The following is an 83,403-nucleotide window of genomic DNA, read 5'->3' on the forward strand; positions in this document are numbered from 1 at the left end:
CGCGAAAGTAACTGTAACACATGCACGTTATGCATTTTTCAGAACCTATCGTAACAACAGATTCGGTGGGCGATACTGGTTTCGAACCAGTGACCTCTTCCGTGTGAAGGAAGCGCGCTACCCCTGCGCCAATCGCCCGAGGTGGGTACCGGATTCGAACCGGTGTATACGGCTTTGCAGGCCGCTGCCTCGCCTCTCGGCCAACCCACCCGAGGTTATGTCACCCCGGAGGTGACCGGAGCGGATGACGGGACTCGAACCCGCGACCCTCACCTTGGCAAGGTGATGCTCTACCAACTGATCCACATCCGCGTTTGCGTTACTGTAACCGCGAAAGTAACTGTAACACATGCACGTTATGCATTTTTCAGAACCTATCGTAACAACAGATTCGGTGGGCGATACTGGGATCGAACCAGTGACCTCTTCCGTGTCAGGGAAGCGCGCTCCCGCTGCGCCAATCGCCCGAGCGGATGACGGGACTCGAACCCGCGACCCTCACCTTGGCAAGGTGATGCTCTACCAACTGAGCCACATCCGCAAATAAAACGCGCCGCTTAGCAGCGCGTAGAAAACTTTACTTGAGAAAAATCCATTTGGCAAAACTGGGCAGCTACACTCGAGGTTGGCGCCAATATAAAAGGAAGTGACGATGGTAACTAATGTCCTGCTGGTGGTCACCGGTTTTATACTCGGGGCCGCGTGCACGCTCGGGGTAAACCGCCTACTTTCCTCGATAATAGCGAGCCCGACGCTGCCTCCAAACCGCCGACGCATACGTATCCTCCACCACAGCAAGCACGTCCCCGCACAGTTAGATAATTCACAGATCCTAACCCACGAGATCCGCACCCCGCTCGCACTCATCCAAGGATCATTAGAGCTAATCGCCAGTAACTCATCTAACTTCTCCGAAAAACAACGGCAGTTGTGGCACACCATTGACGACAACGTGTCGCGCATCAGCGCCATGGCGGAAGACTTCCTAACGAACCAGCGCCTCCAATCAAAGAACTTCCAAATCCAAACCCAGCCACTGGATTTGCGCCAACTCGTGCGGGCAAGCGCAAACGAACTGCGGTTAATCACGGACACCCCCATTGAAGTGACGGACCCCGGGCAGGCACTCAGAATCCGCGCCGACAAAGCACTTTTGCGGCAACTGGTTTTGAACCTTCTTAACAACGCGGTCCGCCACAGTGGGGGCGCCCCCGTAACAGTGCGCACCTACCAGTCGCCAACGCATGCGATCATTGAAGTCGCAGACCAGGGGGCGGGCATGACCCCGCATGAACGCGAACGAATCGTCGCCCCGTTTGTACGCGCAGCCCCAATTACAGACGCTAGCGCTACCAGCACCACTAGCTCCTTCACGTCTTCCCCACAGGGGACCGCGCGCTACATCACTCGCGCCGGCTACGGTTTAGGTATGAGCATTGTCCAGTTGATCGTTGAACGCCACGGCGGGCAGCTGCGCATAGACACACTCACCGGCCGCGGGACCCTCATGCAGATACTACTCCCCCGCAACCCCATGAATAGGAGGCGCTGGTGGAACCGCTAGCACTCGTGGTGGACGATGAAATTCAAATCCGGCAAATCGTCACGTTCGCCCTCTCCACCGAAGGCATCGCCAGCCTCGAAGCAACAGACGGGCACAATGCGTGGCTTGAGTTTTGCAGGCACGCATTCAACCTCGTGATCCTAGACCTCATGCTGCCGGACATTTCAGGGATCACCCTGTGCAAACGCATGCGGGCACAAGCCCCCGTGCCAATCCTCATGCTGACTGCCCTGGGAGAATCAACAGACCGGATCATCGGTCTCGAAGCCGGAGCGGACGACTACCTGGTCAAACCCTTCTCCCCACGCGAACTAGCGCTACGCGCCCGCAATCTACTGGCCCGAAACCAAGACCCCGCGGGCGCGGCACATGAGCTCACTATGGGAAATCTCCGGATAGACACCGGGTCGAACACTTGGGTGGGCAGCACCCGCCTGGCTTTAAGTGAAACTGAAACTCGCCTCCTCGCAGCCCTCATGCGCCGTGGTGGCGAACTGGTGAGCGTGCGCGAACTCATCAACGAAGTGTGGAACACCACCGTGCACTACGGGGGTCGGAACATGGTCAAAACCACGGTTTACCGCCTGCGCAAAAAGCTCACCGACGCAGCCTTGGATGCGCACATCGTGGCCGTGCGTAACCGCGGGTACGCCCTCGTTGCCGGCACAGAACCGCGCCGGTAACCACCGCCCGCTCGCAGACCGTATCAGGTTGGATACAGGGGCTTGCAGGGCGCGAGCGACGCTAATGACGTGAAACTGGCGCGCGACTTGGGGGAAACACGGGACCGCGTACGCGGGTTGGCGGTCTACGTGGACGGTTCGACTCCTCCATGGGCGAGAGACAGCCCTCCGGGTGGAACGCGATCGCCCGAATGTTGTGCGACTGCTGGTGCTGCTGCGGTTTCACGGGCGCAAGTTTCGCCGCCGCTCGGTGCGGAACAAGCGGGAACCGAAGCTTGCGAGGCGAGTGTGAGCGGTGCATCCGTGACATGCGCTCATTCTGACACGTTGTGCTTGAACTGGCGTTCAGTCAGTGGGCCGCCGAGGCGGAGCATGCCTCCTGCGCGCAGGCTTCAGATCACGTACCAGTCGTAGGTTCGTGGTCCCGTCCGCTTGGCCTTCACCGGCACCGGCGGTTCAGCACGTCTGCTGACTATCTGCCCGATTGGGACATCGAGTCCTGGGATGAACGGCCCACCCGCTCCGAACGCCTTTTGGATCTTGCCGTGGAAGTTGGCCATCCACTCCTCCGGCGGTGTGAACACCACTGTCCTGCCTCCGTCGCGGACAGCAATCGCAATACTCGCCTTCATTCGCGTCCCTACTTCGTCCATGAACGGCGAGTTCTCCATCCGCAGATGAGCGGCGACGATTTCACCGTCCAGGTCGAAGTCGCGCGTCGAGCCTGTGGGTTTGGTTCCCGTGCGCAGCCTGATGACGCTGCGCATCAACAGCGCAATGACCACAATGAAGATGAGAGCGCTGATCCACAGGATCGGAAACTCGCCCAGCAGCCACAGAAACCCTGGAGCTTCGGCAGCTGACAGCTGTACCGTGTTGTCCATCTCTCATCCTTCCTTCACACCGCTGCAACGATAGAAACAGCTGCGGTGCCAATCAAGAGTGTTGGGCCGAACGGAAGCGACGTCTTCAGTCCCTGGCACTAGACTGCCATATAGCCCACGAGCTGATGATGACCGCGCAGGCACCGGCAGCCACAGAAGGAGCGGAGCACCCAGTATGGCCAAAGTGCGTCGCACCGGCCCGCAGTCTATTGAGTACAGCTGCACGACCGCAGCTGTCATCGCCGCAATCAGCGAACAGATCAGGAACACTTCGCCCGTTCCAGTCGAAAGCACCAAACCCAAGACGAAATTCAAGAGAAGGTACACAGCCGCCGATGCTGTCCACGTTCGCAAGATGTCCGTGAGAGCCTCAGTGCTGCACTTCGATGCTATCGGTGATCGTCTTCACAAGATCGTCGGTGAGGAACGAGGTGAACCCTGTGATCTCGACGACCGCCACAGAATTGCGCGCAGGATCCCGGAACGCAATCCACCGGCCCCTCATCGACTCACCATTGTCCGCTTCGTAGTTAAAGTCGGTGATGATGGCCTTGTCTGAGCCCTTGATTTTGGCATTGTTGTCGTTCCCAACAACCTTGAATTTATCTCCGTAGACGCCTTCGACGTCCCCGGTTGTCACTAGCTCAGCAATCGCAATATCAGGCTGGCTGTGGCTGTTGTAGGCGTGTGTCAGCTTGATCCGCCCCTTGGGAGAAGACGCGCTTGAATCATAGACGCCCTGCCATTTCTTTCCAGCGGCGCTCCGCGGCCCCTTGGTCCAGCCTTCAGGAACAGTGATCACATTGCCTGAGAATTTCAATGGCTCCCCTGAAGAAGTTTTGGGGAATGATGCGTAGTCAGCTTTCACATTAGATTCTTCGCTGTTGCTGCTGCCGGGTGCGCCCTCGGTTGAACTGCTCGAACTGTCCTGAGTGGGTGCTTCGGTTTGGCTCGCTTCGGTTTGGCTCGCTTCGGTCTGCGATGTCTGGGGCTGCTCACTGCTTCCGCACGCCGACGTGAACACGACTGCGCCTGCTATTACGGTTGCCGCGAAAATTGACCTGGTCCTTTTCATGGTGTTATTTTCCATGGTGTAAATCTATCTCATTTCCCTAAGTACGTCTTTACATGGTGTAGTTCTATCTCATTTCCCTAAGTACGTGTGAGATGGCCAGCCGTCGTAGCCGTACTCAACGAACTCACGGTGTCCACCGGATTGTGATGCACGTTCACGACGAAATCGTCATCGACGAACCCACAGATTCAGGTTTCACCGTCGCCGACGGTCCACACTCCCAGCATGGGCGCAAGGCCTGCCGCTGGATGCAGACGGGTACGAACGTGACTACTACTGCAAGGACTAATACCTACTTGTCGCTGAGCAGGACGCCCGGATTGGTTGTCATGAACTCTCGCAGATACGCGGCGATCTGCTGGTCCGCTGCTGAGGGTGCTGGGTCGTTGTCGAGGTCGCTCAGGTATTTCACGAACGCGAATAGGTGCATGGTTTTCGCCATCGCCCACACCGTGGCCTTATCAATCTCACTCATACATCCATGCTCACTCGCGTGCCTTGATTTGTCTGCAGGGTATACACCGCATCCCTTGTCACGGCGAACCAATCAAGCGGCTAAATCGTAGTTGGCGCGCGTTTGTATCCGTTGTGGCATGAAAGTTTCCCTCAAGCTATATTCAGGGCGCCACACGTTCGGTAACAGGGCTGTTACCAACTGTTACCGCCACAGCGGACCTGGGCGGCGCGCGTATACCAGAGTGTGAATGTAAACCATTAACATTATTCGCACAAAGGAGTTCGCATGGCGTCCGGATCTGCCCTCAGCTGGCTTGCAGCGCCGAAACCCGCCCCGCGGAAACCAGAAGAAGAAGTTAACCGGCTCTACCCCCGGTTACGATTCCAAGTATTCATGGGAATCTTCTTCGGGTACGCGGGTTTCTACTTGATTCGCAACAACATTTCAGCGATCGCACCGCTGCTCATGAACGATACTGGGATCGACAAAATCGGTATCGGAATAATCGCAAACGCCGTGCTCTTCGCCTACGGGTTGTCAAAATTCTTCTCCGCAATGGTTTCGGACCGCGCGAACGCCCGCTACTTCCTCCCCATTGGCCTCGCACTTTCTGCGGTAATGAACCTGCTGGTTGCGTTCGTACCGTGGATCACCGCGACCGTTGGCTTGTTCGCCACCGCCATGTTCCTCAACGGCTGGTTCCAAGGCATGGGGTGGCCCCCGTGCGGCCGCGTGCTCGTCCACTGGTTCTCCACAAACGAACGCGGGTGGAAAACCTCCATTTGGAACACGGCGCACAACGTGGGTGCGGGCGCACTTCCGTTCATCATTGGTGTCGGCCTGTCCTGGACTTCCAACAACTGGCGCGCCGCATTCTGGCTCCCCGCCGTGGTCGCGCTCGTAGTGGCCCTATTCGCATTCCTCGTTATCCGCGACACCCCTGAATCAGTGGGTCTTCCCACCATTGAGGAATACCGCAACGACCCAGCAAAAGTGGAGATCAAAGACCCGCAGAAACTGTCGGCAAAAGAAATGATCTTCAAGCACGTGCTCACCAACCCCACGATCGTTATGCTCGCGGTTGCAAACGTGTTCGTCTATGCACTACGCTATGGGGTTCTCAACTGGATTTCCGTATACCTGGCGGAGCAGCACCACGCCGAAATCGGTTCCGGGCTCGCTGGTTTCGCCGCGTTCGAACTAGCCGGCATTCTCGGCACCCTCGTGTGCGGGTGGATGTCCGACAAAGTCTTCAAAGGCTACCGCAGTGGCGCGGGCATATTCTTCACGGTCGCAACCGCGTTGGCGATTCTCGCGTACTGGCTTTCCCCCGTTGGCACTCCAATGTGGATTCTCATTACGTTCGTGGGTCTGATTGGCGGCCTCATTTACGGCCCAGTCATGCTCATTGGGCTGCAGGCAATCGACTTGTCCCCACGCAACGTTGCGGGCACCGCCGCGGGCTTCACCGGCCTGTTCGGCTACCTGTTGGGCGCCACTTTGGCCTCCACCGGCGTGGGGATTATCGTTCACAACTTCGGGTGGAACGTGACGTTCATTATTTTCATCGCGTTCTCGATTTTGACCGTCCTATTGTTCGCTATCGTGGGTCGTTCTGAAAAGAAACTCATGGCCCGGCAACAAGCGGTTAAAGCCGCCCAGGAGCGCTAGAGCTTATTTTCACTTGAGGCCTGCCTTCACCCACCGGGTGCGGCGGGCCTCAAGTAATTCACGCTCCCTAAATCAAACCCTAAACTGTATAGTATGCGCACTTATTCCATCACTGTGCTTGCGGGCCCCAAACCGTTTCACTGGAAACGGTTGCTCGGGCTGCTGTGCGCGATCAGCCTAATGTTGGTCACGTGCTCACTGGCGGCGTGCAGTCTCCCTTCTTTGAATGTGCTTTGTTCTAATGAGGAGGGAGTGTGCGAAGCGTGGGTGCGCGCATTCGAACGGGAAACTGGGGTGCAAACCCGGTTTGTGCGTCTACCGACAGCGCAAGCGCTTGCACGAGTGCGCGTGGGAGGTGCGCGCGAGTTCGACATTTGGGTTGGAGGCCCGGCAGAGAACTACGAAGTGGCGGCCCACGAAAATCTCCTCGCCCGCGTGGACAGCACCGAACGTATCCCCGCGCGATTCAAAACCCCGCACTGGGTCGGAATCTACGCGTCTATGCTCACCGTGTGTTACAACCCGCAGGTGCTAGCGCGCAACCACCTGCCCACCCCCAAATCGTGGGTGGATTTGGAGGACCCGAAGTTCGCCGGATGGATCTCGGCCCCTTCCCCACTGGCGTCCGGCACGGGGTATCGCGCGCTGCTGGCTATCAGTGCTTCGTTTGAGGGCCGGGCAAAGCCGCACCTGAACCGCATTTACGACAACGTCGGGCGGTGGACGAACTCCGGTACCTCCCCCGCATCCGTAGCCGCACTGGGAGAAGCTGCGGTTGCCATTTCGTTTTCCCCGTACTGCCGGGAGGCAAGCACGTCGAAGCGGCCACTTCTTCAACGCGTTCCCATCGAAGGAACCACGTTCGAGGTTGGGGGCGGGGCCGTTCTGGAGGGAGCGCGTAATGACCCGCATGCCCGCGCGTTTTTGCGCTGGCTCACGTCCGAGCAAGGGCAGCGCATCGTCATTTCTGCTGGGCAAACACCGGTGCGAGAAGGTTACCCAGCTTCTTTAAGCACAGTTTTACAAACTGCGCACTACCGGGTTTACGATATTTCCCCAAACCGGGCTAGCCGCGAGCGCGACGGGTGGCTCAGCTGGTTCGAGTTGGAACGATTGGGTGGGTGATCCGAGGTGGTGTCATTCGTTAGTAGTTGTGTCCGAGTGGGCCGGGCAACGGTGCGTGTGGGCGCGGTGGGGGTTGTGGCTGCCACGCTGGTTTTTGTTTACGTGGTTCCGTTTGGCGCTTTGCTGTTCACTGCTTTAGCGCCGGGGCGGGAGGGCCTGCGGTTTCCTACCGGGTTGGTGTTTAGGTCCGCGGTCACTTCGCTTGGGGTTTGTTTTGCGATTGCAGTTTGTGCGGCAGTGTTGGGTGCGGGCGCTGCCCTGGGGAGCCGGTGGGTTTCGAACCGAATGCGTACTTGCTTGGACGCGCTGATCCTTTTGCCGGTTTTGTTTCCGCCGTTTATTCACGCCGCGTTGATCCGCGCGGCTATTGGACCTGCGGGCGCGTGGGTGCGCACGTCACCCAGTAACGCGTTGCTGCGGGGCCTGCCTTTATTTATTGTTGCCTCCCTGTTTGCGTACGTGCCGCTGGCTTACTTTTTTGCTCGGTTGGCTTTGGGGTCGGTGGATGAGCGGGTGGTGGATGCTGCCCGTATGCTTGGGGTTCGCGGGTTCCGCTTGGCGCGGCTCGCCTATGGGCGGCAACTGTTTTTGGGTTGCCTCCCTGCTATGTTGCTCACGCTCGTGTTCACGATTTCGGATCCGCTCACCCCTTCGGTTGTGGGGGCAGATGTGAACCACGTGGGGATGCTACTGTGGTTGCAAATTTCGGGGTTTGGTTCGCAGCGCACTGCGGCCCTGCTCGCGTTAGTGCTCGGGTTTGCGTGTCTGCTGGTGCTTTTGGTGGCTGCGGGGCTGGTGCGTCATTTGGAACCGGAGTTCACCCGGTGGTTGCGCCGGTTACGGTGGTCTTTGAATGCGGTGCCGTCTAGACCGGTGGGTACTCCCAAAGGTGTTCGGGCGGTGCCGACCGTCGGCGTTGCTCTGGTGGGTTTGGTCGAAATAAGTTTGATACTCGCTTTGGCCCAGCACGGCGGCGGCCACCGGGTGAGTGAGATCATCACTACTGTGCTACTGGCGTTAGTAGCTTTGCTGGTGGCCGCACTGGTAGCGTGGATTGGGCTGCTGGCACAGCAGCGGTTTAGAACCGTTGTGGATGTCCTGTTCGCTAGTTTGCTCATGGTTCCGGGCGCTACGATCGGCACCTCGCTCGCGTTTGCTTACGGCCCGCGTTCCCCACTGGCTTTTCCCACCTCCCAGGTGGGCGCAACCTTGGTTATCTTGGCGGCATTTGCGTCCCTATCCATCCCAGTCGTGTACGCCCTCGTGAGGCTCACAGTAGCGACCATTGACCCGCGGGTAATAACGACTGCGCGGGTGCTGGGGGCTTCAAAGTGGCGGGCAATCGCCGCGTGCGTGCTCCCGCGCATTCGGTTCTTTACTGTGGGTGGTACTGCAATCGTCGTTGCCCTGTCCACGGTGATGGTTGCGCCGCTCATCTGGGTTACCTCCCCGCAAGTACCCGTGTTAATTCCGCGTTTGTACGCAATGGTGGATCACTCGGCTTACGCGCAAGCGGGGACTTCGCTGGCGACCGTACTGCTCGCGGTGGGAACCGTGGTGATGCTCACGTGGGGAGTTACCAGAATAGGAGCTGCAAAGAAACAATGAGCCTGTTGTACCTGGAGAACGTTCGAGTAAACCGCCGTGGCCGCAGCTTGCTGCACCTGTCTTTGCGCGTGGACCCCGGTGAGTTCGTCGCCGTGCTCGGCCCTGCGGGCGCTGGGAAAAGCACGCTACTGCGCACTATCTGCGGGTTGGAACGCGTGTCTAACGGCCGCATCGTAATCGGAGACCGCGACGTCACTAAACGCGCTCCGGAACAGCGCCAAACCTCCCTGGTGATGGATGATGCGGGGCTGTTTCCGCACATGACAGTCGAGCAGAATGTCGCGTTCGCCGTGTCCACCGAACGCGCCGATTCCACGCCCCGCGAGCAAGTGGCGGTGGCGCTCACCAGCATGGAAATCGACCATTTGGCGCACCGGTATCCGCGGCACCTATCCACGGGGGAACGGCAAAAAGTAGCGCTCGCCCGGGCCCTCGTGCGCAGGCCCCTGGTGATGGCGTTCGACGAGCCCCTCGCCCACGTGGACACCATGGCCGCCCGCTCTCTGCGCTACCAAATCGCCCGCGTCCATACCCGCATGAATTGCGCCACCCTGTACGTCACCCACGATATTCGGGAGGCCATGAGCTTAGCCACACGCATCATTTACCTCGAAGCTGGCGAACTCTTGCAAGATGATTACCCGGAGGACATTCACGATTACCCCGCAACCGCGAATATTGCTCGCCATATGGGAGCACGCACGTTCCTCAAGATGCAAGCCACTATCAAAACGGACTCGTGGGGACAATGCAGTGCGCGTGGAACGCTTCTGGGGCAAAGCATCACGATCCCCACGGCCGCGGCTCCAACCGGTACGCATCCCGTGCTGGTGTGCGGATACGAGAACGCAGTAAGGATCCACCGCACGAACGCGAGCGCACGCCACGGTCTGCACGGGAACGTGGGGCAAGTGCTGAAAAATACTTATCGAGGCAACCACTTCCTCACGAGCATAGAAACCGAAGCGGGCGTCGTCTACGCTGCGACCGGTCGGGACGAGGGGGTGCTGCCCGGTGACCTGGTGGAAGTGGAACTGCAGGAAGCTCACCTGTGGGGCCTACCCGAAACGCAAGCTGATAATCAGGTAAAACCCAAATAAATCTGGCAGTGTAGAAATATGCAGATATGGCCTGGAGAACCTTACCCACTCGGAGCTACCTTCGACGGATCCGGTACGAACTTCGCTTTATTCTCGTCTGTTGCAGAAAAAGTTGAACTGTGCCTGCTGGATGAAAACCGCGTTGAGCAACGCATTGCCCTCACCGAAGTAGATGCCGACGTGTGGCACACCTACATCCCGGGAATCCAACCCGGCCAACGCTACGGGTACCGCGTGTACGGGCCGTACGACCCGCAAAATGGGCACCGCTGTGACCCGTCGAAACTGTTACTCGACCCGTACGCAAAAGCGATCGACGGCGAAGTTAAACCCGCCGAGTCCCTGTATTCGTACCACTTCGACAACCCGGATGAACGAAACGACGCAGATTCCGCGCCCGACACGATGCTGTCCGTGGTTATCAACCCGTTTTTCGACTGGGGGCGCGACCGCGCGCCCGCCCACGAATACCACAACACCGTTATTTACGAAACGCACGTGAAAGGCATGACGATTAACCATCCGGATGTGCCTGAGGAACTGCGTGGCACCTATGCTGGGATGGCCCACCCCGCGGTGGTTGAACACTTGAAGAAACTGGGGATCACCGCGGTGGAGTTGATGCCGTGCCACCAGTTTGTGAATGACTCGCACCTGCAAGAAAAAGGGTTGGCGAACTACTGGGGGTACAACACGATTGGGTTCTTTGCACCCCACAACGCGTACGCGGCGTACGGCAACGACGGGCAGCAAGTGCAGGAGTTCAAACAAATGGTTAAGACCCTGCACGACGCGGACATAGAGGTGATCTTGGACGTGGTGTACAACCACACCGCGGAAGGTAACCACATGGGCCCTACCCTGTCGATGCGCGGCATTGATAACAGCGCGTACTACCGGCTTGTGGACGACGACAAGGCGCACTATTTTGACACGACTGGCACTGGGAATTCCTTGCTGATGAGCTCACCGGCGGTTTTGCAGTTAATTATGGATTCGCTGCGCTACTGGGTGAGTCAAATGCACGTGGATGGGTTCCGTTTCGACTTGGCGTCCACTTTGGCCCGGCAGTTCCATGAGGTCGATCGCCTGTCCGCGTTTTTCGAGTTGATCCATCAGGATCCGATTATTTCCCAGGTGAAGCTCATTGCGGAACCGTGGGATATTGGTGAGGGTGGCTACCAGGTGGGGGGCTTTCCGCCGCTGTGGACCGAGTGGAACGGGGAGTACCGCGATACGGTCCGCGATTTTTGGCGCGGCGAGTTCTCTTCCCTGCCTAGGTTCGCTTCCCGCATCGCGGGGTCTGCGGACCTTTACGCCCACTCTGGACGCACCCCGATAGCGTCGATTAACTTCGTCACCGCTCACGACGGGTTCACGATGCGGGACCTGGTTTCTTACAACGAGAAGCACAATGAAGCCAACGGGGAAGATAACCGCGATGGGAACGACAATAACCGGTCTTGGAACTGCGGGGCAGAAGGGCCAACGGATGACGAGCAGATTCGGGCACTGCGGTTGCGTCAGCACCGAAACTTCCTAACTACCCTCATGGTGTCCCAAGGGGTGCCAATGATTTCGCATGGAGACGAAATGGGCCGCACCCAACAGGGCAATAACAACACGTATTGTCAGGATAATGAGCTGGCTTGGGTAGATTGGAATTTGTCTGAGGAACAGGAACAACTCCTGGAGTTCGCAGACCGCGTGGTGCAGTTGCGCGCCCACCACCCTGTTTTTAGAAGACGCCGTTTCTTCGCTGGTGCTCCCCGTCGCGGTGGGGAATCTGACCTGGGGGAAATCGAATGGTTCACCCCGGGGGCGCAGCACATGACGGATGAGGAATGGGAGCAAGCGTGGGCGCGTTCAACCATGATTTTCCTCAACGGTTTAGGCATCCACGAGCCAGACGAGCAGGGGCGGAGCATTGTGGACGACGATTTCCTCCTGCTCATTAACGCCGCCCCTGAAGAGATTGAGTTCAAGCTCCCAGACCAGACGTATGGGCACGAGTGGCACACGTGTATAAACACCGCAAACGACGCTGACGAGGCGACCTACGGGGCTGATGGGTCGGTGCATGTGACCGCCCGGTCGATGATTGTGCTGCGCAGCTGCCGCGAAGGAGACAAGAAGTGAGTACTAAACACCCGCATTTACCCCGCGCTGAGCGGCGCACCCCGGTGACGACCTACCGGCTGCAGTTGACGCCCGAGTTCGATTTCGCCGCCGCCACTAAGACCTTAGATTATCTGGCGGACCTGGGGATAACGGACGTGTACGTCTCCCCCATTTTGCAAGCCGCCCCAGGTTCCACTCACGGCTACGACGTGGTGGACCACACGCACGTTTCTACTCCGTTGGGTGGGCGGGAAGGGTTCGAGGCGTTCGCGAACCGCGTGCACGAACTCGGCATGTACCTGGTGGTCGACGTGGTGCCCAACCACATGGCAGTGCCCACCCCGGTTTGGCATAACAAACCCATGTGGTCGGTGCTTAAACACGGGCCTGATTCCGCGTTCAAACACTGGTTTGACGTAGAGTTAGACTCCCCCATCCTCATGCCGATCTTAGGTAAGCGCATCGGCCAGGTGCTGTCGGATCAAGAACTGGAACTCACCCAAATGGTGATTCCCAGTGAGCCGCAGTACGGCCCCCAGTGGGTACTCAAGTACTACGACCACGTGTTCCCCGTTGCGAAAGGCACGGAGTCGCTGCCCCTCGCCGTCCTTGTGGAACGCCAGCACTACCGGTTGGCGCACTGGAAAGTCAGTTCCGAAGAGCTGAATTACCGGCGTTTCTTTGACGTGGGTACCCTCGCGGGGCTGCGCGTGGAACGCGAAGAAGTGTTCAACGCCACGCACGCACTGCTGATCGACCTGTTCAACCGCGGGTTCATAGACGCGTTCCGCGTGGACCACCCGGATGGGCTCGCGGACCCTCGGGAATATTTCAACCGCCTGTGGGACGCGACCGGGGGCGCGTGGGTCGTTGCGGAAAAAATCTTGGAGGGCGACGAGACGCTACCGGCTGATTGGGCGGTAGCCGGCACCACCGGTTACGACACGGCGTGGCGGATTCACGCTTTGAACGTGGAACCGCGTGGCCTCATGCCGATGGGGGCGGTGATGAGTGAGATCGCCGGTGATTCCCCATCCGATTTGAAAGCCATGACGGCGGCCGCGAAATCCCAGATCGTCGACACGTCACTGTCGGCAGAAATCCGCCGCCTCGGCTCGGTCATTTGGGGGATCTGTCAAGAAGACGTGCGGTTGCGTGACCACACGTTCCGCGGGCTCGTGGACTGCCTGCGGCAACTGGTGATTGACATGGACCGCTACCGCGCGTACGTGGTGCCCGGTCAGAATCCCCCGCAGATTTCCCGTGAGGTCGTGGAGCATACCGCGGCGGTGGCGCGCAAGAAACTCGACGACGACCTCAGTGACACGATGGACGTGATTGTCGCGCTCGTGCTCGGGGACGAAGTGGGATCCGCAGGATTGATCCCCACGGATCCGCGACGCAAAGAGGTGATTATCCGGTTCCAACAAGTGTGCGGAGCCGTGCAGGCCAAGGGCGTGGAAGACACCACGTTCTACCGGTGGACACACCTGCTGAGCCTAAACGAAGTGGGGGGCGCACCAGACGTATTCGGCTTGGACCTAGACCACTTCCACGCGTTCTGCCAGCACCTGGCCTCGAACTGGCCAGCGACCATGACGTGCGGCTCCACGCACGACACGAAACGCAGCGAAGACGTACGGGCACGCATCAGTGTCCTGTCGCAAAAAGCAGACGAGTGGGTGGCGGTGCTGACCCAGCTGCGGCACGTGTCCGCACACTTCCGCCCCGCCCGCGTGGATGGGCGCGCGGAGAACCTCATGTGGCAAACCATCGTCGGCACCTGGGCGGACACCGACCGGATCACCCCGCAGAGACTGCGCCAGTACCTCATCAAAGCAATTCGAGAGCAAAAAGAGTGGACCGACTGGACAAACGCGCATGAGGAGCGGGAGCAGGAGTTCCTGGACTTTGCCACGCAAATCATTGAAAACGAGCAGACCGTGACCCTGTTGGATGAATGGCTCGAATCGACGCGCGACGTGGTGAACAACCTGATTCTAGTCAACAAGGCGGTGCAGCTAATGGCACCTGGCGTGGCGGATATTTATCAGGGCAGTGAAATCACGAGTACGTCCCTGGTGGACCCCGACAACCGGCGGCCAGTAGATTTTGAGGCCCTGCGCGCGCTCGATACGCACGCAGACACGATAGATGCGCGCAAGTTAGCGCTGACCACGCAGCTGGTGCGGCTGCGGGCGCGTCTGCAGGAAGTATTCGCGTCAGACCGGGCGGGTTACGAGCCCCTCCCCGCATCGTCGGGTCACTGCATCGCGTTCGCCCGGTGTTTGGATGACGAGCCCGCAGTGCTGCTGCTAGCGCAGCGGCTAGAGGTTTCCCTCACGCGGCTGGGGGGCTGGCAGGACGCCACCGTGTTGCTACCACCGGGCCGGTGGGAGCCGCTCGGGGGTGGTTCTGTGCTCGAAGGTGGGCAGACGCTGATCCGCGATGTGCTCGGTGGGGAACCAGTTGCCGTACTAGTTCGAGAGGATCTTACCGATGAGCAATAAGTTAGAACGCAGCCGCGTCCCCGTCTACTGCCCGAAAGCGAAGACGGTGGAGTTAGTGCTGGATGGGTACCGCTACGACATGTATGCGGACAAGCACGGCTGGTGGTTCTCTGAGCGGGCAGGGCCTGCGGGCGCGCGCTACGCCTACAGTGTGGACGGGGCGGATCCGGTTGCGGATCCGCGGGCATTGCGCCGGCCCGATGGGGTTCATGGGCCCGCCCAGCAGTGGGATCCGGGGCAGCGGCCAGAGCCGGCTGGATTCACCCTGTTGGGAAAGGTGTTTTACGAACTACACGTGGGGACGTTTACCCCTGAGGGCACGTTTGACGCGGCGATTGAGAAACTGCCTGCCCTAGCCAAACTGGGCGTGCAGGTGGTGGAACTGATGCCGGTCGCCCCCTTCCCCGGGGAGTTCGGGTGGGGTTACGACGGGGTGTCACTGATGGCGGTGCACGAGCCCTACGGAGGCCCGGATGGCATGCGCCGCTTCATTGAGGCCGCCCACGAACTCGGCTTGGCAGTGTGTTTGGATTTGGTTTTAAACCACTTCGGCAACGTCGGTAACTACATTGCGCAACTTGCGGACTACTATTCGCAAAAGCATGAGACCCCGTGGGGGCCCGCTTTTGACTTAGATGGCCGCAATCGCACTCACGTGCGGGAGTTTTTGCTGGATACCGCAGTTTATTGGCTTGAGGAAATGGGCGTGGACGGCTTGCGTCTTGACGCGGTACACGCCCTCGTTGACGATTCGGATAAGCACTTCCTCGCGGAGCTTTCCGACCGGGTAAAACAGTTGGAGCAGCAGCTGGGTGCCCCGCTCACGCTAATTGCCGAATCGGACCTCAACGACGTGAAAATGGTGACCCCAACCGACAGGGGTGGTTTAGGAATGGACGGGCAGTGGGACGACGACCTGCACCACAGCCTACACAGTTTGTTCACTGGGGAGTCGCAGGGGTACTACTCTGACTTTGCGCAGCGTGAAGCGGTTAAACGCGCGTTTGAGAACGTGTTTTTCCACGCGGGAACGTACTCGTCTTTCCGCGGGCAAGTGTGGGGCCATCCCGTTGACGATTCCGTGGACCGCACCCGATTTGTGGCATTTAGTCAGAACCACGATCAGGTGGGGAACCGGGCGTTGGGCGACCGGCCCTCACGAGTCCTGTCGGATGCCCAGTTAGCCGCCCAGGCGGCACTGGTGATATTAAGCTCGTACACCCCGATGCTGTTCCAAGGCGAGGAATGGGGTTCGAAGGGGCCGTTCCTGTTCTTTTCTGACCAAGAAGATGACGAGCAGATGAAGCAGGCGATGCGGCAGGGGCGGCAAAAAGAGTTCTCTGCTCACGGCTGGGCGCAGCTGTATGGGAAGGACGTGCAGGTGCCGGACCCGACGAGTCGGCAAACATTCCTGGATTCCAAACTGGATTGGCCCGCACCCACCGATGAGCGGGCTAACCGCATGCTCGAATGGTACCGGCAGCTGATTGCCCTGCGCTCCACCGAGGTTGTAGTGGGCCTGCCCGTGCAGGTGCAGTGGGACGGTGACGTATTGACCATGAGCCACGATAACGGCCTGTGCGTGAGCGTTAACTTTGGGCAAACCGAGCAGCCGACCCCAAGTGATGCAGTTGAGGTTCTGGCGCAGTGGGACGGCGCGTTCACCCCCGGGAGCGCCATCGTTTACCGCTCGGAATCCTTCGCCGGCCACCCCGGTGAGTAAACCAGCCCCACCTATCGCGGGCCACGCAGCACCACTGGTTACGCGCAAGGCTAGGACACTTACCTTCGTGGGCCACGCGGGTTCCGCCGCTTAACGGCCGAGGCCTAGCAGCTAAAGTTCGGCCGGCGGGTAGTCGTGGAACACTTTCTGCAGGTGCAGGTCACGTGCCAATAAGAAAGCGTCGCGCGCAAGCAGTTTCTCGCGCGGATTACGCAGTGGGTTAAACACTTTCCGCTGCTGACGAAGCTGCTTGAACCGCGCCCGCAGCTGCGGGTTGTGCAGATGCTTTTGCGCAATCGACAGGGGGACCAGCGAGTAGATCAGCTCCCGCTGCGCCACTTTCCTGCCGCCGCGACGCCCGTGAATCACGTCGTCCACGAACACACCCATCGCGTTCACGCCCCCACCTTGGACGTAACCACTGTTGCGACCAATCCGCGGGTTGAGTTCCAAAAAATACGGCGTGCCGGTGCGCGGATCAACTTTTACGTCAAAGTTCGCGAACCCCTCGTAATCAATCTGCTGGAAGAACCGTTCCGCAGCTTCAAACAGGTCGTACTGCGGGGAGGTGACCATGGTTACGGGGTTACCAACCAGAGACGGCCGGTGGTCTTGCAACGCCACCTGCGCGTGCGCCAGCATGGTCACCGCTCCACCGCGCGAAATATACGCGGTGATCGAATGCAGCTGCGCGTCGTCCCCTGGAATGTATTCTTCCAACACGAACTCACCGGGGTACCCCGCGTCCGCCAACTGTTTCATCAGGTCCGCAAGTTCCGCCGGGGTCTGCAGGTAGTACACCTTCTTCTTATCGGGTACCTCAATGGCGGAAAACTCGGCGGAAACCGCGGGTTTAGCAACAATCGGGAACGTCAACTGGGTGGCCGAAAAAGCGGCTGGTTCCACCGCCTCAAAAGCAATCGTGGCGATCCCCGCGCGCTCACACACGCGTTTAAAACGCGCCTTATTCGACACTTCTTCCAATACTTCCCGGGAGGGAATCGCGAGCTCACAGGTTTTTGGTAGCTCGGAGCGAATCCCAATCAGGTTCTCCACCTGCTCGTCACCGTTAGTGATCACCGCTAGTTTCGCGGGCGCGTACCGGACACTCAGATTCGTCAGCGTTTCAACTACGCAGCTCGGATCCAAGCCGTTCTCAATCGGCTCCAGTTCAATGAACCGGCTGAGTTTAACCAACTGCGATGGTGCCGACGAAATGCAGATAACCCGCTCGCACCCCAGGTCGTTGAACTGGCGGGCCATGGCATAGGCTTCCACTCCCCCACCCAAAATGACGGGCACGAACCCGCGGGTTCCTAACTTTTCCTGGCTTTGAGTACCTTGTTCCATATGTGACTTCAACTTTGCTGTTGCTTATCGGCAATACTGTTCGCAGGCACGCGGGGTGTCTGCAGCTTTTTCGCGAGCTGGGCCCGCCATCCACAATGGACTACTTTAGCAGTCTAAGTCCGGTTGCATCCGCGCGCCGTAGCGGCCCAGCCAGGTTTTGCCCCTAGCCTAGATACGTGGATAAGAGCGCGCGGAACACAGGCGAGGTGCCACCGGATTTTCTTTCGGCACTGCTGTCTATCCGTGACGCCGTTTGCCCACCGCAGATTCAGTTGGAGGAAGTGCCCGCCCCCCGGGGGATCGCCCCGTTTTGCGCGGCCCTGCACGCGTCTGTCCCTCAGGAAGTATCTGAAGTTCCCCTTGCTAGCGGCAGTTTTGTTGTTTTACACGATCCGGATACGCAGCCAGGGTGGGGTGGGAAGACCCGGCTGGTGGTCCACGCGCGTTCCCAGTTCGACGTGGATTTAGCGCAAGATCCTTTATTGTCTGAGGTTCTGTGGAGCTGGACGCATGAAGCGTTAGACGTGTGCGGAGCCAACGTGCGGCGTATGAACGGCACGGTCACCCGCGAGCTTGCGGACGCGTTCGGGGGGTTGCAGTTACGCAGTTCGCGAGCGCACGTGGATTTGCGGGGCTCGTGGACACCCGCGGCGATCGACTTAGCCCCGCACGTGAACGCGTGGCTCACCTTACTGGGACACATGTCTGCCACCACTGATCCGGCTGACCCCACGGATTTCACGACCGCCGCGCAACCTCCTCAAACAATAAATACGTTGAATATACCGAGGCCCGTCCCGCATGTCTGATACCCCCAAGCTGATCATCCACCCGCGCGAAGGCACCCCGGATATAACCGACACCCCCCAGCAGCTGCAGCAGGCCACCGAACGGCTCGCGCGTTCACACATGCCGGTGGCCGTCGATGTGGAACGCGCCAGTGGCTACCGGTATTTCGAAACCGCGTACCTGGTGCAGATCCGGCGCGAAGATGTCGGCACGTTTTTGATAGACAGCCACGCGCTGGCGGACCTGTCCAGTATGAACGCTGCGCTAGGTAACGCCGTGTGGGTACTGCACGCGGCCGACCAAGATTTGGAGAGCCTGCGGATGGCGAAACTGCACGTACCCGCGGTGTTTGACACGGAAGTGGCAGCGCAGCTACTGGGGTATGAACAAATCGGGTTAGCGGCCGTGTGTGAACGCGCGCTAGGGGTAACGCTCGACAAGGACCACCAGCGGTCAGACTGGTCGCGGCGCCCTCTACCGCACGCGTGGTTGCGGTACGCGGCACTGGATGTGGAACTGCTCACCGAACTGCAAAACCACTTGGGGAAGGCCCTGTACGAGCGGGGGCGTTGGGAATGGGCGGAACAGGAGTTCGACTACATTTTGAACCAGCCCCCTAAACCGAGTGACCCGAACCGGTGGCGAACCTTTAAAGGCGCCGGAAAAGTGGAGGGGCGGCGCCACCTAGCGGTTCTACGTGAACTTTGGAATACGCGCGAAAACGTGGCGCGCGAGCACGATATCGCCCCCACCCGGCTGATTTCTAATGCGACCCTGGTGCGGCTCGCGCTGAAGCCGCCGCGCAACAAGCGGGCATTGCTTTCGATACAGGCTATGCGCCGTCCCCGCACCCGCAAGTACACGGCGCAGTGGATGTCAGCACTCATGAAGGCCCGTTCCCTGTCGGATACGGACCTTCCCCCACGCAGGTTGAAGCACCCGCACGGCTTCGTTCCTAAAGCCGGGTCTTGGCGCGGTTCCCGCCCCGAAGCGTTCGCGCGTTTGCAGCGCGTGCGGGCAATCGTGAATACGCATGCGAAGCAGTTGCAGGTGGATCCCATTCGCCTACTGGAGCCGCGCGTGCAACGGGCTTTAGCGTGGGACGAAGTAGCATATCCAGAACCCGAGTTCGAGCAGTACATGCTGCGGCTGCAGGCCCGCCCGTGGCAAGTGGAGCAAGTGGGAGCGCAGATTCACGCAGCTATCGTTAACGCTGTTTGAGGCCCTGTAGGTGCCCCAGGATTTGCTCACGCAGTGCGTCTGGGCTCAAACCTAGGTGCTCCATGATTGCTGGACGTTTCGCGTGCTGCAGGAACTCTTTTGGTAGACCGCGGGCCAGCACCGGGGTGTAGTAGCCCCTGCGCGCCAGGGCGGCGCGCACGGCACTGCCGTAGCCGTTATCTTCCACCCCATCTTCAAGCGTGACAATCAGATCACTCGATTCCGCTAGGGCGTCCACCAGCTCGTCTTCCACGGGCAGGAGCCAGCGCGGGTCCAAAACCCGCGCGTTCCCCAGTTTCTCACCGGTTTGTACCCCCAGGTTTGCGAACGCTCCCGTGGCGAGTATCGTCACCCGCCCATCTGACGGCAGAAGCACGTCCGCGCCCGCGAACGTGCCGCGCGACTCAACCGGTTCGGGCAGTGCACCCTTCGGGTAGCGCACGACCGTAGGCGCGTCTTTCACCGCAACGGCTTCTTTCAGGGCTCGCTGCAGGGTTTGTTCATCGCGCGGCGCAGCCAGGCGAAGTCCGGGCACTATCGATAGCATGGCTATATCCCACATGCCGTTGTGCGATGGGCCGTCGTCACCGGTAATTCCAGACCGATCCAGCACGAACGTAACGCCCGCCCGGTGTAGTGCGACATCCATGAGCACTTGGTCGAACGCGCGGTTCAAGAACGTGGCGTATACGGCGAACACCGGGTGCAGCCCCGCGTATGCCATGCCCGCGCACATGGTCACTGCGTGCTGTTCAGCGATCCCCACGTCGATCACGCGTTTAGGATATTTGTCGTGCAGTAACTTGAGGCCAACGGGCACCATCATCGCGGCCGTTACCCCAACTATCGAAGCGTCCTGCTCCGCCAGCTTCACAATTTCGCGGGCGAACACTTTCGTCCACCCAAATCTGGAGGGCGCAATTGGCAAGCCGGTTTCCGGATGGATTTTCCCCACGGCATGGAACCTGTCGTTCACATCGTTTATCGCGGGTTCGTACCCGTGGCCTTTATCGGTTATGACGTGCACGAGAATCGGTTCGTTAACTGCTTTCGCCCGGGTGAGTGCGAACTCGACCGCAACCTCGTCGTGGCCATCGACCGGACCAATGTACTTGAGCCCCAAATCTGAAAAAAGCGCTTGCGGCAACAGCACGTCCTTCACACCTGCCTTAATGCCGTGCAACGCTTCAAACGCGGCTTCACCCGGTTTCCCTCCGGCAAGTAAAGCCCGCTTACCCCACGCGAGCGCCTTTTCGTAAGGCTGGGACGTGCGCAGCGCATCCAGGTGATGCGCGAGGCCCCCGATGGTGGGCTGGTAAGAACGCCCGTTATCGTTGACGATTATCACCATGTTGCCTTCGTAATGGTCGGCAACATTGTTCAACGCTTCCCACGGCATTCCCCCGGTGAGGGCCCCGTCGCCAATCACCGCCACCACGTGGTCGTCGCGGTGGGTACGTTCGAATGCCTGCGCAATCCCATCGGCCCACGAAAGAGAGGTGGAGGCGTGCGAGTTTTCGACAATATCGTGTTCCGACTCCTCCCTTGACGGGTAGCCAGAAAGCCCATTTTCTTGCCGCAGAGTAGAGAAATCCTGCCGCCCTGTTAAGAGTTTATGCACGTACGCCTGGTGGCCGGTGTCGAACACGAATGCGTCGCGCCCGGAGTCAAACACTCGGTGCATCGCCAACGTTAGTTCCACGACCCCTAGGTTGGGACCCAGGTGTCCCCCCGTTGCGGACACGGCCTGCACGAGGTATTCGCGAATCTGTTCGGCCAGCTCCTCCACCTGATCTGAAGTGAGTTTCTTGAGGTCAGCTGGTCCCTCAATGGAACGCAACAAAGATTTAGGGCGTGGAAACGGTTTTGTCGACATGCTCCTATCCTAGTGTGTGTGCCCGCTGGCGCGAATCCGAAGGTCCCTACATTTTACGAGTAAAAACGCTAAATTATATGTAGTGCCAGGAATGATATGCAGGAGGACTGAGTGATGACAAAGGTGCGTCCTTACGGTAGCTGGGATTCACCCCTCACGGTGGTGGATCTGACGGAACGGACCGTTAAACTATCCCAACTACGCGTGGAAGACCAATCAACTATTTGGGTCGAAGGACGCCCCGCAGAAGGCCGTAACGTTCTGCTTAAACGCAACCCACTTGGGATGGTAGAAGAAGTCCTGCCCATGATTGAAGGGGAATTCCTCCCCGATGTGCGCACGCGCGTGCACGAGTTCGGAGGCAAAGCGTACGCGATCAATGGCACGCGGATTGTGTTCTCACACGGTAAGGACGACCGCGTGTACCTGTACGACACCGCGCGGTCGCAAGATGGGATTGTGCCGCTAACAGACTTGTCGCAGCACCGCTACGGAGATTTTGAGATCGCTCCCGTGCGCGACATCGTGTACGCGGTTTGTGAAGATCACACGGGAGAAGGGCCGGTGCGTAACTACCTCGTGTCAATCCCACTGGATGGCAGTGGCGCGCGAGATCCGCAGCAGATCCACACGGTTTTTGAAGGCACGGATTTTGTTGCGGACCCCACTTTGTCTCCCGATGGCACGAAGCTCGCGTGGATAACGTGGAACCATCCGAACATGCCGTGGACCACGTCGCAACTACTGGTTGGAGCCTTAGATTTTGACGGACACGTATCTGGCCACATCGCGATCGTAGATGAGCCCGACGTGTGCGTGTACGAACCCCGGTGGACACTCACCGGCGATTTGGTTCACGTGGACGATTCTTCCGGCTGGGCAAACCTGTACCGCACAGAAGGGTTCGAGTGGCACAAAGGCGAAGCATCTGACGCGTGGATGCACCGGCTGCGCACCCGGCACCTGCATCCGTCAGACAAGGTTTTTTCACGCCCCCACTGGGAACTTGGGTTGCACACTTTCGACAACCTTGATGAAGACCACCTGGTGGTTTCCTGGTGCGAAGAAGGCTACTGGCACCTGGGATCCATGCGGCTTGACAACGGCCAGTTGGAACGCTGGGACATCGGCTGGTGGCCAATCGGAAACGTGGCCGCAGCTAGCGGGCGGGTGGCGCTGCTCGCTGACTCCCCCACGCAGCCAGACACGATCATTGAGGTAAATGGCACCGACGTTACGGTACTGCGCAGCTGCATGTACGACGACTTGGATCCGCAAATCGTGTCGAATGCCGAACCCGTGAGCTTCCCCACCCAGGACGGGCAGACGGCGTACGGCTACTACTACCCGCCGCGCAACCGGGACTTTGCCGGCGAGGACGGTGAGAAACCACCACTGCTCGTGTGGGTTCACGCTGGCCCCACGTCTGCGGCACGTCCGGGATTGCGTTTAGACGAGCAGTACTACACCTCCCGCGGGTTTGCGCTGTTAGAGGTGAACTACCGCGGTTCCACGGGGTTGGGGCGCGAATACCGCGGCGCCCTGAATGGGCACTGGGGCGTGATGGACGCGTCCGACGCCGCAGATGGGGCGCGGTTCCTGATTGAACGCGGTGACGTAGATCCGAAGCGGGTGGCGATCCGCGGCAGCGCCACCGGTGGATTCACTGCGATGTGCGCGTTGATTAACACGGATGTGTTCTCCGCCGGGGTGTCCCTGTACGGAATCGCGGATCTGAAACGGATGGCGAAAGAGAACCACAAGTTCGAATCCCACTATCTCCAGCGGCTCGTTGGGTCAGAGGACTTCTCGGACCCCGTGTGGGACGAGCGGTCCCCCGTGAACCACGTCGATGCCATCAAGGTGCCGCTACTGCTAATCCAGGGCGCGGAGGACCCGATCGTGCCCGCCTCACAGGCCGAAGCTATGGCGCAGGCGCATCCGGATGTGGAAGTGCACGTGTATCCGCATGAGGGACACGGGTTCCGGTACGCTGATTCGATGCGCGACGCGGTGCTGAAAGAACTGGACTTCTACCGTCGCACCTGGGGGATCCCACGTCCGCACCAGATTTGAGAACGAGCATCAGAGAAAACTTGAAGGCATCCGCGCGTGCGGTGCGCGGCCTGGTGGCGGGCCACCGCAGCGCGTTTGCGTTAGCCACCGCGTTCGTCGGCCTCGTAGTAGGGTTGGCGGCTGTTGCGTTCAACTTAAGTATCGAAGGCTGGTCATTCCTCATGACCGGGGCGTTCGACTACACGGTTCACCCGTGGGCGCCGCACGCCCAGCTGCACATTGGACGCTGGTTCCTCATTTTCGTCCCCGTGATTTCCGCGCTCATTTACGGGCCGATGATCGCCAAGTGGGCTCCTACCGCTAAAGGCCATGGGATTCCCGAGGTTATGCTGGCAGTGCGCCGGCGTGGCGGACGGATTCCCGGCACCGTCGCGATAGTCAAGATACTCTCATCTGCCCTCACGATAGGCGGGGGTGGTTCTGCTGGGAGGGAGGGACCGATCGTTCAAGTAGGAGCCTCATTGGGCTCGCGCATCGGTCGGCTCGCTCAGCTGCCCACGAACCGAATCATTATCCTCACCGCCTGTGGGTCTGCTGCTGGGATTGCGGCAACGTTCCACGCTCCCCTTGCGGGTGCGATTTTTGCGCTCGAGGTGATCCTCGTGCAGTTCACAGCCGAAACCTTCGGGTACGTCGTGATTTCCGCGGTGGTTGCTTCGATTGTGGCGCGCTCCGTCTATGGCACGGTTCCCCTGATTGACCTGTCGACTACCTTGGACCTGGGTTCGCAAATCAACCTCGTGCTCGTGGCCGTCGTCGGGTTGGTGGCCGGGCTGGTGGGCATGAGTTTTTCAAAAATCCTCTACGCGGTCGAAGACGGTCTGGACTGGGTTTGGGCCCACATCACGCGCTACGTCCCGCTTCCCGACTGGTCGCGCGCCGCCGTGTTCGCACTCCCTCTGGGCGTGGGCCTCGTGTTTTTCCCATACATGTACGGTTCCGGCTACCCGGTTCAACTCAGCGGTTTAATGGGGCAGTATTCGATTTGGTTCCTGCTCGTGCTCGCCCTCGCGCGGATCTTGTTTACGGCACACACCATCGGAATGGGGGGTTCCGGTGGCGTGTTCGCCCCCACGCTGTTCATCGGGGCGATGGTAGGCACCGCGTTCGGACAGGTGGTTTCGCCCTATACCGATACTTCCCCAGCGATGTTTGGGGTCATTGGCATGGGCGCGGCGTTCGCGGGGGCTGCGCGCGCACCACTCACCGCGGTGCTGATTATTGTCGAGATGACCTCGCAGTTTTCTCTGATTTTGCCCATGATGCTCGCAGTTGTGATAGCGACTGGGGCGTCGCGGTTCTTCACGCGCGCCACGATTTACACCGAGAAGTTGCGTCGGCGCGGCGATATTTTGGACGACCCGGCGAGCCACACCCTGCTGGGAGTCCAACCGGCGGCGAAGATTATGACCGCTCCCCCAGCTGTCTTGAAGTGCAATGACACGATTACCCGGGCGGTTTCTTTGATGCGGGAGGAGCATGTCCAGGCCCTGCCCGTGACCGATGGGGAGGGGCGTTTTGTTGGGGTAGTAACCGCGTTGGATGCGACGAGTTGGCGGCAAAGTGGACACTCCCCCGAAGCGCGGGTAGATGCGCTCGAGCTGCACCCCTCGAGTGTGCCCACGACCGCGTTACCTTCTGCAATATTGCAGGCCATTACGCAGTCTGGGGTCAGTGCCGTAGCAGTTATTTCTGAGGCCGGCCACGCGCTCGAAGTAGATGATTCCACGGGGCAGGTGCAGCCCGTGGCAACGGGTGAGCCGGATCATCCGGAAGGGCACCTGGTGGGGTGGATAGGTGGCCGAGACTTGGTTGACCGGCTGTATCGGGAGCAGCGCCGCGCCGTTGCGGCGCGTAACGAACCGTCGTCTTGGGGGTCGCGCTGGCGCAGCAGGCGTTTGGCCCGCCAGCGCCAGCGGCAACGCGACAACGGTTTACAGTAGGTGTCGCAGCACGTACTGCAAAATCCCACCGTGGCGGTAGTACTCCGCCTCACCGGGCGTGTCGATCCGCACGCGGGCGTCGAACTGCACATCGGTGCCATCTTCGCGGTGCGCAGTTACCGCCACCGTGCTGGGGATTTCGCTGTTGAGCGCGTCTATCCCGTGGATATCGAACGTTTCCGTGCCGTCGAGCCCAAGCGTGTTGCGGTCTTCCCCTTCGGGGAACTGCAGTGGCAGTACGCCCATGCCGATCAGGTTGGACCGGTGGATGCGTTCGAACGACTCCGTGATCACCGCTTTCACCCCGAGCAGAGAAGTACCTTTCGCTGCCCAGTCGCGTGAGGACCCGGAACCGTACTCCTTCCCTCCCAGTACCACGAGGGGAATGCCCGCTTTAGCGTAACGCTGCGCAGCTTCGTAAACCGAGACTTGGGGCGCTCCCTCTGACGTGAAATCGCGAGTGAAACCGCCTTCTACCCCGTCTAGAAGTTCGTTGCGGATCCTAATGTTCGCGAACGTGCCGCGCACCATCACTTCGTGGTTACCGCGGCGGGAACCATACGAGTTGAAGTCCTTGCGTTTAACCCCGTTTTCCACCAAGTACTGCCCGGCGGGCGTGTCCGGTTTGAACGATCCCGCGGGAGAAATGTGGTCGGTCGTAACGGAGTCACCGAGCTTCAACAGTACTCGCGCGCCCTCAATATCTTTGACCGGTTCGGGTTCGCGCTGCATGCCCTCAAAGAACGGGGCCTTGCGAATGTAAGTGGAGTCCTCATCCCACGCGAAGGTTGCGCCCTCTGGGGTTTGCAGGGACCGCCACCGCTCGTCACCCTTGAACACGTCCGCGTACTTCTCTTTGTACATGTCCGCGCTCAGCGTTGCGTCAATGGTTTCTTGTACCAAATCCGGATCGGGCCAAATGTCCTTCAAGTACACGTCGTTGCCCTGCTGGTCTTGCCCCAAAGGCTGGGTTTCGAAGTCGAAATCCATGGTCCCGGCCAGAGCATAGGCGATCACCAGTGGTGGCGATGCCAAGTAGTTCATTTTCACATCCGGGTTGATCCGCCCCTCGAAGTTACGGTTCCCAGATAGCACGGACACGACCGTCAGGTCCTCACTGTTAACGACCTTTGAAATCGCTTCTGGCAGCGGACCGGAGTTCCCAATACACGTGGTGCAACCGTAGCCCGCGAGGTTGAACCCGAGTGCATCCAAGTGCTCCCACAGGCCCGTCTTATCGTAGTATTCGGTAACTACCTTGGAGCCGGGAGCCATCGAAGTCTTCACCCACGGCTTCGACTTCAACCCTTTTTCGTTCGCATTCTTCGCCAACAGTCCAGCCGCCATCATGACCGACGGGTTCGAAGTGTTCGTGCACGACGTAATCGACGCAATCACCACATGCCCGTGGTCCAACTGTGTTTTAGTCCCATCGTCGAGCGTCACATCCACCCGGTGGTGCGGCCGCTTCGTCGACTGCTTTGCCTCCACGGGCTTCACTTCATCCTCAGAACCGGCAGGTGCAACCGGGTCGGACGCCTCCATGGATGCCTCCAGGTTGCGGTCCAGTTCCGTTTCTTCCAATCCTTTACCGGAAATGTAATCCGGCAGCGTCCCCGCAAAAGACTGTTTCGCTTCCGATAGTTTAATTCTATCCTGAGGTCGTTTCGGCCCGGCGATTGAAGGTACCACGGTGGATAGGTCAAGCTCCAGGTACTCGGAGTACTTCACCTCGTGGGCGGTGTCGTGCCACAGCCCCTGCGCTTTGGCGTACGCCTCCACCAGCGCGATGGATTCTTCATCCCGACCGGTCAGCCGCAAGTAGTCGAGCGTCACGTCGTCGATCGGGAAGATTGAGGCGGTAGAGCCAAACTCCGGCGACATGTTCCCAATCGTGGCGCGGTTAGCCAGCGGAACGGCTCCCACGCCCTCACCGTAAAATTCTACGAACTTGCCGACAACGCCGTGTTCACGCAGCATCTGGGTGATTGTTAGCACCACGTCCGTAGCGGTTGCCCCAGCCGGGATCTGGCCCGATAGTTTAAACCCAACGACCTTTGGGATGAGCATGGAGATGGGCTGGCCGAGCATCGCGGCCTCCGCTTCAATCCCGCCCACGCCCCAGCCGAGTACACCTAAACCGTTCACCATGGTGGTGTGCGAATCCGTGCCCACGCACGTATCCGGGTACGCGATCGGGTTTCCATCGGCATCCTTGGTGGCGAATACCGTGCGCGCCAAGTGCTCAATATTAACCTGGTGCACAATCCCGGTGCCCGGGGGAACCACCCGGAAGTTCTCAAACGCCCCCTGGCCCCAACGCAAGAACTGGTAGCGTTCCCGGTTGCGTTCGTACTCGATTTCCATGTTCCGCTCCAGCGCGTCCTCGCGCCCGAACACGTCTACCACAACCGAGTGGTCAATCACCATCTCCGCCGGGTTCAACGGGTTGATCTTATCTGGATCCCCACCGAGCTCAGCCACAGCCTCACGCATAGTAGCTAAGTCGACAACACAGGGAACCCCCGTGAAATCCTGCATCACTACGCGGGCGGGCGTGAACTGGATTTCCGTGGCAGGTTCCGCCTGCGGATCCCACTGCGCCAACGCCTGAACGTGCTCTTTCGTCACGTTCTTCCCATCCTCGTTGCGCAAGAGGTTTTCCGCCAAAATCTTCAGTGAATACGGCAGGTGATCGACCCCGTCTACAGCGCCCAGGCGGTAGATCCCATAGGTCTTATCCCCCACTTCAATGCTGTCGCGGGCATGAAACGAATCGAGCGTGCTCACAGTCTCTCCTCACATGTGTTCACAAACACGAACTATCTCGACATCAAGATACTTTTAACGTATCAGAAAAGCACACACGCGTCTAAGTATCCGCAAAACCGTGCGGTTTACGGCCCTAACTCAACAGTCCTACCTCGGAGGAATGCGTCAGATTTTGCGTAAACTCGTCACAATTTCAACATGATGCGTTTGCGGAAATAGGTCTAATGCCTCAAAGTGATCCACCGCGTAGCCGCGCGAAATCAGATTGTGAATATCGCGCGCACCCGCCGCCGGATCGCACGACACCAACACGATGCGCGCCGGAGCAATGCTTGCCAAAGCGGCGGTAACCTCGCGTCCCGCACCTGTGCGCGGCGGATCCAGCACTACCAAGTCGGGACGCTGCTCCAACTCAGACCAGGCGCGCAGCACGCTACGGCCATCTACCCGTCCGCTTCGCAGGTCCATGGGCGTGTCCATCCCCCGCAGGTTGTAGCGCGCATCCATAACCGCTTGCTTCCCACCTTCCAAAGAAGCGAACCGCCCGTATTGCCCCACGGCGTTGGCCAGGAAATAGCTCAGCAGACCCGCGCCCGAATACAGCTCCAGGACAACCTCGCCGGGCTGGGGCTTCGTCGCCTCCATGACGGCGTGCACGAGGTCGTGGGGCGCCGCCCGGTGCGCTTGCCAGAACCCGTTCACGTGCACGTCAAAGAAGGTTTCGTGGTCGTGGTACTTAACCTTCCAGGTCGCCACCGGCTGGACGCGCCGCCCCTGGGCGTTGAACACCTGTTTTCCAATGGCAACGCGTCTCCCGCCCGCGTTTGGCGCCACCGCGCGCACGCGTTTGCTGATGCGGTAGCGTTCCCGCCATTTCGGATCCGTAAAGAGCCCCAGGTCGAGCAGTGCTTCGTCCGCGAGCGGCATGGTTTCTATTGGGACGAGTTCGTTAGTTCCTTCGCGGCTCATCGCCAGTTGTTTGTCGCGCGTCACGTCGAAATCTACGCGGGTGCGGCGGTGTAGTGCGAGCCCGGTTTCGTCTCCGGTTGCCGCTTTCACGGCGAGTTTTCCATTCGGCAGGATGTTTTGAATATGCTTGAGGGTTTTTGGGCCCCCGATGCGTTGCAGCTGGTCGGTGATTACCGCGGATTTCCATTGCCGTTGGGCCGGTTCGGTGACGTGTCCAAGGTCGGCGCCACCAACCTGTTCGGCGTGGGCTTCAGGCCAGATGTGCGGGCGCCGGTCCGGGCTTGCTTTGTGAATGTTCACGGCCCTTGCGAATGCTATTTTTGAGCGTTCTTGGGTCACTTCCGCGTCTACTACTTCGCCTGGGAGCGTGTCGCTTACGAACACGGTTCGCCCGTCTGGCGTGTGCGTTATGCAGGTGCCGCCGTGTGCGGGGCGGAGGATTTCTAGGTTGGTTAGTAGTGTCATGGTTACGATTCCTTACCGTTTGTTTTCCACGTGATGGTACTGACGACCACTCCGGGTTCGCGCATTAGTATTCGCCTGAGGTACCGGTTTTGTCGGTTGTAGGTGCGGGTGCGCAGCCGGGTGCGCAGCTGCGCGTGGGGGACGACAACGTTAACGAGTTGCCCTGGGTGGCCCGCGCGGATGCGGCGGACGTGGTCGATGAAGGCGTGTGCGGAGCGGGTACCGGAAGCCGCTAGAAGCGTGAGGTCGATGTCGCTGCGACCTTGTTGCCACGCCTCGTACGTGTCTTCCAGGTCGGTTCCCCCTTCGTCTACGTGCACGTATTCCACGCGGTATGGGCGCATTGCGGCGGTGAGTTTTGCGGCGTGGATGGTGGCTGGTCCGAAGTCGGGGGCGGCGATTAGGGCGTGGATGCGTCCCGCGTGTTCACCCAGTGGCACTGGGGATTCGCTTGCGTGCACTCGTTCGTTCACGTCGTAGCGGCGAAAGAGGTACAGGATCACGTATGCGATTGCGAGTAGCCCCACGGCTATCCACGCACCGTTAACCGCGTCGGCTACTACGGTGGCTACGAGTGCTACCAGTGAGGTCAGTAGCCCGGCGAACGCTCCTATGCGGGCTCGTTTCATAACTCTCCTCTCGTGAGGGTGGCCTTCTAGACGCAGGTTTGTTTTCCAGTGCTTCACCGATGCCCACCGCGTGAGGGCATATGAGACGAATCCGGGGAGTACGACCAGCGGGACAATGGCGTGTACCTGTCCGCTAAAGCCAATGAGGATGATTGCGGCGACGGCGGTGTATACCAGTGGGATCAGGCCGGTGTCTCGCATGTCGCGCGAAGCGTTTTCTGGAAGCAGGTGAGCGTGGGAGAGTTCGTCCACCAAGTCGGTGGCACCGTCCACGAGGCTGCGAGCGGCGGTGAGTGCTGCGAGGGCGAGTGCAAAGGCGAAAATGCTTATTTGCCATTCGGGTACGCTGATGGCTCGCAGAGCGCCGATGAGTGCACCGGAGTCTGGCACTAGGTAGTGCGAGTCTACGTCTGCGATGCCAAATGCCACGCCGATTAATAGCAGGCTGATTGCGATTGCGCACACGCTGATGAACACGCCCGCGTTGTAGGCTCTGGGGCGGGCGAAGCTGCGCAGGTCGCTGGTTAGATGGCGCAGGAAAACCGCGGGTGAGAGGCAGATAGCAAAGCATGACAGGAGTGCGAGTGGGATCGTTGCCGTGTCTTGCGCGGACACGGCTGCGCGCACCCGTTCGAGGGATTCGGACGGCGCCCCGGCGAACACGGGAGCCACGTTCATTGCAATCATGCCGTAGAACACCATGAGGGCGAACGCGATTATCGCAATCGCGGCGGCTAACCGGTAGTTGCGAGTGGTGCGCAAAGAGGCGGTAATAGCTACCGCGATAGCTATGAACAGGGCGATTGGCACTCGCATTGGAGCGGCCGCGGGGACGGCGGTGACGACCGCGAGCGCACCGGTGGCCGCTACCAGGGCGAACGCGGCCGCGTGTTCAACTAGGAGGGCGCCGGCATTCAGCACTGCCCACCGGTGTCCGAGAGTGTCGGAGGTGAATGCGAAGTCACCGGTGTGGCGCGAACGCGCGCGGTAAATACCGGTTGCCGAATACGCCATGATGATCACGAACGGCATAGCAAAAATCGTCATCCACAACGCCCCGGGGATCGCCAAGTACCCGAGGGGCTGCAGGACATTCAAGGTGGCGTTCGCGTGCCAGAGCGGAATTATTAGGAGCATGCTGGTGGTTGCGCTTGCTCGCGCCACGTTTGCCAGTGGCCGAGTGTGGGAGGCGCGCGTGCGGGCCAGCGTGTTGATGCTCGAGGATTTCGCCATGATGCCACTAGTTTAGCCGCTCAGAAGGGGGAAGACACGCGTCCCTTACCCGTGTGGATTCAAAGTTGGTATTTTAGAGGTGTGCATTTTGTAGTTATGGGAGCCGGACGCGTGGGCACCACGCTTGCGACGCTGCTGGATGAGCGCGGGCACTCCGTGGCTATTATTGACCAGAATCCGGATGCGTTCCGCCGCCTGGATCCCACGTTCAACGGCCGGCGGGTGACCGGCGTTGGGTTTGATCGCGACACGCTACGCCAGGCGGGGATCGAAGATGCGTACGCGTTCGCAGCGGTTTCTAATGGGGATAATTCGAATATTATTGCCGCTCGCGTGGTGCGAGAAACGTTTGGGATCGACCGGGTGGTAGCCCGGATTTACGATCCGTCGCGGGCCGCGGTGTACGAACGCATGGGGATCCCCACGGTGCCGACGGTGCGGCGTACCACGGAGGCTGTGTTGCGGTGGATGATGCCGCCGGACGCGTGGGTTGAATGGGTGAATGCGGACGGGCAGGTGTCGCTCGTGCGAGCTCGTCCCACAGCGGCGTGGTACGGGTTGGATTTTGCGCAGATTGAGAAGCTCGTTGGCCACCGGTTAGCGTTCCTCTCTAGGCTTGGCAGTATGCGGGTTGCGGATCCGAAAGATATCCTCCAGGAGCACGACGAACTAGTTTTTGCGATGGCGGGTACCGATTCAGTTCCGGTGCGTGAAGTGCTTACCCGCGACCCTCAGGAGCTGACGTAGACATGCAGATTGTGATTGCTGGCGCGGGTTCAGTTGGCCGCTCCATCGCCCGGGAGCTGTTAGCGAAGGATCATGAGGTCACGCTAATTGACCGCCTTCCAGACCAGATGCGGGTGGCTAGTGTTGCGCAGGCAGATTGGATTTTGGCGGACGCGTGTTCGCCTGAGGCACTGACGGAAGCGCATGCGGATTCGTGCGACGTGATGGTGGCTGCAACGGGCGATGACAAGTCGAACCTCGTGATTTCTTTGCTCGCAAAATCTGAGTTCGGAGTTCCGCGCGTGGTGGCGCGGGTGAATAATCCGAAGAACGAGTGGATGTTTAACGACACGTGGGGTGTGGACGTGCCCGTGTCAACTCCCCGGGTGATGACTGCGCTGGTGGAAGAAGCGGTGTCTGTGGGTGCGTTGGTTCGCTTATTTGAATTTAATGAGGCGGGAGCGGCCCTGTTTGCGTACACGCTGCCGAGTGACAGTGCGGCAAGTGGCCGCCGGGTTGACGAACTTAACCTTCCGGGGGACGCGCGGGTGCTGACGTTGCTGCGAGATGATATTCCGGTTGATCTACCCGCTGATATTAAACTCAAACCCGGGGATGAACTGGTGCTCTTGCTGTACTCCCCCGTGCCCGATCTGCAGCGTGAGGTGGAGGTAGCGCTCGGTGCGATCCCCTCGGAAGAGGGCTAGCAGTTTACCGCGGAAGAAAGCTAGCGGACTGGGGGCGGTTACTGTCTCGGGGAGTCAGCGCTCTTGGCGGCGACCTGTTGCGCCGGGGTTTTCCACGCCCTCAAGAACGCCCACGTGGCCCACGCGCACAAAATAAACGGGGGTAGGCCAACAGCGAGTTTCACGACGCCCAAGGCAACTAGCTGCCCACTGAGCCACAGTGGTAGTTGTGCGGCAAGGCGGAAGGCAAACAGGGCGAACCACATCCAAGACAGGTACAGGCCCACGCGTGCCAACGGCCTGTACTGCGCGGTCCGCCACCAACGCGGTGGAAGTTGCCATACGTAGGTGAGGGCCCAGCAAACTATGGGCGTGCGCAACACGATGGTCAGCAGGATCGCCACCGCGTAGACGGCTGCGGTGATTAATCCGATGGCGTAGAAGTTCTCCCCCCGCCCGGACCACCATGCCCACACCACGCCCAGCATCACGCCGAATAAGCCCGAAAGCGAGTAGGTTACGGACTGGCGGGTGAGCAGCCGCACGCCAATCAGCCCGAGCGCGCACACGGCCGCGCAGATCAACGTGACTTTCAACTGTCCGGTAGCGATGTAGACCACTACGAACACCAGGCCCGGCAGAGTGGATTCCACTACTCCGCGCCAGCCGCCGACCGAGCGCCACATGTTGAACTCGCCGCCGGCCAGTAGGTCACCGGCCGCGGACTGCACCTTGTTTTCGCTCACAGTTCACGCTCCGTGATCCGTTCATAACTGGGGTTTTGCATTATCATCTGGCGTTCAGACTGCGTTGGGAGCCCCTCAACTCGCAGCACACTTCCCACCGTTATATCCGGCACATTAGTGCGCCCCGACCAGGTGATGACCAACGTGCCCGTCGGGTCTTTCAAATACACGTATGCCTGCCGGTTCGTCCCCTGGGCGGGGAAGGTTATTGCCACCACGGTGCCGGCAACACTCACGTGTTCGCGCGGCACAATGTCTCTGATGTGGGCGCGCGCTGTTCCCACCGCTACTGCGCTTTCGGAAGTTGCAGCGGCAAGATCGACATGGGTGGGCGCGGCTCGTCGTCGCGACGCACAATCAGGTTATTCAGCAGCGGCTCCACTTCGCGCATCGCAGCTTCTTCATATGCGGCGGGGCCCAGCACGTCGACGCGGAGGAACCAGCGGGGCCCTTCAATCCCAATCACCCGAGAGATTGACGTGCCCACACCCCCATCTTCGTTACGTACAGGCGCTTTAACTTGCAGTTCGGTTCCCCACGGGCCATCTATTTCACGCACCCGAACGCCCTGCTCTTTGAGTTGCTCACTCATTTCCACCCTCAGGTTGTCCCACACCCCTCCGCTGCGCGGCGCCGCAGCGGCCAGTAATTGTACGGCGGAGGCACCTAGGACAACTCCCAGGTGGGTGATTAGATTCTCATCCCCCGTCCCTTTAATGGCCTGCAACTGCATTCCCGCGATCGCGGGCACGAGTATGGGCCCGAAGTCTAAGTGGGATTCGCTAATTTCCTGCACTTGCGAGATATCCCGCGGCCCGGCCTGCTGTGACTGCTCAGTGGCCGCAGGTGAATCCGCGCGCTGCGCCGACTCCTCCTCAAGCCCTTTCGCATCCGCAGCACTGTGTGACTGCTGGTGTGTCGGCCGGTGTTTCTTCCGGCGGAAAAACCCCATTCCAAATCGCCTCTTCTACGCTAGTAGCGGAACCACTCCATCATCTCAAGGTGTGGTCATTCCGCACAATCAGTGCACACCATGAGCCCGTCTTCCTCATACGCCAGTTGAGACCGGTGGTGTACCAGGAAGCACTCAGAACACGTGAACTCGTCGTCTTGACGCGGCACAACCTGCACCGTCAATTCCTCGTTGGACAAGTCCGCGCCGGGCAGTTCAAAGTCCTCAGCCGCTTCATTCTCGTCCTCATCCACGACATTCGAGCCCGTATCGTTACGACGGCTCTTCAATTCCTCAATGGAATCTTCCGAAACTTCATCGTCATTCTTGCGGGGGGCATCGTAATCTGTAGCCATCGTGTCCTCGTTCTTCCCAGCTGTGTATGCACACAGACGTTACTTTAGATAATAAGGTGTCGCGCCGGGATATTAACACCAAATAGTGTGTCAATGCGAACGCTAAGGCGACACGCGCGCAGTGGAGAAAGTAAAATGGCTCTAATACTGGCATGCTTCACTATGGGGCAAGGGAGGTTGCATGATTGAACTAGAACTGCTCGGTGCCAATTCCGACGGTACGCAGCTAGTTTTCACAGACGAAGGGGGTACGCGCTACACCGTACCTATTGATAACGCACTGAAAGCCACGATTCGGCGAGAATCCATCCAGTTGGAGTCCATGCCTAAGCGTGGGGCGGGCCTGAGTCCGCGGCAGATTCAAGAACTGTTGCGCGCCGGAATGGAGCCCGAAGAGATTTCGTCTGAGTACAACGTGGATGTGGTGCGGATCAACCGGTTCCTCTCCCCGGTTCGGGCGGAGCAGAACTACATTATTTCGCGTGCCCTCCGCGGCCCGGTGGGTGGGGCTGATGACGCCCCGTCGCTACAGGATTTGTGCATCGACCGGCTCGCAACCCGCGGGGTTAGTGCCGCGTCGTTTGAATGGCGGGCCTACCGGCGCGGCGACCACCCGTGGGAACTTCAGTTACTATTCGTCCAGGATGCGCGCGAGAACCGGGCGACCTGGGAAGTAACCCCGATGGGCCGCGTGGTGCGGGCAATTGATGAGGAAGCGCATTGGCTTACCGAAACGGTTTCACCGGCGCAGGCCGCGCCGAACGTTGAACCGCTTCCCAGCCGCTCACACGCGTCTACCCGGCCGGGTGAGTCTGCGTCCGGTGAGGATGTGGAACAGATTCTAGACACCCTCACTGCCGCTCGCGGCAAGCGGATGGGAGTGGAGATTTATGAGGATGAGGATTCCCCTATCGCCCCTATTTTCGCGTTGAACGCGCCGGCTCAGGAGGATCCACCGCAGTTCCCAGATGAGGATGAGGAACCGGAGGACGAACCCGCGACCGGGAAACGCACTGCAACTAGTAGCGGAAATTCCGCGGGTGATGATGCCGCTGCGGAAGACACCGCCACTTCACCTCGTGAAGCACACGCTCAGACGGGTGACTCCGCGTCCAAACGGGCAAACCGTCCGTCCCCATTACCGTCGCGGAGAGAGCGGGCAAAGCAACGTGCGCAGCACGCCGGTGAGGATGAGGCACGCTCGGACTCGCGTAGCGACGACCGGGGGGCGTCCCTACCCGGATTTGAAGGTATTGAACAGGAGGGGGCGAAGTCCGCAGATTCTGAGCGGCCCCCCAAACGGCGACGCAGTTCGAAACGCCGTTCGGTTCCCTCCTGGGACGAAATCGTGTTCGGCTCTAAGTAAACGCCGGTTTTCCCAGCTCGCGGCCGCTACCTCATCGCAGGTGGCGGCCACTAGCGTATTTTCGCACGCCTATTTGCTGCGCACGGACGTTAGTGTTTCGTTAGTGTTTCGCGCGCAAACGTCGCTTCGCCCCGGGTGCGTGTACCACCCATTTCCCCTGGGTGAGCGCCACCTAGCGCAAGCGCAGAATGCCACGCGGTAACTACCGCAGGCGCAGAATCGGAATGTCAGTCTCCCACGCGCTGTCTGATCCGTGCACGCCCCGCAAGTGGACCATCCCATCGGGTTGGTGACGTGAATCCACAATGGTGGTGGCGCCCCGCCCCAGAACCAGCGCATCCCCGATCAGGTCGTTGCCCGGCCCGTTTCCGATGATTCGCGGCGCATGGGCTTTAGGAACTATCCGCGCGGAGCCACCCAAGGCGCTGCGCCACCGCTGCAGCACCCCGTTTGGATCGCGGTCCGCATGCAGGTGCACAAACCGGCCCTCCCCCGCAATCGCACTTACGCCCTCCCGCAGTTGCGGCTGCTCCGCTAGGTCCCAGCGCTGCTGAGGGTCCGCGTCAATCATCCCGTGATCCGCGGTTAACACCGCGCTGTAGCCAGCGGGCAGCCGGTCGGTTAGACGCTGCAGGCCCGAATCCACCTCCTCCAGTTGCGCCAGCCATTGCGCAGACCGCCACCCGTACTTGTGGCCCGCGTGGTCTAACTGCCCCCAGTACAGGTAGATCAGTTTTTGCCCCCGGTTAGCTAGCTCCACGGCCGTGTCCACTCGCTGTTCTAAAGTGCGCGCACCGATGTGCCGGGTACCCCGCAATGCCGCCATAGTTAACCCGGAGTGCGCGAACTTCGGATCGGAAACCACGGCGCTTTCTAACCCGCAGCGCTTCGCCCGCTCCCACAGGGTCGGCACGGGCTGCCACCGGTTCGGTGGCTGCGACGCCCCCTCAAACGAAATCAACACAGTAGTGCGAGCCCCATCTTTCACCGACCACCCCACCATGCGGGTCGCCCCCGGCTGCCGACCGGTGCCAAACGCCGTGATTGCCGCCGCGGTAGTTGACGGCAACACGGTGCGGCCCAAGATAATGTCCTCTTTGCGGGCCCGTAAAAACCTGGTGTGGGCCAGCGAATCCACCAGGTTCCGGTATCCCAACCCGTCCACGAGCACCACCACGACACCTCGTTCCGCAGCCAGCCCCAGCTGCTGCCCTAGGGTCACCACCGAGGCGCGATTGTCCTCAAGCGGATTACCTAAAGATCGCAGCGTGGCGGGGAGAATGTCGGTTATCAGTGGGGCCGTACGCGAATGTGGCATTGATGTCTTTCTGCTTCCTACCGGCGTGGAATAAGGGTTCCTGAGTATTAATTTGCCACAATCTACTTTATGTCGAAAACTGCGTCCAAAGCGTCGAGCGCCCCCATAGCGGAACACATCGTAGAAGTGAACGTGTCGTCTGAAATGCGCACGTCGTTCTTGGAATACGCCTACTCCGTTATTTACGCTCGCGCGCTACCGGATGCGAAAGATGGTTGTAAACCCGTTCAACGCCGGATCCTGTACCAAATGTCGCAAATCGGATTGCGGCCAGATCGCGGTCACGTTAAGTCCCAGAACGTTGTCGGTGAGGTTATGGGGAAACTGCATCCGCACGGCGACTCCGCGATTTACGACGCCCTAGTGCGCTTAGCCCAACCCTTCAACCTGCGGTTACCGCTCGTGGATGGGCACGGCAACTTCGGTTCCCTAGACGACGGCCCAGCTGCGCCGCGGTACACGGAAGTGCGGTTAGCCCCCGCTGCCTTGGATATGGTGGCGGACCTGGATGAGGACGTGGTGGACCAGGTTCCGAACTACGACAACCGCTTGATGCAGCCCGAAGTGCTGCCCGCTGGTTTCCCAAACCTCCTGGTTAATGGCGCATCTGGGATTGCGGTGGGAATGGCCACGAACATTGCGCCACACAACCTGGGCGAAGTGGTCGCAGCAGCGTGCCACCTGTTGGAAAACCCGCAGGCGAGCACCGAGGACCTCATGCATTTTATTCCCGGACCCGACTTCCCCGAAGGCGGGATTATTGTCGGAACCGACGGGATTGCGCAGGCGTACGAAACTGGTCGCGGGTCGTTTCGGGTGCGCGCAAAAATCGACATTGAACGCGTCACGGCCCGTAAACAAGGTCTAGTGGTGACGCAACTGCCCTACATGGTGGGGCCCGAACGCATTATTGAACGCATCAAAGACCTGGTGAATGCGAAACGGCTCAAAGGTATTTCGAACGTCACGAACCTAACGGATCGCCACCACGGGGTCCGCCTAGTTATCGAAGTCAAGACTGGTTTCAACCCGCAGGCGGTGATGGCGCAACTGTACCGGCTCACTCCGCTGGAAGATTCGTTTGCGATTAACGCAGTTGCTCTAGTGGATGGGAAACCGGAGCGGCTGGGGTTGAAGCGGATGCTGGAGGTGTACCTTGATCACCGCCTGTCCGTCGTCCGCCGGCGCAGCCAATACCGGTTAGACCGCGCACTCGAGCGCCTACACCTGGTCCAGGGCCTGCTGGTGGCGGTGTTGGATATCGACGATGTGATCGCAATTATCCGCTCTTCCGAAACCGTTGACGAAGCCCGCTCTCGCCTGATGGTGGCCTTTGACCTGTCTGAAGTTCAAGCGGATCATATTCTTTCGTTGCGTTTGCGCCGCCTCACTAAGTTCTCACGCCTGGAGTTGGAGTCCGAACGCGATGAGCTTGAGGCCAAAATCGCCTCTTTGCGCGAGGTGTTGGGCTCCGAAGTTTTGCTGCGCAACATGGTGCGCGTTGAACTGACCGAGGTGTCGAAACGCCTGAGTACTCCTCGGCGCACGATCGTGTTGGAATCTGAGGCTGCGGATCCGACGGTGGCGATCGATACCTCTGCCCCTCTGGAGATTCCCGATGAACCCACCCGGGTGGTGCTCACCAACCGTGGTTTGGTGCGCGTTTCGGGCGGGGAAGAGCTGGATCTGACGGGCGCGCGTTCGCCTTTTGACACGTTCAAAGTCCAGGTTGGTTCGCGCACACGCGGGCAAGTTGGGGTTGTTGATGCTGCAGGCTTGCTGTATCGCGTGGACGTCATGTCTTTGCCAGCCGTGGCACGGACCGCGCAGAACGTGTCTTTCGCCGCGGCCGTGGATGTTTCCCGCCTCCTGGGCACCCCGGTTGATGCCGTAGGGTTGGTGGATTTGGATTCGGCGTCGGTTACAGGTTTCGTTACCCGCCGCGGCATTGTGAAGCGGATGCGTCCCGAGTTTGCGAAGGCAGATACGTTTGAGGTAATTCGCTTGGCTGAAGGGGACGCGCTGGTCTACGCGGCGCCGTGTCCCGATGAGGCTGACGTGGTGATGATTACTTCCGATGCGCAGCTGTTACGCACCCCAGCGGCTAAGATTCGCCCGCAGGGGCAAGTGTCCGGTGGTGTAGCGGGCATGAGCGTGTCCGCGGATGCGCAGGTGATTGCCGCGGGGTTTGTGAATATGGACGAGGCGCAGATCGTGACTGTCGCGACGAGTGACGCGGGCCTGTTGGAAGACGCGATGCAGTCGAGCGTGAAGGTTACGCCCGGCGCCGTGTTCCCCACAAAGGGACGGGCCACCAAAGGGGTGCGTGCGCACCGGTTCTTGAAATCCGAGACGGCGCTGTGCCTGGCGGGGATCAGTGCGGGCACTGCGATTGCGTCCGACGAGAACGGGAAAGCGGTGTCGCTACCTCCGGTGAATGAGCACCGGGATGGTTCCGGCGTGGGGTTAGACCGCGCGATCGCACGCATTTCCTAGCTGCCGCGTACCGCTGCACCGCGGGGTTACGCAAACGCCCCCACCGCAGGCTTACGCCGCCCCGACCGCGGGTTTAGACAAGCATCGCGTGCAAACGCCGCACCACCGCGGGGTTACGCAGACACCGCGAGCTTACGCAGGCACCGCTTCCGCTGCTTTCCTACTAGGCTTTGTCGCCGCTGGCTTGCGGCGGATCGTACTGCAGGGTGTAGCAGCGCGTACTGCCCACGGTTTCGAAACCAACGCGTTCAAACACGCCGGAGATTGCGGAGTTATTGATTGAGGCAAAACCCGCTGAAACCGCTTGCATCCCATCCTTTTGCTGCGCAGCCATGCTGGCGGCCAGCAGGGCTTGGGCAACAGATTCGTCGGAGGAACGCACCCCCAGCATGTCTATGGTGCCTTCGCGCCACCCCAGCGCAGACCAGTCCTGGGGGTACTGGGAGGCCTTGAGGAAGCCCACGAGTTCGTGCCGATCCGTTGACGTATCTACCGCAACAAACGACCATTCGGGTTTAAAGCTCGACCCGCCAATCGTCCACATTTCGTGTGAGGGCGGGCTCGACGCACCCTGGGATATGGAGATGTCACTGACCAGCGCGTGGATCTTCTCCGGGTCGCATTCCAGCCAGGGCCGTACCGTCAAAAACGGGGTTGATCCCACTTGTGGTAGGTCACCAGTGAGTTCTGCCCGCATGTCGTAAAACGACCATGCCCACCCGTAGCCCAGTTCATTTAACCGCGGTTCGAGATTCGAATACGCCTGCTCCACGTGGAAGGTAATGGTCTTGCTCGCCCCCTCGTTGCCCAACAGTTCACGAGCCTGCACCGTTTGCCATTTAACGAGGGCGCCCCCGATGCCGCGTTCGCGCACCGTCGGATCCACCCCACCGAGGCAAATCGCCGTGTTGGGGTCCTGCTCGCGAATATGCACGAACCCGAATGCGCGCAAAATCCCGTCGACCACCCCACCGACGAGCACGCGTTTAGCGGTGGACGTGAAGAAGTCATCCACTTCTGATTCTGAGGTTCGGTACGGCAACGCGTCGTGGCGTTCAATCCGGTCAATCAGTTTCGCCAGCGATGGCACGTCTACGCGCGTGAGGGCCCGCCACGTCACCTCCACGTCAGGGATATCCGGCAAATCAGGGATACGAGGCAAATCGCAGTCACCAGAGTCATCGGGGGTGCCGTAGCTCTGCGGCATCTGCTTGTCCATTACTTCGCCTCCTCAAAATCAAAAAATACTACTGGAACCGTTACTATTCGCTTTTGTTCCGGTGGGTTACACGTCCAGGGAATAGAATACCCGCGCGCCCGCAGGAACAAAGCCGTGCCGCTCGTAGAATGCCATCGCTCCATGCGCATTCTCTTTATCCACATCCAGTCCGTAGCGAGCCATTTTAGATTGCCACGCGGCGTGGATCGACTGGGTCAGTAGAGCGCGGGCGATACCGTGTCCCTGGAACTCAGGCGCAACCCCCAGCAACTCCGCGTATGCTTCACGGATTCCCGTGCGGATCCACTGCGCGGGGTGGCGCGAAACGAGCAGGTAGCCAGCCAACTCCCCCTCGGGGCTGAACGCGACGTAAGACCAGCGTTTCTCCATGGTGCGACGCGCATCATCCCACCACGCTTCCGCATCCACTTCGCTCCCCCAGTGGTCTTTGAACACACGGGTGTGCAGTGCACGCACTTTGTCGTTGGTGTTCCCCTCCCAGTTGACTACCTGGAACCCTTCGGGCACACCAAAGACCTCAGGCTCCCCACTTGTCAGATCCTTGTACATCGTTTGGAACGTGCGAATCGGCGAGAACCCCGCGGCCATGTAGAGCCGGCGCCGGTCATTCAGATGGGCATCCACCATGTTCGACACCCGCACATCCACGTGCGCTTGCGGCCCATAGTGGCCCGTAATGATCTGGCGGGCGCGCGCATCCTGCCAGCGCAATAGTGCCCGGCCCACTCCCCGGCCCCGCCACTGCGGATGAATAAATGCATTCACCGTGGCCTGCGCAGCAGTTTGGCGCGACACCACGACCTCCACCGATCCCATCGCGCGGATAATCCCCTCAGAATCACGGCCCACCACCACGTCTTGGATAATGTGCTCGCGAGCCTCTTCCAGCAGGTCAGCAATGTCGTTTTGCGAGAACGATTCTAGGGACTGATCGTGATCGTTACACACCTCAACGAGCCGCAGCAGTTGCCTGCCGTCGGCGGGTTCAATCGGGCTCCACCGCAGGCCCAGTTGGGCACTCGGTAAGGGCGCGTGTTCGACTGGTTGTAAAAGGTCGTTGAGATTACGGTTCATGGGCACAATGATATGACAACTCGCTTGTGGGGTAAGAATTATTGGGCTTACGCGTCTATCCGTTCGCGGTCCAATTCTTGCGCCCCAACCACTATGAACTCGCGGCGCGGCGCCACTTCTGAGCCCATGAGAAGCTCGAACACTTTCTCTGCTTCTAACACGGCCTGCTCGTCTTCTAGCGTTATGCGCCGCAGCGTCCGGTGCGCTGGATCCATGGTGGTTTCGGCGAGCTGGTCCGCGTCCATCTCCCCCAGGCCTTTGTAGCGTTGGATCGGTTCCTTGTATTTACGGCCCTGCTTGTGCAGTTTCGCAAGTGTTTCGTGCAATTGTTCTTCTGAGTAAGTGTAAATAATTTCCTTTTTCTTCCGCCCCGATTTCGGTACTTCCACCCGATGCAGCGGGGGCACCGCCGCGTATACTCGCCCGGCTTCCACGAGGGGGCGCATGTAGCGGAAGAACAAGGTTAGTAGCAGCGTGCGGATGTGCGCGCCATCCACGTCCGCGTCCGTCATCAAAACGATCTTGCCGTAGCGCGCCGCAGACAGGTCGAATGTGCGCCCCGACCCCGCGCCGATCACCTGGATGATCGCGGCGCATTCGGCGTTAGAAAGCATATCGGCAGTTGATTTCTTTTGGACGTTCAAAATCTTGCCGCGAATCGGGAAAAGCGCTTGGTGTTCCGAAGACCGCGCGAACTTTGCAGTACCTAGTGCGGAGTCTCCCTCCACAATAAACAGTTCCGACGCGGCCACGTCCGTGGAACGACAGTCCGCTAGCTTAGCGGGAAGGGAGGAGGTTTCTAACGCGTTCTTGCGACGCGAGATTTCTTTGTGCATGCGAGCAGAAACGCGGGCTTTCATCTCCCCCACAATTTTTTCGAGCATCGCATCATTTGTTTGTTTAATATCGCGTTTAGTCGATTTGAAGCGGTCTTTAAAGTATTTGGAAACTACTTTGTTTACACACCCGCGCACCTGCGGGGTACCCAGCACCTCTTTAGTTTGCCCTTCAAACTGTGGTTCCGGTAAACGCACCGCCACCACCGCCGTCAGGCCCGCCAGGATATCGTCTTTTTCAACGCGCCCGTCGCGCGCAGTCACCTTGTAGCGACGCGGATTCTTTTCGATCTGCCCGCGAATCATTTTCGTGAGGGCCGCTTCGAAACCCTGCAGGTGAGTACCACCCTTCGGGGTAGCAATGATGTTCACGAAGGTACGTACGTTCGTGTCGTAACCAACACCCCAGCGCAACGCAATGTCTACCTCGCAGGTGCGCTGCACTTCCACCGGTTCAAGATGTCCGGTTTTCTCGTTCAGCTTCTGCACCGTTTCGTCATACTCGCCCTCACCTTGAATATGCATCGTGTCGGTGACGGAGCCATCTACAGCCAAGAAGTCCACAAAGTCTTCTAGGCCGCCCTCAAAGTGCAGGTCTTGTTCAACTGGTTCGGACCCGCGTTCGTCCCGCACCGTGATCCGCAGGCCGGGTACGAGAAACGCGGTCTGCCGGGCGCGTTCCACTAAGGTCTCCCAGTTGAACCCGTCGCTGCGTGGAAAAATCTGGAAATCAGCCCAAAACCGTACGGTCGTCCCCGTTTTCGAGCGCGGCGCCTTGCCCACCACATCCAAGTGGGATTCGTTTACGAACGGTTGGAAAGGTGAATCCGGGGTGCGGGTGGCCTCGTCATCGAACCGGCCAGGCTCCCCCCTCAAGAAAGACATTTGGTAGCGTTTATCACCGCGGGCAACCTGCACATCCAACCTGGCGGACAGCGCATTCACAACGGACGCTCCCACGCCGTGTAAACCACCGGCGGAACTGTAGGAACTGCCTCCGAACTTGCCGCCCGCATGCAGTTTAGTGAACACAACTTCCACGCCGGATAGGCCCACGCTTTTAACTGTGTCCACGGGGATCCCCCGCCCGTTATCCGCCACGGACACGGAGTGATCTGGATGCAACACTACTTCAATGTGGTCGCAGTATCCCTCCAGGGCTTCATCTACCGCGTTATCGATAATTTCCCACAGGCAATGCATGAGGCCCCGACTATCCGTAGACCCAATGTACATTCCGGGGCGTTTGCGCACGGCTTCTAATCCCTCAAGAACGGAAAGATGCCGGGCTGTGTACTCCGATGCTGCGTTAGATGTTTTACTCACCTGCATATTGTAAGCAATAGTGGGCTAACTGCCCGGTTCCCACGCCCGCAAAATACCACCGCCAACGGGTTTAACCGCCTCTACGCAGCCGGGCCAATGGGGTTCTTTATCCGGCAGCGAAATAGTCCGCCGGCACCCTTCAGCCAGTGGCGAAAGCACTCTTGTTCGCGTGCATTTACCCGTTTCTTTTACTTAAATGGAGGCATGAAGGAATCGACTTTACTAGAACCTACGAAGTTGAAAGCATCCGACCGTTGCGATGCCTGTGGGGCACGCGCTTGGGTTGAGGTAGTTATGAAATCAGGTTCACTACTGTTTTGCGCCCACCACGCGCGGGCGCTACGCGACTCGTATTCGAAAACCGCGGTTGCGGTACACGATTACACCGATGAGCTCGAAGCCTAACCCGGTTTCTACGTCGCAACAAAGCGCTCTACAACAATGTCCGCAATAAAAAGACGCGTGCCACAATCCGCGTTACCGCAAGGCGCCTTGCAATAAGGCGCGCTACATCCGGCCACGCGTTGCGTTAAGCCAGGCGCGTATTAATAGGGCCTAGATCCACAGTGGATCTAGGCCCTTAGTTTTTGCTTGAACACGTAGGTATGTTTACACGCGTAAACCAGGGTTATGTTTACACACGTAAACCAGGGTTATGTTTCGCAAACCCTACCGGTGGGTAACTAGCGGCGCGGGGCCGCTGGCCGCTACTTGCCGCGCTACCTCACTTGTGCAGGCCGCTGCTTAGTCGAGGTAGTCGCGCAGCACCTGGGAGCGAGACGGGTGGCGCAGTTTCGACATGGTTTTCGATTCGATCTGTCGAATCCGCTCGCGCGTAACGCCGTAGACCTTCCCGATCTCATCCAGCGTCTTTGGCTGCCCATCCCCGAGCCCGAATCGCATTGACACTACCCCGGCTTCTCGCTCAGACAGTGTATCTAGCACGCGGTGCAGTTGTTCTTGCAGCAGCGTGAACGATACGGCATCGGTGGGCACAATCGCCTCGGAGTCTTCAATCAGGTCACCGAACTCCGAATCCCCATCTTCCCCAAGTGGGGTGTGCAGTGAAATGGGTTCGCGACCGTATTTCTGCACCTCCACCACGCGCTCAGGCGTCATGTCGAGTTCTTCCGCCAGCTCCTCCGGGGTTGGTTCACGGCCCAGGTCCTGCAGCATTTGCCGCTGCACGCGCGCCAGCTTATTGATGACCTCCACCATGTGCACAGGAATCCGGATTGTCCGCGCCTGGTCCGCCATCGCCCGGGTGATTGCCTGGCGGATCCACCAGGTTGCGTACGTAGAGAACTTGTAGCCTTTTGCGTAGTCGAACTTCTCAACCGCGCGAATCAGCCCCAGGTTCCCCTCTTGGATCAGATCCAGGAACAGCATGCCGCGGCCCGTGTACCGTTTCGCCAGCGACACCACCAGCCTGAGATTAGCTTCCAGCAAGTGGTTTTTAGCTAGCTGCCCGTCTTGCACCAAGATCTGGTATTCACGGCGCAGACGCGAAGGGATTTCGTTTCCACCGCGTTTAATTTTCTGCTCTGCGAACAGCCCCGCTTCAATCCGGCGCGCCAGGTCAACTTCCTCTTCTGCGGTCAGCAGCGCTACTTTACCGATTTGCTTGAGGTAGTCCTTAACCGGATCCGCGGTAGCACCCGCCACCGTAACTTTCTGCACGGGCTCGTCCGTGTCGTCAGAATCCGAGACCACGAACCCACCGGACTTCTGCGCTTCCTGGTGTTCTTTCTCTTTTTGCTTGCGCCGCCCCCGCGCTGTTCTCGGGTTGTCGTCGTCCTCGTCCTCGTCTTCTTCACCCTCGTCCGAGTCGGAGTTTTCCTCCTCATCCTCGTCTATTTCGAGGTCTTCAATCTCTTCGTCTTCAAGCTCATCTAGTTGAGGGTCACGTTCCTCTTCTTCGTTCGCGTCCTCAACGTCTTGCGTCTGGTCTTTTACCGGCTCCTCGCTGGCAGTTTTCTTCTTCGAAGCTTTCTTTTTAGAACTTCCACCAGTGGTTTTCGCCGTAGATTTCTTCGCGGCAGTCTTCTTAGTGGTTTTCTTACCGGTAGTTTTCTTAGCCGCACTCTTCTTAGCAGACTTCTTCGGAGCGTCTTTACTTGCCGCAGATTCCGCCGCAGTTTCCTTAGTTGCAGCGCTTGTTTTCGCCGCTGACTTTTTCTTAGTTGTCTTCTTCGCAGCCGATGTCTTCTTAGCGGCAGTCGTCTTCTTCGTGGTGGACGCGGCCTTATCCTCAGTCTTTTTCTTTGCCGGCGCCTTCTTGGCTGTCCCCGCGCTCTTGTCCGATGTCTTCTTCGCAGCCGTAGTTTTTTTCGTAGATTTGGATTTGCCCGCCTGCGTTTTCGCGGTGTTCGTGTCAGCTGCCTTGGTGGACGCAGGTTTAGCGGCTGTTTTCTTGGTGGTTGGTTTCTTAGCTGTTTTAGACTTCGCCGGTTCCTTCTTCGCCGTTGACTTAGCTTGCTGAGGGGTGGTGCTCGTCTTCTGGGCTTTCTCGTCTGCCCGTTTCTTAGACGTCGTCTTAGTGCTCTTTGAAGCAGTAGTCACGAAATCAACCTTTCCGCAGTTGACCTAGAAAGTTCTGTTGCACAAGATGGGATATCTTGGGCGCGTTAAACTGATGAGTGGACAATCGCATACAATTGTAATCATCCGCACGCCATATCCGCCACTTTGAGCGCTATTATCGGCTAACCGCGAACGCGATTGTGACTGCTCCTACCGCAATCCATAAGCGCTCGGTAGAAAAACCGCGCAGCATAAAGACTTGCGAACCTATTCACCTTCTAGCTGCGGAGTTACTACCTAACCTGGGTTACTCGTCTTCTAAAACGTGTTCCGTAGTAGTCACCACCGGGCATGGGGCGTCGAGCAGGATTCGGGTTGCGTTATCTCCCATGTACGTATGTTTTGACCCACCGCGGCGCAATCCCAAGACGATCAGGTCCACGTCTGTTTCAACTGCGGTGTCGAGTACGGATTCGGAAACGGTTTTGTCGGCGGTAGCGCTTATAACTTTAAAGGGAATGGTGGTGCCCTCTAGGGCTTCCCAAAGTCGGTCGTGGGCGTTCGAGACAGTGCGTTCATCCCCTTTCGAGAAGCGGGCTGCTACCACTATCACCAGGTGGGTGCGGCGCAGTTGCGCTAGTTGCAGCGCCAGTTTCAAGGCTGCGTCCGACTCGGCATTACCGTGGTAGCTGATTAACACGGACATGGGTTCCCCCTAATCAATACTCGATTCGTATCTATTAGGGTAGCTTTGTAATCATGAGTTCGCATGAATCCGACCGGAATATAGAATTCTCCTCCGATTTCGTAACCGACTTTGCAAGCGGCGTTCACGAGCGAACGCTCGCCTTTTTTTCCCAGCAGCAACCCCGCTGGTTAGATCACCCTGAGCGCGAGGAGTTCTTGCGTTTAGCCAGGCTTTACCTCGGGGAGGGTAAAGCTCTGCGGGCACTGTGTGTGAACATTGGTGCGTACATTACGGGCGCCGCACCTTTCGGGCAGGATCCTGTGGCACAGGCCTTGGGTATGGCAACTGAGATCTACCAGGCATCTGCCCTGGTGCATGACGATGTCATTGACGCGGCTGGCACGCGGCGCGGTCATGCTTCACTCCACGCCGAGGCCGCGGCCAGTTACGGCGCGCGCACCGGGGAGCACATGGCGATCCTCGTGGGCGATTTCCTGCTGTCTTTAAACCACTTGGCGACAGCACACGCCACTTTAGGCCTAGCCCCTGAGGTAGCCGCGCGCGTACATAGTTACATGGCGACGATGACCGCTGAGGTTGCCTGGGGACAGTACTTGGACATCCTCACTGAGCATGCGCCTCTAGCGGATCCGGATGCGTTGGAAGAGGAGGTTAAAACAGTTATTGCCTTGAAATCTGGGCATTATTCTGCGATGCGCCCCCTCGCACTAGGAGCTTTAGTTAACGAACCGGCGGACAGCCTGGTCGTGAAGAAGCTCGAGGAAGTGGGCCGCTATTGGGGGATCGCGTTCCAGATGCGTGACGATGCCCTCGGCATGTTCGGTGACGAGGAGCAGACTGGTAAGCCCACTGGCAACGACGTGTTGGAGGGAAAACGCACCGTTTTGATAGCACTGGCACTGCAGCGGGCGAACGCGGCTGAACGCGAAATTATTGAAACGACGCTGGGCCGGGCGGATGCTACTGCGCAAGAGGTTGCGCGCGTACGCCGTATCTGTCAAACAACTGGGGCCACCCGCGTTCACGAAGCGATGATTCGCCGGTACACGGAAAAAGGCGCGCAGATTGCCCGCACCCTCAAGTTAGATGGGCCGCGCGAGCACGCGCTCTTAGAACTTGGCCGGATCCTCACGCAGCGCGCCTCCTAGTCACGAGAGTTAGAGAACCTAGAAGGCAAGTGGGATAATCGCTGCCCGCACGGCGTGCACTTCGTCTGCGGCAAGCATGTCCAAGGGACGGCGATCATTTAGGCTCTCCTGAGGGCTGAGCATCCACTGCGCCGCCTCCTCATCAGAAAAACCAGCGTCCGCCAGCATCGTGAGCGTTCCCATTATGCTGGGGCGGGGAATCCACCCGTTCTCGCTTTTCAACAGGCACTGCGCGGGAACCATCGCAACCTTATCTTTGCGTACTTTCATGAGTTCGCGGCGAGCCCAAAGCTGCTTGATTCGCGTTTGCGGCAACCCGAGTAGTCGCGCAGTTTCCGCTACCGTTAGAAAATCGTTCATACCCACATTTTAACGAATTCACCGATCCCATTTTGCAACGATTTGGCGGGGGTTTCCGCTTCGGCGCTTTGGCGGGTCCTCAGGCTCGCCGCCGCACATCTGAGCCTTCGCCGTTAGATTATGTACAATTTTGCCGTGGCTAATGGGCATGAGGAAACAAGTTCGCGGACCCGCCCCGAAGGCGTGTCCGCTTCTGAGCAAACGCAATCACCCAATCAACCCGACTCCCAGCCCACCAACCCACCCTCTGCTGAACCAGCTCAGAGACCTTCTAATAAACCGGTCGCAGTTTCAGAACCGAACACCCACCGCCCAGCAACAACGAACCGAGTCACCGACCCCCTCGTGGGAATGACGATAGACGGCAGGTACCGCATCGAACGCCGGCTAGCACGCGGTGGGATGGCAACCGTCTACGTTGCGCATGACGAAAGACTCGGCCGGCCCGTAGCGGTTAAAGTCATGCACCCACACCTGGCGGAATCAGCCGACTACGTGCAGCGGTTTCGCCGCGAAGCCCGGTCCGCCGCACGCATCATCCACCCGTGCGTAGTATCCGTTTTTGACCAGGGTGAAGTTGCGGGGAGCGGCTACCTGGTTATGGAACTCGTGGACGGGATTAACCTGCGGCAAGTACTGAACGCTCAAGGCGCCATTTCTGTTGGCAGGTGCCTCGACATCACCGAAAACGTGCTTCAAGCCCTCTCGCTCGCTCACCGCGTGGGTATGGCCCACCGCGACATCAAACCAGAAAACGTGCTCCTTCCCCCGGAAGGTCCCGCGAAAGTAGCGGACTTCGGGTTGGCGCGCGCCGCCTCAGACGTTTCTGCTGCAACTACTGGAACGGTGCTCGGAACCGTTGCGTACATCGCTCCAGAAGTGGTTAATGAAGTTGAGGTCGGTCCCAGAGCTGACCTGTACTCGCTGGGCATCATGATGTTCGAAATGCTCACCGGCCACACCCCGTTTGAAACGCTCAAACCAATCCAAATCGCGCTCGCGCACGTGAACCAAGACATTCCCGCGCCGTCAACGCTCGAGTCGTGGATCCCCTCTGAAATAGATGACTTCGTGTGCGCGCTCGCTGCCCGGCACGCGGAAGACCGGCCGATCGACGCGTCCGCAGCGCTCACGGCACTGCAGCATATTCGCGAGAAGCTGCCCAACGAAATCCTTGAGCGGCGGGCGCAGCGCGCAGGCGGACCCGCAACCAGCCAGGACACGAACCGGATAGCGTGGCAATCCCCCACGATGGCGTTGCCCGCAACCAGGAAATCCAATAGTAAGCCGATCCGCATTGCGAAGCCGCAGCCAACGAAGAAACGCAGAAAACTACCGCTCGTTATAGCCACGATTCTCGTGCTGCTCATTGCCGCCACCGCTGCCCTGTCGTGGTGGTGGTTCGAATACGGCCCCGGTTCGTACATTACGATCCCGAAAATAGCGGGCCTCACCGCCACTCAAGGGGGTGAGGAGCTGAAGAAACTCAACCTCAAGTACGTGCGGGAAGACGAGTTTTCGGACACCGTCAAAAAAGACACGATCATCACGTCCCAACCGAAACCGGGTGGTCGGGTACATAAGCGAGGCGTTGTGCACCTCGTTGTATCCAAGGGTGTGGAAATGGTGCAGGTCCCAAGCCTGGTGGGGATGAAGCAAGACGAAACTGCTCAGGCGTTACAAAACGCGCGGCTCGCACCGGGGGAAGTGAAAGAAGAGTTCTCCGAATCCGTTCCAAAAGGCGTGGTGATTGCTACTAATCCGCAGTCCGGTGAGGTAGTTAAGCACGACAGTGCCGTAGAGCTAGTGGTGTCTAAAGGCCGCAAACCCATCGAAGTCGCGGACGTGACGGGTAAGCCGCAGGCGGATGCGCAGAAGATTCTCACCGACCTGGGGTTGAACGTGACGACTGACAGCGAGTTCTCTGACTCCGTCAAAAAAGGCGCCGTGATTTCGCAAGACCCAGCGGGCGGCAAGACCCGCTACCGTGCTGACACCGTGAAACTGGTGGTGTCGAAGGGCCCCGAAGTGATTCCTGTTCCAGACGTGACCCGCCTTAGTGAAGCGGATGCGAAGGCCAAGTTAGAAGCCGCCGGGTTCAAAGTGGAAGTGGACCGCGTCGCCTCCGTACTCGACCGCGTTATCGCCACCAAGCCCGGTAAAGGCGACAACGCAAAAATTGGGTCCACCGTCACTATCCGCGTTGTGTAAAACCGTTTTTGCAAGAAGACGGTGTGAATCCGCGTTTTAGAAAGCTGTCTGAATTCGCTTTTTGCAAAAAGTCGGTGTGAATTCGCGTCTGTAAGAAGTCGGCGCAGGCTCGGTTTAGGCGGTGGTTGCCTCCCGCAGCAAGTCCGCTACCCGGAACGCCATCTCAAGGGACTGCTGGTGGTTCAACCGCGGGTCCACCGCTGTCTCATACCGGGCACGCAACCCCTCATCATCTAAATGAGCTGCCCCACCCAGAACCTCAGTAACATCATCCCCCGTGAGTTCCACATGCAAACCACCCGGCACAGTACCGGCTTCGCGGTGAGCGGTGAAAAACCCCTCAACTTCCTTCATGATTGTTTCAAAACTACGCGTCTTATAACCGGTCGAGGAAGTAATCGTGTTCCCGTGCATCGGATCGCACACCCAGGTTACGGGCCGGCCATCTTGCTTCACGGCTTCCAGCAGGGGTGGTAAGCACTCGCGAATATTCCCCGCCCCCATCCGCGTGATAAAGGTAAGTCGTCCCGGTTCTGCCTGCGGATTCAGGTGGTCCATCAGGGCAAATAAATCATCGGGCTTTGCCGTGTGGGATATTTTCACTCCGACTGGGTTGCGCACGCTCGAGAGCAGGTCCACGTGCGCGCCTTTCGGGTCGCGCGTGCGCTCACCGATCCACAAGAAGTGCCCGGATGTGTCGTAGTGTTCACCGCCGCGCGAATCCACGCGGGTCATCGCCGCCTCATACTCCAGCAATAAGGCCTCGTGGGAAGCGTAGAAATCCACGACCCGCAGCGCCTCGGAATCCACCCCAGCGGCCTCCATGAACCCAACGGCTTGATTTATTTCGCGTGCGAGCCGCTCGTACCGCTTGTACGTGGGGTTCGACATGAAGCCTTTATTCCACTCGTGTACGCGCCGCAGGTCTGCGTATCCACCTTGCGTGAATGCTCTGATGAGGTTCAATGATGCAGCGGAATGCTGGTATAGGTCCAGCAGCCGGGCCGGGTTCGCCACCCGAGCCTGCGCGGTAAAATCGCGTTCGTTCACGGCGTCCCCACGGTAGGAAGGCAGTGTTACATTCCCCCGCGTTTCCACGTCTGAGGATCTGGGCTTCGCATATTGTCCCGCGATTCTGCCTACTTTCACCACCGGCACGGACGCTCCGTAGGTGAGCACCACTGCCATCTGCAGGATGGTTTGGATTTTGAGGCGGATCCGGTCGGCGGTGGAGTGCGCGAATGTTTCTGCACAGTCACCTCCCATGAGGATGAACGCGTTGCCCCGCGCTGCTTCTCCCACGAGTGCGCGCAGGTCGTCAACCTCCCCGGCGAACACGAGGGGTGGGCGGCTGCGCAGTTGCTGCGCGACCGTTCGCACGTGGGTTTCGTCTGGGTATTGCGGTTGTTGGCTGGCAGGTAGGTTCCGCCACGAATCCCACGGGAACGTTTGGTCAATAATCATCTGCTTGGCTAAGTATTTCTGGTGTTCGGACCTAGTTCCAATATGTCTTGAGGGTGCGGGGTCGCGCGGCGGCTCCCACACCCTCAAGACTTAGAACTATGCGGTCTTATCGCGGCTGATTAATCTCATCCAGAAGCGTCGTGAACCACGTTTGGGTGGTGTCGAATGCTTTGCCGCCTGCGATCCGTTTGAACGCGATGGCTTTCAGCTTGTTACCATCTTCTTCGTCATGTCCGATCACGCCAGAGGTGCCTTCGAAAGCGCATTCCACCGCGTAGTCAGTCATCGATTTAATGAGCCGCAGGTCTTGCGCGTTAGCTTTCGCCGAGCGAGAGAAGTAACCGGACTTCTGGACCATCACTTTTTCCGCGCCGAGCTTGTGCGCGAACTGCTTCGCGAACCAGTTACCCGGGTTAATGGTGTCTAGCTTCACGTGTCCGAACGGGTCGCGCTGCACTTCTTCTCCCGCAGCTTCCATTTGCGCGACGATGTCGTCCACGCCCGCACCTTCGGAGAGGAAAATGTTGACGTTCCCGATTTCATCCATGACCTTCTTGAGGCGTTCAGATTCCGCGTCGATGTCCACGTGTGCTTCGGGTACGTACACGGCGTGCACATCCCACCGTTCTTGGCTTAGGCCGAGTTCTAGTGCCCATGGTTGCTGCTTAACCCACTCGTGGTAGTTCGCCGCAGCAGCTGCCGTCAGGTACCCGCAGTTACGTCCCATGACCTCGTGGATAATCAGCATCCGCGGGTTAGAGCGGTGCTCACCAATGATGTTCTGCGCGTACTTCGAAGCTTGTTCCGCTGCCGTCCAGGCGCCCAGTGACTGGCGGATCGGCACCACGTCATTGTCGATTGTCTTAGGTAGTCCCACTACCGTTAGGTGGTAGCCGTTGTCCTCCAGGTAGTGCGCGAGGTCCGCGGCGGTTGTGTTCGTGTCGTCGCCCCCGATGGTGTGCAGGACGTCGACGTGATCTGCCCGCAAGCGTTCCGCCGCGACCTTCAGTGGGTCTTCGCCTTCGTTAACGAGTCCGCGTTCCACCAGGTCTTTCGCGTTCGTTAGCTTCACGCGGGAGTTACCGATTGGGGAACCACCGTATTCATGCAGTAAACCGGCTTTCGCCCGGGCCTCATCCGTGATCGTCACGTAGTTACCGGTGAGCAGCCCGTGGTAGCCGTACTGGTATGCGATGATCTCCACGCTGGGGTCCAGCTCCGTGTAACGTTCAATCAACCCACCTACGGCTGATGAGAGGCAGGGGGCGAAACCACCTGCGGTCAATAGAGCTACGCGCTTGACGGTCATCAAAACACCTTTCGTTGAATAAACTAGGTTCTATTTTAGTTACAGTTTTCAGTTCCGCTTCTATCTTAGTCGGTTCCCTCACCGACCCCCTATTCCCCGCTTGGGGTATCTCGCGCTTGAAGCATTCCCCGGTTGGGGGATATAGCGCTTGAGGCGCCCGCAGGTTCGCAGGATTCGGTTAGTTGTCCTGTGCTGCTGAATCGTCGTCTTGAGCTTGGCCGCCTGATCCGTCGGCTTCAAGTTTGCCTTTTAGGTCCACTTCCTCACCCGGTTGCGGAGTGGGAACCTCCGTGTGTGGTTTCTCGCGGCCACCCGGCGCCTTCGCACTATTGGGAATGGGCCCAGCAAATTTACCTTGCGCTGCCAACTCCGCTTTAACGTCGGCGGCGTAGCGGTCTACGTACTCTTGGCCAGAGAGCATCATCAGGTTGTACATGATCTCGTCGGTAACGGCCCGCAGCGTGTACCGGTCTTCTTTCAGACCCGCGTAGCGCGAGAAGTCGAGCGGCTCGCCAATGACGATCCCCACCTGGTGCAAAGTGGGGATACGTTTTCCGATCGGCTGGGCAATGTTTGTCCCAATCATTGCCACGGGGATAACGGGTGCGCCCGACTCCAGGGTTAGGCGGGCTACCCCAACTTTACCGCGGTATAGGCGCCCATCGGGGCTGCGGGTGCCCTCGGGATAAATCCCGAACAAACCTCCTTCATTTAGCCGCTTCAACCCGGTTTGCACCGCTGCTTCCGCTGCTTTCGCTGAAGAACGATCAACTGGGATTGTCCCCACAGCCCGCATGAACCGCGCTGTCATCCGACCTTTGAAACCCGTTCCGGTGAAGTAGTCGGCTTTGCCCATGAACACTACCTCACGGTCAATCATCAGCGGTAGGAACACGGAATCGAAAACCGCCAGGTGGTTAGAAGCCAAAATCGCGGGTCCGGTTTCGGGAATGTTCTCTTTGCCCCGGATCCAAGGTCGGTACACCGCCTTCATAAAGGGACCGGCACCTCTCTTTAGAACCTGATAAAGCATGAGTAACCTCCGACGTTTGAACTATATGCGTGACTGATGACGGAACGTATCTGTAATGGATGACGTTTTGGGCTGGCATCAACCGTGCCAGCCCAACTCGCGCCTAATGTTTAGTTGTTAATAGTTTAGCGACCGCGTCCTCCAAAGCGATGGGGTCCAAAGGTTCACAGACCACGGCGCTGGACCCGGCGCTGCGGGCCAACCATTCGTCTTGCTGACGAGCAGTGAGGATAAGAATCGGGGGGACTTCGTCGAACGAGTTACGCAGCTCGTGGGCGAACGCCATCCCCCCAGTTTTCTGGGTCTCCCCATCCGCTATGACGAGGTCGAACTGGCCTTCCGCGAACTTTTGCTTACCACCAGCAGCAGTCGCCGCTTCAGTCCACTCCACCCGCGGCAGCCCAGCTGCCGGACGGATACCGATTGCTTTAATAACTTCGGCTCGACGCTCGGAGTTGTCAGAGTAAAGCAGGATACTGGTGCGTTCTTGTGCTTCAGACATTAAGTCCCCTTTTTGAAACCATCTTCAAATGTGTGACACGGATACTGTTAACTATTCTAAGCATACGTGCTCGGCCGCGCCCGCGTTGTAGTGAACGTTTACCGGTGTTTACTTAGCCGCCTGTGCACTAGTGATGTCCACAACCACGGCTTGAGCAGATTGCCCTTCAACTTTCGGGAGGAGGCACAGTACGCGCGACCCCACAGTTTGGCCCGCGAATCCAATCAACTTACCGACGGTTTGGGGCGACGCGCTTCCTTCATCCCGGTCCCAATCGGACACTGATTGCTTCCCATCCCAGCTGCGGGCTGTACCGAAGTAGCTTACGAAATCGTTTTCAGTAACGACGCGTCCTTTACCTTTAATTAGGGTAATCGCCTCTACTTTCGCAGGTTCCTTTGCTTTACTGTCAATCTGAATAGTCGGTTTTTCCCCGGCTTTCCCCTCAACTTTAATCCCGTCTGGTAGTTTCGGTTTCGCAGCTTCGCCTTGTTTTAGTGCAGATTTGTCGTGCGTATCGAGTTTACCGACGATGTCAACGACGAATACGAGGGTTGAGTTAGCGGGGATTTTCCCCTGTTCTTGCGGTCCATATCCCCATTTTGCGGGAATTACTAGTTCAACCCGGTCCCCCACTTTTTGGCCTTCCAAACCGTAGGTCCAGCCGGGGATTACTTGTTTGAGAGAAAACGCGATTGGTTTCGCAGCTCCATTTTCTGGTTTGGCACCACCATTTTCTGGTTTGTCTCCCTCGTTTTCTGAGCGTTCGAAAGAGGAGTCGAAAACGGTTCCATCCCATAGGGCGCCGTGGTAATGCGCGATAACGGTGTCCGTGGTTTTAACCGCGTCCCCGTCACCTTTTTTGAGTGTTTTCGCAACCACCGCGTCTTTTGGTTCGTCGGCTTTGACTGGGGTTATTTTCGCGCTTTTTGCGTATTCCCCGCTGACTTCTGGAAGTTTTCCCGAGTACTTGCGGTCTACCGGCACCGAATCTTGCGTGTCATCGCTGGGTGCGGATGCGGTTGGTGAAGCCGTCTGTTTTGCTTCGTCCTGTTTAGGTGTTGAGGTACAGGCACTGACCATGGGGATTGCTATTAGGGGCACGAGGAGTGCTCGGAAAATCGTGTTTCTCATGTGTTCAATTCTATCGGTCTACGTTTTGCGCTCACTGAGCAGCGCCCAGTTGGTTCAAAAATGAGCAAACCAAACGGGTTTGGCTTGCTCATTTAGGCTAGGTTTCCAGTTACCTTGCGTGCACTTAGCGTGCAATTATGTGTCTTATTGCGGCACGTAACTTACACGCAATTATGTGTCTTATTGCGGCACGGATTGTTTAGTGGAAGGATTCCCCGCATGCGCACGATCCGGTGGCGTTGGGGTTGTCGATGGTGAATCCTTGTTTTTCAATCGTGTCCGAGAAGTCAATCGTGGCCCCGTTTAAGTAGGGCACGGACATGCGGTCTACTACAACTTCGACCCCACCGAAGTCACGCACGGCGTCACCGTCGAGCAGGCGTTCGTCAAAGTATAGGGAGTAGATGAGGCCGGAGCAGCCACCGGGTGAAACTGAGACCCGTAGTCGCAGGTCGTCGCGGCCTTCTTGTTCCAGCAGACTACGAACTTTTTGCGCAGCCACATCAGTCAAAATAACCTCATGGGTTGGGAGTGCTTCAACAGACATTGATCTGCCTTCCTATCTCGATTACATGAACACTCTATAGCGTTGCGGTGCTGGTGGCTATGTGGCGCGGAGCCAAGTGCCCCAGATTACGCGCGTTAGATACGCCACGGGATCGTTCTTAATTATGTACGCACTGTTAACTCCCCATTGCGCTAATTCGTGTGGGGACAGTGAAGACTCGTTTGCGAACGCGATTAAAACACTTCCGTTTTGCGCGGCGGTTTCCCCGAGTGCTTCCAGGGATGAGTCGGCAACGGTTTGTGGGTGGAGAGCACTACCGACCCAAACTACTAGGGTACGTTCGTCGCTATCTTTGAGGTTTTCACGCGCCCACTGTGGGTAGTATGGGGCGAGTGCTCCGCGTAGGAGCAGGGCGATGGCACCCAGGCCCGCGCCCGCACCAGACCCGGGGATGCGCGTTATTGCTTGGTCCGCAGGCCTGCCCACCAGGTTCTCTTCGTCTACTATTCGCTGCAGATTCTTCCAAATCTGGCCCAGACGAGCTTGTTCTTGCGGATTGAACGCCCGAGGGGTCCCATCTGGGTGCTGCGCCATCACTGAGTCCAAGCCGAACAGGGGGCGCGAGGTCGTGTAGAGCACTTCGAGTTGTTCACCCGCTAGTTCCCTGAGCGCTCGTGTCCGTAGTTCACGCAGAAACGTCTGATCTTGCCACGCGTTAAGCGTGACCTCGTCCGCAGGTACTTGCGCGATCGCAAGCAGATGGTCTAAACCCGCTTGCGCAGTGGCTTCTTCGTGCCCGGCTACGACGCTTCGCGTTTCTGCAATGGTTTCTCCAATTACAGACGTCTCTGCCTGGCCACAGGTTTGGGCCGCTGCTTGCGTAACGCTGTCGACACGTAGCTGCGCCACGTGCCGATGCGTCACGATTGTTTCCAAGGTCCGCTGGCTCACCGGGGCGGCTGGCTCGGCGGTTAGGATAACGCGGTTAAACGGCAGGCTCATTGTTTCGCGAACTGCGTTAGCATGAGTGCTTCAGCTAAGATCGCGGCTTTGAGGTCTGCTAGATCTTGCGACTCATTTTCGGAGTGCGCGTTGGTTTTCGGGTCCTCCACCCCGGTGACGAGCACTTGCGCACCCGGGAATTGTTCTTTGAACGTGGAGATGAATGGGATTGATCCGCCTCCGCCGATGTTGACAGATGGCACTCCCCACGCTTCGGAGAGTGCTTCGTGCGCAATCCGCGCGCCAGTTCCTTCGAGGTCAGCTTCGTACGCGGGGCCAAGTTCTCCGTCGGCAATGGTCACGCGCGCACCAAACGGGGTGTGTTCCTTAATGTGCTTAACTAGCGCTTCGTGGGCTTCAGCAGCTACGGTTCCCGGTGCGGTGCGCATGGAGATGACGAATGTGCATTCGGGTTGAATAGTATTGGAGGCATGGGCCACGCTGGTGGAGTCCATTCCAATTACGGAGATGGCCGGTTGCGTCCAGATGCGTGAGGCAATATCCCCGCGCCCGATCAGCTCTGTTCCTTCAATCATGGAGGTGTCGCGCCGCACTGCTTGTTCATCCCAGTTGACGTCCGCAGTTTCTTTACTTACGAGCCCTTCGACGGCTACTGATCCGTCCTCGTTGTGGAATGTGCTGATTAGTCGGCTTGCCGCGGTTACCGCGTCCATCACTACTCCGCCGAACATGCCGGAGTGCACAGCGTGTTCCAGCATTTGCAACCGCACTGTCACTTGAATGACACCACGCAAGCTGGAGGTGAGGGCAGGTTTCCCCGCTTCCCAGTTGTTGGAATCGGCAACGATGATGTAGTCGGCGTCCAGTTGATCGTGGTATTTCTTGAGGAAGTTCTCAAAGCTTGGGGAGCCGATTTCTTCCTCACCTTCAATGAAAACCTTTACGTTCACAGGTAGTTTTTCTGCGAGGAGTTTGAGTGCGCCGTAGTGAACAATTATTCCGGCGCCGTCGTCGGAGCTGCCACGGCCGTAGAGTCGACCGTCGCGTTCTTGCGGCTCAAAGGGCGGGGTGTGCCAGCGTGATTCGTCTCCGGTTGGTTGCACGTCGTGGTGCGCGTACAAGAGGACGGTGGGCGCTCCCTCGATTGGTTTTGATTGCGCTACTACCGCGGGGCGGCCTTCGTTGCCTGCTTCGTCTTTCGCAGTGAGGATTTGGGTTTCTAATCCCGCTTGGGTAAAGAGTTCAGCCACGTGCTCGGCGGATTTAACCATGTTTTTTTGGTCGAATGATCCCGATGAGATTGAGGGGATCCGCACGAGTGTTTTTAGTTCTTCTACGAATTGTTCGAAGAGTTGATCGTTTTTTTCTCGTAGTTGCTTACTCATAATCTCTCTTTGCGTTTTGACTGTTTCTGTGCGTTTTCTCGGTTTTAGTTTGAGGGGTTAGTTGGGGTACTCTCCGCGTTCAACCATGGGCACGGGTTTGCGCCAGCGCCTAGCCATGACCATTCGGGAGAACGTGTAGAACCACTGTCCGCGTGGCCACCCTTCGGATGGCATTCGTTCTCGCACTTGTTTCTTGATCTTTAGGTTCACCCAGATTGATTCGATTATTGCGGCTAGGAACATGCCGTAGGTGCCCACCGAGATTGTGGTGGTGATCAGCTGGGCTGTGTACGCCGATACGTAGCGCACGATGAGTGCCATGGCGAGCATGGTGAGGATGAACAGGATCATCAGTGGGAGGACCCATTCGGATATGGAGTACCTGGCGTCAACCCAGTCGCGAGTGAATCGGCGGACTCGGCCTTTATCGCGTGCTGGTAGGTAGCGTTCTTCACCAGTGTTAAGCGCTTCTTGTTCGCGCCGCCACATGCGGTCTCGGCGTTCCCGTGCGCGGCGTTTCGCTTCTTTCCGATCCGCAGGGATCGCGTCTCTACGGTTCGCGGCTTCTGCTTCTTTACGTGAGCGGGTTGGCCGCCCTTTGCCGCGTTTGCGGGTGCCCTGAACCGGATTTTGCTCTTGTGAAGACTTCTTACGCTTACCAAACACGGCTCCCAGCTTACCTGAATAACCGCTGATTCCGTATCTGCCCTACCGGGGTTGCTCTAATCCCACCACAGCCACCACGCGTTCTTCTGGCGAGTCCCAGGCCTTCCCACCGTTTCGAAACTCACGCGTTGAAACTCATCTGGTGAATCCAACGCGCTTTGAAGTTGCAATTCGGAGCGAAATCGACGCCATAAATGAGAGCATCCTTTAGAACCTTCTTTCGGGTTCCCCTCGGCCGAACTGAGGTGGGTGCACAATATGCATTCCGCATCGCTTTGATAAATGAGCCCGTCAACAGTTACTCGTTCATCAGTCCTGGCTGGCCCAACCGCGTACCCGGAGACTCGCACCGCTCCTCGGCCTACCGCACATGCTTTCAACATGGCCTCGCAGGTCGGGGCTAAGTTCTGACGTTCCGATAGATTAGCGAGCGGGAGTGTGCTCAGTAAAAGCTGGGCACCACGCGCGTCGAGGTCGCGGTATGTTTGAAAGGAATAAAGCGCTTCGGATGGGGAGTCCGTTCGCATTCGCGCATCCATAAACGGTTGCAAGATACGCCGGATTTGCTTGCGCGTAGTCCAACCGCGCATGCCGTAAACCCCTACTTGTTCTCTTGTACCTGTAGCTGTGAGTGTCAAAGTTCCTCCTGATCTTAATCTGAGTGCTTTTGTCTTGTCTGGTGCCGGAGCGAGTGAGGACTCAGCCGCAATACCTGTTTTAAGAATGCAACCGTGCCGCCGAGTGGTCTATGGTGCCTATCGGCAAGCGTGAGTTAAAACTGGTGTGGACAAAGTTTCTCCACCGCTGTGTAGAGACCTGGTTGCAGAACCAGCGTGGTTTAGCTCGTGAGTTCGTCTGGTTAGAGTCCGCCTGGTTTTGGGTACGCGTGGTTTAGGCATCAAGTCAGCGTGGTTTAATTGGGTCCGTGATTGTGGAACTGGATGACTTAACCGATGAGCGTTTGCGCGACTATCGGGGTTTAACCGATGTGGCTCTTAGGCGGGTTTTGGAACCTCGGGGCGGATTGTTTATTGCGGAATCTAAGAACGTGATTGAACGCGCCCTCGAGGGTGGTTATGAGCCGCGTTCGTTCCTCACGTCCCCGCGGTGGCTCGATGGTATGAGAACTGTTTTTGCAAGATTTCCGGATGCGCCGGTGTTTGTCGCAGAGGAATCAGTTTTGGAACAGCTCACTGGCTTCCACGTTCACCGCGGCGTGTTAGCGTCCATGCATCGCCACCCGCTCCCTGCTGTTGAAGCGCTCCTGCAGGATGCGCGACGCGTGGTGGTACTCGAAGATATTGTTGACCACACTAACGTGGGCGCGATTTTCCGCAGCGCCGCCGCGCTTAACGTGGATGCGGTACTCGTTACGCCTTCTTGCGCGGACCCGCTGTACAGGCGTTCCGTGAGAGTTTCGATGGGAACTGTTTTTCAGGTGCCGTGGACGCGGTTAGACGCGTGGCCTGATCCCCATATGTTCCAATCGCATGGTTTTGAAACAGTTGCTTTGGCGCTTCATGACAAACCAGTTTCTTTACAGGATTTCGCGCATAACCTTGAGGGTAGCCCTGGCCGGCGAATCGCCTGGATTATGGGGTCTGAAGGGTATGGGATTAAGAATCGGACTTTACGCACTGTGGATCATAAGGTAATGATCCCTATGTCTCACGGGGTAGATTCTTTGAATGTAGCTGCCGCTGCGGCCGTTGTGTTTTGGGCAACCCGCCCGCAGTGAGGGGATTATTATTGTTCCCCATTAAATAGTTCCCGATTGAGAAGTGCTGTAACGACCTCGACGGTGTCTTGCCACGACGTCACTTGGCGCGTGGGGAATCCGGCGGCTTTCACCGGGTAGTCGTTCCCCCCTTCGTCGAGGCGGTCACCGATGAAAAGCATTTCTTCGCGGGAGATCCCAGTGCTGTCCACCAGGTGGTTCATGCCGAATGCTTTATCGATTCCCTTTTCGGTGATGTCAACCGAGGTGGATCCGCCTGCGCGTACTTGCAGTTGAGGCAGAGCTTGGGCTAGTACCTCACACAATTTTGCACGCTTGGTACCGTCTGGATCCCAACTGGCCTTGTCTTCCAAGTGGGCTTGCTGACCTAGCGCAGAAAAGGTGATTTGGCTGCCGCGGTCTTCAATAATGGGGCCGCGCGGGTGGGGGTGCCAGTATCCGAGTTGACGCGCTGCTTGTTCAATCGCCTGGATTGCCTGCGCTCTAGTGTTTTCGGATAAGTCGTGCGCGTAGATAGTGTGCCAATCACCATTTCGGTATCGTAGGTAGCGCGTTCCGCAAGTGGGCATGAGGTGAAGCTGCCTTAACTGAGTATCGCTGGCATGCAGATGGTTCAGCAACTGTGTTTCGAACTGTTGAAAACGACCTCCGGAGATAACGCATACGGGAGTTTTATCTAAGAGCCGACGCAGTACTTGGGCGACTGGCTGTGGAAGCGCGGATTTGGAGGGTGCGAGGGTGTCGTCTAGGTCGAAGGCGACGAGTTTAATGGTAGGCATGGATGCTTTCGGGTCGGTTCTTTAGGACAAGACGGACTTTGATAAACAAGTGTCTGCGTTCAGCCATGGTATGAAAAGTGGTGGGTAAATGCGAGTGCGCGCACTTGTGTGATCTAGTTAGCATGCAGGCGGTATCCTGCTCGTGTAATCATTAGTTGTATGAGTAATAATAATGTTCGTTATAACGTTCCGAACGCTCCGAGCGGGAATGGGTTGGCTGTTATTGCGCACCTGTCAGCCTTAATTGCAATGCTTTTCTCAGTGGGCTGGTTAGTATTCGTTGGTCCTCTTGTTATTTGGCTGCTTGCGCGGGGTAAAGATCCGTTTGCGCAACGGGCCGCGGCTGGAGCCTTTAACTTCGCTTTGGGGATTACTATAATGACCCTGATTGGTTGGGGTTTAATATTTACATTCATTTTAATTCCTGTAACAGTCATTCTGTGGGGCATTGCTTTCATTGCGACGCTGTGGTGTTCAATCCGGGGGGCGGTGTTAGCGAACCGAGGGGAGCTTTATCAGTACCCATTCCAGATTCGGGTTCTTAGCTAGTTATCCGCGGTGCAAGTTGGCGGCATGATTGCTGGCTTAGATTTTGCTTTGGTGACTACGGTGTCGTTTTTGTTTGATTAGTTTTTAGGTTTTAGTTTTTAGGAGTTGTTGTGGCTACACCTCATATTGCTGCGGAACGTGGGGATTTCGCTCCGGCGGTTTTGATGCCGGGTGATCCGCTGCGGGCAAAGCGGATTGCGGAGACTGTGTTGGAGGACGCGCGCCAGGTAAATAATGTGCGCGGCATGCTTGCGTATACGGGAACGGTGGATGGTAAGCCTCTTTCCGTTATGGGTTCGGGTATGGGCCAGCCGTCGATCACTATTTATGCGACGGAGTTGTTTTCTCAGTTTGATGTTGAGCGGATCATTCGCGTTGGAACATGCGGTGGGCTTTCGCCGAAGGTGAAGGTTGGTGACGTGGTGATTGGTGTGGGTGCGCATACGGAGTCTGCTATGAACGTTCCGCGCCTGCCGGGCGTGCATTTTAGTGCTGTGGCATCGTATAACTTGGTGGCTGCTGCCGCGCAGCGTGCTGGTGCAAATGCGCATGTGGGAACTATTATTTCGCGGGACCATTTTTACTTGACGCCTGAGGGGCAGAATGAGCGTTTAGCTCGGTATGGTGTGTTGGGTGTGGAGATGGAAGCGGCTGCGCTTTATGGGGTTGCAGCTGAGTTTGATAAGGAAGCGTTGGCTGTGTTGACGGTTTCTGATAACTTGTTGGACTCGTCAGAAGACATGAGCTCCGCGGAGCGTGAGACGTTATTTGAGAAGGCATTGGACGCGGCATTAGCTGCGGCATTCTGTTAGAGAACAGTATTTTGAGGGAGGACATGCGGGTGTGTGTCCTCCCTTGTTTTGTTGAACCATGCTGGTTTTGAACCAGGCTGATTCTAGGTAGTAATTAGTTTTCTAGTTAATAGTCAGGTTTCTATTTACGGTATGAGATCCGTGGGTTTTTCTGCTGGTAGTTAAAGTATTGCCTGAGGCTGCCACTCGTCGCCGTAGTTGTTCGCCCTATTTGGTTGGCTGGTTGGTTGTTTGGCCTATTTGGGTGCTGGTTGGTTGTTTGGCGTATTTGGCTGGCTGGTTGGTTATTCGTCCCAGCCGGGGGTGACGACTAGGGACGAGCGGGGGCGTTTAGCATCAAACATGCTACTGACCTCATGGGTAGTGCGGTTAGTGTCGAGCGTGAACACTTGCCCATCGACTTTCACTCGCGCACTCCAAAACGTAGTGGAATGAACCTCAATATTACGCAGCGGCTCCACATACTCATGCACCAACGACTGATTAGGATACGGAGCACCATCACCACTGAACAACTGCGTCCTCCCATCAGCATAATCCAACCGGTGAGTAGTCACATACCAACTAACCTCCGCCCCATCAACCCGCGAGGTCTTAGACGTATTCGTATAGTAGAAAATAGTTGGCAACCCAGTCCACACCCACCCCCGATCAGGCTGGACATGCAACCGTGGTTGAGGCGGACTATCAGCAGCCACCGCCGCAATCGCCTTTTGAAAAGGAGTCACCACCTTCGGCTCCTCCCCCAGGCCAGAAGGCGCAGCAGAAGACTTAAACGACAAGTCCCTACCCCCACCCCAACCACCACTAACCCCACCCCCACGGTAAGCACTCACCCCACCCGCAGCAGGGACAGAAGCCTCATAACTAGGCTGAGCAACCGAAGCCTCACCACCCGTATCATACGAATAAATAACACTCTGAGACTGAACATTAATATCTATATAACTCTTAGGTCTGAGCTTCCCAACAGTTTTACTGCTATCATCTGCAAAGTCATCTGTCACTAATCCGGGCAAGACACCAAAAACAGAAATGGCAAGGATGGTAGCTGCGTTAGTTAGTATGCGAGGTACTAGGGCAATCATTTACTTCTCACTCTCACCTATCAGATACTCACCATCAACTACTTTCCAATGATTTTTGCTCCACTTGAGATTTACTCCCACGGTCAATAGTGGATATTCTTTTTCTTTAATTTGAGGTCCGTCATTCTTATCGAAGTATGTAAATTTAACGCCCTCTGCTGTGTGAACTACAGAAATCTCTCCCGGCATTCCATTATCGGGAGGACCCGCAGCTCGAAACTGTGTATTGGTAGTATTCATTCCCTTTATCCACGCGTGCGAGTCCTTTTGACTCAACGCAAGATCAATTAGCTTTCGGCACCTTTCAGCGGTCTTTTTGTCGCATAGTTTCTCAAGAGGCCTGGTATCCAGAGTGCTGTAGGAATACCCAATCAGCTCCGTAAAATACTGCGCAACCTTAATCGCCCCCTCCTGGGAATGCACATACCCTTCCTGCGGATACTCAGGCCTATCATGCGGATAACGCTGTGACACCGGCGGCGGAGGAACCACCGCCTCCTCAGAAGCCGACACCGACGGGGAAGACGAACCCCCACCAGAGGGAGACGCTACAGGAGAAGCCCCCACCGCGCCCTTAGACTCCTCACCAGAACTCTTACCACCACACGCAGAAACAGTAAGCACACAAACCAACAAGAAAACCAACACTAAAACTAGTCGAGACACACGATTACCAAAGAGGGTCCGCAACATCGAAAATCCTCAAACTCGCCTACACGAACAAGCCGCCAGCTAACAAAACCAACCGCTAAAAAGAACAATAAACGAACCCCACAAATAAAACCAGAGCCCAAACCCAACTGTGGAAAACATTCCCACAATCCGGACCAGACAAGCACATCCGGTCTTGCTCCTTGTTTGTTGGCACTTAGAGAGGCGGTATTTTTCTGCTAAGGAGGCGACTTTGTAAGCATGAGTAAGAGACGCAAGTTTACGGCTGAGTATCAGCGTGATGCTACTGGCCTGGATATTGATAGGGATCGCACGATCGTGTCGATAGTTACTGAGCGTGGTGCGAGTGAACAACACTTGAGTCGACGGGTAAAGCCTGGTAAACAACGGGAAGAACGATGAGTTTCGTGCGGATAGTTAGACCGCGAAGTCGCCGAGATCTTCGAAGAGAAATACCGTGTGCACAGGACTTCTCATATCTGCGCAGTTCTTGTACCAGAAGGCACCTATGTGGATAGAAGAGGTAGCCCACTCAGTGAAAAGACAGGACTTAGAAGCCGTCTCAACACGCCAGTTCCGCACGAGCAAGAAAAACACGAGGAACAAAGCCCCGCACACTTCAAATAACCCGATGAAGAAAAATAGTGTTCTTGCGAGCCGTATTTTCCCAAGGTCATGCCACTTCTTGATCCAAAACCCTGCATCGTCAACAGCGTGACACGATTGCGCCTCATTGATCCTTTTTAGATTGCAGCCACTTAAACATCTCTATAATGTATTTTATCGCGCACACGATAGCGAAAACCATCAGGGGTATTGCAACCCACCACTTCCCGGACCATGAGAGGTTTCCAACAAACGATGCACTGATCAAAAAGAAAATACCAACAACAAATAGCATCTCATTAGGTTTCGTTTCCATCACAGCATCCTCTTCTCTCAAGTCGCCAAAACAAAATGCCCAAAAGTATTCTCATCCTTTAGAGCAGTTTCAGGAATCGACTCGATAAGCTGAAAAGCCCTTTCAAGTTCCCTCTAATTCAGCCCGCCGGAATAATCAACACTAATGACTTGATTAATTCCCGCTTTGGGAGCAGTAGCTTCCGTGGCTACCGCTGCCCCTGTTGCTGTTAGAGATAGGGTCCCAGCCATAACCAGTGCATTAATAGTAAAAAAGATACTCTTTTTTTCTCATGGTGTTTCTCCTTGCGCGTCGCTCCAGATAACTGGTAACTCCTAGAGAATGCCCCACGCCCGACCTTGGTATTTGTGTCGGTAACACAACAGAACCCACCACTGACAGGGGAGCTACCTGGCTTGAGGCCTCACACAACCACAAACACATCCACTCCGCCTCAGAACAAGACTCACCACGCAGTTGCCCTATCGAGGGTATTCAGCTCTGTTCTTCTGTCTTTCCAGTCAGGCAAGAACTGGTCCATCATGGCGTAAAAGTTAGTGCCATGGTTCGGCACGTGAAGATGCGCAAGTTCGTGCACCAGCACGTACTCTAATGATCGTCGTGGATAATGCACCAACCTCGTGTTAATCGTTATCCTCTCACCATCCACCCGCGCACTCCCCCACCGAGTTTTCATGTTCCGCAACGAGTACCGCCTTGGGCCTCCACCCATTTTAGGTTCCCACTCATGCCGCAGTTGTGACAGTACCTCAAGCAAAATATTTCTAAACGCATCCGTACACGCACGTTCCCAATCAGACCCACGGTCGTGTGGTGAATACACGGTAAGAATCCCGCTAGACAGCGAGTAACCTGGAGGTAACGGTAACGCTCGACCTTGCCCTACGTGCCCGAGGTGTATGTTCGCAGATTGTGCGTGCACCAACCGAACATCCTCACCCCAAATTTTAATTACCTTGCCTGGCAGAATAGCGGGACGGTCTTGCACCCCAGAATTGATCCGGTCTCGAATCCACTTCTCTTTTCCTAGCACGAAACTGCGGACCGTATTCAAAGAAGTCCGGGTCGGCGCTGTAACTAGCAGATACCCACTCTTAAGCCGCAGATACATATATTTTTGACGCCTGCGTACAACCAGAACGCGCCGGCCTGCGACAGTCATCTCAGTATTCACACCACACTCCACTCCGGGTTACTACTTTGAGCCAGGTAATCCGTCTACTAGACGTAGTGGATAAACCTTATCCACACCTCGGCCATTCCCCAGTGTCTACACGCGGCATTTTCAAACGTGCCACTTCCGGGAAGAATAAAACTACCACCTACCCAGGTGCACATGCCCCAAAATAGAAAGGTGTCACAATGCCACAAGCACTACTTACCGGTCAGCTCCCCTCACTGCCCTCATGGGCGGCGCACAATGCGCAAACACGGGATTACTACTTTAAGGAGTGGGGCCGAGCGCAATTCGTTGAAAGAGCATTGTTTGAAACCTTGTGTTTACTCATTTTCCAATGTGGAATGCGCTGGTCCACCATTCTTAGTAAACGCCCGCACCTGCGGGAAGTGTTCATGGGGTTCAACCCAGAGTGGGTGGCTCAACTTGGGCCGGTGGACGTGAACCGAATCTTAGAAGACCCCAAGGTAATCCGAAACCGCAGAAAAATTGAGGCCATTATTGCTAACGCCCGCGCCACCGTTCAACTAAACGCAGATGGATACCAACTAGCAGACCTAGTGTGGGAGCGTTTAGACCACCCGCAGTGGGACAACGAGAAAACACTACGCCGTCTACTGCAGCGAATGCGCGCCGCAGGATACAAACACGTGGGTCCGAAACTGCTGAGTTCCTACTTACAAGCCGTTGGAGTAAACACAGCTCAATCACCAGGGCCACTGCAGGCGGAACTAATGTCCCACACCCGCGCTGTCTAAATGATGACGAATCCGATTAGTCACCATGTTGAGAGCCACCAAGTTCCGGCCGCCCTCAGGAATAATCAAGTCCGCATACCGTTTAGAAGGCTCAACGTACAACTCATGCATCGGCTTAACGGTACCTAAATACTGCGACTCTATGGAATCGAGCGTACGTTTACGTTCCACCACATCACGTTTAACCCGACGCAGAATCCGCACGTCCGCATCCGTATCAACAAATAGCTTAATGTCGAACAAATCCCGCAAATCCGGGTACGCGAAAATCAAAATCCCCTCCACAATCAATACCGGACTCGGATCAATCCGCACCGTTTCATCACTACGGTTATGAATCTTGAAATCATACACCGGACAATCAACCGCAACTCCGGACATAAGCTGATGCAACTGCTCAATCATCAGATCCGTATCAAACGCATCCGGCGAATCATAATTTAATGCCGAACGCTCCTCATACGTGAGCCCAACATGAGCCTTATAGAAATTGTCGTGGTAAATAACCGAAACCTGCTGTTCAAAACTACGGATCAACTCACGCGTAAGCGTCGTTTTCCCGCTCCCCGTTCCCCCAGCAATCCCAATCACCAGCGGTTTCATATCCACTCCCCCAAGAACTCAACTCCCACAATTCTACTCAAACCACCACCCACCCCAGCAATAACCCCGCCGCAAGTTCAAAAAAGCCCCCCACGCGCTTCAGCTAAGAGCGAACTCAAACAACAAACAATGCAACTCACACCACAAACAGTTAAAGCGATGACAACGAGGCTTACCTATCTTCATGTGAGCACCTCGCGCCTACCCGCAAAACAGATCTTGACCAGCGCGTATTCACGCATCTGATGGCATTTGCTTTCTCTATAGCTATGACCAATAATGGGGTTGCTTGAGGATTTCAAAAGGGCAAGCGACTTACAGATATTAGTTTCTAAAAAGGTAAGAGTTTCCAAAAGGAGATCGTAATGAACCTGATGAACACGAAGATCAAACCATTCACGGCGCAAGCGTTCAAGAATGGGGAATTCGTGGAAGTAACCGAAGAAGACGTGCTTGGAAAATGGGCAATCTTCTTCTTCTACCCAGCAGACTTCACATTCGTCTGCCCAACGGAACTATCTGACCTCGCTGATTACTACGACGAACTACAAAAACTCGGTGTGGAAGTCTACTCCGTGTCTACCGACACGCACTTCACCCACAAAGCGTGGCACGAATCTTCAGACTCCATCGGCAAAATCAAATGGGCGATGATCGGTGACCCACGCGGCGTAGTCACCAACAACTTCGAGAACATGCGAGAAGAAGAAGGCCTCGCGGACCGCGCCACCTTCCTCATCGACCCAGAAGGCACAATCCAGTTCTTCGAAGTTACCTCAGAAGGTATTGGGCGCAACGCAGCAGAACTAGTTCGAAAGGTAAAGGCAGCGCAGTACATTGCGGCTCACCCGGGTGAGGTCTGCCCTGCGAAATGGGAAGAAGGCGAAGAGACACTCGAGCCGTCACTCGATCTCGTAGGTAAGATCTAAGACCTTCCACCCCATTGGAAAACACGTGTTGGCGGCCCCGAAAGGGCCGCCAACACTAACGAAAAGGACTTTTAATGAGTGTTTTGAATCCCCAACTATCCGCCCAACTGGAGCAAGTACTACAAAACCTACGCAAACCGATTACGCTCGTTGCCTCTTTGGATGAAGGCGATAAGTCAGCGCAGATGCGGGAGTTGCTCCAAGAGATTGCTGATAAGAGCGAGCTCGTCTCTATTGCTGAAGAGCCAATGCGTCGCACCCCATCTTTTGTTATTTGCCGTAACGATTCTGATGTTGCCGTAACGTTCGCAGGTATCCCCCTGGGACACGAGTTCACTTCGCTGGTGCTAGCACTGCTGCACGTCGGTGGGCATCCCATGAAACTAACGGACCAGCAGGTGGAGGCCATCCAGGCGGTTAAAACCCCCCGCGAGTTCACAACGTACATGTCCCTCACCTGCCAAAATTGCCCAGATGTGGTTCAGGCGTTGAACATGATCTCTGTGCTGAACCCGTTGATTTCGCACACCACTGTAGAAGGTGGCGCGTTTAAAGACGAAGTTGAACAGCGCAACATCATGTCTGTTCCAGCGGTGTTTGAAGGTGACGAAATGGTCCACTCAGGACGTGCCACCGTCGATGACTTCATCGCACTGATCGACACTGATGCGCAATCCCGGGCAACGGAAGAGATGAACAATGCGCAACCATACGACGTTCTCGTGGTGGGCGGTGGTCCTGCAGGTGCTTCCGCGGCGATTTACAGTGCACGCAAGGGCCTGCGTACGGCGGTTCTTGCTGAACGTGAAGGCGGACAGGTGCTCGACACGATGAGTATTGAGAACCTCGTGCCCACAATCGCAACCACGGGACCTCAGCTTGCGGAAGACCTGAAGGGACATGTACGGCATTACGATGTGGATGTTTACGCTCCGCATGAGGCAATTGGGTTAACGCCAGCTGCAGAGAACGGTTTTCATAAGGTAACTACCGCAGCCGGGGGTGCGCTGGAAGCGAAGAATCTCGTTGTGGCAACCGGTGCGTCGTGGAGGCTTCTGGGGGTTCCTGGGGAGTCTGAGTACCGCAACAAGGGAGTTTCGTTCTGTCCGCACTGCGACGGCCCGTTATTTGAGGGAAAGAACCTGGCTGTGATTGGTGGTGGTAACTCTGGGGTTGAAGCTGCGATTGACCTTGCGGGCGTGGCGAAGCACGTTACGGTAGTTGAGTTCGCAGACCATCTGATGGCCGACGAGGTTTTGCAAAAGAGCGCGCGCGAACGGTCAAATATTGATTTTGTGACGAGCACTCAAACAACCTCCATTGACGGTGATGGTTCGAAGGTAACCGGACTTACGTATTTAGACCGGGCAACGCAGGAAGAACACCGTTTGGACGTAGATGGTGTGTTCATTCAAATCGGCCTGGTGCCTTCCACGCAGTGGCTTGAAGGAGTCCTAGAGTTGAATGGTCGCGGAGAAATCAAGGTGGACCGCACGGGAGCGACGTCTGTGCCAGGCATTTACGCCGCTGGGGATTGCACGGATACGCCGTATAAGCAGATCCTAACTGCGCTTGGTGCCGGAGCAACAGCCGCACTGGGAGCGTTTGATTACTCTATTCGCCACACTGCCAACTAGATACGCTTGCCGCACTGGCCAAGTACCCGTTCGTGGTTTTGTGCGTTTAGTTAGCCACACGCCTTTTTGTGGTTTTGTGTGCTGAGCTAGCCAAGTGCCCGTGCTTAGTTTCTTACACCGAGCTAGCGAAGTATCCATGAGTGGTTTTTGCGTTGAGCGAGCAAGGTGCCTCAGGACTAAGCATGAGGCACGATTGCGGTTCCGCACGGATCTATCGCGGCGAGTTTTAGTTCGATTGTTGTTTTTAGGGATTGTGAAATGAATCTGCGAGATTTGGAGTACTTGGTTGCTTTGGCGGATGAGGGAACGTTCACCCGCGCAGCTGCTGCCGCTGGAGCGTCGCAACCTACGTTGTCAACTCAGGTCCGTAAGCTTGAGTCTGATTTGGGTGCGGCTTTGGTGGAGCGCTGTGGCTCGCAGATTCTTTTCACTCCCGTTGGACGGGAGGTCGTGGCGTATGCACGCCACGTTTTGTCGGACTTGACTCACATTAGAGACGCGGCGGATCGGGGGGCAGATCCGTGGGCGGCACGTATTTCCCTTGGCATTTTCCCCACTCTTGCTCCTTATTTACTTCCGCATCTGCTCCCTCGGCTGAATAAGAGCATGCCTAATGCGCGGCTCCAGTTCGTGGAGGATAAGACACTTACGTTACTCGACCAGCTTGCTGCGGGCGGTCTTGACGCGGTGATTGTGGCGGATCCGGTTGAAGACCCTCGTTACTCCTCCGCGTATTTATTTGGAGAGAACTTGGTTCTTGCGGTGCCGGATTCGCATCGTTTAGCGGGTCAGGATGAACCTGTTTCGCTTGAGGAACTGCGTGGGGAAACTATTTTGTTGCTTGAGGAAGGCAATTGTTTGCGGAACCATTCGTGGGCGCCGTGTCAACACGTGGGTGCTAGGCAGGCCCAGTTTGCTGCGACGTCGCTGGAAACACTTCGTTACATGGTTGCATCGGGAGCAGGAGTTACTTTACTGCCTGAGTTATCGGTAAAACCTCCGTTTATTCAACCTGACTCGTTGCATCTGATCCGCTTTAAAGATCCCCAACCCAGCCGGAGGTTAAGGCTAGTTTGGCGTTCATCCTCCCCTCTTGAACCCGTGATCCACCAGATCGCTGAGGACATAAAACAGGTGAGTGTTAACACAGTCTAAGATTTGGTTACGCGGTTTGTGATCCGATATAGTTTATTGCTGTACGCGGGGCTATGGCGCAGTTGGTAGCGCGCTTCCATGGCATGGAAGAGGTCAGGGGTTCAAATCCCCTTAGCTCCACAATCTACACTCTACTTTGGATACAACAGTGTGAGTGTGAAACGAACCCCTCGGGTTCCGAGTTTTACCTAGTAGAACAAGGAAAACGAGGGGTTTCTTGTGCTTCTGACGTGGCTTGGAGCGAGCATGGAAGCGGGTGTTCGAGCCGGTTTTGGGTGCTTCGATCGGGTCGCGAATGGTGCTATGAGGGGGTAGCGCCGAAAAGTGTGCCTCGCGCCGAAAAGTATGAGTGCCGCCGAAAAGTGTCGGGTAGACAGAGAAGTGCGGGATCCATCGGCATGCTCGCACATGGTGGCGGATTGGATACAAAGCTAGTTTTCGGCTAGGTGTACTCGTGTGGCGATTTTGGCTTGTCAAAGTGGGAAAAGATGAATTCTGGAGGTTGGCAATTAGGGCGCTGGTGTGGGCGGAGAGCTTGAGCTATCTCGGTGAAATGATGCGTATTAACATTCGCTACCCCCTATGGGGCAAGTTTGAGAGTAGCGCCGAAAAGTATAGGTAGTGCCAAAAAGTATCGCCGCCAACGACTTGCTATTAGCCCCGATCAGAGCGTGCATGTACGTGACGCAAAGACAGGAGCCGACACCATGCATTACCCCGAACTCGCAGCAGTACAAGCTCGCCTGACCTACCGGCTGACCAGCTTCCTCCTTGAAAATCTCGCCGCCGGGCACACCGTCGAGTGGATGGACGCATTCCGCGCCCAACGCCGCATCGCCGAGACCCTCGGCATCGCAGACCGCGAGTTGCCTTGGCTCGCCACTCGCGTCGACCCGCGCGGCCACAATTCTTTCGGTCGGCGCATGTCCCGCAAAATCGTCTGCGGCGACTGCGGCAGTCCGTTCGGGCACAAGACTTGGCACTCCGGTACCCCGAACCGGGTCGACGTGTGGGAGTGTCCCACGAACTACGTCAAGCGCGGCACGTGCTCTACCAGCCACCTCTACCAGGAAGTGCTGCTGGTGAAAATGGCCGAAGCGTTGCAAGTGCTCGCTGGGCGCAACCGCGTGGCGGTCGACCAGGCCGTGGACAGCCTGCGCGCCATGGGTGCGCTGCGACGTCCATCAACGCTCCACACGGCGATCTACAAGCTCCTGACTGAATCGCCGACGCAGCTTGCATTCCACATCCCGGACTTCCTTGCCGTGCTGGAGGGCGGGTGCATGCTCACCGATGGCAGGCTCGGTTTCGTGTTCATCACCGGCGAGGCCGTCACTCTCGACCTCCCGCAACGCTGGAGCCCCGTGATGCGCCCAGGCGAACTCGCAGCTACAGGGCGTTGCTGACCGGGCTGGCGAAGGCTTTCAGGTCTCCCCACGAGTCGGCACGGGCGGTGTCTTGCTCGTAGGCGATCAGGTAGCCCCAGTGCTGACCGGCGTAGGCATCCTCAGCAACCAACCGGCGCACCAACGCCTCGGCAGCCTTACGCTTGGCCTGGACCCTGGCGTCATCGCGGCCGCGCTCGTCCTTGCCCTCGATGATCCAATGCACCCCGTTGGTGTCCAAGGCCACGAAGTCGGGGAAGTAGCGGTCTTTCGCGTTGTAGTACACGAACGCGCCGTCTTGCGGATGCAGGCGATGCCACCACTCGATGCCAGGCGAAGTGTTGAGCAGGCGAGCAAGTTGGTATTCGCCGGTGAAGGAGTCGAAGGATTCCTCAGCGAACAGCGACTTGAACCAGCCGCCGTAGACCCGGCCTCGCACGAACTGGTCACGACTCTCGATCTGGTCATGCACTTGCTCTCCGAGCGGGAGCGTATAGCCGGCGCCTGGCATCGACTTGGGGTGTATGGTCGGCACCTCGCGGGTGGCCCGCAGCGTCTCGGTCGTGTAGTTCTTGATCAACCCGAGCAGTTCGGCGCGGGCAGAGTCGAGGGACTTGACGGTCCAACCGGTGAATGTCACGGCGCGCATGAACTTTGGCACCAGGAACGTGGCGACGTAGCGGGCGGTTTGCTCGGTCTTAGGTACCAGCGACATGTTGACCACCAGCTTGACCAGAGCATCCTGCGCGTCATCGTCATCAACGTGGACGGAGTCGACTTCGGCACTTTCCCTATCCTCAGCGCGTAGCTTCTTGCCGAGGGCGGCGATGATCTCCTTGCGCAGCAGCACGTCGCCAGCGGATGTCACCCGACGGGCAGCCTGCTCAATCTCAGAGTCACTGATTTCGGACAAGTCGATGGGCGGCTGTTGCACTGTCATCGTCGTCACCGGGAACTGATAGGCCACGTCCGCGAAGCTCGGATTCCGTCCGATCGAAACCAACTCCCACGTGGGCTGATCCTCAGGGTCTGTGATAGTGCGAATGCCAACGCCGGGCAACCCTGTGCCCGAGCGGTCACCGCCGCTAACGGGAACAGCGACCGGCTGCGGAGCCACACCACCGGCGCCCTCACCACTACCGGTGCCCGGTTCAGAACCGGTTGTCGTCGGTGGTTGGTCACCGCAGGTCGTGGCTGTGCCTGTATCCGTGTTGGATTGTTCGGCGGCTTCGCGGATCGCCTCCTCAACCTTGGCCTTGTCAGGCTCGGGGACGGCTTCGTCCAGACCGAACTGCTGGAGCACATTCTCTGCGCTAAGTAGTTCGGTGAAGGACTGGTGAGCGATGATGTCGAGCTGGTCGATCTGCCACACTCCCGTGTACTTGCCGAACGGCAAGCGCAGGCCGCGCCCCATGGTCTGCTGGGTCAGCACCTCCGAGGCCATCGCCCGCAAGGTGACGACGACAGCGATGTTCTTGACGTCCCAGCCTTCTTTGAGCTTGTTCACGCTCACCACAGCGAGCACGGGCGATTCGCGCCGATCAAGCTGGTCGAGACGACGCTGGGTCAACTCGTCCTCGTGTTTGGAATCCACCTGCAATACGGCATCATCCTTGCCGAGGTACTCGGGGGTGCGCAAAAGTTCAGCGACCTGGGTGGCATGCTCCACATCAGAGCAGACCACGAACGCTACCGCGTTTACATGATCACGATTCTGAGAGGCCGCATACGAGTCGTAGTAGGCCTGCTTGAGAGCCCGCAACTGCAACGCATCCCGTAGCTGCTGCTCCTCGGATGCTTCTTCGGTGCCATATCCAGTCTTGCGGAACGCCAACACCGGCGCTTTGACGTACTTGTCTTGGATGGCTCGATACAGCGGGTACTCATAGACGACGTGATCGGCCTTCTTGTCCACCGACGCCGTCAACCCGATCGCCGCAGCTGGGTCGAGTTCCTTTAAGGCCGCGTTGAACGCCACCGCACTCGTGCCGTACAGGTGTGACTCATCGGCGATCACCACCAAATCGTCGAGGTTCTTCAGATAGTCGAAAAGTACTCCAGCGTTCTCATCGAACCGGCGGGGCTTGCGGCGCATCGCATCCTGCGTAGCGCCGTGGGTGTCACCCTCGACCTCCTTCGGCGCGATGAGCTGCTGAATGTTGAAGATGAACGCAAGCATCGGGGTTGCCCGCCCGAACGCGAGCTGGGCGGGGCCGTTCTGGCGGGCGATCCACGCAGAGTAGTCCTGTGGGGTCACCACTTCAGGTGGCACAGCAGACCCCGTGATGTAGCGGGGAGAGCCCGGCGTAAAATTCTGCACGGTCTTGGCCTGCACCGTCTTGCCCGGGGTGACGATGACGACGTTGCCGACCCCTTGACGGCGCAGATACTCCACGAAGGCGGCCATCAGATACGTCTTGCCCACACCGGTGGCGAGGTTGAGCACCTGCATCAAGGCCGGGTCGTAGTCACCGTCCAGAGTGAAGACCAGCTGGCGCAGCGCTTCCTTGTTAGGAGCACGCAGGTCGAACTCAGAGCTGATCGACTCCAGTGTGTCCGAATCAAAACTCACGTTGAGCCTGGTCGTCATTACTGGTCACCACCCTCGTTATAGCGGAACACATCATCCGGCAGAGCAACCACTCGCGACCCCTTCACTGCGCGGCGTAGGTGCTGGCGCACCCCATCCATCACGGTGGTTGCTGCTAGCACGATCGTCTCCCCGGGCTGAATCTGTGGGGCCAGCCAGTCAACGATCTCGACTGTGGCTACGCCCTCCACCACCTTGAGTAGAGCGTTGCCCCGGCGGGCATCGAACACGTAGTCATCATCCGGATGCAGCAGCGTGAACCCAAGATTCGCGGCCACAGACTCAATCAACGTCTCGCCGGTCGCCGCCTCAGTGAGCATCACCCGATCCAAGGCAGGGTCGTAGTCGAAACACGCCGGCGACAAGTGTGCCACCTGGAAGCTGCCACCACCGCGCCAGTTCACCACTTCTTTCGTACGCTTAGTCTTCGCTGCGGCCTTTAGCGCCTTCACTTCGGCGCTCTTCTTCAACTCCGGATCATCCTTAATCAGCTTGTTCAGCACGCGCGTGAACTTGGCTGCGTCATCGGCTGAGACCCCATCCGGCAAGCCGTCTGCTGTTGCATCGATTCGCTCGCCCTTCGTCCGCGTGATCCCGCCCGGGTCTTGGTCATTGACGACCTTCTCCAAGCGCGGCCGCGTGAACGTGTTGAACGTCGACTCCAGCAATTCGCACGTGACCCAACGCCGACCCATCTTCTGCGCCACCGCAGCCGTCGTCCCCGACCCACCAAACACGTCTAGCACGATGTCGCCAGGGTTCGAGCCGATGTGAATGATGCGTTCGAGGAGACGCTCCGGCTTGGGGGTGGAGAACGGCTCGGAATCAGGGAACAGGCGACGCAAGTGGTCACGCTTTGCTTCCTGGTTTGATCCAACCTCTGATGCTGGCCACCAGGTTCGCGGAACCACGCCGCCTTGGACTTCGTTTAAGTAACGCTTAATCACCGGGAGTGAATCCCCGTTCGCGCCGAACCAAATACGTCCCTCTTTCCTTGCAGCTTGAAAGGACGCGGCAGAGAAACGCCAGTATGACCCGGGTGGCGGGACAACTTCACGGCCAGAGGGAAGCTTGATCTGGAACCGGTAATCCTCGGAGCCTGATTTTGCAGTTCCATTGTCACCCTGTCGCCAGGGTCCGCGTGGATCATTATCTGGATTTTGATACCGTTCGATCTGCGCTGTGCTTCGTGGCAGTAGGTTCCGGACGCTCTTAAAGTCGATGGTCGGTGACTTCTTATACACGAGAATCAAATCCTGGGCGGATGAGATATCGGTATCATTGCGCGCACCCTGTGCTTTCTCCCATGCGATAGTCGTCACAAACGAGCCTGGGGAGAACACTTCATCCAGTAAAAGTCGCATTCGGTGCACCTCCACGTCGTCAAGGTGTACCCAAATCGAACCGTCAGCAGATAGCAGCTTCTTCATGTGGAGCAGCCGGTCGCGCATCATGGTCAGCCAGATGGAATGCTCTAGATTGTCTTCATACGATGCGAATGTCTGCGCCGTGTTGAAAGGCGGATCAATGTAGATCAGCTTGACTTTACCCACGTACTTCTTGGCCAGCTCAGGCACGCGGGTGAGGGCTTCGAGGACGTCGCCGGACTCTCCTAAAATAAGTAGATTATCGTCCTGTGGCTCTAGATCGGCCCGCTCGGAGTGGGCGAACTCGCCCGCCTTCGGTGTCTGCGCACCTTGCACATAGTCGTCTAGCACGAGGGTGTGGGTTTCGCAGTAGCGCGGATCCGATGGGTCAACCCACGTGTAGCCGTACTTGCCGGTCTCAGTGGGGATGAGAGCCTTGTCCTTGTTGTACCAGGTGAGTTGGAGACGCTGAGCTGCCATCTAGTCGGTTTCTCCCTTCGTGTCAGTAAGAACAACTTCGCAGATATCGGCGATGTCGCAGTTGAGTGCTTTGCAGATGCGGGATAGGACGTCGGTGGTGACGTTGCCTCCTCGTCCTAGTTTAGCGATGGTCGCTGCAGAGAGCCCCGTGGCGTGGCGGAGGTCTTCGCGGGTCATCTCACGGTCGATGAGGAGTTTCCATAGGGGTTTGAAGGTGATGGTCACGGCGTGTTATCTCTTCCGGTTGTTGTTGCGTCGGTTTCGAGGTTCCAGGTGAAGCCGTAGAGGGCTTCGGTGCCTTCGTCGAGGTGGATGATTTGGTTGTGGGTGACGATTTCTTCGACTCCAGTGCCGTAGGCCTTGGTCGCGTCGAAAGAGAAGAACACCTGCTTAGGTTCGTGTGCTCCGCTTTCTAGTGTGTCGCTGTTAGCGTAGATGGTGAGCAGTTCGCGGACGGGTGCGAAGGCGACGGTTTTGATGATCGCGGAGTCGTGGATGAGGAACGGCAGCGGGGTGCTATTCAGGACGGCGAGGTCGAACACAATCAGGTTCTTTGCTATTGCCCCTGATCCTGTGTCTCCGTTGTGGTCGAAGGTGTGGATTTGCTCTTCGAGTCGGTTGATTTTGGCTTGTACCTCGGCGGACTGGTCGTAGATCTCGTCATCGAACTGCACGGACTGGCCAAGCGCCAGGATTTGCGCCTGCAGGTTATGGATGGCCACCTTCAGCTCGGCGGCTTGAGCCTGGTAGTGACGTTGCTGTTCGTGGAGCTGGTCTTCAAGGATGCCGGTGAGCTGGTGGTGGTAGTACTCGATGATTTCTAAGGATTCACGGTTCGCGTGCGGGAAGAACTCGTAGAACTCTTCAAGGTCACGAGTGGTGATGCGAGTCTTGCCCGACAGCGTGGCCTCGACGATTGCTAGGCGGCTGTTGATCGCATCAAGTTCTTGAACCAGCGGACGCATCTGGGCCCGTTTGAGGGCTTGTTCTTGTCGTGCTTTTTGCTCGGCCTGGAATAGGTCGAGGTCGGCGTGGGTACGTAGCTGTTTGGCTTCACTGCGAGCTTCAAGGAGTTCCTTCTGGGCTGCGTCGCGTTCCTTCTTCGTAGTGAACTTGATGTAGCTGGAGTACTTACCTTTCGCCATCGCGTTAAGAGCGTCGACTTCTTTGCGCACCTGGTCGTACCGGGATTGGATCTTGTCGATCTCCTCGTGCGCGCCGAAGAGCCGAAGTAACGCTTTTGCGCCGTCAATGTCGTTAGCTCGTGCAGCGGCGGCTAAGGGGCGGTCGAGGAGCCCCATGTCGCGTTCATCGACGCGACTGAACCGTCCAACTAGTTCACGCCAGGTGCCGCCGGTATCCTCGAGGCCGTACTCGTCGAGCAGGAACTGTTGATATTCAGCAAGCTCACAGTCCCGATCAGCCTCGTGCCAGTTTGGGTCGTGGTAGCGGGTCACGAACCCGGGTCGGTCGGTGGCGCGTACGAAGTGACGATCTTGGCCGTTCAGTCGGAGGGTGAAGTGAATGGTGTGGTGGCCGACGGCTTGCGGGAATCGTACAGCGTCAGAGTCGAGGAAATTTTTCCCGGCGTAGACGAAATCGATGATTTGCAGCAACGTGGATTTGCCGATTGAGTTGTGTTGTGCCTGGTCGGAACCTTCAACAATTTTCAGCCCGGCGTGCATGGTGATGACCGGGCGCGGTTTGCCGTTGCGGTGGAATGCGGGTGACCAGAGCCTAGTGAGCACGATTGACCACTCCTTCGCTGGCGTTCAAGTCGAGCACCCCGAGAGCGAGCAGGAGGGTGAGTGCGTCGATGAAGTCTTCGGTGCGTAACTTGTCGGCGAGGTGGCTTTGCAGGTCAAGAACCGGCGTAGGCTCTGTGCCGAGTGTTTTGAGGATGGTGACGAAGCCCGCGAGCGCGGTCTCGTTGAACCTGTAGAGCTTGTTGGGAAGCCTGATCATGTCAGGATCGACCTCCTTGGTTTGAACAGTTCACAGATCTGGGTCAAGAACGAGACGACCACCCCGCAGGCGTAATCGTCGATGTTCGTGTGCTGGTCAATCCATGCGGTGAGCCTGGTCCAGATCTCATCTTGGCTCAATCCAGCGTCAGCTAGGACGCGCCAGGCACCCCAAATATCGTCACACATCCGTTCAAAGTCGAGTTTGCCTTCCTCCTGGAGGGCTTTTGCCGTCTCGCGCACTCTGGTTTCGTAGATGCTCATGTGGTCACGGACGCGCCGCACCAGTTTCGTATCGGCGAGCTTGTCTTGCATCGGCATCACGTCGTAGGTGACGTTCGGGGCGAGGTTTTCGACCGGGAGATTGTGGATGGCCATGAGTAGTTCGCCGATTTTGTCGTCCAGGCCGAGCGGAACGAGTCCCTCATCGATCCAGTCGCTCAGTGACCACAGCTGATTTTTCTCCCGAAGCCTAGTCACATCAGCTGGAGTGTGAGAAAGCCCGTATTTCTGGGCACACGGCTTACACAGTGCGGCGAAGTCGTCTGGACCGTGCTCGTCACCGTCAGCGTCGAGGAACATGATCTCGTAGGAGTCGGCCTGGTGGCCGTGCGCTTCTACACGCAGCGGAGTGCCGCATTCGGCGCAGCCGCGCGAACGGGTCAACACGAGTTTCTCGTATCTCACGCGGGCAGCTTGGATAGCGATCTGCGAGAGCACCTGCTGCTTGCCGTGATCCGTGCCGGCTTTCGTGTGAACGATCTCCACGAGCAGACGTGACACGTCGCCCGAGAAATAGTCGAGACGGATCTGCTCGCCATAGGCAGCAATATTGTCCGTGATTAACTGCTGAGTCTCTAATTCCAACTCGTCCAAGACGGTCACGAAGTTGTTGATGCCCCACCGGGCAGTAATCGCTTTCGCCAGCTTCTTCGTGAATGCACTGTCCCTGGACGCCATCGACTCCAACGTCGTGTCAGACGGAAAGAAGGAAGGGTCATTCCGTGTGGTCCATTCGTCTTCGGTAACAACGGTGAACATTGAAATCAACTCACGCAGATAGGGGGCGCGTGGCAGGCTTCTCGGCACGGCAGGCTGCAGCGCATCGGCCAGCTCGAAAAACTTCATCACCCTCCCATCCAAAGAGTCTCACGGTTTCTCACGACAGCCCCTCACGGTTTCTCACAGCACAGTAAACCGCGATTCATAGCCTGAAAGCAGGTATTCGGAGTACATCACGCCGGATCGCGTTCGTGAAGAACTTCTTCACATGTTACCACGGAGGATGGTAACAAGCCTCAGCGACACGAGCACGAACCCAATGCGACGTACTCCGGCGCCGGGGTTGAGTGCCAGCTGCCGCACATACCTACAGTGAGGCTCGGGCGGTCGACAGCGCGGGTCTTACCTAGGAGGTTCGGCCACGCTCGTGGTCGGGGTTCCTGCAGCGCCGAGCTGTGATCGAGCACGGTGGTTAACCGTTCATCGGGAGATCTGTTCGAGGCCCGTCGGCGGGCATCTATTCGTAGGTGCCCGCTTTCGCTGTTACTTGAACGCCTTCTCCCGTTGGCAGGCACAACTTCACATCTCGAACGGGTCTCCCTTCATTTTTGAAGGGAGACCATCGTGGCGCTACATCTACTTTTCAACCACACCCCGCCCATACACCACCCGATGCAAGGTCGACTCGAATCGACGCGAGCATTAGTTCATGTACGTCCCGTCCGCGAAAGGATGGGCCCGGATTAAAGTGCTTGATTTGCCTGAACCCGACGAAGCATTCAAGGAAGATAGCCCTAATGCTTATGCGGCTAGTGTCGAGCGGGCGAAGAAGCTGCGCGAGCAGATCCTCGACCCTGACTACCAAGCCGACTGGAAGATCGCATGGGCGCAGGACGCCTACAAGCGTTTCCGTGA

The 83,403-nt window shown here is 57.7% G+C and carries 67 protein-coding genes, 6 tRNA genes and 1 pseudogene; 30 read left to right on the top strand and 44 right to left on the bottom strand.

Going from position 1 to position 83,403, the window contains the following annotated elements:
- Positions 1–66: 66 nt before the first annotated feature.
- From QS713_RS06495 to QS713_RS06515, 5 genes are all read right to left on the bottom strand, one after another.
- Positions 67–138: transfer RNA gene (locus QS713_RS06495), tRNA-Val, on the bottom strand.
- A gap of 1 nt (position 139) precedes the next feature.
- A tRNA-Cys gene (locus QS713_RS06500) sits at positions 140–210 on the bottom strand.
- A 29-nt stretch (positions 211–239) separates the two neighbouring features.
- Positions 240–312, bottom strand: a tRNA-Gly gene (locus QS713_RS06505).
- 83 nt (positions 313–395) lie between these two features.
- Positions 396–467 (bottom strand) — tRNA-Val (locus QS713_RS06510).
- A gap of 1 nt (position 468) precedes the next feature.
- Positions 469–541 (bottom strand) — tRNA-Gly (locus QS713_RS06515).
- 111 nt (positions 542–652) lie between these two features.
- Between QS713_RS06515 and QS713_RS06520 the strand changes: the two genes are divergently transcribed.
- Both QS713_RS06520 and QS713_RS06525 read left to right on the top strand, forming a co-directional pair.
- The gene (locus QS713_RS06520) at positions 653–1,564 is read left to right on the top strand and encodes a sensor histidine kinase (RefSeq protein ID WP_313273526.1); all 912 of its coding nucleotides are present in this window, start codon (positions 653–655) and stop codon (positions 1,562–1,564) included.
- Positions 1,552–2,247, top strand: a complete 696-nt coding sequence (locus QS713_RS06525) for a response regulator transcription factor (protein WP_313273529.1) — start codon at positions 1,552–1,554, stop codon at positions 2,245–2,247. The genes QS713_RS06520 and QS713_RS06525 overlap by 13 nt, the downstream gene beginning before the upstream one ends.
- Positions 2,248–2,639: 392 nt before the next feature.
- On the opposite strand, the gene QS713_RS06530 is transcribed toward QS713_RS06525, so the two are convergent.
- From QS713_RS06530 to QS713_RS06540, 3 genes are all read right to left on the bottom strand, one after another.
- Positions 2,640–3,131, bottom strand: coding sequence for a hypothetical protein (locus tag QS713_RS06530; RefSeq protein ID WP_313273530.1), 492 nt, complete (start codon positions 3,129–3,131; stop codon positions 2,640–2,642).
- A 370-nt stretch (positions 3,132–3,501) separates the two neighbouring features.
- The gene (locus tag QS713_RS06535) at positions 3,502–4,221 is read right to left on the bottom strand and encodes a hypothetical protein (protein ID WP_313273533.1); all 720 of its coding nucleotides are present in this window, start codon (positions 4,219–4,221) and stop codon (positions 3,502–3,504) included.
- Positions 4,222–4,498: 277 nt separating this feature from the next.
- Positions 4,499–4,681: a hypothetical protein gene (locus tag QS713_RS06540; RefSeq protein WP_313273536.1), complete on the bottom strand. Its 183-nt coding sequence runs from the start codon at positions 4,679–4,681 to the stop codon at positions 4,499–4,501.
- A 267-nt stretch (positions 4,682–4,948) separates the two neighbouring features.
- Between QS713_RS06540 and QS713_RS06545 the strand changes: the two genes are divergently transcribed.
- From QS713_RS06545 to treZ, 7 genes are all read left to right on the top strand, one after another.
- The gene (locus QS713_RS06545) at positions 4,949–6,334 is read left to right on the top strand and encodes an MFS transporter (RefSeq protein ID WP_313273537.1); all 1,386 of its coding nucleotides are present in this window, start codon (positions 4,949–4,951) and stop codon (positions 6,332–6,334) included.
- A 180-nt stretch (positions 6,335–6,514) separates the two neighbouring features.
- Positions 6,515–7,459 (top strand): extracellular solute-binding protein, encoded by a 945-nt coding sequence (locus tag QS713_RS06550; RefSeq protein WP_313273804.1) that lies wholly within the window; start codon positions 6,515–6,517, stop codon positions 7,457–7,459.
- 36 nt (positions 7,460–7,495) lie between these two features.
- Complete coding sequence (locus QS713_RS06555) at positions 7,496–9,067, top strand: ABC transporter permease subunit (protein ID WP_313273539.1); 1,572 nt, start codon at positions 7,496–7,498, stop codon at positions 9,065–9,067.
- Complete coding sequence (locus QS713_RS06560; protein ID WP_313273541.1) at positions 9,064–10,167, top strand: ABC transporter ATP-binding protein; 1,104 nt, start codon at positions 9,064–9,066, stop codon at positions 10,165–10,167. The genes QS713_RS06555 and QS713_RS06560 overlap by 4 nt, the downstream gene beginning before the upstream one ends.
- 18 nt (positions 10,168–10,185) lie before the next feature.
- Entirely contained in the window at positions 10,186–12,306 is a 2,121-nt protein-coding gene (glgX, locus tag QS713_RS06565; protein ID WP_313273544.1) for a glycogen debranching protein GlgX, read from the top strand.
- On the top strand, positions 12,303–14,798 hold the full coding sequence (gene treY / locus QS713_RS06570; protein ID WP_313273547.1) for a malto-oligosyltrehalose synthase: 2,496 nt from the start codon (positions 12,303–12,305) through the stop codon (positions 14,796–14,798). The genes glgX and treY overlap by 4 nt, the downstream gene beginning before the upstream one ends.
- Positions 14,788–16,521, top strand: coding sequence for a malto-oligosyltrehalose trehalohydrolase (gene treZ / locus QS713_RS06575; protein WP_313273549.1), 1,734 nt, complete (start codon positions 14,788–14,790; stop codon positions 16,519–16,521). The genes treY and treZ overlap by 11 nt, the downstream gene beginning before the upstream one ends.
- Before the next feature lie 111 nt (positions 16,522–16,632).
- Here the strand turns inward: treZ and QS713_RS06580 are convergent, their stop codons facing one another.
- Positions 16,633–17,871 carry a carboxylate--amine ligase gene (locus tag QS713_RS06580; protein WP_313273551.1) on the bottom strand — a complete coding sequence of 413 codons (1,239 nt, stop codon included), beginning with the start codon at positions 17,869–17,871 and terminating at the stop codon, positions 16,633–16,635.
- Between the two features lie 176 nt (positions 17,872–18,047).
- On the opposite strand from QS713_RS06580, the gene QS713_RS06585 reads away from it, so the two are divergent.
- Positions 18,048–18,680, top strand: a complete 633-nt coding sequence (locus QS713_RS06585) for a DUF3000 family protein (RefSeq protein WP_313273554.1) — start codon at positions 18,048–18,050, stop codon at positions 18,678–18,680.
- Positions 18,673–19,881: a ribonuclease D gene (locus tag QS713_RS06590; RefSeq protein WP_313273557.1), complete on the top strand. Its 1,209-nt coding sequence runs from the start codon at positions 18,673–18,675 to the stop codon at positions 19,879–19,881. The genes QS713_RS06585 and QS713_RS06590 overlap by 8 nt, the downstream gene beginning before the upstream one ends.
- On the opposite strand, the gene dxs is transcribed toward QS713_RS06590, so the two are convergent.
- The gene (dxs, locus tag QS713_RS06595; RefSeq protein WP_313273560.1) at positions 19,868–21,757 is read right to left on the bottom strand and encodes a 1-deoxy-D-xylulose-5-phosphate synthase; all 1,890 of its coding nucleotides are present in this window, start codon (positions 21,755–21,757) and stop codon (positions 19,868–19,870) included. The two genes, QS713_RS06590 and dxs, sit on opposite strands and share 14 nt — an antisense overlap.
- Positions 21,758–21,868: 111 nt before the next feature.
- On the opposite strand from dxs, the gene QS713_RS06600 reads away from it, so the two are divergent.
- Together QS713_RS06600 and QS713_RS06605 are read left to right on the top strand one after the other, a co-directional pair.
- A complete protein-coding gene (locus QS713_RS06600) occupies positions 21,869–23,833 on the top strand; it encodes an alpha/beta hydrolase family protein (RefSeq protein WP_313273562.1) in 1,965 nt (654 codons plus the stop codon).
- Positions 23,834–23,853: 20 nt separating this feature from the next.
- The gene (locus tag QS713_RS06605; protein ID WP_313273564.1) at positions 23,854–25,776 is read left to right on the top strand and encodes a chloride channel protein; all 1,923 of its coding nucleotides are present in this window, start codon (positions 23,854–23,856) and stop codon (positions 25,774–25,776) included.
- On the opposite strand, the gene acnA is transcribed toward QS713_RS06605, so the two are convergent.
- The 3 genes from acnA to QS713_RS06620 all read right to left on the bottom strand — a co-directional run bounded on the left by acnA (position 25,768) and on the right by QS713_RS06620 (position 31,844).
- The gene (acnA, locus tag QS713_RS06610) at positions 25,768–28,566 is read right to left on the bottom strand and encodes an aconitate hydratase AcnA (RefSeq protein WP_313273567.1); all 2,799 of its coding nucleotides are present in this window, start codon (positions 28,564–28,566) and stop codon (positions 25,768–25,770) included. The genes QS713_RS06605 and acnA overlap by 9 nt on opposite strands.
- A gap of 147 nt (positions 28,567–28,713) precedes the next feature.
- A complete protein-coding gene (locus QS713_RS06615; protein ID WP_313273569.1) occupies positions 28,714–29,982 on the bottom strand; it encodes a class I SAM-dependent RNA methyltransferase in 1,269 nt (422 codons plus the stop codon).
- 2 nt (positions 29,983–29,984) lie between these two features.
- Positions 29,985–31,844 carry an amino acid permease gene (locus tag QS713_RS06620; RefSeq protein WP_313273571.1) on the bottom strand — a complete coding sequence of 620 codons (1,860 nt, stop codon included), beginning with the start codon at positions 31,842–31,844 and terminating at the stop codon, positions 29,985–29,987.
- A gap of 96 nt (positions 31,845–31,940) precedes the next feature.
- Here QS713_RS06620 and QS713_RS06625 point away from each other — a divergent pair, with 96 nt between their 5' ends.
- Both QS713_RS06625 and QS713_RS06630 read left to right on the top strand, forming a co-directional pair.
- Positions 31,941–32,591, top strand: a complete 651-nt coding sequence (locus tag QS713_RS06625; RefSeq protein WP_313273806.1) for a potassium channel family protein — start codon at positions 31,941–31,943, stop codon at positions 32,589–32,591.
- Positions 32,592–32,593: 2 nt separating this feature from the next.
- Positions 32,594–33,277 (top strand): potassium channel family protein, encoded by a 684-nt coding sequence (locus tag QS713_RS06630; RefSeq protein WP_313273574.1) that lies wholly within the window; start codon positions 32,594–32,596, stop codon positions 33,275–33,277.
- A 38-nt stretch (positions 33,278–33,315) separates the two neighbouring features.
- On the opposite strand, the gene QS713_RS06635 is transcribed toward QS713_RS06630, so the two are convergent.
- The 4 genes from QS713_RS06635 to QS713_RS06650 are packed head-to-tail and all read right to left on the bottom strand — an operon-like array spanning position 33,316 to position 35,310.
- Positions 33,316–34,002, bottom strand: coding sequence for a DUF3159 domain-containing protein (locus QS713_RS06635; protein WP_313273576.1), 687 nt, complete (start codon positions 34,000–34,002; stop codon positions 33,316–33,318).
- Positions 33,999–34,286 carry an OB-fold nucleic acid binding domain-containing protein gene (locus QS713_RS06640; RefSeq protein WP_102215712.1) on the bottom strand — a complete coding sequence of 96 codons (288 nt, stop codon included), beginning with the start codon at positions 34,284–34,286 and terminating at the stop codon, positions 33,999–34,001. The genes QS713_RS06635 and QS713_RS06640 overlap by 4 nt, the downstream gene beginning before the upstream one ends.
- Positions 34,287–34,288: 2 nt before the next feature.
- On the bottom strand, positions 34,289–34,954 hold the full coding sequence (locus QS713_RS06645) for a DUF3710 domain-containing protein (protein ID WP_313273581.1): 666 nt from the start codon (positions 34,952–34,954) through the stop codon (positions 34,289–34,291).
- Between the two features lie 56 nt (positions 34,955–35,010).
- The gene (locus QS713_RS06650; protein ID WP_102215710.1) at positions 35,011–35,310 is read right to left on the bottom strand and encodes a DUF4193 domain-containing protein; all 300 of its coding nucleotides are present in this window, start codon (positions 35,308–35,310) and stop codon (positions 35,011–35,013) included.
- A gap of 181 nt (positions 35,311–35,491) precedes the next feature.
- Here QS713_RS06650 and sepH point away from each other — a divergent pair, with 181 nt between their 5' ends.
- Positions 35,492–36,676 carry a septation protein SepH gene (sepH, locus tag QS713_RS06655; protein ID WP_313273584.1) on the top strand — a complete coding sequence of 395 codons (1,185 nt, stop codon included), beginning with the start codon at positions 35,492–35,494 and terminating at the stop codon, positions 36,674–36,676.
- A gap of 202 nt (positions 36,677–36,878) precedes the next feature.
- Here the strand turns inward: sepH and QS713_RS06660 are convergent, their stop codons facing one another.
- Complete coding sequence (locus QS713_RS06660; protein ID WP_313273586.1) at positions 36,879–37,994, bottom strand: alkaline phosphatase family protein; 1,116 nt, start codon at positions 37,992–37,994, stop codon at positions 36,879–36,881.
- 69 nt (positions 37,995–38,063) lie between these two features.
- On the opposite strand from QS713_RS06660, the gene QS713_RS06665 reads away from it, so the two are divergent.
- Positions 38,064–40,490 carry a DNA gyrase/topoisomerase IV subunit A gene (locus tag QS713_RS06665; protein WP_313273588.1) on the top strand — a complete coding sequence of 809 codons (2,427 nt, stop codon included), beginning with the start codon at positions 38,064–38,066 and terminating at the stop codon, positions 40,488–40,490.
- 163 nt (positions 40,491–40,653) lie between these two features.
- On the opposite strand, the gene QS713_RS06670 is transcribed toward QS713_RS06665, so the two are convergent.
- From QS713_RS06670 to QS713_RS06680, 3 genes are all read right to left on the bottom strand, one after another.
- Positions 40,654–41,709 (bottom strand): GNAT family N-acetyltransferase, encoded by a 1,056-nt coding sequence (locus QS713_RS06670; RefSeq protein WP_313273591.1) that lies wholly within the window; start codon positions 41,707–41,709, stop codon positions 40,654–40,656.
- A 66-nt stretch (positions 41,710–41,775) separates the two neighbouring features.
- Complete coding sequence (locus QS713_RS06675; RefSeq protein ID WP_313273594.1) at positions 41,776–42,804, bottom strand: GNAT family N-acetyltransferase; 1,029 nt, start codon at positions 42,802–42,804, stop codon at positions 41,776–41,778.
- Positions 42,805–42,851: 47 nt separating this feature from the next.
- Positions 42,852–44,966 (bottom strand): DNA gyrase/topoisomerase IV subunit B, encoded by a 2,115-nt coding sequence (locus QS713_RS06680; RefSeq protein ID WP_313273597.1) that lies wholly within the window; start codon positions 44,964–44,966, stop codon positions 42,852–42,854.
- 204 nt (positions 44,967–45,170) lie between these two features.
- Between QS713_RS06680 and QS713_RS06685 the strand changes: the two genes are divergently transcribed.
- The gene (locus QS713_RS06685) at positions 45,171–45,371 is read left to right on the top strand and encodes a DUF7455 domain-containing protein (RefSeq protein WP_102215703.1); all 201 of its coding nucleotides are present in this window, start codon (positions 45,171–45,173) and stop codon (positions 45,369–45,371) included.
- A gap of 339 nt (positions 45,372–45,710) precedes the next feature.
- Here the strand turns inward: QS713_RS06685 and QS713_RS06690 are convergent, their stop codons facing one another.
- Together QS713_RS06690 and QS713_RS06695 are read right to left on the bottom strand one after the other, a co-directional pair.
- Positions 45,711–47,528, bottom strand: a complete 1,818-nt coding sequence (locus QS713_RS06690; protein WP_313273600.1) for an RNA polymerase sigma factor — start codon at positions 47,526–47,528, stop codon at positions 45,711–45,713.
- 268 nt (positions 47,529–47,796) lie between these two features.
- Complete coding sequence (locus tag QS713_RS06695; protein WP_313273603.1) at positions 47,797–48,195, bottom strand: universal stress protein; 399 nt, start codon at positions 48,193–48,195, stop codon at positions 47,797–47,799.
- A gap of 53 nt (positions 48,196–48,248) precedes the next feature.
- Between QS713_RS06695 and QS713_RS06700 the strand changes: the two genes are divergently transcribed.
- Entirely contained in the window at positions 48,249–49,346 is a 1,098-nt protein-coding gene (locus tag QS713_RS06700; protein WP_313273606.1) for a polyprenyl synthetase family protein, read from the top strand.
- 18 nt (positions 49,347–49,364) lie between these two features.
- Here the strand turns inward: QS713_RS06700 and QS713_RS06705 are convergent, their stop codons facing one another.
- Positions 49,365–49,706 (bottom strand): Rv2175c family DNA-binding protein, encoded by a 342-nt coding sequence (locus QS713_RS06705; protein ID WP_313273609.1) that lies wholly within the window; start codon positions 49,704–49,706, stop codon positions 49,365–49,367.
- 120 nt (positions 49,707–49,826) lie between these two features.
- Between QS713_RS06705 and pknB the strand changes: the two genes are divergently transcribed.
- On the top strand, positions 49,827–51,917 hold the full coding sequence (pknB, locus tag QS713_RS06710; protein ID WP_313273612.1) for a Stk1 family PASTA domain-containing Ser/Thr kinase: 2,091 nt from the start codon (positions 49,827–49,829) through the stop codon (positions 51,915–51,917).
- A gap of 114 nt (positions 51,918–52,031) precedes the next feature.
- On the opposite strand, the gene QS713_RS06715 is transcribed toward pknB, so the two are convergent.
- The 9 genes from QS713_RS06715 to QS713_RS06755 all read right to left on the bottom strand — a co-directional run bounded on the left by QS713_RS06715 (position 52,032) and on the right by QS713_RS06755 (position 60,881).
- Positions 52,032–53,381, bottom strand: coding sequence for a class II 3-deoxy-7-phosphoheptulonate synthase (locus tag QS713_RS06715; RefSeq protein WP_313273615.1), 1,350 nt, complete (start codon positions 53,379–53,381; stop codon positions 52,032–52,034).
- Positions 53,382–53,487: 106 nt separating this feature from the next.
- On the bottom strand, positions 53,488–54,690 hold the full coding sequence (locus QS713_RS06720) for a pyrophosphate--fructose-6-phosphate 1-phosphotransferase (RefSeq protein WP_313273618.1): 1,203 nt from the start codon (positions 54,688–54,690) through the stop codon (positions 53,488–53,490).
- A gap of 178 nt (positions 54,691–54,868) precedes the next feature.
- Positions 54,869–55,723: a lysophospholipid acyltransferase family protein gene (locus QS713_RS06725; protein WP_313273620.1), complete on the bottom strand. Its 855-nt coding sequence runs from the start codon at positions 55,721–55,723 to the stop codon at positions 54,869–54,871.
- A gap of 103 nt (positions 55,724–55,826) precedes the next feature.
- Entirely contained in the window at positions 55,827–56,225 is a 399-nt protein-coding gene (locus QS713_RS06730; RefSeq protein ID WP_102215695.1) for a response regulator, read from the bottom strand.
- Between the two features lie 108 nt (positions 56,226–56,333).
- Complete coding sequence (locus tag QS713_RS06735) at positions 56,334–57,359, bottom strand: FKBP-type peptidyl-prolyl cis-trans isomerase (RefSeq protein ID WP_313273624.1); 1,026 nt, start codon at positions 57,357–57,359, stop codon at positions 56,334–56,336.
- 199 nt (positions 57,360–57,558) lie between these two features.
- The gene (locus QS713_RS06740; RefSeq protein ID WP_102215693.1) at positions 57,559–57,906 is read right to left on the bottom strand and encodes a HesB/IscA family protein; all 348 of its coding nucleotides are present in this window, start codon (positions 57,904–57,906) and stop codon (positions 57,559–57,561) included.
- 57 nt (positions 57,907–57,963) lie between these two features.
- On the bottom strand, positions 57,964–58,869 hold the full coding sequence (locus QS713_RS06745; RefSeq protein ID WP_313273627.1) for a hypothetical protein: 906 nt from the start codon (positions 58,867–58,869) through the stop codon (positions 57,964–57,966).
- Positions 58,866–60,215, bottom strand: coding sequence for a dipeptidase (locus QS713_RS06750; protein ID WP_313273629.1), 1,350 nt, complete (start codon positions 60,213–60,215; stop codon positions 58,866–58,868). Before QS713_RS06750 ends, QS713_RS06745 begins: the two co-directional genes overlap by 4 nt.
- 57 nt (positions 60,216–60,272) lie before the next feature.
- A complete protein-coding gene (locus QS713_RS06755) occupies positions 60,273–60,881 on the bottom strand; it encodes a DUF3043 domain-containing protein (protein WP_233187269.1) in 609 nt (202 codons plus the stop codon).
- 925 nt (positions 60,882–61,806) lie between these two features.
- Between QS713_RS06755 and QS713_RS06760 the strand changes: the two genes are divergently transcribed.
- A complete protein-coding gene (locus QS713_RS06760) occupies positions 61,807–62,619 on the top strand; it encodes a TrmH family RNA methyltransferase (protein ID WP_313273634.1) in 813 nt (270 codons plus the stop codon).
- A gap of 8 nt (positions 62,620–62,627) precedes the next feature.
- Here the strand turns inward: QS713_RS06760 and QS713_RS06765 are convergent, their stop codons facing one another.
- A complete protein-coding gene (locus QS713_RS06765) occupies positions 62,628–63,389 on the bottom strand; it encodes an HAD-IIB family hydrolase (RefSeq protein ID WP_313273808.1) in 762 nt (253 codons plus the stop codon).
- Positions 63,390–63,557: 168 nt separating this feature from the next.
- On the opposite strand from QS713_RS06765, the gene QS713_RS06770 reads away from it, so the two are divergent.
- Positions 63,558–63,947, top strand: a complete 390-nt coding sequence (locus tag QS713_RS06770; protein ID WP_313273636.1) for a DUF4870 domain-containing protein — start codon at positions 63,558–63,560, stop codon at positions 63,945–63,947.
- Positions 63,948–64,057: 110 nt separating this feature from the next.
- Positions 64,058–64,759 carry a purine-nucleoside phosphorylase gene (gene deoD, locus QS713_RS06775; RefSeq protein WP_313273639.1) on the top strand — a complete coding sequence of 234 codons (702 nt, stop codon included), beginning with the start codon at positions 64,058–64,060 and terminating at the stop codon, positions 64,757–64,759.
- 284 nt (positions 64,760–65,043) lie between these two features.
- Here the strand turns inward: deoD and QS713_RS06780 are convergent, their stop codons facing one another.
- The 3 genes from QS713_RS06780 to QS713_RS09175 all read right to left on the bottom strand — a co-directional run bounded on the left by QS713_RS06780 (position 65,044) and on the right by QS713_RS09175 (position 68,603).
- Positions 65,044–65,766 carry a hypothetical protein gene (locus QS713_RS06780; protein ID WP_313273642.1) on the bottom strand — a complete coding sequence of 241 codons (723 nt, stop codon included), beginning with the start codon at positions 65,764–65,766 and terminating at the stop codon, positions 65,044–65,046.
- Positions 65,767–65,847: 81 nt separating this feature from the next.
- On the bottom strand, positions 65,848–66,540 hold the full coding sequence (locus QS713_RS06785; RefSeq protein WP_313273645.1) for a DUF6318 family protein: 693 nt from the start codon (positions 66,538–66,540) through the stop codon (positions 65,848–65,850).
- Between the two features lie 1,346 nt (positions 66,541–67,886).
- Positions 67,887–68,603 (bottom strand): M48 family metallopeptidase, encoded by a 717-nt coding sequence (locus QS713_RS09175; protein ID WP_376779572.1) that lies wholly within the window; start codon positions 68,601–68,603, stop codon positions 67,887–67,889.
- Between the two features lie 200 nt (positions 68,604–68,803).
- Here QS713_RS09175 and QS713_RS06790 point away from each other — a divergent pair, with 200 nt between their 5' ends.
- Positions 68,804–69,376, top strand: coding sequence for a DNA-3-methyladenine glycosylase I (locus tag QS713_RS06790; RefSeq protein ID WP_313273648.1), 573 nt, complete (start codon positions 68,804–68,806; stop codon positions 69,374–69,376).
- Here the strand turns inward: QS713_RS06790 and udk are convergent.
- Positions 69,350–69,979: a uridine kinase gene (gene udk / locus QS713_RS06795; protein ID WP_313273651.1), complete on the bottom strand. Its 630-nt coding sequence runs from the start codon at positions 69,977–69,979 to the stop codon at positions 69,350–69,352. The two genes, QS713_RS06790 and udk, sit on opposite strands and share 27 nt — an antisense overlap.
- Positions 69,980–70,344: 365 nt before the next feature.
- Here udk and ahpC point away from each other — a divergent pair, with 365 nt between their 5' ends.
- The 5 genes from ahpC (at position 70,345) to QS713_RS06820 (ending at position 75,106) form a co-directional block, all read left to right on the top strand.
- A complete protein-coding gene (gene ahpC / locus QS713_RS06800; RefSeq protein ID WP_313273653.1) occupies positions 70,345–70,908 on the top strand; it encodes an alkyl hydroperoxide reductase subunit C in 564 nt (187 codons plus the stop codon).
- 74 nt (positions 70,909–70,982) lie between these two features.
- Complete coding sequence (gene ahpF, locus QS713_RS06805; protein WP_313273656.1) at positions 70,983–72,545, top strand: alkyl hydroperoxide reductase subunit F; 1,563 nt, start codon at positions 70,983–70,985, stop codon at positions 72,543–72,545.
- A gap of 258 nt (positions 72,546–72,803) precedes the next feature.
- On the top strand, positions 72,804–73,700 hold the full coding sequence (locus QS713_RS06810) for a LysR substrate-binding domain-containing protein (protein WP_313273658.1): 897 nt from the start codon (positions 72,804–72,806) through the stop codon (positions 73,698–73,700).
- Between the two features lie 47 nt (positions 73,701–73,747).
- A tRNA-Ala gene (locus QS713_RS06815) sits at positions 73,748–73,820 on the top strand.
- A 587-nt stretch (positions 73,821–74,407) separates the two neighbouring features.
- Complete coding sequence (locus QS713_RS06820; protein WP_313273660.1) at positions 74,408–75,106, top strand: recombinase zinc ribbon domain-containing protein; 699 nt, start codon at positions 74,408–74,410, stop codon at positions 75,104–75,106.
- Here the strand turns inward: QS713_RS06820 and QS713_RS06825 are convergent.
- From QS713_RS06825 to QS713_RS06850, 6 genes are read right to left on the bottom strand one after another with little or no spacing between them, the layout of a single operon-like run.
- Complete coding sequence (locus QS713_RS06825; RefSeq protein ID WP_313273662.1) at positions 75,090–77,675, bottom strand: DEAD/DEAH box helicase; 2,586 nt, start codon at positions 77,673–77,675, stop codon at positions 75,090–75,092. The genes QS713_RS06820 and QS713_RS06825 overlap by 17 nt on opposite strands.
- Positions 77,675–79,522, bottom strand: a complete 1,848-nt coding sequence (locus tag QS713_RS06830) for a site-specific DNA-methyltransferase (protein ID WP_313273664.1) — start codon at positions 79,520–79,522, stop codon at positions 77,675–77,677. Before QS713_RS06830 ends, QS713_RS06825 begins: the two co-directional genes overlap by 1 nt.
- Positions 79,523–79,747: a helix-turn-helix domain-containing protein gene (locus QS713_RS06835; RefSeq protein WP_313273666.1), complete on the bottom strand. Its 225-nt coding sequence runs from the start codon at positions 79,745–79,747 to the stop codon at positions 79,523–79,525.
- A complete protein-coding gene (locus tag QS713_RS06840; RefSeq protein WP_313273669.1) occupies positions 79,744–81,270 on the bottom strand; it encodes a DUF2326 domain-containing protein in 1,527 nt (508 codons plus the stop codon). The genes QS713_RS06835 and QS713_RS06840 overlap by 4 nt, the downstream gene beginning before the upstream one ends.
- Positions 81,260–81,487 (bottom strand): ABC-three component system middle component 7, encoded by a 228-nt coding sequence (locus tag QS713_RS06845; protein ID WP_313273672.1) that lies wholly within the window; start codon positions 81,485–81,487, stop codon positions 81,260–81,262. Before QS713_RS06845 ends, QS713_RS06840 begins: the two co-directional genes overlap by 11 nt.
- On the bottom strand, positions 81,484–82,614 hold the full coding sequence (locus tag QS713_RS06850) for an ABC-three component system protein (RefSeq protein ID WP_313273674.1): 1,131 nt from the start codon (positions 82,612–82,614) through the stop codon (positions 81,484–81,486). Before QS713_RS06850 ends, QS713_RS06845 begins: the two co-directional genes overlap by 4 nt.
- 583 nt (positions 82,615–83,197) lie before the next feature.
- Here QS713_RS06850 and QS713_RS06855 point away from each other — a divergent pair.
- A pseudogene (locus tag QS713_RS06855) lies at positions 83,198–83,403 on the top strand (sigma-70 family RNA polymerase sigma factor); the annotation flags it as partial.

The sequence above is a fragment of the Gleimia hominis genome (genome assembly GCF_032085515.1).
GTDB classification, from domain to species: domain Bacteria; phylum Actinomycetota; class Actinomycetes; order Actinomycetales; family Actinomycetaceae; genus Gleimia; species Gleimia hominis.

Excerpts from the sequence above, each read along its gene's own strand:
- QS713_RS06645 (WP_313273581.1), bottom strand. The coding sequence starts at position 34,954 with ATGGGGTTTTTCCGCCGGAAGAAACACCGGCCGACACACCAGCAGTCA.
- QS713_RS06550 (WP_313273804.1), top strand. The coding sequence starts at position 6,515 with ATGTTGGTCACGTGCTCACTGGCGGCGTGCAGTCTCCCTTCTTTGAAT.
- ahpF (WP_313273656.1), top strand. The coding sequence starts at position 70,983 with ATGAGTGTTTTGAATCCCCAACTATCCGCCCAACTGGAGCAAGTACTA.
- QS713_RS06625 (WP_313273806.1), top strand. The coding sequence starts at position 31,941 with ATGGGAGCCGGACGCGTGGGCACCACGCTTGCGACGCTGCTGGATGAG.
- QS713_RS06790 (WP_313273648.1), top strand. The coding sequence starts at position 68,804 with ATGCCACAAGCACTACTTACCGGTCAGCTCCCCTCACTGCCCTCATGG.
- QS713_RS06705 (WP_313273609.1), bottom strand. The coding sequence starts at position 49,706 with ATGAACGATTTTCTAACGGTAGCGGAAACTGCGCGACTACTCGGGTTG.
- QS713_RS09175 (WP_376779572.1), bottom strand. The coding sequence starts at position 68,603 with ATGACTGTCGCAGGCCGGCGCGTTCTGGTTGTACGCAGGCGTCAAAAA.
- QS713_RS06665 (WP_313273588.1), top strand. The coding sequence starts at position 38,064 with ATGTCGAAAACTGCGTCCAAAGCGTCGAGCGCCCCCATAGCGGAACAC.
- QS713_RS06845 (WP_313273672.1), bottom strand. The coding sequence starts at position 81,487 with ATGATCAGGCTTCCCAACAAGCTCTACAGGTTCAACGAGACCGCGCTC.
- QS713_RS06810 (WP_313273658.1), top strand. The coding sequence starts at position 72,804 with ATGAATCTGCGAGATTTGGAGTACTTGGTTGCTTTGGCGGATGAGGGA.
- QS713_RS06620 (WP_313273571.1), bottom strand. The coding sequence starts at position 31,844 with ATGGCGAAATCCTCGAGCATCAACACGCTGGCCCGCACGCGCGCCTCC.
- QS713_RS06660 (WP_313273586.1), bottom strand. The coding sequence starts at position 37,994 with ATGCCACATTCGCGTACGGCCCCACTGATAACCGACATTCTCCCCGCC.
- QS713_RS06650 (WP_102215710.1), bottom strand. The coding sequence starts at position 35,310 with ATGGCTACAGATTACGATGCCCCCCGCAAGAATGACGATGAAGTTTCG.
- QS713_RS06530 (WP_313273530.1), bottom strand. The coding sequence starts at position 3,131 with ATGGACAACACGGTACAGCTGTCAGCTGCCGAAGCTCCAGGGTTTCTG.
- QS713_RS06695 (WP_313273603.1), bottom strand. The coding sequence starts at position 48,195 with ATGTCCGTGTTAATCAGCTACCACGGTAATGCCGAGTCGGACGCAGCC.
- QS713_RS06630 (WP_313273574.1), top strand. The coding sequence starts at position 32,594 with ATGCAGATTGTGATTGCTGGCGCGGGTTCAGTTGGCCGCTCCATCGCC.
- ahpC (WP_313273653.1), top strand. The coding sequence starts at position 70,345 with ATGAACCTGATGAACACGAAGATCAAACCATTCACGGCGCAAGCGTTC.
- dxs (WP_313273560.1), bottom strand. The coding sequence starts at position 21,757 with ATGTCGACAAAACCGTTTCCACGCCCTAAATCTTTGTTGCGTTCCATT.
- QS713_RS06770 (WP_313273636.1), top strand. The coding sequence starts at position 63,558 with ATGAGTAATAATAATGTTCGTTATAACGTTCCGAACGCTCCGAGCGGG.
- udk (WP_313273651.1), bottom strand. The coding sequence starts at position 69,979 with ATGAAACCGCTGGTGATTGGGATTGCTGGGGGAACGGGGAGCGGGAAA.
- QS713_RS06520 (WP_313273526.1), top strand. The coding sequence starts at position 653 with ATGGTAACTAATGTCCTGCTGGTGGTCACCGGTTTTATACTCGGGGCC.
- QS713_RS06785 (WP_313273645.1), bottom strand. The coding sequence starts at position 66,540 with ATGTTGCGGACCCTCTTTGGTAATCGTGTGTCTCGACTAGTTTTAGTG.
- sepH (WP_313273584.1), top strand. The coding sequence starts at position 35,492 with ATGATTGAACTAGAACTGCTCGGTGCCAATTCCGACGGTACGCAGCTA.
- QS713_RS06740 (WP_102215693.1), bottom strand. The coding sequence starts at position 57,906 with ATGTCTGTTGAAGCACTCCCAACCCATGAGGTTATTTTGACTGATGTG.
- QS713_RS06675 (WP_313273594.1), bottom strand. The coding sequence starts at position 42,804 with ATGAACCGTAATCTCAACGACCTTTTACAACCAGTCGAACACGCGCCC.
- QS713_RS06820 (WP_313273660.1), top strand. The coding sequence starts at position 74,408 with ATGCATTACCCCGAACTCGCAGCAGTACAAGCTCGCCTGACCTACCGG.
- QS713_RS06825 (WP_313273662.1), bottom strand. The coding sequence starts at position 77,675 with ATGACGACCAGGCTCAACGTGAGTTTTGATTCGGACACACTGGAGTCG.
- QS713_RS06685 (WP_102215703.1), top strand. The coding sequence starts at position 45,171 with ATGAAGGAATCGACTTTACTAGAACCTACGAAGTTGAAAGCATCCGAC.
- QS713_RS06720 (WP_313273618.1), bottom strand. The coding sequence starts at position 54,690 with ATGACCGTCAAGCGCGTAGCTCTATTGACCGCAGGTGGTTTCGCCCCC.
- QS713_RS06580 (WP_313273551.1), bottom strand. The coding sequence starts at position 17,871 with ATGGAACAAGGTACTCAAAGCCAGGAAAAGTTAGGAACCCGCGGGTTC.
- QS713_RS06535 (WP_313273533.1), bottom strand. The coding sequence starts at position 4,221 with ATGGAAAATAACACCATGAAAAGGACCAGGTCAATTTTCGCGGCAACC.
- QS713_RS06670 (WP_313273591.1), bottom strand. The coding sequence starts at position 41,709 with ATGGACAAGCAGATGCCGCAGAGCTACGGCACCCCCGATGACTCTGGT.
- QS713_RS06850 (WP_313273674.1), bottom strand. The coding sequence starts at position 82,614 with ATGAAGTTTTTCGAGCTGGCCGATGCGCTGCAGCCTGCCGTGCCGAGA.
- QS713_RS06615 (WP_313273569.1), bottom strand. The coding sequence starts at position 29,982 with ATGACACTACTAACCAACCTAGAAATCCTCCGCCCCGCACACGGCGGC.
- QS713_RS06540 (WP_313273536.1), bottom strand. The coding sequence starts at position 4,681 with ATGAGTGAGATTGATAAGGCCACGGTGTGGGCGATGGCGAAAACCATG.
- QS713_RS06730 (WP_102215695.1), bottom strand. The coding sequence starts at position 56,225 with ATGTCTGAAGCACAAGAACGCACCAGTATCCTGCTTTACTCTGACAAC.
- glgX (WP_313273544.1), top strand. The coding sequence starts at position 10,186 with ATGCAGATATGGCCTGGAGAACCTTACCCACTCGGAGCTACCTTCGAC.
- QS713_RS06830 (WP_313273664.1), bottom strand. The coding sequence starts at position 79,522 with ATGGCAGCTCAGCGTCTCCAACTCACCTGGTACAACAAGGACAAGGCT.
- QS713_RS06745 (WP_313273627.1), bottom strand. The coding sequence starts at position 58,869 with ATGAGCCTGCCGTTTAACCGCGTTATCCTAACCGCCGAGCCAGCCGCC.
- QS713_RS06750 (WP_313273629.1), bottom strand. The coding sequence starts at position 60,215 with ATGAGTAAGCAACTACGAGAAAAAAACGATCAACTCTTCGAACAATTC.
- QS713_RS06545 (WP_313273537.1), top strand. The coding sequence starts at position 4,949 with ATGGCGTCCGGATCTGCCCTCAGCTGGCTTGCAGCGCCGAAACCCGCC.
- QS713_RS06700 (WP_313273606.1), top strand. The coding sequence starts at position 48,249 with ATGAGTTCGCATGAATCCGACCGGAATATAGAATTCTCCTCCGATTTC.
- treZ (WP_313273549.1), top strand. The coding sequence starts at position 14,788 with ATGAGCAATAAGTTAGAACGCAGCCGCGTCCCCGTCTACTGCCCGAAA.
- pknB (WP_313273612.1), top strand. The coding sequence starts at position 49,827 with ATGTACAATTTTGCCGTGGCTAATGGGCATGAGGAAACAAGTTCGCGG.
- QS713_RS06725 (WP_313273620.1), bottom strand. The coding sequence starts at position 55,723 with ATGCTTTATCAGGTTCTAAAGAGAGGTGCCGGTCCCTTTATGAAGGCG.
- QS713_RS06560 (WP_313273541.1), top strand. The coding sequence starts at position 9,064 with ATGAGCCTGTTGTACCTGGAGAACGTTCGAGTAAACCGCCGTGGCCGC.
- QS713_RS06590 (WP_313273557.1), top strand. The coding sequence starts at position 18,673 with ATGTCTGATACCCCCAAGCTGATCATCCACCCGCGCGAAGGCACCCCG.
- QS713_RS06715 (WP_313273615.1), bottom strand. The coding sequence starts at position 53,381 with ATGATTATTGACCAAACGTTCCCGTGGGATTCGTGGCGGAACCTACCT.
- QS713_RS06735 (WP_313273624.1), bottom strand. The coding sequence starts at position 57,359 with ATGAGAAACACGATTTTCCGAGCACTCCTCGTGCCCCTAATAGCAATC.